Consider the following 113,072-nt stretch of genomic DNA (forward strand, 5'->3'; position numbering starts at 1 on the left):
GGATTTATTATCCCTTTTTGTTTTATTTTGTTGAGGTTATCGAGGGCGACCTCATCCCCCGTGTGGTTTTTGTGTTATTGCCCCGAATTGCCTTCGCAATTCGGTTGGCAATCCGGGTGAGGGGGGCTTCATTCAGGCTCGCCGTAGAGCGATCATCAAAAATGCACCCAGTTCCGCAGGCTCGTCCAGGTCTTCCTATCGAGCCGATAACGCTCGACCGGCACCTGGCCGGCGACGATCGAGTTCAGCATGCCCTGGCCGGCATATTGGAACCCGCATTTGTGGATGACGCGGCGCGAGGCCGGATTGATGACCCGGGTCGAGGCATGCAGAACCTGGATCGACGTCCTCTGGAAGGCGAGATCGACCAGCGCATGCGCTGCTTCCGTCGCATAGCCCTTCTTCCAGTGCGGCTCGCCGATCCAGTAGCCGAGCTCCAGCCCGCGATCGGTGGTGTTGAGGCCGGCGCAACCGACGAAAGTGTCGGTGCCGGCCAGCGTCAGGGCATAAGCGATACCGGCCCGGCGCGACTTGGTCATGGCCAGGAAAGAGCGCGCCTCGGCCTCGCCATAGGGGTGCGGCATGCGGGCCAGCATTTCGGCGACATGGCGGTTGTCGGCAAGCTCGACCAGTTGCGCGATATCGCCTTCGTGAGGCGCCCGCGTCACCAGTCGCTCGGTGACCAGCACCGGACAATCTATCGCGTAACTTTCGTCTTCTGAGTCTTCCGCTTCGGCAACCATTTGAAAGTCCTCCAGGCACAAGAAAAAGGGGAGATGGAAACCCATCTCCCCTGATCCTTTTCCTGGCTTTGCCAGACACCGGTCCCGAGATGGGCGCCGGTGTTCTAGTGCGGAACCGGCTACTCCGCGGCTTTGGCAATCGGGTTGACCGATACGTAGGTTCGGCCGTTGGCTTTTTTGTTGAACGTCACGGCGCCGGTCTCGAGCGCAAAAAGCGTATGGTCCGTGCCCATGCCGACATTGACGCCGGGATGCCACGTGGTGCCGCGTTGACGAATGATGATGTTGCCCGGGATGACGGCTTCGCCGCCGAACTTCTTCACGCCCAGACGCTTGGAATGCGAGTCGCGACCGTTGCGCGACGAGCCGCCAGCTTTCTTGTGTGCCATCTAACTAACTCCGTTGCGCCGCAAGGCGCCTAAAAGGCCTTATGAACGCGTTCGCGTTCCGTTTCAAGTCCGATCCGGCGACCAGGTCGCCAGAAAATTACTTCGCAGCCAATTCCTTGGCCTGCTCGCGCCAGTCCTTGATCTGGTCGGCGCTGAAGGACATGTGCTCGTCGATCTTGGCAACATCCTTGTCGGTCAGCTTGGCGAGCTGCGCGAAGGTGATGATGCCCTGCTCGTTGAGATCCTTGGCTGCGACCGGGCCGATGCCCTTGATCACGGTCAGATCGTCCGGCTCACCCTTCGGCGCCTTGAACAGCGGCCCTGCCGCGGTCTCGGCTGCCTTTGTCTCGACTGCCTTGGCCTTGGGCTCCTTCTTCGGCGCAGCTTCCGCCTGCACCTCGGTGGCGGCCTCGGCCTTCACCTTCTTCGGCGCCTTGACCGATGCCGTCTTCGTCGGCTTGGCGCCACCCAGCAGGATCTCGGAGATCCGCACGGTGGTCAAAAGCTGGCGATGGCCGATCTTGCGGCGCGAATTCTGCCGGCGGCGCTTCTTGAAGGCGATGACGGTGCGGTTCTTGCCCTGTTCGACGACTTCGGCGGTGACCACCGCGCCGTCGACGAACGGCGCGCCGAACGTGACATTCTCGCCCTCGCCATGCGCCAGCACATGGCCGATCTCGACCATATCGCCGACATTGGCTTCGACTTTTTCGATCTTCAGGAGATCGTTGGCGGCAACGCGATACTGCTTGCCACCCGTTTTAATGACTGCGAACATTTTTTGCCTTTCGCTGTTCGGTCGGCCTTGATGAACCGCATCTGGCGGTTCGGCCGTCTTTTTGTCAGTCTGCGGGTTCAAAAAACAAGCGGCGCGGAAGAACCCTCCACGCCGATTGCGCGCTGTCCCTAACCGAAGGTTGGGGGCGAGTCAAGGCAAACCAGCCGCGCCGTTTCCGAGACCGTCATTGGCGGGCACGGACCGGCTGTGCCGACATGCCCACGGCGTTGCCCCCCTGGGCTGAGGATGGGTGACCGGTCGGCAATCTGCCTCGGGTCTCGCTGTACCCCACCAGCCCGTGAATCCGCCGCTTGCCAAGCAAGCCAAATAACTGACGGATTGGCCTTGTAACCTGCCCGTTCAGCCGTTATCTAGTGCGCCGCGCCGGCAACGGCCGACCATGACCGCGGAGAGGTGGCAGAGTGGTCGAATGCACCGCACTCGAAATGCGGCATGGGTGCAAGCCCATCGGGGGTTCGAATCCCTCCCTCTCCGCCATCAATTTCCCGTAACAGACTGATTCGAAACGAATTTTCTGGATAGCGGCTCTCTTTTGGTACATTCTTGGTACAAAGAGGTTTCCGCACAAGCCCCCATGGATCGACGGCATAAGAACCTCGGTTTTATCGTCTCAGCCGCCGCCACGAGGGAGGAGGAGATAGAGAACATGTTCGGCTGCCTCCACCGCTTCGAGGAGAAACCAAGGAGCAGGTGAACGAAGTCTGCCGTGGTGATGCCAGGATGAAGATCAAGATTGATGCTGCGGGAAAGATTTAAGAGCCCCGCTTTGACAATCGTGACCGGCTTCCTTCGTCCTTCAATTCACTCCGCGTCAGGATTGTCGACAAGGCAGCCTGCACCATGGCATCCTTGGTAGTTGCCATGCACATCAAAGTTTGGCTCTCCCTGCCTGTCAAATTGCGGTCGGGTATCGATTGCCTGGTCCGGATTGTCGACTTTGCATCCGATGCCATGACAACCATTGTAGCTGCTATCGGAGCGGTAGTTACTCGTCGTGTGCCGTCGATTGTGATGATCGTCCGCCATCCCCTCGATCAGAGCGCCGAGAATAGCTCCGCCAACCACCGCGCCGACGTCATGACCGCGATGGTCATACATGCGGGCATTGGGATCAAAGCTGTCGCCACGTCCATGGTGGTAGCCGCCGACATCGGCGAAAATTCCGGAGCAGCCTTGCGCGACCCAAATATATTTGCTGCGTGGATTGTAGCCCCAGGTCCGGTTCAAAATACAAGGACTTCCGGAAGTCTGATGAATGAGTTGCGGCTTGCTCAGCGGGCCCGCCCAGCATTCGCCATACTGATAGTGCCTCGATTGGCATTCGACGGTCGATTGCGCGCGGGCATCAGAGATCATCCACGATGAGCCGAGCGCGAGCAAAGCAATGAACATGTAACGTAGCATGTGAACCCCTCCGGAGTGGTCAACGATCGGTTGCGTCGGTATCATCGAAAATGGAATTTCTTCCGCCAGGTGTCAGTCGTTGATCGCGGTGATCTTGATGGTGTTGCCGTCTCTGACGCCGGAGAACCAGACCTCGCCATCACCGATTGAGACGCCTTGCCAATTGGCGAACAGCGTCGGATAGGTCTGCTTGAGGACGGTCTGTTTGACCTTGGCGGTAACGATCTTGTCGTAATCCGTCACGAAATGCGCGGCGTCGTTTATCTTGATCGCCTTGCCGCCGATCCGGGCGCGGAAGGGATAATCGATCATCGACGCGACGGTCTGCTTGTCACCGGCACTGACAGCCTTCTGCAGCTTGTCGAAGAACTGCTGATAGGTTGTGTGACTGCCGAACAGCGCGTCAAGGGTCTGGTTTGTTTCAGCGGCGGTCTGCGCTGCCGCTGGACCCGCAACGGCGGTACTCAATAGCGCGGCGGAAACCAGCATGAATAGAGAGTGCCTCATCATAGGTCCTTTCACTCGGTGCGTTCAATTGCCAACCCATCAGCCTGGATTTGTCCTTCGGACGTTCGCGCCCTGACTGATGCCGACGGCGAACGGGAAGACGAACGGCATGCCGTCACTGACGTGAACTGATATATAGACGCGTCCATTGAATTTTTTTATTTGATTACACGCAAAAGGTGTAAAAAAGAATACCTAAACGTCGATTATGACGGACAGAGATGACGGTTAAGGTATCCAAAACCTTATTCGCGAGTGCTATCGATACGAGCAGCGACGCCTATGTCTTAAATTCTCCCTCTATGACGCAATATGGATAGAAGTAGAAATCTGCCGTCACCTGTGCCACCGGCGTGGGTATGGTCCAACGGCATCCGACAGCAAGCGTTGGCCTGTGCCTGTTCGCTTCACTTCACGATGACCTTTGCTCCCTTCGGCACCAGACTGTAGAGTTCGATCACATCCTCGTTGAGCATGCGAATGCACCCTGAGGACGCTTCAGTTCCTATGGTCCAGGGCTCTGAGGTGCCGTGGATACGATAAAGCGTATCCACGCCGTTCTTGTACAGATAGAGAGCTCGCGCGCCGAGCGGATTGTGCGTGCCGGGCCTGATCATGCGCGGCAGGTCGGGCGACTGGTTACGCATGTCGTCAGTCGGATGCCATGCGGGCCACTCCGCTTTGCGCCCTACGCTGGCAATGCCCGACCAACTGTAACCGCTAGCCCCGACGGCGATACCATAGCGCCGCGCCGTCCCATTGAGGCGGTATAGATAGAGGAACCTCTGCCGTGTATCGATCAACACCGTACCGGCAGGCAAGCGTTCCGGGGGCGTCACATCGACAGGCAGAAAGCGTTGGTCAAACTTGCTGCGATCGACGATGAAGACCTCATGCGGCTCCCTCGCGTAAGCGGCTTTCACGCGAACTAACTCTGTAGCCGTATTCGGGCTACCTTTTCCATCCGCCAGGCAACCGACAAGGAGCGCCGCCAGCGCCAATACAAAGCCCGACCGCACGAACTGGCGGATGCATTCCGGTCTTTCGTCTCTGCTCGAAACCGACCCGTTAATCGAACGGCCAAATGCTAGCGATCCAACTGGAGGAATGCGCACAGGCCGCTTACTCTTGGCTAGCTTCATCTACTGGCGAATCTTTTTCCTGGGCCCGCAACTGGTCGATGTGGATCGGCCGCTTCAGAGTTCGCTTTACTCGGTGAGTGTCATCCGCGACCGATTTCCCCGTCGGCGAAACACCCTGCAGATAGTGCTTCTGCCACTTCATCTCCTTGGTAAGCTCGTCGTTCATCTGCAGCCCGGCCGAAAACCGTCGACGTTCGCTATTCCAAACCTTATGTTCTTTATGGAACTCAGGATCGTCCTCCATCGGACGAATGACCGGCTGCACCTGCTCGATAGCGACACTTGGCATCATGGTGATGAAACAGAAAGGCTCGCCCTTGGCAAAAGTGACAGACCCAGGGCGGGTGAAGCGCCAATTCATGGTGAAACTGAACGGCAGCCAGTTGGTTTCCACCAAGCCGTCCAGGGGCGCGATTCCGTCCTTCATCCGGTTGGGGGAGCCGCGAGCCCACACCATCCAGCCCGGCTCGGTGCGAAACACGTAACCCGGATGAAAGGTTACTATGCCGTGCCCGAAGGTCGAGCTGATGAATCGGTGCGTGACGTTCGGTTCGTTTACATGGAAGGCGATGTCTTTTGTGGTGTTGTATCCGTTCCAAGTAACAGTCACATTTATGGGGTTCAACAATTCCCATCCGCTGGCATTGGCGATTGAAAGCGGCGTGCAGCGGTAGGCGAAATGCTGGTCGGTCGCATCCATCCAATCTCGCGTCCCCTCCGCGGCGACAAGCTCAGGCGGGTTCGGAGCCTGGATCATACAGTCAAGACGCGGGCCGGTCATACTCTCCGCTATCCTCAAACGATTCGATTCTAAGTTGCTGATCATGCCGCCAAACCGTAGCGGCATGACTAGGACAGAAGGGGGTACTATGGGCCTGCCGGTCCGGTAGGTCCCTCCGGTCCCACAGGCCCCTCCGGTCCGGCAGGTCCAGCAGGTCCGGCAGGCCCAGTGGGTCCCTCCGCGCCGGGCGCGCCGGGAGGTCCAGACGCGCCGGCATCGCCGGGCGCTCCAGGTAGCCCATCCTTTCCGGGCAGTCCGACAGGCCCAGCAGGTCCGCCAGGTCCCTCCGCGCCGGGCGCGCCGGGAGGTCCAGACGCGCCGGTATCGCCGGGCGCTCCAGGTGTCCCGTCCGATCCGGGCAGTCCGACAGGCCCAGCGGGTCCAGCAGGCCCCCCCGCGCCGGGCACTCCAGGCGTACCTGCCTCGCCGGGTGCGCCAGGCGCCCCCGGCTGTCCCCAAACATTGGTGGAAGGCGTCGGCAAGTTGCCAACGTCTTTTACGATGTGCGATGGAAGGAAGTCGCCACGATCACGCTGAATCAAGGAACGACCTGGCTTGTCGGCATAATAATCGTTCTGACCATCCGTGACCGCGCACTCGAAATTCTGGTCCGGATCCTTGCAGAAAACTGTCTTCGGGGCGCTTCGATCGCCATTGGTGCCGAAGTGGAATCTCAAACCGGCCATCGCAGAAAAATCGCCGCTTGAGGAGACGTCGCTGTTCGTCAGATCGAAGCTGAAATCACTGTAGATAGAAGTCGCTATCCCGCTTCCGAACTCGGTCAGGTACTCGGCGCCGCCGACAAGTTGCGTTCTACCACCAAAGGCGTCGCGATGACGCAGGCCGCCATTAACCTTGAAGTTATCCGTAGGATAGTACCCGACCCTGCCTTCGGCGAACGGGCTGACGTCCTCTTCAAGTGAGTTCCATTCTATACCGGCAAGTCCCTCAAGCGTGGCCCGGCCCAGATAGTACTGGCCTTCAACGCCGAGCTTGCCTTCGACATAGCCGTTTTCAAGAACTCCACCATCATCGTAACCACCTCCGCCATGAAGGTAGCTTCCATACAGACCCAGCGCCCCAACTTTCGGATCACGGCGGAATAGATGCGCGGCGGCACCTGTGAAGTTACTGTTTGGCGTCACGCCACCAATCGCATCGACCTGGAAGCCGTATTTTTCACCGAGCGGGAGCGCCACGGAACCGTCGGTAAAGGCATACGGGTCGTGACCATTGGTTCCCGCGCCGAATCCGACACGCACGTTGGGCGCAGCAACGGCACGAGTGTCGGATTGCGGACTTGACAGGTACATGCGCCTCTCAACCGAGGATAGCGCAGCCATCTCGCGACTCTGGGCCACCGAACCCCTCAGGGTGGCCAGTTCTCCTTTAACCTGGGCAGTCTCGGCGTAGGCGGCCTCAAGTTTGCGCGCCATCTGCTTCTGATTTCGCTGCAGGTCCAAAATCATCTGATAGAGTTGTTCGTTGCTTGGCGCCCCCGCTAGCGCGGGGGTAATCCCGACATAGATGGATGCGAACGTTAGAATAGAACAACTGGCAAATAAAACTCTCTTATGCTGCCGCATCCCGCACCCCTTCTGCGCACCGCCGCCCTCGTTATCTACCTCGCCACGCGCACGACACATTCCTGTTCGATTGCGCATAGAATGCGAACTATCTAACGAATGCGGATTTATCCAATCCTTTCCTTGAAGTAATTAATCTCGTGATTCCTCACAATCGCAGTAACTGTCATATCATTACACTTACTGTCAGTCGTTTGAGGATGCTCCTCGAATTCCTCCCTGTCCTCTCCCAAATTGATGAGATCGGCAATCTTCTCTCTGGACAGGGTCCGCACGATCATTCTAATCGGTGAAGGCGAAGCCTGACCCTCGAATTGCGTGCAAGGGGAGAAGCATGTCGGATTTCTTGGCTCTTCGACGCAGCCGGCTCACGATGGTGTCCAGGTGGGCATAGTTGAAGTCATAGATGTCTGCGCCCATGGCTTCGACGAGCGCGCGGCGATCGACGGTCTTGCCGCGCTCACTGAACAAGCGTTCCAAAAAGTGCCGTTCCGAGGTGGTCAAGCGAAGGCGATGGCCCATGCCGTCGGTAAGCACCCAGCAGCCTTCCTCCAGGGTCCATCGTGGGGCCGGAGACGAAGGGGCGCGGCGCCTGTTGAGACGTTCATTGAGCGTCATCACCGTGGCAGCAAGCTCCCGAACATCAATGGGTTTGACGAGGTAAGCGTCAGCGCCCGCTTCAAGACCATTGAGCCGGTCGTCGATGGAACTCCGGGCCGTCGCCATGACGATCCCGACCGATTGCAAGGCCCGCAAATGGGAAGCTATGGAAAGGCCGTCTTCGCCCTCCAGGCCAATGTCGAGAATGACGATTTCAGCCGGCTTGGCGGCGCAGGCTCGGTAGAGGGCGGCAGCGTTGTGGAATCCATGTACGTTCAGGCCCAATCTGGATAGTCCGAAGACCATCTCCTCGCGGAAATCCCTGTCGTCATCAACAAGATAAACAAGGGGGGCGATCACGAGATCGCCCGCTTGTAGCCTTCTCCGACCATCTACGGACCCCATGCAGCAATCTGATAGCATTCGATTTCATTTATTCGCCGCATTGTCTATATTGTTTGTGTGTCTTGTGCCGCAAACGTTATGGGCGCTTCCGCTGAAACCGACGGACGGCCTCAAGGCTCCGGTTTCACTCAGCGGTCACCTCGCAATCTTTCATGATCCCACCGGCGCGCTCACGATCAACGATATCGTTTCCAAGCGCTCCAACATCCAGTTCGAACCCATCCCTTCGATGCTCACGCGGGGCTACCAAAAGGGCGCAATCTGGGCCCGGTTCTCCCTGTCTGCCTCAACGGCTCCAAGGCAATGGCTGCTGCAGGTAGAACGGCCCTTGATCGAACACATCACGCTGTATGTCTCTGACGGGGCGGGAGGTTATTCGGTCTTGCCCCCTGGCCAACTCAACCTAGGGGATGGAGCAGACGCCGACGCATATCCGGCCGTCTTCCCGATCTCCGTGCCGTCCACTCGAACCGATTATTACATCCGACTCCAATCGTCGACCTCGATCACCACTTCGCTGAATCTTTGGCAGATTCAAGGCTATGAAGAGTATCGCCGATTCGACGATTGGATCATGGGCATGGTGGTTGGCGCTATTTTCGTCATGGTCTTCACCAATTTTCTGTATGCCGTATGGCTCAGGGATTCTTTATATCTTCTATACATCGCAGTTATCATAGAGTCTGGGCTGATAAGTCTCTTCCACATGGGATATGCATCCGAAGTTCTGAGATCCCTAGAGCCGAAAATCATACACCTAATTTGGGGTATTATCGTTTGCTTATACAGTATAGTCATGATGTTGTTTTTGTCTAGACTATTTGAGTTGCACCGTCATTTGATCTGGGCGTGGCGCGTCTCCCAGGGTGTTGTACTGCTCAATGGCATCGCCTTGGCTTTTGCGATTGCGGGACGCTACGGCGACGTCGGGTTTTTCGTATCGCGACTGCAGCAGCTGTCTCTCATCTTCATTTCGCTGCTGGTGCTCTATCTGCTCATTGTGCGGCGACGGTATCAATACCTACTGTCGGCGATTGCATTTTTGGGCGTAATCTCTGTCCTGCTGGTGATGCAGGTGATGTATACTGGGGCCAACCCGTTCCAGCTGGACGGCTCTTTGTCCAGATTCTTGGCCGGCGGGACCGTGATTCACCTGGCGTTGCTCAGCGCAGCCGTCGCGAAGAGAACGCGGCTTGCCGAGCGCAGCTTGAGCGAGGAGAAGGATCGCGTCATCGCAGTGTCGCGGTTGGCCGAGCAGGAGCTGACTGTCAAGGTGCGCGAAAGGACCGCAGAGCTTGGGGAAAGAAACGCCTCGCTCAAGGTGGAAGTGGATCGACGTCACCAGCTTGAACTCAAGCTCAGGCAGGCTCTGGACACCGCCAACGATGCTCTGGCTCAGCAGCGGGACTTTGTGGCCTTGGTATCTCATGAGTTTCGCGGCCCCTTGGCCGTCATCTCTGCCGCCGCCGACAATCTGTCATCTTCTGCAGGTGAAAGCGCCGACAATATCAAGTTGCGCACCACAAGGATCCGCCAGACCGTCAAAAGGATGTCATCGCTGATTGAAAACGTCCTAGCCTTCGACCGGCTCAATGGTGGGCAGAAAACTCTTCCCACGATCAAGATGTTCGACCTGAATGAGGTTTTGCACGCCGCCGAAGCGGGGTTGGATGATGCTGCGGCCGGACGTGTTAGCTTCACTCACGGCGACGAAGTGATTGTGAAAGGTGACCGCAACCTGCTGGAGATTGTAATACAAAATCTGATCCAGAACGCCCTGAAATACTCATCGGTGACCAGCTCTGTGACGATCCGGCTGTCGACTGAGCAGGGCGTGGCATTTGTACACGTGGTGGATCAGGGCTCTGGCGTAGCGCCCGACGACCACGAGTTCATATTCATGAGGTACTATCGCGCCGCGGGCCAATTGGTAAACGGCTCCGGTTTAGGGCTCTACATTTCACGCGAGATCGCCCGGCAGCACGGCGGCGGTCTCATACTGGCCGCCAGCGACATCAACGGGTCGACATTCCGCCTCTCACTGCCCGTCGAGGGGAACTGGCCTGCCCCTGAAAAGTGACCCTCCCTGACGTATGGCTTTTGGGCCGAACCAGGACTGAAGAAATGGCCGGAAAGAGACACAGTTGCGGCCGCTCATTGTTTACCGTTAACCTCCGGTAAACCTTGCGGGTCTGGTAGAGAGGCGGCGGAAGAGCCGCCCGAGCCGGGACAGTCTGGCCTTCGCGGAGGCCGTAAAGCTTGGGCGAGGGGCGAGTCCATTCGGCATCTCCGCACATGGCTGTCCGCAAGCGCAGCCAGCCGCTGTGAATTTGCCAGCCGGTTTAGCCCAAATGGGGGAAGAGGCCCGGCCCAAGATCTCGTAATGGTTGGTTCGCCCAGCCAGTTAGGAGACCACTATGCGCAAAGCCTCTCTCGCCATCACAGTCGCCGGCACGGCCTTCTTCAGTCTTTCCACTGTCGCATCGGCATGCGTGTCGATGGACGGCAACTTCGTCGTAAACAACTGCAATTATCGCGTCATGGGAAATTACAAGGGCTCGGATGGCAGTTGGGGTGGCTTCGGACCCATCCGCGCGGGCGGTCGTGAGGTAACTTCCAAAAGACGCGATGCCGGCTGGGACATCAGCTATTGCAACTACGATTCATGGGCGGCAGGCACCTGTCGGCCGAAGGATCCCAGGCAGATGTAGCCGCTTTCAAGCGCGTCGCTTTGCGCGCTCGGCTCGATGCTGACGATGTGGCCGGCGTCGAACACCGGCCACTCTGACGGCGCACGGTAAATCCGTTATTGCTCCTTCTTGAACAGATCCTGGAAGATCAGCTGGCCCCAAGTGCGGCCGCGTGCGTGCACCAGTGCGCCGCCCTCGTTGAGCTTCCCCAGCTTGACCGGTGCGAACCCGAGTTGTTTGGCCAAGGCCGCCACGGGAGCGATCGCGTCCTCGTCGTCGCTCGAAAGAAAGACGACCCGGTGGCCGCCCTCGACGATCGGATCGGCAGCCAGGGTGGCCGCAATCAGGTGATTGAAGCCTTTGACGAGCTTGGCGCCGGTGAACGCCTTTGCGACGAAGGCGGAGGACGGCAGACCGTCCAGTTCTTCGGGGACTGGAAACACGTTCGTCGCGTCGATGATCGTCTTGCCTTCCCAGCTTGACAGCGCCTTCGCGACATCTGGGTTCGATTCAAAGCGGACAGCCAAAAAGATGATGTCCGCCTTGACCGCGTCCGCCAGCGTTTTCGGGATGATCGTGGGTCCGATCGCGGCCGCGGCTGATGCAAAGCTTTCCGGGTCGCGCGTGGTTGCCACGGACACTTCGATGCCGTTGCGGGCAAACGCCTTGGCAAGAGCCTGGCCGATCTTGCCGAAGCCGATAATTGCATAGCTCATGTATATTCTCCTTCAGTTTACCAGGCCCTGCGGGCTCGGGATATCGAATGGAATGAACGGCGGGGCGTAGCGGGTCAGATTTGCGCCAAGCCCCCGTCGACGGCGACCTCGCTGGCGGTCATGAAGCTGCTGTCGGGCGACGCGAGAAACGCAGCCGCCGCCCCGATCTCCGCTGGATCGGCCATCCGCTGAAGCGGATTCATCGAGGCGAAGACCTTCAAGCCCTCCTCGCCTATCGCTGCCTTCGCGAGTTCGGTCGCCGTCGGCCCGGGCGACAGCACGTTTACCCGGATGCCGGTGCCTTTCAAGTCTTCCGCCCAGGTCCGCGCGAGGTTGCGCACGGCCGCCTTGCTCGCGCTATAGACGCTGAATGCGGGCGCGCCCGTGGTGCCGGCGCTCGATCCGGTCAGGATAATCGAACCGCCCTCGCCCATCAGCGGCAGCGCCTTCTGGACCGTGAAGATCGTACCCTTCACATTGGTGTTGAAGGTTTCGTCAATGTGCTCGGCGGTGAGCTTGCCGAGCGGAAGCAGGCTTCCCACCCCGGCGTTGGCGAAGATGATGTCGAGGGTTCCGCGCTCGGCCTTCACCGCCGCATAGAGCCGATCGAGGTCGGCCTCATCCGAGACCGAGCCCTTCACCGCGCGGGCATTGGGCCCGAGTTCGGCCACAGCGGCGTCTAGCGCGTCCTGCCGGCGGCCGAAGATGAAGACGAAGGCGCCCTCCTCGATGAAGCGCTTCGCTGCGGCGCGGCCGATGCCGGTGGCGCCACCCGTAATAACCGCAACCTTACCGTCCAGTTTTCCCATGACTCAATCCTTCCAGCTTCTGTCTTTGCTCGTTCGGGGTACGCCCCGAGGACCTCTAGATGGGCCCGTCGGGGTCAGGTGGTGAGTGCGGAAGCGCGCACATCGGTGGTGCAAAATCGATCCGCTTTCAGGGCTGACGCCCGCCGCGACGATCCGTGTCCGCCATTCGGAATTGCGCCGCCCCTGTCGACATAAGCTATGATGTCCGCCCCTACCGCTGTAGGATGTGCTAGATACGGGCTTTGGAACGCGCACCGCGCGGTGCCGGATTGCACCATGATCGACTGGGATGACATTCGCTACTTTCTAGCCGTCGCACGCGGAGGCTCGGTGCGGGCTGCCGGCGCGCAGCTCGGGGTGAATCACTCGACCGTGCTGCGACGCATCGCACAGCTTGAGGAACGCCTCGGGGCGCAAATGTTCGAAAAGCTGCCTTCGGGCTACCGCCTGACGGCTGCGGGCGAGGAGGTCCTCGAGCTCGCGAACCAGATGGAAGCGTCGTCTCACCAGCTGGAGACGCGCGTCTTCGGGCGCGACCAGAGCGTGCGCGGGCTTCTGCGGGTGACGCTGGCACCGCCCCTCGTGACACACCTGCTCATGCCGGACTTCGCCGACTTCGCGCGTCTGCACCCGGACATCGAGATGGAAATCTTGTCGTCCGGCGAACTGGCAAATCTGACCAACCGAGAGGCCGACGTGGCGATCCGCGTCGTCTACGACCGCAAAACCCTGCCGCTCAATCTTCACGGCCTGAAGGGAGCGGAGGTGTTCGGCGGCGTCTACATGTCCCGCGATCGCCTGGCCGCGTGGCGTGCGGGCGCGCCTGATCCCATCCGGTGGATCGTCATAAGCGCTCATGGGATTCCGGAATGGGCCAGCGCGGGTGAGGTTCGCACCACGGGGGTTCCATTCAGGACCACGGACGCCGAGGCGCAGATCGTTGCCGTACGGCAAGGTCTCGGGATCACGACACTGCCGTGCTTCGTCGGAGATGCCGACCCCCTGCTGGTGAGGGTGCCAGGCACCGACCTGCACATGTACGGAACGCTCTGGCTTCTCACACAGGGGGAGACACGCAAGACGAAGCGCGTGCGGCTCTTCACGGAGTTCATATCCCGCAGGCTCGGCGCCTACGCTCCGCTTCTCACGGGACTATCTATATCGCGCGACTGACGCCCGGCGGGTCGCCTGCGACGCTTGCGGTGGACAGGCGCCGGCAAGCGGACAGCGGCACCTATTGCGGTTGCAGATGCTCAGCCATGAAGTCGATGAACGCCTCGGTCTAAACCTGATCTGTCGACTGGCCGGCCAGAGAACATTGAACTGATCGGTCTCGGCGGGGGCATAGGCGATGTAGGAATGGGCGGCGACGGAACAGAAGCTCTCGGAACGGATGCCTTCTCCGAAGATCCCTATGCTTCAGAGCGCGTGACCAGTCGCTGATCTGACCTCAGGCCGAGCCATCGGATTGATGCTCGGCAATCGCACTCAGAAAAACCTGGCCGAACTCCTTCAGCTTTGCCGCCCCAACCCCATTCACTTCAGCGAAGGCGTCGAGGTCGTGCGGGCGGCGCTCGGCCATGTCGATCAGGGTGCGATCGGAAAACACCACATAGGCCGGCACCTGACGCTCCTTGGCGAGCCGCAGTCGCAAGGTCTTCAGCGCGGCCAGCAGCCCGGTGTCCACATCCGATTGCCCGAAATCCTGCCCGGAGCGCGTCTTGCCGCGCAAGGCGCGGCTGCGCACCTCGACGCGATAATGGAACGGCATCTCGCCACGGCCAAGCGCATGGCCTTTTTCGGCGATGGCGAGGCCGCCATGACCGGCCGGATCCGGCATCAGGAACCCGCCGGCGACGAGCTGCCGGATCAGCGACAGCCAGAAATCCTTCTTGTGCGCCAGACCGCTGCCGAAACTCGTGAGCCTCTGCTGGTTCCTGGCAAGCACCTTCTCGGTTTCATGGCCGAGCAGGATGTCGATGACATGGCCGGCACCGAAGCGTTCGCCGCTCTGCGCGATGGCTGCCAGGATGATCCGCGCCTCCGCTCCGCCATCGGCGCGCGGCGCCTGATCGAGGCAGGTGTCGCAATTGCCGCAAGGCTGCGCGTCCTCGCCGAAATAGCCGAGCAGCACCTGGCGGCGGCACTGCGCCGTCTCGCAATAGCCGATCAGCATGTCGAGCCGGCCATGTGAGCGCCTCTTGTGCTCGGCCGGCGCATCTTCATCGTCGATGAACATCCGGCGCATGCGGATATCGCCAAGGCCGAACAGCATATGTGCCTCGGCGTCCCGCCCATCGCGGCCGGCGCGGCCGATCTCCTGGTAGTAGGCCTCCAGGCTGCCCGGCATGTCGGTGTGGAAGACATAGGCGACGTCAGGCTTGTCGATGCCCATGCCGAAAGCGATGGTCGCCACCATGACGACGCCGGACAGGGTCATGAAGCTGTTCTGGTTAGCGTCACGCGCCTCCTTGCTCATGCCGGCATGATAAGCGAGCGCGGTGACGCCGTTCTTCTCGAGGAAGGCCGCCATCTCCTCCGTCTTCTTGCGCGACAGGCAGTAGACGATGCCGCTGCGGCCGGGATGGCGCTCGACGAAGCGCAGCAATTGCCGCTTGCTGTCCTGCTTGGCCTCGATGGCAAGCTTGATGTTCGGCCGGTCGAAGCCCAGCACCAGGGTCTCGACGCGCTCGGCAAACAGCCGGGCTTCGATATCGGTGCGCGTGCCTTCGTCCGCCGTTGCCGTCAGCGCGATGATCGGCACGTTGGGGAAGATGCCGCGCAGCCGCGACAAATCCTCGTATTCGCGCCGGAACGCCGGCCCCCATTGCGAGATGCAATGCGCCTCGTCAACGGCGATCAGGCTGACATCGAGCTTGGCCAGCGCCTCGAGCATCCGCTCGGTCATCAGCCGCTCCGGCGCGAGATAGAGCAGGCGCGTCTGGCCCGAGGCGACGCGACGCCATGCGGCGATATTGGCATCGCGGTCGATCGAGGAATTGATCGTATCGGCAGCCACGCCGGCAAGCCGCAAGGCGGCGACCTGATCCTGCATCAGCGCCACCAACGGCGAAACGACAATGGTGAGCCCGCCCAGGACAAGTGCCGGGACCTGGTAGCAGAGCGATTTGCCCGCACCCGTCGGCATGACGGCCAGGACATGCCGCCCGGCCAGCAGCGCGTCCATGACATCGGCCTGGCCGGGGCGAAAATCATCGAAGCCGAACACGTCCTTCAGCACGCGCCGCTTGGGATCTCGCTCTTCTGTCGCGACGGCCGCCGGTGCCCGCATTACCGCGCGTCCACGGTCGGCGTGCTTATTGGCATGTCATAGCCGAACTCGGCGCAGAAACGCCGGACGCCGACGAGAAATGCCGGGGGCAGACCGCCGAGATAGGTCCTGAATTCTTCATTCCGTTCCCATTTTCTCAACGAAGCCACCCGGATCGGATTGTCCGGATCCTCGCTGAAACGAATGCGCGGTGTCAGTCCGAACGATTGCGCGATTCTGTCCTGCTGCGCATCGGGCGCGCCGATCATGTCTTCGTAGCGGACAAAGAGTATCTGCCGGTGCGGTTGTGCCTTCTTCAGCCGGGTCAGCGCGTCGTATTCGGCCAGCCAGCGATGCGGCGTGACGTGGAACCGACGCTCGTTGCGTGTTTGCGGATGCGAACTTGTCAGCGTGTCGAACGGATGGCGCACGCAATAGATCAAGCCGATGGAGGGAGGGAGCTTCGCCAGATGCGCAAAACCGCGCGCATCGCGCTTGACGACGAGGTTCGATTCCGGCCGGTCCAACATGTCCAGCATTGTGTATCGCGCTTCGGGCGGATGGACGAAAATGTCCTCGAAACACCTCATCAGCCGCTGTGTCAGCGTCGTGCCGCTGCGCGCGCAACCCGAAATGAAAATTCTGTTGGCGGGCGCCGCGCGTGCGTATGTGCGTTTTTGCATGCGCTGTTTCAGAGACAGCGGCACGAACCGCAGAAACTCCCGCACAACCCTTCGCGCAGCCGCTCCAAACGCAGCCTCAAGCCTGTGAGCGCCCTTCATCCGCAATTCCGCAGGGCCGCCCGGCACGAAACGCGCCGCTTGGGGTCCATGGCCAAGATACTCGTCGCCGATATCAGCATCAGGCAGACACCGGACTGGAATTCCTGGATGGGAGAGGATGGGAAATCGGTCAAAACGACTCTCTGCATGGGCACCATGCCTTAGCGCAGCTGTCATCGTGCCACAACAGGAACAGGTCGCCTGCAGCCTGCGCCTTCCCTTGCAACACCTTTACCTCGCTGGATTCCTTCACCCAGCAATGTAAGCTCGGCTCCGCTAGCTAGGGAGGATGCGATGCTGCAGACCAGACAGGATGTTCTCGGCGAGCGGTTCCACCTGCAGCGCGCCGCCTTCGAGGCGCAGCCTTTCCCCAACTTTGGCATCCGCAAGGATCGCCTGAAACGCCTGTTGGCGCTGACCGAGCGGCATGAAGCCGACATCTGCACCGCCATCGACACCGACTTCGGTGGCCGTTCGGCACACGAGACGCGTCTTGCGGAACTGTTCGTGGTGCGTGCCGGCATCCGCCACGCGCTTTCGCATCTCAGGGGCTGGATGCGCGAACGCCGCGTTGTCACCACCATGCCGTTCCTGCCCGGGCGAAATCGCCTCGTCCCGCAGCCGCTCGGCGTCGTCGGCATCGTGTCGCCCTGGAATTATCCTTTCCAGCTCGCTGTCGCGCCGGTCACGGCGGCACTCGCGGCCGGCAATCGCGTGCTTATAAAACCTTCCGAATTGACGCCGGCATTCTCAGTGCTGTTGGCCAAACTCGTTGCCGAGCATTTCGCACCCGATGAGCTCAGCGTCATCACCGGCGATGCCGAGATGGGAAAGGCCTTCGTGTCGATGCCTTTCGATCATTTGCTGTTCACCGGCTCGACCGCGGTCGGACGCCAGGTCGCGATCGCCGCGGCCGCCAACCTGACCCCGGTCACGCTCGAACTCGGCGGCAAGTCGCCGGCAATCTTCGATCCGTCCTGCGATCTTGACGCGGCGGTATCCAGCATTGCCTATGGCAAGCTCTTGAATGCCGGGCAGACCTGCATCGCGCCGGATTATCTGCTGGTGCCGAAGGGGCAGGCAGGCACGGTCGCTGTCAAGCTCGCAACGGCGATCGCGAAGCTCTACCCGACCTTGCGCGACAACCCCGACTATACCGTCATCATCAGCGACCGGCACCACCAGCGCCTGCGCGACATGATCACTGAAGCGCGTGACGCAGGCGCCGATGTCACCGAAATCAACCCGGCCGGCGAAGAGCTGGGTGCCAAAAGCCGGAAGCTGCTGCCGACTCTGGTCCGCAACGCCGGCGCAAACCTGCGGCTGATGCGCGAGGAGATTTTTGGGCCGGTGCTGCCCATCGTAGAATACACCGGGATCGACGAAGCGATCGCGCATGTGAACGGGGCAGCCCGACCGCTGGCGCTCTACTGGTTCGGCCGCGACAGCGGCACCCGTCAACGCATCCTGCACGAGACTATTGCCGGCGGTGTCACTATCAACGACTGCATGCTGCATCTGGTACAGGAAAACCAGCCCTTTGGCGGGGTCGGCGCCAGCGGCATGGGCGCCTATCACGGCGAGTGGGGATTTCGGACGTTCAGCAAGGAGAAGCCGGTTTTCACACAGTCGCGGCTGAGCGCCGGAGCCTTGTTGCGCCCGCCCTACGGCAAGACGTTCGAGCGGCTTTTCAGCCTCCTGCGTCACATCACCTGATCGAGCGAGCGCAGCCTCCGGTTCGTCGTGCCATGCAGCGCCGGCGCATTAAGACTATCTTCACCACGGTGCGGCAGGGTCCTCATCCTGCGGTGATGTCTTGAGTACCGCGGCGCCACAAGCGCCCAGGCAACAGACCCGCGCCTCTTTCTGGGGTGCGGGTCATTCCCGCTCGATCTCTTACCCTTGGCTAGCCGAGGAAATCGGCCCGGTGCGGCGTGAAGCTGTCGACCAGCCGCCCTGGTTCCAGCGCCTTGACGCCGTGCACCAGACCGGACGGCACGATGAAGCTGCCGCCGGTCTCGATGGTTTCGGTCCGACCGTCGATGGTCACCTCGAAGCGGCCTTCGGCGACGTAGCTTGCCTGGACATGCGGGTGCGAATGCAGGGCGCCGACGCCACCCTTGTCGAAGCCGAATTCGACCAGCATCAACTCATCGGTGTGCAGGAGGACGCGCCGCCTGTTGCCGTCCGGCGTCGCCGTCCACGTGCCCTCGCCGGCATGCGCGAAAATCTTTGCGGTCATCGTCATCTCCTAAGAGCAATTCCAGGAAAAGTGTGAAACGGTTTTCCGTCCGGAATTGCGTTAAAACAATGAGATAGCGCGGTTCAGCGTTTCCGCGAAACGATGAACCTCGCTAGCGCGCCAGCCAGCCGCCATCCACCGGCACCACCGCTCCATGCATATAGTCCGATGCCGGCGCCAGCAGGAAGACGGCGGCGTCGCCAATGTCGCCCGCCTCGCCCCAGCGGCCGGCCGGGATACGCGCCAGGATGGCGGCGCTGCGGTCGGGATCGGCGCGCAGCGCCTGCGTGTTGTTGGTCTCGATATAGCCCGGCGCGATGGCGTTGACGTTGATGCCTTTTTGCGCCCATTCGCAGGCGAGCAGACGCGTGATGCCGAGCACACCGTGCTTCGAGGCAGTGTAGGACGCAACGCGGATGCCACCCTGGAAACTCAGCACGGAGGCAATGTTGACGATCTTGCCTTTCCGCTCAGCGGCCAAGGCACGCCTTGCAAAGCTTTGGCAGAGCAAAAAAACCGTTTTCAGATTGACGTCCATGACGTCGTCCCAATCGGCCTCGCTGAGATCGACGGCATCGGCGCGGCGGATGATGCCGGCATTGTTGACCAGCCCGTCGAGCGGACCGCTTTCGTCCCAGATCCGGTCGTGCAACGGGCCGGCGGCCGAAATGTCGGCAAGGTCGGCGCTGACCGCCTCGAATTGCCCTCCCAGCGCGGCGACCTTGTCTGCCGTATCGTCCATCGACGAGCGGCCGACGCCGACCACCGCGCCCCCGGCGCGTGCGATCGATACGGCGATGCCCTGGCCGATGCCGGTGTTGGCGCCGGTGACCAGGAAACGTTTTCCGGCAAGGCTGAAGGGGTCGCTCACCGCAGATCGCTCAACGCCACCGGGTCGACATCGGTATAGTCGACATTGTCGCCGGCCATCGCCCAGATGAAAGCATAATTGGAAGTGCCGGCGCCCGAATGGATCGACCAGCCCGGCGACAGCACCGCTTCCTCGTTGCCCATGACGATATGGCGCGTCTCGTCCGGCTCGCCCATGAAGTGGAAGACGCGTGCCGTCTCCGCCAGGTCGAAATAGAGATAGGCCTCCATGCGCCGGTCATGCACATGGCACGGCATGGTGTTCCACACCGAGCCCGGCGCCAGCTGAGTCATGCCGACCACCAGCTGGCAGGTCTTCACGCCGTCGGCATGGATGAACTGGAAGATCGAACGCTCGTTGCAGGTGTCCTTGCTGCCGAGATCGAGGCGCTTGGCGTCGCCGATGCGGATCAGCCGGCTGGGCCAGGCCTGATGCGCCGGCGCGCTGAGCAGATAGAATTTGGCCGGCGCATCTGCATCGGCCGACGCGAACGACACATCAGCGATGCCCATGCCGAGATAGAGCATGTCGCGCGCCTGCAATTCGAAGGACTGGCCGCCGGCCTTGATGACGCCTGCACCGCCGATGTTGACGGCGATCAGCTCGCGACGGTCGAGAAAGTTCTTGGTGCCGGTCGGCTTGATCGTTTCCAGTTGAAGCGCGGCGTCCGTCGGCACGGCGCCGCCGACGATCATGCGGTCGTAATGTGTGTAGGTCAGGCTGATGCGGCCGGGCTGGAACAGGCCGTCAATGTGAAAGTTGTGGCGCAGCTCATCGGTTCCCATCGCCGCGGCGGCGACCGGGTCGATGGCAAAGCGGGATGTATAGTCGGTGTGGCTCTGGTTCATTTCAATCCTGACTTGAGATGGGTCATTCGCCGGCGGCGGCCTTGACCGAACTGGAATAAAAAGCCTGACGCGCATGCAGGCGTTCGCGGTAACGCTGCTGGCTGGCGGTGAGGTGCGCGCGCATCGCCTCTCGCGCGGCCTCGGCATCGCCAGAGGTAATGGCGTTGAGGATCACCAGGTGCTCGCGCTGCAGTCCGCGCTGGTAGCTATCGGATTGCGCCAATTCGGTCGACCAGGGCGAAGTCACGTCGCACGGGATGGCGCGCCGGCCGAGCACGTCGAGCATCTCGACATAGAATGGGTTGCTGGTGGCGCTGGCGATCGCACGATGGAAGGCGAGGTCGGCCGGACCGGTCGGCTCGCTGGCAAGCAGCAGCCGCTCGAATTCGAAGAAGGCTTCCTGGATCGCCGCCTCCTGCGCGGCATTGCGGCGGACGGCGGCGATCCCGGCCGATTCAATCTCGATCGCCAGCCGCACTTCGAGCACGTTGAGCGCGATCGAATCCTTGCTGCCCATGTCGGCGGCCAGCGCGCCGAACATTGTCGAGATGTGCTCTGTGACGAAGACGCCGGCGCCCTGGCGCGGTTCGACCAGCCCGTCGGCGGCAAGCTTGGCCAGCGCCTCGCGGATGACGGTGCGGCTGACGCCGAAGGTTTCGGTCAGTTGGCCTTCGGTCGGCAATTTATGGCCGGGCAGGATCTCACCCGCCTGCAACTGCTTGCGGATCGTCGTGACCACTGTCTCCGACAATTTGGGTTTTCTCTCGACCCTGAGGTCGGTTGCGGTGTCCGATGCCATGTCGCCCCTATTTGAAGACGCTCGGTAGCCAGAGCGAAATGGCCGGAATGTAAGTGACGAGCCCCAGTACCACGAGCCCGGCGCCATAGAACGGCCAGATCGAGCGCATCGCTTCCCAGACGGATATCTTGCCCACTGCGCACGCCACGAACTGCACAGCGCCCACCGGCGGCGTATTCAGCCCGATGCCGAAGTTGAGGATCATGATGACGCCAAAATGTACCGGGTCGACGCCGTAGGCTTGCGCCACGGGCAGGAAGATCGGCGTGCAGATGATGATCGTCGGCCCCATGTCCATGAAGGTGCCGAGGAACAGCATCAAGACGTTGAGCAGGAGAAGCACGACCAGCGGATCGTCCGAGATTGCGTTCATGGAGGCTATGAGCGCTGCCGGCACTTTCAGGAAGGCCATCAACCACGAGAACGCCGCCGCCATGCCGATGATGAGCAGCACCATGGCCGTGGTGCGCACGGCACCATGGGTGGCATGAACGAAACCTTCCCAAGTCATCTGCCGGTAAACGAAGACAGTGACGAGCAACGCATAGATGACCGCGACACAGGAACTCTCGGTCGCCGTGAAAACGCCCGATCGTACGCCACCGAAGATGATCGCGATCAGCAGCAGGCCGGGCACCGCGACAGCGAAGAGATGCGCGACGGCGGTGAAGCCCGGAAACGGCTCGGTCGGATAACCGCGGGAGCGCGCCACGAAATAGGCGGTGATCATCAGCGACAGGGCCAACAGCAGGCCCGGAATGATGCCGGCCGTGAACAGGTCGGCGATGGAGATCTTTCCACCTGCCGAGATCGAGTAGATGATCATGTTGTGCGACGGCGGCAGGAGCAGCGCGATCAGCGCTGCCATCGACGTGACGTTGACGGCGTAATCCGCTCCATATCCACGCGCTTTCATCTGCGGGATCATCAAGCCGCCGACCGCCGCCGCCTCGGCCACCGCGGAGCCCGAAATGCCGCCGAACAGTGTAGCGGTCGCAATGTTGACCTGCCCGAGGCCACCGCGCAAATGGCCAACGAGCGAGCCGGCGAAGGCAACGATCTTGCTGGCGATGCCGCCGCGCACCATCAAGTCGCCGGCATAGATGAAGAAGGGAATGGCCAGCAGCGAAAAGACGCTCATGCCGGAATTCAGGCGCTGGAACACGATGAGCGGCGGCAGGCCCATATAGAGGACGGTGGCAAAGCTTGCGACGCCGAGGCAGAAAGCAATCGGCGTGCCGATAAGCATCAGAAGGGTGAAGACGCCGAAGAGGATCCAGAGTTCCATGCCGTCAGACCTTCACGTTCGCCGTGTCGAGTTCGGCTGCGACTTCCGCCGGCGGCAGTTCATCGAGCACATCGTCGATCGGCGCACCGGAGAGGCGAAGCACGATGCGCTCCAGCGTGAAGAGCACGACGAGCACGCCTCCCGCGACCAGCGGGACGTAGTCCCAGCCCCCCGATATGCCGAGCGACGGCAAGGTAGCGCCCCAGGTCAATGCGACCAGTTGGCTACCATACCAGATCATACCGATGCCGAAGGCGAGCGCGACGAGGTCCGAGATCATCCGCAGCCAACGCTTGCCGCCTTTGGGCAGCACGTAGAGCAGGACGTCGAAGCCGAGGTGATAGTTCTCGCGCACGCCGACGGCAGCGCCGAGGAAGATGAACCAGCTCATCAGCATCACCGAGCCCTGCTCGGTCCAGCTTGGCGAGCGGTTCAGGACATAACGACCGAACACCTGCCAGGCGACGAAGGCGGTCATCAGCACCAGCCCGATGCCTGCGACCCATAGCGCCGCTGTGCTGACGCGCGACATCATGCGCGCGACGCCGGACAGGGGCGGCCTGTGTTCTGGGCTGGAGGTCACCGGTTCTCTCCGCAAGAGGATGGCGGCGCGGAATGCCCGCGCCGTCGCTTGATCACTGCACGGCCTTGATGGCTTCGACCATGGCCTTCAGCTTGTCGTCCTTGACGTGCTTCTCGTAGACCGGACCCATGGCGTCGATGAAGGGCTGCTTGTCCGGCGTCGTGATCTGCGAACCGGCCGCCTCGACCTTGGCGCGCGATTCCTTGACCTTGGCGGTCCACAGCTCGCGCTGCCTGGCGACGCTCTCCTTGGCGGCCGCCTTGAAGATCGCCTGATCCTCCGGCGTCAGCTTGTCCCAGCTCGACTTCGCCATGACGAAGGCTTCCGGCACCATAGTGTGCTCGTCGAGCGAATAGAACTTGGCGACTTCCGCATGCTTGGCGGTGTCGTAGCTCGGAAAATTGTTTTCCGCGCCGTCAATGACCCCGGTCTCGATCGCCGAATACACCTCGCCATACGGCATCGGCGTCGCGTTGGCGCCGAGTGCCGCCACCATGTCGACGAAGATGTCGGACTGGATGACGCGGAACTTCATGCCGGACAGATCGGCTAATGAGTTGATCGGTTTCTTCGAATTGTAGAAGGAGCGCGCGCCGCTGTCGTAAAAGGCGAGCAGCACCAGCCCGACCTGTTCGAACGCCGCCGCGATCTGGTCGCCGACCGCCCCGTCCATGACCTTGTGCATATGGTCTTCCGAGCGGAAGATGTAGGGCAGCGAGGGCACCGTGGTTTCGGGAATGAGCCCGTTGAACGGCGCCATCGAGATGCGGTTGAGGTCGATCACGCCGGTGCGCACCTGCTCGATCGTGTCCTTTTCTTCGCCGAGCTGCGCGGAATGATAGAGCTCGACCGCATAGCGGCCGGCCGTACGCTCCTTTACAAGCTCGCCGAAATATTTGACTGCCTCGACCGTCGGATAGCCGTCCGGGTGGGTGTCGGACGAGCGCAGAACCGTCTGGGCGCTTGCCGTTCCGGCCATCAGTGCGGCGGCGAGCAGCGCAGCTCCCGTCAGTCTTGAAAAATGCAACATGGTTTCCTCCCTTTGCATTGCGGGCGAGTTGCCCCTTCAGAGCCGATACGCCTTTTTCGCCAGCGTATAGGTCAGTTCCCGTGCCAGCTCATGCGCCTCGTCCTCGCGCAGCCGATGCTCGGCGACGAGACGCGCCAGGAACGCGGAGTCGACTCGCCGCGCCACATCGTGACGCGCCGGGATCGACGGAAAGGCACGGGTGTCGTCGTTGAAACCGACGGTGTTGTAGAAGCCGGCCGTCTCGGTGGTCATCTCGCGGAAGCGCCGCATGCCTTCCGGGCTGTCGTGGAACCACCATGCCGGCCCGAGCTTCAGCGCCGGGTAGACACCGGCCAGCGGCGCCAGCTCGCGCGCATAACTGGTCTCGTCGAGCGTAAACAGGATGACGGTGAGGTCGCGCTCCAGCCCGACGCAGTCGAGCAGCGGCTTCAGCGCCGTCACATAGTCGGTCCGGGTCGGGATATCGAAACCCTTGTCGCGGCCGAAATTCTGGAAGATCGAGGGTGAATGGTTGCGCCAGGAGCCGGGATGGATCTGCAGGACCAGTCCATCGTCGAGGCTCATCTTGGCCATCTCGGTCAGCATCTGGGCGCGGAACAGTTTTCGCTCGCGCTCATCGTCGGAACCACGGCGAATCCGATTGAACAGCTCTTGCGCCGCCGCATCCGAAAGATTGGCGGTCTCGGCCGTCGGATGGCCATGATCCGACGAAGTCGCGCCGAAGCTTTTGAAGAAGGCGCGCCGCTGGCGATGCGCATCGAGATAGCCGGCCCAACTGCCGGTGTCGCAGCCGGTGATCTCGCCGAGCCGGTCGAGATTGGTTGAAAACCCTTCGAAATCGGGATCGACGACTGCATCCGGCCGATAAGCGGTGACCACACGGCCCTGCCAGCCGCTGTCGCGGATCATCTGGTGCCATTTGAGATCGTCGAGCGCGCCTTCCGTGGTCGCGATGACCTCGATGTTGAAACGCTCGAACAGCGCGCGCGGGCGAAAATTCTCCCACTGCAGCAGCGTCGCGATGGTGTCATAGTGGCGGTCGGCGGTCGCCGCGGTCAGCGGTTCGTCGATGCCGAACAGATCGGCAAGCACATGATCGAACCATAGCCGGGTCGGCGTGCCCCGAAACAGATGATAATGCTCGGCAAAAAGCCGCCAGATCGCCCTGCCGTCGGTCTCGACCGGCGCGCCATTGAGCGTCGCCACGCCGAGATCCTCGAGGCGGACGCCTTGGCTGAACAGCATGCGGAAGATGTAGTGATCCGGGACGATGAGCAGTTGCGCCGGATCCGGGAATGGCTCGTTCAGCGCATACCAGCGCGGATCGGTGTGGCCATGCGGGCTGACAAGGGGCAGGTCCTTGATCCCGGCATAGAGATCACGGGCAACCGAGCGCGAATGCGCCTCGGCGGGAAACAGCAGATCCGCATGGGTCAGTGCCACGGTCATCCTCCCAAGGCCACTATCGGTAGGGGCGGCAAGAAATAATGTCAACATACAAAAATACGATTGTTGTATGATGACTTTTCGACCCATTGTGTGGCAGGAAATCGAATGTTACGCCGCTTTGCCGATCCCTGCCGAGGCCACTCATGTCATCCGACCAGACCAGTCGCACCACGACGACCGAACGCCTTTCCACGAAGACGGTGCGCGCACTGCCGGCTTCGATCGCGACACCTGCGTATGATCGCAGCCGCATCGTCCCGGGCATCGTGCACCTTGGTGTCGGCGCCTTCCACCGCGCCCATCAGGCAGCCTATGTCGACGATTGCCTGGCGGCAGGCGAGGCGGATTGGGGCATAACAGGCGTTTCGCTGCGCAGCACCGACACGCGCGACGCTCTCACGCCGCAGGACGGGCTCTACACGCTGGCGATCAGAAGCAGTGGAACCGAAAAGCTTCAGGTCATCGGCTCGATCGGTGCGATGCTGGTGGCGCCGGAGAATCCGGGCGCGGTGCTGGCCACGCTGACCGATCCGCGCACCCGCATCGTCACGCTGACGATCACCGAAAAAGCCTATCTGAGGGCGGCAGGCGGGGGATTGGATGCCGCCCATCCCGATATCGTCCATGATCTGGCCAATCCACGGATGCCGAAGACAGCGCATGGTTTCCTGACCGAGGCGCTTGCCCTGCGACGCGCCGCCGGCACGCCGCCCTTCACTGTCCTGTGTTGCGACAATTTGCCGGCCAACGGCGCCACGCTGCACCGGCTGTTGGTCGAATTCGCCCAGTTGCGAGATGCCGGGCTCGCCCAATCGAGTGATGTCGGAATTGCCGACCACATCGCACACCAGGTCGCATTTCCCTCCAGCATGGTCGATCGCATCGTGCCTGCAACCACCGATGCCGATCGGGCGCGGATCGCTGAAGAACTCGGCGTCGAGGATGCCTGGCCCGTGATGACCGAGCCGTTTTGCCAATGGGTGGTCGAAGATAAATTCCCGACTGGCCGGCCCGCGTGGGAACAATTCGGCGTCACCATGGTTCGCGACGTCGGCCCGTTCGAGGACATGAAGCTCAGGCTGCTCAACGGCTCGCATTCGGCCATCGCCTATCTTGGCCTGCTCAGCGGTCATGCCACCGTCGACCGCGCCTTCGCCGACCCGGCGATCCGGCAATTCGTCGATGCCTTGTGGGCCGAAGCCATCCCGACCCTGCCCGAGGATGCCGGATTGGACACGAGCGCCTATATTGCGGAGCTCGCGGAGCGTTTTTCCAACACTGCACTTGCCCATCGCACGGCGCAGATCGCCAATGACGGCAGCCAGAAACTGCCGCAGCGCATCGTCGCCTCCGCCATCGAATGCCTCGAAGCCGGTACTGAACTGGTCCATCTGACCCTGGTGGTGGCTGCCTGGATCGCCGCCTGCGCCGCGCGAGGAAAAACCTTGCCGGAGGGCCATTTCACCGACCCGCTCGACGCGGCGTTGAAGGAACTTTTGAGTGAGCAACTGCCGGCCAACGAAACCGTGACCGCGGTGTTCGACCTGGCCGGCTTCGCCAGGGACCATGCCGAGCGGCAGACATTGATCGAACTCGTGGCTGTCCATCTCGTCCACCTGCGACGGGACGGTCCGACCCTGGCCTTCGCTGCGCTTGGCATACAGAGCGAGCAGACCTGAGCTATGGCCTCGCGGTTATGATGTCGGCGGGACAGCGCCCCTGGGCGCGAAGGATCACGACAGAACGCCCGTCCTGCGCGCTACCAATGTGAGGGCATGAATTCCAGAGCGCTCCGGCCTTACGCCGGAAGAATAGCGCCTTCCAGCGTGGTGAGCTGGCTAAGGAACTGCTCCGCCTTGCTGCGAGCCTCGTCGTCCTTGGCGTCGGCAGCGTCTTCTTTGGCTTCCTGGATGCGGCGCGCGAGATCGGCGCGGTCGACATCCTTCACGGCGACAGCCGATTCCGCCAGCAGCGTGCAGCCGGCCGGAACGATGTCGGCGAAGCCGCCGAACACCACATAGCGTTCTTCGCCGCCCGCCGCGGTCTTCACGGTGACGACGCCCGGCTTGATCGTGGTCATGACCGGCGCATGATGCGCCATCACGGTCATCTCGCCTTCGGCGCCCGGAATGACGACGGATTCGACCTGCTCGGAAACAAGCAGGCGTTCCGGCGAGACCAGTTCGAATTTGAAAGCTTCAGCCATGATCAATTTAGCGAATAGCGAATAGCGAGTAGCGAATTAGTCAGAAGAAGAATTCGCCGGCCCATATTCCCAATTCGCTACTCCCTATTCGCTATTCGCTTGATTACGCCGCTTCGGCCGCCAGGCGCTGTGCCTTCTCGACCGCTTCCTCGATGCCGCCGACCATGTAGAAGGCGGCTTCCGGAAGGTGATCGTAGTCGCCGTTGCAGAGGCCCTTGAAGCCCTTGATGGTGTCGGCGAGGTCGACCAGCTTGCCCGGCGCGCCGGTGAACACTTCGGCGACGAAGAAGGGCTGCGACAGGAAGCGCTCGATCTTGCGGGCGCGGGCCACGGTCTGCTTGTCCTCTTCCGACAGCTCGTCCATGCCAAGGATGGCGATGATGTCCTGCAGCGACTTGTAGCGCTGGAGGATCGACTGCACCTGGCGCGCGACGCCATAATGCTCGTCGCCGACGACCAGCGGGTCGAGCATGCGCGAGGTCGAATCCAGCGGATCGACCGCCGGATAGATGCCCTTTTCGGCGATGGCGCGGTTGAGCGTCGTCGTCGCGTCAAGGTGGGCGAACGAGGTCGCCGGCGCCGGATCGGTCAGATCGTCGGCGGGCACGTAGATGGCCTGCACGGACGTGATCGAGCCCTTGGTGGTGGTGGTGATACGTTCCTGCAGCGCGCCCATGTCGGTGGCGAGCGTCGGCTGATAGCCCACGGCCGAAGGAATACGGCCGAGCAGAGCCGACACTTCCGAACCAGCCTGCGTGAAGCGGAAGATGTTGTCGACGAAGAACAGCACGTCCTGGCCCTGGTCGCGGAAGTATTCCGCAACCGTCAGGCCGGTCAGGCCGACGCGGGCGCGCGCGCCCGGCGGCTCGTTCATCTGGCCATAGACGAGTGCGGCCTTGGAGCCTTCGCCGCCGCCCTTCTTGTTGACGCCGGATTCGATGAACTCGTGATACAGATCGTTGCCTTCGCGGGTGCGCTCGCCGACGCCGGCGAACACCGAATAACCGCCATGCGCCTTGGCGATGTTGTTGATCAGTTCCTGGATCAGCACGGTCTTGCCGACGCCGGCGCCGCCGAACAGGCCGATCTTGCCGCCCTTGGCGTAGGGAGCCAGCAGGTCGAGCACCTTGATGCCGGTGATCAGGATCTGCGCTTCCGTCGACTGCTCGACATAGGTCGGAGCCGGCTGGTGGATGGAGCGCATTTCGGTCGCGTCGACCGGGCCTTCTTCGTCGACCGGCTCGCCGATGACGTTGATGATGCGACCGAGCATGCCCGGGCCGACCGGCACGGTGATCGGCGCGCCGGTGTCACGCACTTCCTGGCCGCGAACCAGACCTTCGGTCGAGTCCATGGCGATGCAGCGCACGGTGTTTTCACCCAGATGCTGGGCGACTTCGAGCACCAGGCGGTTGCCGACATTGGCGGTCTCGAGCGCGTTCAGGATCGCCGGCAGGTGATCGCCGAACTGCACGTCGACAACGGCGCCGATGACCTGGCGGACCTTGCCGGCAACGCCCGTTGCCTTGGTGGCCACTGCCGATGTCTTGGCAGCAGCGGCCTTCACCGGTGCTGCCGACTTGGCCGGGGCCGCCTTCGCGGCTGCTGCTGGAGCCTTTGCCGCCTTCGCGGGGGCTGCGGTCTTCGCGGCTGCGGCCTTGGGGGCTGCCGTCTTGGGGGTCGCTGCTTTCGCCATCGTCTTTACCCTTTTTCGTCCTTTGTTTCTCACGCGGTCCAGTCGCGGGTCGATGACCCGCGAACCGCGCCTAGAGCGCCTCGGCGCCCGAAATGATTTCGATCAGTTCCTTGGTGATCTGCGCCTGCCGCTGGCGGTTGTAGGTGATCGACAGCTTGTTGATCATGTCGCCGGCGTTGCGCGTCGCATTGTCCATGGCGCTCATCTTGGCGCCCATTTCGCCGGCCACGTTTTCGAGCAGCGCCCGGAAAACCTGCACGGAGATGTTGCGCGGAATGAGGTCGGAGAGGATTTCGCCCGGCTCCGGCTCGTATTCGTAGACGGCACTACCGCCATCGATCGCCTCGGCCGGAGCCGAAGCAACGCCGGCCGGGATGATCTGCTGCGCGGTCGGGATCTGGCTGATCACCGACTTGAACTGCGAATAAAACAGCGTGCAGATGTCGAAGCCGCCCTCGTTGAAGAGGTGGATGACCTTCTTGGCGATGGCATCGGCATTGACGAAGCCGAGTGTCTTGACCTCGCGCAGATCGACGCGGTCGATGATCATCGATGCATAGTCGCGGCGCAGGATGTCGAAACCCTTCTTGCCGACGCAGATGATCTTGACCTGCTTGCCCTCCGCCAAAAGCTTCCGGATATGGTCGCGGGCAAGGCGGGCGATCTGCGAATTGAAGCCGCCGCACAGGCCGCGCTCGGCGGTGCAGACGACGAGCAGATGCACGTCATCCTTGCCGGTGCCGGTCATCAGCGCCGGGGCATCGCCGCCGCCGCCGATGGCCTGGGTGATGTTGGCCAGCACGGAACCCATGCGCTCCGAATAGGGGCGCGCCGCTTCCGCGGCCTCTTGAGCACGGCGCAGCTTCGCCGCGGCGACCATCTGCATCGCCTTGGTGATCTTCTGCGTCGCCTTGACCGAGGCGATACGGTTACGAAGGTCTTTTAATGAAGGCATGCTTCAAACCTGATCCCGTCTTGTCTCATCCTGACTGGCAATTCGCTCAGGCGAAGGTCTTGGCGAAAGCGTCGATCTCGGCCTTCAGCTTGGCGCGCAGATCGTCCGACAGCGCCTTTTCCTTGCGGATGGCATCGAGGACGTCCTTGCCGGCCGAACGCATGTGGCTGAGCAGGCCATGCTCGAACTTGCCGACCTGGTTGACCGGCAGCTTGTCGAGATATCCGTTGACGCCGGCGAAGATCACCGCGACCTGCTCTTCCGTCTTCAGCGGCGAGAACTGTGGCTGCTTCAGGAGTTCGGTGAGGCGCGATCCGCGGTTGAGCAGGCGCTGCGTGGCGGCGTCGAGATCCGAGCCGAACTGCGCGAAGGCCGCCATTTCGCGGTACTGCGCGAGCTCGCCCTTGATCGAGCCGGCAACCTGCTTCATCGCCTTGATCTGCGCTGCCGAGCCGACGCGGCTGACCGACAGACCGACGTTCACCGCAGGACGAATGCCCTGGAAGAACAGGTTGGTTTCAAGGAAGATCTGGCCATCGGTGATCGAGATCACGTTGGTCGGGATGTAGGCCGACACGTCGTTGGCCTGCGTCTCGATGATCGGCAGGGCGGTCAGCGACCCACCGCCCAGATCGTCGTTGAGCTTGGCGGCGCGCTCGAGCAGGCGCGAGTGCAGATAGAAGACGTCGCCCGGATAGGCTTCGCGGCCCGGAGGGCGGCGCAGCAGCAGCGACATCTGGCGGTAGGCGACGGCCTGCTTCGACAGATCGTCATAGCTGATCAGCGCGTGCATGCCATTGTCGCGGAAATATTCGCCCATGGTGGCGCCGGCGAACGGCGCCAGGAACTGCATCGGTGCCGGATCGGAAGCGGTGGCGGCGACGATGATCGAATATTCGAGCGCGCCGCGCTCTTCCAGCACCTTGACGAACTGCGCGACGGTCGAGCGCTTCTGGCCGACGGCGACGTAGACGCAGTAGAGCTTTTCCTTCTCGGGGCCGTTGTCGTGCACCGACTTCTGGTTGAGCATCGTGTCGAGGATGATGGCGGTCTTGCCGGTCTGGCGATCGCCGATGACCAGCTCGCGCTGGCCGCGGCCGACCGGGATCAGCGCATCGATGGCCTTGAGGCCGGTCGACATCGGCTCGTTCACCGACTTGCGCGGAATGATGCCGGGCGCCTTGACGTCGACGCGCTTGCGCTCGACCGCCTTGATCGGACCCTTGCCGTCGATCGGATTACCGAGCGCGTCGACGACGCGGCCGAGCAGGCCTGGGCCGACGGGGACGTCGACGATGGCGCCAGTGCGCTTGACGATGTCGCCTTCCTTGATGTCGCGGTCGGCGCCGAAGATGACGACGCCGACATTGTCGGCTTCGAGGTTGAGCGCCATGCCGCGGATGCCGCCGGGGAATTCGACCATTTCGCCGGCCTGGACATTGTCGAGGCCGTAGACGCGGGCGATACCGTCACCGACGGACAACACCTGTCCGACTTCGGAGACCTCGGCCTCCTTGCCGAAATTCTTGATCTGGTCTTTCAGAATTGCGGAAATTTCCGCGGCGCGGATGTCCATCAGCCGACCTCTTTCAGTGCAAGCTTGAGCGAATTGAGTTTGGTTTTGAGCGACGTATCGATCTGGCGCGAGCCCATCTTGACCACCAGCCCGCCGAGCAGCGACGGATCGACGGTGACGGAGATAGCCACGTCCTTGCCGGCAACGCTCTTCAGCGCCGCCTTGAGTTCGGTCTGCTGGGCAGCCGTCAGTTCGTGAGCCGACGTCACTTCAGCAGCGGTCTCGCCACGATGTTCGGCTGATATCTGGCGGAACGCCCTGATCATGCCGGGAATGGCGAACAGCCGGCGGTTACGGGCGACGACGCGCAGGAAATTACCAGTGAGGCCGGCAATCCCGGCCTTGTCGGCGATCGCCGCGATGGCCTTCGCCTGGTCCTCGCTGGAGAACACCGGGCTGTTGATCAGCCGGGTGAGATCAGCGCTGCCCGCGAGCATGGCTTCGAAGCTGTTGAGGTCGGCTTCGACCTTGGCCGCGGAATTTGCCTGCAGGGCGAGTTCGAACAGCGAACCCGCATAGCGTTCTGCGACACCTGAGATTGGCGATGACGATTGAGCCACGGACCGTCTTTTCTCTTGTCTGACAGGCCGTAGATTGTTGGCGCGAGCAAAAACTCTGGCTAAATCTTTGACCTTACTGCATTTTTTCAAGCACGGAGACGCGGCTTCCGCTATCCCCGGCCGAAAGTCGATTGCCGTCTAGCACAGGCATTTTAAGACCGCAATGCGTCGTTCCGCATGGTTTTCAGGCACTATTGTCGCATCCGGCGAAAGTCACCCGTCTTCCATCGCGGAATACCCCACGATTCAAGGCAGAAAGCCGAAGGCAAAGGCGAGCGGCAACGCCGCCAGCACCAATTCCACCACAATGGAAACCCAATTGAAAGGCGTGTTGGCGCCATCAGACATCATCGACAGCAGCCGGCCGAAGGCTGTGAACAGCCAGGAGAAGCCGAGCGCCATGTAGATCAGCGGCTGCGCCAGCAGGATACAGCACAGGCCGACACCGAGATAAAAGCCGGACATCCTGCCGCGCCCCTCGGCGATCGCCGCCGCCTTCTCTGGCTTGACCTGCAGGCGCAGGGCACGGAAGGCGAGGCCAGGGGCCAGAAAAAACAAAAGACCGAGCAGCACGGTGACGACGGCGCTCGACCAGGCCAGCCATTCGCCCTGGCTCGTCGGCCATGGAAGCGCAGAATCCATCTTGTCCCCTCGAAATGCCTGTTTTGAAATTCCGGGCATTCTAGCGGAGGAAAAGAGGCGCGCCAGATGGATCCACGCACTTTAGGCGGCGCGCATCAACCGAGCGCGAATGCCACAGCCGCTTCGGCATGGATGCGCGTCGTGTCGAAGACCGGGATGTCGAAATCCAGCTGGCCTATGAGCATGGTGATCTCGGTGCAGCCCATGATGACGCTGTCGGCCGCCTCGTCGCGGCGCAGGCGCTCGGTCTCGGCGATATAGGCCGCCTTTGAAGTCTCCTTGACGATGCCCTGGCACAACTCGTCGTAGATGACGCGATGGACCATGTCGCGCCCGGCGCCATCGGGCACGACCGGGTTCAAGCCAAATCTGTCGGCGAGCCGGCCCTTGTAGAAATCCTGCTCCATGGTGAAGCGCGTCGCCAGCAGCGCCGGGCGCTGCATGCCGGCGCGCTTGACCGCCACCGCGGTGGCATCGGCGATGTGGATCAGCGGGATCGACACCGACGCCTGCACCTGATCGGCCAGTTTGTGCATGGTGTTGGTGCACAAAAGCAGACCTTCCGCGCCGCCCGCCTCTAGCTTGCGCGCTGCTTCGACCAGAAGCGCGCCGGCGCCGTCCCAGTCGCCATGATGCTGTCGCTCGGCGATCTCTGCAAAATCGAAGGACCACAGAAGCAGTTTCGCCGAATGCAAGCCGCCCAGCCGATCGCGCACGATCTCGTTGAGCAGGCGATAGTAGATGGCGGTGGATTCCCAGCTCATGCCGCCGATTAGGCCAAGGGTTTTCATTCGGCGACACTCCAGAAGGACCTGATGATCTCTTTCAGCGGATCGAAGTCCACCTGAACCTGAACCTGTCCCCACGCCATGGCCTCAGATGGTTCCAGCCAATCTTCGCCACGATGATAAGCGCAAAAAACAGAAGGCAATACAGAATTGGGTGGTGGCTAAAAATCAGGCCTGTAACGAAGAAAATACCCAAAATGATCCAACCGGCTCGTAACGCCAAAAAAACGGCACTTGTCAGAAAACTCATGTTCACCCGCTCGCGGTCATTTGTGGGTTACCCACTAAAGATAGCGGTCGGACGCCACGCTACAAGAAGCTCTGCGGATCGATATCGACCTGCACCCTGACCGAACCGCGCTGCTTCGGCCCGTTGGCCAGCATGGCCCTGATAAAACCTTGCATGTCGGCGCGCCGTTCGCCCTGGATCAGCAGGCGGAAACGGTGACGGCCGCCGAGCAGTGACAGCGGCGCCTCCGCCGGCCCCAGCACGAACAGATCGGTCGCCTCGGGCGCGGCGCGGCGCAGGCCGCGTGCATGGCCCTCGGCTTCCGCCCGTGTCACTGCACTGACGATAACGCCCGCGAGCCGGCCGAAGGGCGGCAGGGCAGCCCGTTCGCGCTCGGCGATCTCGCGTTCGTAAAACGCCTCGGCGTCGCCCGAGACGATCGCCCGCATCACCGGGTGGTCGGGCTGAAAAGTCTGCAAAAGGCCAAGGCTCTTCTTGCCGGTGCGGCCGGCGCGGCCGGTGACTTGGCTGAGCAGCTGGAAGGTGCGCTCGGCGGCGCGCGGATCGCCATTGGCAAGTCCGAGATCGGCATCGACGACGCCGACCAAAGTCATGTTGGGAAAGTTGTGGCCCTTGGCGACGAGTTGCGTGCCGATGACGATGTCGGCCTCGCCATCGGCGATCGCTTCCAGCTCCAGCCGCAGCCGGCGCACGCCGCCCATCAGGTCCGACGACAAAACGATGGTGCGTGCGTCGGGAAAATGCGTGACGACCTCCTCGGCGATGCGCTCGACGCCCGGTCCGCAAGCCACCAGATGATCGAGCGTGCCGCATTCCGGGCAGGCTTCGGGGCGGCGCTCATTGTGTCCGCAATGATGACAAACCAGCTGACCGCGAAAACGATGCTCGACCAGCCAGGCCGAGCAGACCGGGCAGCCGAAGCGGTGGCCGCAGACCCGGCACAGCGTCAGCGGCGCATAGCCGCGCCGGTTGAGGAACAGCAGCGACTGCTCCTGCCTCTCCAGCGTCTGGCGCATCTGGTCGAGCAGCACCGGCGACAGGAAACCGCCGCGCGCCGGCGGCGCCCGCCGCATGTCGACCGCCTTCAGATGAGGAAGCGCCGCCTCGGCGAAGCGAGCTGAAAGCACCGCTCTGTTATATTTACCTTGGCTGGCATTGACCCGGCTTTCGACCGACGGCGTTGCCGACGCCAGCACGACGGGGAAGCTGCCGATATGGCCGCGCACCACGGCCATATCACGCGCATTGTAGAAGACGCGGTCCTCCTGCTTGTAGGCAGGGTCGTGCTCCTCGTCGACGACGATCAGTCCGAGCTCCTTGAACGGCAGGAACAGCGCCGAGCGAGCGCCGGCGACGACCCGCACGCCGCCTTCCGCCACTTGCCGCCAAACCCGCTCGCGCATCCGCGGCGGCAGGTCGGAATGCCATTCGCCCGGCTTGGCGCCGAAGCGCTGCTGGAAGCGCTCGAGAAAGGCATGCGTCAGCGCGATTTCCGGCAGCAGGATCAGCACCTGCCTGCCTCGGTCGAGCGCCGCCGCCACCGCCTCGAAATAGACCTCCGTCTTGCCCGAACCGGTGACGCCGTCGAGCAGCGCAACGTTGAACACGCCGGCTGCGACATTGGCGCGCAGCATCAGCGCCGCGTCGCTCTGGTCCGGCATCAGTTCCGGTATGGCGTAGCCGGGATCAGGCGCGGCCACCACCGGGCGCGGCGGGATCATCACGGTCTCGAACACGCCTTGCGCCCTCAGGCCGTCGATCACCGTCGACGACACGCCGGCGGCGTGAGCGAGGCCGGAGCGCGTCCAGGCGAGCCCGCCTTCGGCCGTCTCCAGAACGCGCTGCCTGGCGCCCGTCATGCGGTCGGGTGCGAGAAGCGTGCGCTGCAACCCCTCGATCCACGGTTCGGGGTCGAAAGCCTCCGGCGCCCTGAGCAGCATGCGCGCTACCATACCCGGCGGCGATAGCGTGTACTGCGCCACCCAGTCGACGAAACGGCGCATCGCGCGGTCGATCGGCGGGCAGTCGAAGACCTGTTCGATAGGGCGCAGCTTTTTCGCGTCGACCTTCTCGACCGCGCCATCCCAGACGATGCCGGCGACCTGGCGCGGCCCGAGCGGCACGCGCACGATCGAGCCCGGCACCACGCGCATGCCGGCCGGCACGGCATAGGTGTAGGGGCGTTCGGCGGGCATCGGCACCAGCACCGGTGCGGCTGCGACAAAGGGCGAATCTTCGATCATGAGGCGTGACCTTGCCCTGACTTTGGTCTAGATCAAAGGCCGACCCCGAATGTGCATGGCATGCACATAAGAATCTTCAGGAGACCCGCCATGAAATTTTTTGTCGACACCGCCGACGTCAAGGATATCCGTGAGCTGAACGATCTGGGGCTGCTCGACGGCGTCACCACCAATCCGTCGCTGATCCTCAAATCCGGCGGCAAGATCGCCGATGTCACCAAAGAGATTTGCGACATCGTCAAGGGTCCGGTCTCGGCTGAAGTCACCGCCACCGAATATTCCGAGATGATGCAGCAGGCCAAGGTTCTGGCCAAGATCGCCGACAATGTCTGCATCAAGGTGCCGCTGACGCTGGACGGTCTCAAGGCCTGCAAGACGATCCGCACCGAGATGAACCGCCTGGTCAACGTCACGCTGTGCTTTTCGGCCAACCAGGCGCTGCTGGCGGCCAAGGCCGGTGCCTCGTTCATCTCGCCCTTCGTCGGCCGCGTCGACGACATCGGCATCGACGGCATGGAGCTGATCCAGGAGATCAGGCAGATCTACGACAATTACGATTTCCAGACCGAGATCCTCGTCGCTTCGGTGCGCACGGTGAACCACGTCAAGCAGGCGGCCCTCATCGGCGCCGATGTCGTGACCGCCCCCCCGGCGACCCTGAAGGCGCTGGTCAAGCACCCGCTGACCGACAAGGGCCTGGAACAGTTCCTCGCCGACTGGGCAAAGACCGGCCAATCGATCGGCTGAGAATGGCGATCGGCTGAGACCAATCGCTTGTAATCAAAAAGGCCGGGCAACCGGCCTTTTTGATGTGCGCTTCAAGCGGGCTGCCGATCAGTCCGTGCCATCGTCCTCGGGCGCGCTTGCCGGCTGGCGCCGGCCCATGATGATTTCGCGTTTGCCGACATGGTTGGGTGCGCCGACCAGGCCTTCCTTTTCCATACGCTCGACCAGGGACGCGGCGCGGTTGTAGCCGATGCCGAGGCGGCGCTGGATGTAGGACGTCGAGCACTTCTTGTCGCGCACCACCACCTTCACCGCCTCGTCGTAGATCGCGTCGCTGTCTTCGGCTGCGACGGATCCCTTGTCGAAGACCGCGCCCTGGTCTTCTTCGATTTCTTCCTCGTCCTCGTCGGCCGTCACGGTTTCCAGATATTCAGGGCGCCCTTGCGCCTTGAGATGCGCGACCACATGCTCGACCTCGGCGTCGGAAACAAACGGCCCATGCACGCGCGAAATGCGCCCGCCGCCCATCATGTGCAGCATGTCGCCCTGGCCAAGCAATTGTTCGGCGCCCTGCTCGCCCAGGATGGTGCGGCTGTCGATCTTCGATGTCACCTGGAAGGAAATCCGGGTCGGGAAGTTGGCCTTGATCGTGCCGGTGATGACGTCGACCGAGGGGCGCTGCGTTGCCATGATCAGGTGAATGCCGGCAGCGCGCGCCATCTGCGCCAGTCGCTGGATCGCGCCTTCGATCTCCTTGCCGGCGACCATCATCAGGTCGGCCATCTCGTCGACGATGACGACGATGTAGGGCATCGGCGCGAGGTCGATTTCCTGCTGTTCGAAAAGCGGTTCGCCGGTGCCCTTTTCGAAGCCGGTCTGCACGGTCATGACGACGGTTTCGCCCTTGTCGCGGGCTTGAGCGGCACGCTCGTTGTAGCCGTCGATGTTGCGCACACCGAGCCGCGCCATCTTGCGATACCGGTCTTCCATTTCGCGCACGGCCCATTTGAGCGCCGTGACGGCTTTCTTGGGATCCGTGACGACGGGCGTCAGAAGATGCGGGATGCCGTCATAGACAGAGAGTTCGAGCATCTTGGGATCGACCATGATCAGCCGGCATTCTTCCGGCTTCAGCCGGTAGAGCAACGACAGGATCATGGTGTTGATGGCGACCGACTTGCCGGAGCCGGTGGTTCCGGCCACGAGCAAATGCGGCATCTTCGCCAGCTCGGCGATAACAGGCTCGCCGCCGATCGTCTTGCCCAAGCAAAGCGCCAGCTTGCAGCTGGTCTTGCGGAAGCCTTCCGATTCGATCAGCTCCCGGAAATAGACGGTTTCGCGCGTCTCGTTCGGGAGCTCGATGCCGATGACGTTGCGGCCAGGCACGACTGCGACGCGCGCCGAAATCGCCGACATGGAGCGGGCGATATCGTCGGCAAGCCCGATGACGCGAGAAGATTTGACGCCCGGCGCCGGCTCGAACTCATAAAGCGTGACCACCGGGCCTGGGCGAACATGAATGATCTCGCCACGCACGCCGAAGTCCTCGAGCACGCTTTCCAGCAGATCGGCGTTCTGCTCGAGCCGCTCCTGCGACATGTAGAAGCCTTGTCCCTCCGGTGGCTGCTGCAACAGCTCTTCCGAGGGAAGCTCATAGGGATCGCCCGCGGTTGACAGCACGACCTTTCCAGCCCCAGGCAAGCGCGCGGAGCGGGCGGCAACGGCCCTGGCAGGGACGTTCACACTTGGCGCGGCCGACGCGGAAACGGCGTCGCTTTTGGCGGCTGGGATTGCGACAGGCTGGACCGGCGACGGCGCATCGCTCGCCGGCACGCCGGGTTGGACGACGGCCTGGTTCGAATTGGCCGGCCAAGCATCCGGCAACGGCTTCAAGGCCTGGCCCGGAAGGCAGTCGATGACACGAAACAATGCGGTGGCATCGGTCCCTGGGCGAATATCGATCGGCGTAGCGGTGACTGGCGCCACGGCGAGCGATGCAGGCGACGCTGGACCGGTCTGCCGGGCCGGCGACGAAACGTCGACCAGATAGGGGGCCATGGCCTCGAAGAAGGCATGATCCGAAAGATACGGCCAGCGCAGCCTTTCGGAAGTGGTCGTTTTGATCGGGCCGCCCGGAGCAACGGACGCACGCGCGGATGCCTGCCCCGTCGCGGCCGTCCTCGGCGGCATCGGCGCAACGGCTGGCACCTTCTCCCTGGCGCGCCCCGCGGCAACAAAAGCAGCAGCCGGCGGCAGTGGCCCTTGCGTGGGGTGGCCGGCCAGCGGCTGGGAAGCAGGGCTTTTCACCGAAGCCGGCAATGCCAGGAGCGAAGGCGCGGAGGACGCCCCTTTGATCATGGATTGCGCAACGGCTTGCTCTGCTGGGCGCGTCGCGGCGTGTTCGACAACACGCTCGTGCTGCGGACGATGCTTCCTGGCCTCATAGTCCGGCGTGCGTGTAAAACGCACGTTGGGTGCAAGGAAGAAATATTCCTGCCAGGCAGGGCTCTCGATATCGCCGATTTTCGAAAGCGTGTCGTCCGAGCCACCCCGCGGCTCCATATAGGGCCGCTTGTTGCCACCGAGATCGACCACCGGCGCTGAATAGCCGGCCTGGCGTGTGGCGGGCTGCCGGCCGCCCGGCTCCTTGCGAGCCGGACGATCAAGGTCGCCTGCCGCAGAAGAACCTCGCTGACCACCCCTGTCGCCGATGCTCTCGGAGCGCTTCCCCTCGGGATCATCAGGCGATGCGGCCGTCGATAAATTGACCCGGGAAAAACGCTTGGCTTCCATTCTCAAGACTCACTCTGAAATGTCTGCCGAGCAATAGGGAGCGAGTGGTTAACAGTTGCTTCCCGGATGGATCGCCGACCATCCTGGGCACCAAAATCTTCGTGGTAATCGGCGAGCGACGCGGCACGATCGTCGCCTCGCCGCACCCACCGCGGTGGCGCGATTTACTCGCTGCCGCAGCAGCTCGATGGGTATCTTCGGACAATCCCTGTTCGGAATCTGGCTCTGTTCGAGAATCTGGTCATGATCCCGCGATCACCCCATCATGCCTGGGGCGCCGGACCGTTTCCGTGAAGCGATGAGGTGCGCTAGCCGGTCTTGCCGTGCCGGACAAGGTCCTGGGCAATGGACAGCTGCAGCGCTTCCGCCAACTCTCGCGCAGCGCGATTCTCGGCGTCGATCTGCGCCCGGTATGCGGCGAATTCCTGACGCGGCCTGTCGAAGGACGAGGTGATCGAACGCTTGCCGGATGCGATCACCACGCCGGTCTTCGCATCGGCCAGCGTATAGCTGCCGGTCAGCGTCACGGAACCGGCGGTCGGTTCGTCTTCATCCGTTCCGACCTGCACGAGTGCCGCGGACTCGACCGCTTCGGTCACGCCGAGATTGAGCGAATAGACCGGCGAGGCCGGCTCGCCGGCGCCTCGTCCAAACCCGAAAATCAGATTGTTGCGCACCTGTTGGCCGTAACGCGTATTGACCGGCTTGATGCCGATCAACGCCAGTTCGGCACTGGCACTGGCCTGCGAACCCGACAGTGGCGCGCTCGAATAGAGCGGCCGCACCGTGCAGGCCGAGACAAGCGCGAGCGAACCTATCAGGCCGGCAAGCGCAATGCGGCGCAGCAAATGGTTCAACTCTGTCTTTTCCCGATCAGGCAACGACATTGACGATCCTCTGCGGCACGATGATCACCTTGCGCGGAGCCTTACCTTCAAGTGCTTTCTGCACGAAGTCGAGAGCCAATACCGCTTTTTCGACCGCACCTTGGTCCGCGTCGCGGGCAATTGTCAAATCCCCCCGCTTCTTGCCGTTGACCTGTACCGGATAGGTGACTTCGTTGTCGACGACCAGCGCCGGATCGAAGACCGGCCAGGGCCGTTCGGCAACGAGATCGGTGCCGCCAAGCGTCGCCCAGCACTCCTCGGCCAGATGCGGCATGATCGGCGCGATCAGATGCACGAGAATCTCCACCGCCTGCCGACAGGCGCCTTTCAGCGCTGCATCGGCCTTGCCTTCGGCCACCTCGTTGAGCGGCGTGGTCAGCGCGTTGGCCAGTTCGTAGATGCGGGCGATGGCGCGGTTGAAAGCGAGCTTCTCGATATCCTCTCCGACCGCCTTCAGGATCTTGTGCGCGGCCTTGGAAACCAATGCGGCCTCGCCGCTGCTGGCCGCTAAGGGCTTGATGCCGGCCAGTGTTTCGGCGGCCGTCGACACCAGGCGCCAGATGCGCTGGATGAAACGATGCGCACCGGCGGCGCCATCGTCGGTCCACTCGACATCGCGCTCGGGAGGAGAATCGGACAGCATGAACCAGCGCGCCGTATCGGCGCCGTAGCCATCGGTGATGTCTTCCGGGCTCACCGTGTTCTTTTTCGATTTCGACATCTTTTCCAGCGGGCCGATGGTGACGGCCTCGCCGGTGGCGATGTCGATGGCGCTGCGCTTGCCGTCGACGTCCTCCAGCCGAACTTCGGTGGGCGCCAGCCAGCGGCCATTCGATGCCGAGCCGACGCGATAGGTTTCGTGCACCACCATGCCTTGCGTGAACAGGCCCTTGAACGGCTCGGCCAGATCGACATGGCCGGCCTCGCGCATGGCGCGGGTGAAGAAGCGCGAATAGAGCAGATGCAGGATCGCGTGCTCGATCCCGCCAATATACTGGTCGACCGGCAGCCATTCGTTGGCCGCCTTGGGATCGGTCGGTTCATGCGCCCACGGCGCGGTGAAGCGGGCAAAATACCACGACGAATCGACGAACGTGTCCATCGTGTCGGTTTCGCGCCGCGCATCCCTGCCGCATTGCGGACATTTCACATGGCGCCATGTCGGATGCCGGTCGAGCGGATTGCCCGGGCGATCGAAATCGACATCGTCGGGCAGCTTCACCGGCAGGTCCACCTTCGGCACCGGCACCACGCCGCAAGCCTCGCAATGGATCATCGGGATCGGGCAGCCCCAGTAGCGCTGGCGCGAAATGCCCCAGTCGCGCAGGCGGAAATTCACCTTGCGCTCGGCCATCGGCCGGTTGCCGATGGTCTTCTGCTCCAGCAGTTTGGCGACTTCGTCGAAAGCCTGATCCGGCTTCATGCCGTCGAGAAAGCGCGAATTGATCATCACGCCGTCATCGACGTAGGCTTCGTCGATGATCTGGAACGTCGCCGGATTCTCGCCTTCCGGCATCACCACCGGAATCACCGGCAGGCCGTATTTGTTGGCGAAGTCGAGGTCGCGCTGGTCGCCGGACGGACAGCCGAAAATGGCGCCGGTGCCGTATTCCATCAAAACGAAATTGGCGACATAGACCGGCAGCGTCCAGTTGTCGTCAAACGGATGGACGACGCGGAGGCCGGTGTCGAAACCCTTCTTCTCAGCTGTCTCCAGCGCCGCCACCGAGGTGCCCATATGGCCGATATCCTCGATGAACTTCGCCAGCGCCGGATTGTGCGCAGCGGCCTTCTTGGCCAACGGATGATCGGCGGCGACAGCCATGAAGGAAGCGCCGAAGATGGTGTCGGGCCTTGTCGTATAGACTTCCAGCTCATGCTCGCCACCAGAGGCGTCGGCCAGAGGCCAACGGATCAGCAGGCCTTCCGAGCGGCCGATCCAGTTCTGCTGCATCAGCTTCACTTTTTCCGGCCATTCGTCGAGGCCGTCGAGCGAATCCAGCAGATCCTGCGCGAAATCGGTGATCTTGAAGAACCACTGCGTCAGCTCGCGCTGTTCGACCAGCGCGCCCGAGCGCCAGCCGCGCCCGTCGATGACCTGCTCGTTGGCGAGCACCGTCATGTCCTCCGGATCCCAGTTGACCTTGGAGGATTTGCGCGTCACCAGCCCCTTCTCGACGAAGTCGAGGAACAGCATCTGCTGGCGGTGGTAATAGTCGACGTCACAGGTGGCGAATTCGCGCGCCCAGTCCAGCGACAGCCCCATGACCTTGAGCTGCTCGCGCATGGTGGCGATGTTCTGGTAGGTCCACTCCTTGGGATGGACCTTGTTCTGCATCGCCGCGTTTTCGGCCGGCATGCCAAAGGCGTCCCAGCCCATAGGGTGCAGCACGTTGAAACCCTTGGCCCGCTTGTAGCGCGCCACCACGTCGCCCATCGTGTAATTGCGGGTATGACCGATATGGATGCGCCCCGACGGATAGGGGAACATCTCCAGCACGTAGTATTTCGGGCGCGGATCGTCATTGTGCGCTTCGAACAGCTTCTTGGCGTCCCAGGCCTTCTGCCATTTGGGCTCTGACGCGCGCGGATTGTATCGTTCGGTTGCCATGGGACGTTTTTCACTTAAAAGCATGCGCGAACTGCGGGCGACGGCTCGGCAGTTCAGGGAATGTGGTCCGGGTGTTCACCATGGTTTGGCAAACCCGTCAACCATATGGGTATCGCGTCTGACAAAAACGCCGGTCAAAACAGCAGGATTTGCATATGGGCGATGCCGTTCAGCAGTTTTTCGCGGTCAAGGCGAAGATCGCCGCCGCCGAGCGCGAGGCCGGTCGCGAAACTGGCGCCGTGACATTAGTCGCGGTCTCCAAGACCTTTGACGCTGCCGATATAGTTCCGGTCATCGAGGTCGGCCAGCGCGTCTTCGGCGAAAACCGCGTGCAGGAGGCGCAAGCCAAATGGCCTGATCTGAAGGACGCATTTGCGGATATCGAACTGCATCTGATCGGCCCCTTGCAGTCGAACAAAGCGAAAGAGGCTGTGGCGCTGTTCGACGTCATCGAGACGATCGATCGCGAGAAGATCGCCGCCGAACTGGCCAAGGAGATCGCCAAACAGGGCCGCGCGCCAAAACTCTATGTCCAGGTCAACACCGGCTCCGAGCCGCAGAAGGCCGGCATCGAGCCGCGCGAGGCCGTGGCTTTCGTCACCCGCTGCCGCGACGTCCATGGCCTCGCCATCGAGGGCCTGATGTGCATCCCGCCGGCCGACGAGAATCCCGGTCCGCATTTTGCGCTGTTGGAAAAGCTCGCCAAGGAAGCCAACGTCGCCAAACTTTCGATGGGCATGTCCGGCGATTATGAGACCGCGATCGCCTTCGGCGCCACCAGCGTCCGTGTCGGTTCGGCGATCTTCGGCAGCCGATAGTTCCGATGCACAGACCGGTCTCTAGTCGCTAAATTCCAACATATTCGATTGGCTGCAGGCCACCACACCTTCGTCATCCTAGGGCGGAGCGACGCGAAGCGGAGCGCAGACCCTAGGATCCATGCCGTGACGACAAGGAAAATGCAGCGGTGCAGAATTCTGTTCCGCTGCATTCTTCGGCAGATGTCGCGGCATGGATCCTCGGGTCTGCGCTGCGTCGCTGCGCTCCTTGCTCCGCCCGTGGATGACGACGAGAGAGATGTTTAGGCCAATCCCCGATGCTTTGCGATCTGCCGCCGAAAGAGGCTATAGATTCTCGCTGCCAATAGCTTCCAACCCATGTCGAGGAACTGGCGAACACATCTGTTCGAGCGGAAACCCTGCCATGCTTCAACGGCATCTGGTATATGACTAGCGAAGCCATCTAGCGAGTAGTGCCCTTGAACTGGCATCTTAAGGACGCGAAGAACAATCTGTCGAAACTCGTACGGCAGGCGCGGGAACAAGGGCCACAAACCATCACGGTGCGCGGAAAGCCAACTGCTGTCGTACTCTCCCCCGAGGACTACGACCGACTGGTCGGCGCAACACCTTCGCTTGCGGAATATCTTCTCTCAGGTCCCGTGTGGGATGACGACTTCGTCGAGGAGGTCAATCGCCGCCCGAAGACGAAGATCCGAGTTATAGACTTATAATCCGCATACTCATGCGAACCTCGTTCGGTGAATGCAGCGGGCGCTTTTCTGATGGCGGCATTAGATGCGGTGAGGGGTTATAGGCCAACTCGGCGGGCTCGTTGCTCCAGGACTGGAAACGAAACGTACCGTTCCTATTTGCTTTGCGTCATCACAAACTCTCTGGAGCCGCCACCATGCGCTACAACCAGCTTGGAAATACGGGGATGTTCGTCTCCGAACTGTGCCTCGGCACCATGACCTTCGGCGCCGCCGGTCAGAATGCCCAATGGGGCCTGATCGCCAGCCTCGACCAGAAGGGGGTCAACGAGATCGTTGCCCATTCGCTCGCCGCCGGCGTCAATTTCTTCGATACGGCCGACGTCTACTCCTTTGGCGAATCCGAACGGCTGCTCGGCCAGTCGCTCAGGGATCTCGGCGTGAACAGGCAGAACGTGGTCATCGCCACCAAGGCGCATGGCGCCATGGGCGAAGGCCCCAACCAGCGCGGCTCGTCACGCGGCCACATCATGGACTCGGTCGATGCCAGCTTGGAGCGGCTGCAGCTCGACCATATCGATCTATATCAGCTGCACGGCACCGACACCGTGACGCCGATCGACGAAACGCTGCGGGCGCTCGACGATCTCGTTGCCAGCGGCAAGGTTCGCTATGTCGGCGTCTCCAACTGGGCGGCATGGCGCATCGCCAAGGCGCTCGGTATCGCCGAGCGCAAGGGCTTTGCCCGTTTCGAGACCGTCCAGTCCTACTATTCGATCGCCGGCCGCGATCTCGAGCGCGAGATCGTGCCGCTGCTCAACGAGGAGAAGCTCGGCCTGATGGTGTGGTCGCCGATGGCCGGTGGCCTGCTCTCCGGCAAGTACGGCCCCGGCGCGCCCGGCAATGGCGAAGGCCGCCGCGCGTCCTTCAACTTCCCGCCGGTCAATGAGGACCGTGCCTGGGCGGCCGTTGCCGTCATGCGCGAAATCGCCAAAAAGCATGATGTCAGCGTCGCCACGGTGGCGCTCGGCTATGTCCTGGCCAAGCCCTTCGTGATGAGCGTCATCATCGGCGCCAGCCGCATGGAGCAGCTGGAGCAGAACCTTGCCGCCACTGATGTGAAGCTCGACACAGACGATCTGCTTCGTCTCGACGAGGTCAGCGCCCTGCCGTCCGAATATCCCGGCTGGATGCTGGAGCGCCAGGCAGTGGGCCGCCGCCCGGCGCCGTTCACGCCGAAAGCATAAATACGGCCCACGCTGACATCCCGGGAGCCGTGGCTCCGGAGATGTCAGCTCAGCCGGACGCTCTCTCCCAGAAAATCGAGAAAGGCACGCACCCGCGCCGGCAGATGCCGGCCCTGGCCGACATAGACGGCGTGGGTCGGCTCCTCGTCGCCCGGATTGAATGCCTCCAGCAGCGACACCAGCCGGCCGGCCGCGATGTCTTCCGCCACATGCCAGCGCGCCAGCCGGGCGATGCCTGCGCCCGCCAGCGCCATCAGCCGCATCGCCTCGCCATCGCTGACCAGCGTGTTGCCGGTGATGGGAACCATGATGGCGCGGCCGTCCGCGTCGAGGAACGGCCAGCCATCGAGATGCCTGACGAACCCGAAGCCCATGCGGTTATGCCTGTCGAGATCGGCTGGCGTCAGCGGCGTGCCCTGCGTTTCGAGGTAGGAAGGTGCTGCAACGACCACCACAGGGCTTTGCCCCAGCTTGCGCGCCACCAGCCGTGACTCACTCAGCGGCCCGGCACGGATAGCGACATCGGCGCGTTCCGCCATCAGGTCGATGACGCTGTCGGTCAGCACCAGATCGACTGAAATCTCGGGGTAGCGTTCGAGGAAGCGGGGCAGAAGCGGGATCAGCCGGTGTACCCCGAAGGGCACGTAGCTGTTGACGCGCAGCCGTCCGCGCGGTGAAGCACCCGCCGCCGCCTCCTGCTCGGCCGCCGCCATGTCGGCGAGGATGCGCAGGCCGCTCTCGTAGAACGCGGTGCCTTCCGGCGTCAGTTGCAGCTTTCGCGTCGAGCGGCTGACCAGCCGCGCGCCAAGCCGGGCCTCCAGCCGCGCGATCAGCTTGCTCACCGCCGAAGGCGTCATGCGCAACGCGCGTGCGGCGGAGGAGAAACTGCCGTCCTCGACGACGCGCACGAACACTTCGATCTCGCCGGAGCGATTGATATCGGGCCTGGCCATTTGTGAATCTATTTCACAGAAAATGTGCCCAAGGCAAGTCTGGTTCACAATGCAGGGAAGCACGATCTCAGGGGTCGGGGCGCGGGACGGCGCTCTTCGCCATCGAAGTGGAAACCGCCATGCCTCTTGCTCTTTACGCGCTTGCCGCCGGTGCCTTCGGCATCGGCGTCACCGAATTCGTCATCATGGGTCTGCTACTCGATGTCAGCAAGGATCTCGGCGTTTCGATCACGGCCGCCGGCCAGCTCATTTCGGGCTATGCGCTCGGCGTCGTCATCGGCGCGCCCCTGCTGACCATCGCCACCGGCAACTGGGCACGCAAGACCGTGCTTCTGGCACTGATGGCGATCTTCACGCTTGGCAATCTCGCCTGTGCGCTGGCCCCCGATTACTGGACGCTGATGGGCGCCCGCATCATCACCGCCTTCGCCCACGGCACATTCTTTGGCGTCGGCTCTGTCGTCGCCACCGGGCTGGTCGCACCCAACAGACAAGCCTCGGCGATCGCGCTGATGTTCACCGGTCTGACCATCGCCAACATCCTCGGCGTGCCCTTCGGCACCTGGCTCGGCCAGGCCTTTGGCTGGCGAGCGACCTTCTGGGCGGTGACATTGGTCGGCGTGGCGGCCTTCGCCGTCATCCTGGCTCTGGTGCCACGCAGCCGGACCGCGCCCGAAAAGAGCGATCTGCGCGCCGATCTCGCCGTTTTGCGCCGCACGCCCGTCCTGCTCGGTCTTGCCACCACCGTGCTCGGCTATGCCGGTGTCTTCGCCGTCTTCACCTATATCGCGCCGCTGCTGACCGAGATAAGCGGCTTCCAGGAAGCGGCCGTGTCGCCGATCCTGCTCGTCTTCGGCGGCGGCCTCATTGCCGGCAATTTACTTGGCGGCAAGGTCGCCGATCGCTGGCTGGTGCCGGCCGTTCTCGGCAGTCTCGTGGTGCTGGCCCTGGTGCTCGCCACCATGAGCTTCGCCATCCACAGCCAGGTGATGGCCGTCATCTATGTCGGCCTGCTCGGCGCTGCCGCCTTCGCCACCGTGGCGCCGCTGCAAATGTGGGTGCTGGACAAGGCGCAAGGTGCCGGCCAGAGCCTCGCCTCGTCCTTCAACATCGCCGCCTTCAATCTCGGCAATGCGGCAGGTGCCTGGCTTGGCGGTGCGGTGATTGCCCATGGCCTTGGCCTGGGCTCACTCACCTGGGTCGCCGCCCTGCTGCCGCTCGCGGCACTCGGCGTGGCGGGGCTGGCGCTGCGTCTCGATCGCACCGCCACGCTCGGCGAGCCTGCCTCCATCCGGTCGTGATCGTCCTCTGCAAACCCGCTTTCCACACCCTTCATTCCACAGGAGTAAAAAGATGGACTACCGACGTCTCGGTGCATCGGGCCTGAAAGTGCCCGCACTCTCATTCGGCGCGGGAACCTTTGGCGGTTCCGGCCCGCTGTTCGGCGCCTGGGGCAACAGCGACGCCAGGGAAGCGCGGCGGCTGATCGACATTTGCCTGGAGGCCGGCGTCAATCTGTTCGACACCGCCGACGTCTATTCGAACGGCGCCTCGGAAGAGGTGCTTGGCGAAGCGATAAAAGGCCGCCGCGATGCCGTTCTGATATCGACCAAGACCGCGCTGCCGATGGGCGACGGACCCGCTGACTATGGCTCTTCCCGGTCGCGGTTGATCAAGTCGGTGGACGCCGCGCTGAAGCGCCTCGGCACTGACTATATCGACCTGTTGCAGCTGCACGCTTTCGATGCCGGGACGCCGATCGAGGAGGTCTTGTCGACGCTGGACGAACTCGTGCGCGCCGGCAAGCTGCGCTATGTCGGCGTCTCCAATTTCTCCGGCTGGCAAGTGATGAAGTCGCTGGCGCAAGCCGACAAGCACGGTTATCCGCGCTATGTCGCGCACCAGGTCTACTACTCGCTGGTCGGCCGCGACTACGAATGGGAGCTGATGCCGCTCGGCCTCGACCAGGGCGTCGGCGCGCTCGTGTGGAGCCCGCTCGGCTGGGGCCGCCTGACCGGCAAGATCCGCCGTGGCCAGCCCTTGCCGGAACAGAGCCGGCTGCACGACACAGCTGATTTCGGCCCGCCGGTCGAGGACGAGCATCTCTACCGGGTGATGGATGCGCTCGATGCGGTGGCGCAGGAGACCGGCAAAACCGTGCCGCAGATCGCCATCAACTGGCTGCTGCAGCGCCCGACCGTGTCGTCGGTCATCATTGGCGCCCGCAACGAGGAACAGCTTCGCCAGAACCTCGGCGCCGTCGGCTGGACCTTGACGCCGGAGCAGATCGGGAAACTCGACGCCGCAAGCGAAGTCACCGCGCCCTACCCGTACTTCCCGTATCGGCGGCAGGAAGGCTTTGCTCGACTGAGCCCGCCGGCGGTGTGAGCGCATCGGGTCGTCATGGCGCAAGGTTCGCGGGCCAGCGCCCCCCTCTGGCCTGCCGGCCATCTCCCCCTCAAGGGGGGAGATCGGATGTCGCGGCGACTTTCGCCAATCTCAGGCGTAACAAGGGGCGGCGTTGTCGGCGGAGCTGCCAATCTCCCCACTTGAGGGGGAGATGTCCGGCAGGACAGAGGGGGGCGTCGTAGAACGCCGACCTCAAGAAGCCGTTGCTGCGAAACTCGCCCCTAATGCAGCACGAACTCCCCATCCACCTTGCGCCACTCATTCGGCGCGATCAGCTTCTGGTGGGTGTAGCTGATCGAATGCAGCGGCCCGTCCAGCTTGGCCTTCCAGAATTCGATGAACTTGATCAGCACCGGAAACTTCGGCGCCAGATCGTAGTCCTGCCAGATGAAGCTCTGCAGCAGATGCGGGTGATCGGGAAAGTGATAAAGAATCTTGGCCGTGGTCAAGCCATAGCCTTTGAGCATCAGGTCCATTTCGGCATGGTCGCGCATTACGGTCCCCAGGTTGATTCGCCTGTCCTCCCATGGCTGATTGTGCGCGCCGCTGATTAATCGTCTATTGATTTTTTCTTCATCTGAACCGGCTTTAGCATGCGAAAACATGCAGTTAGCAGCGCACTTGGCCGAGTGCTGACAGCCTCGGGGAAGCCCCCTGCGGCATCCCGCCGCGCGAATCCAACGTCTAATGTTGCCGTAACGGCGGAACTGGTAATAATGCCGCCGAATTCGCGGCCCTGTCGCCGCGATCCCGCCGGCATTTCAAGCCGGCGATTGGTTCGGGAGGAAAGTCAGGAATGTCCGAGGTTCATGTCCATCGCGTCCAGCCGGCGTGGAAGAAAAACGCGCTGATCGACAATGACACCTACCTGAAATGGTATGCCGACAGCGTCAAGAACCCGGACAGATTCTGGGGCAAGCACGGCAAGCGCATCGACTGGTTCAAGCCCTACAGCAAGGTCAAGAACACCTCTTTCGACGGCAAGGTCTCGATCAAATGGTTCGAGGACGGACTGACCAACGTTTCCTACAACTGCATCGACCGGCACCTGAAGAAGCGCGGCAACCAGACCGCCATCATCTGGGAAGGCGACAATCCCTACGATGACAAGAAGGTCACCTATAACGAGCTCTACGAGCATGTCTGCCGGCTCGCCAATGTGATGAAGAAACACGGCGTCAAGAAAGGCGACCGCGTCACCATCTACATGCCGATGATCCCGGAAGCCGCCTATGCGATGCTGGCCTGCACGCGTATCGGCGCCGTCCATTCGATCGTCTTCGGCGGTTTCTCGCCGGATGCGCTGGCCGGCCGCATCGACGACTGCAAGTCGACCTTCGTCATCACGGCTGATGAAGGCCTGCGCGGCGGCAAGCCCATCCCTTTGAAGGAAAACACCGACAAGGCGATCGAGATCGCCGCGAAAGCCGGGACGAAAGTCGAAAAGGTGGTGGTCGTGCGCCGCACCGGCGGCAAGACCGGCTGGGTTTCAGGCCGCGACGTCTGGTACCACGACGAGGTCGCGACGGTGAAAGCCGAATGCAAGCCCGAGAAGATGAAGGCCGAGGACCCGCTGTTCATCCTCTACACATCGGGTTCGACCGGCAAGCCGAAGGGCGTGCTGCACACCACCGCCGGCTATCTCGTCTACGTCTCGATGACCCACCAATATGTCTTCGATTACCATGACGGCGACATCTACTGGTGCACCGCCGATGTCGGCTGGGTCACCGGCCACAGCTACATCGTCTACGGCCCGCTCGCCAACGGCGCCACCACGCTGATGTTCGAAGGCGTGCCGAATTATCCGTCGCAGTCGCGCTTCTGGGAAGTCATCGACAAGCACAAGGTCAACATCTTCTACACCGCGCCGACGGCGCTGCGCGCGCTGATGGGCGCCGGCGACGCGCATGTCGCCAAGACATCGCGCAAGTCGCTGCGCGTACTGGGTTCGGTCGGCGAGCCGATCAATCCGGAAGCCTGGGAGTGGTATTTCAACATCGTCGGCAACGGCAAGGTGCCGATCGTCGACACCTGGTGGCAGACCGAGACCGGCGGCATCCTGATCACACCGCTGCCCGGCGCCACCGACCTCAAGGCAGGATCGGCAACGCGACCCTTCTTCGGCGTCAAGCCGCAGCTGGTCGATGGCGAGGGCAAGGTGCTGGAAGGGGCGGCCGACGGCAATCTGTGCATCACCGATTCCTGGCCGGGCCAGATGCGCACCGTCTATGGCGACCACGACCGCTTCGTGCAGACCTATTTTTCGACCTATAAGGGCAAGTATTTCACCGGTGACGGCTGCCGCCGTGACGCCGACGGCTATTACTGGATCACCGGCCGCGTCGACGACGTCATCAACGTCTCCGGCCATCGCATGGGCACGGCCGAGGTCGAATCCGCACTGGTCAGCCACGACAAGGTTTCGGAAGCCGCCGTCGTCGGCTATCCGCACGACATCAAGGGACAGGGCATCTACTGCTACGTCACGCTGATGGCCGGCGAGCAGCCGAGCGAGGAGCTGCGCAAGGAGCTGGTCGCCCATGTCCGCAAGGAGATCGGCGCCATCGCTTCGCCCGACAAGCTCCAGTTCGCGCCCGGCCTGCCGAAGACGCGTTCCGGCAAGATCATGCGCCGCATCCTGCGTAAGATTGCCGAGGACGATTTTTCAGCGCTCGGCGATACCTCGACGCTCGCCGATCCGGCCGTCGTCGATGATTTGGTCGCCAACCGGCAAAACAAGAAGAGCTGATGCAGGCAGCGCTTGGCACTGTCAGTGAGCTTTGGCGCTATCCGGCGAGTTCGCTTGCCGGCGAGCGCCGGGAGACAATCTCGGTCGACATCGAGAGCATTAAGGGCGACCGCATGTTCGGCCTTGTCGACGCGTCCGACAATGAGATCGCGCGACCGGACCGCGACCCGAAATGGCACAAGGTGCCGCGCATCCGCACCCGGCTGTCGCCTGCCCTGGAACTCGAGATTGCCGTTCCCGATAGCGACTGGCTGGCTGCGCCAAGTATCGAGAGCGACCGCGCGGTATCGGCCTATCTCGGCTTCGAGGCCTCGATCCGGCCGTTTCGTCGCGAGAATGCCGCGCCTGGTTATTCCGGCCCGCTGACGGCGGAGCGTTATCGCAAGGCGCCGATCCATCTGTTGACCACCGCCTCGCTGGCACGCCTGAAGGCGTTGCATCCAGAGGGCGCCACCGACCCACGCCGCTTCCGCCCCAACATCGTCGTCGACATGGCGGCCATCGAAGGCTCGTTTCCCGAAACGGAATGGATCGGCCGCAAGCTTGCCATCGGCGACCTCCTGCTGACCATCTCGGAACCCTGCCGCCGCTGCGGTTTCACCATCATCGCCCAGGATGGCTTCGACCACGATCCGGCGATCCTGCGCAACCTGGTCCGCCATAACGCCCACAATCTCGGGGTCTATTGCACGGTCGACCGGCCGGCGCGCATCGAAACCGGCGACGCGATGCGCTTCCTGTAAGCTATCGATACAGATCCGCCCGCGTCGGCGGCAGGCCGCTTGGACCACGCGCGCGCTTGGTCACGACGGTCTGGAAAATCTGCGCCGAGGCGCGTTCGAAGGTGATCGAACAGCCCGTCAGGTAAAGCAGCCATAGCCGTGCCTTGGCTTCGCCCACCTCGGCGATTGCCTCGTCGAACCTTTCGTGCAGCCGCTCCGCCCACAGTCTGCAGGTGCGGGCATAGTGCTCGCGCAGGTTCTCGACATCGTAGACGAGAAAACCATGCGCCTCGAGATTGCCTGTTGTCATGCCGATCGTGTCGAGTTCGCCGCCGGGGAAAATGTATTTGAGCAGCGCCTTGTACTCCGGCCCCTTGCGCAGGGTCTTCTTCATGTCGCCCTTGCTGCGCCGGGTGATGGCGTGGTGCAGATAGATGCCGCCCGGCTTCAGCAGGCGATGAATGGTCTTGAAATAGGTGGCGTGGTTGGCGAGCCCGAGATGTTCGAACATGCCGATCGACGAGATCTTGTCGAACGAGCCGGTGAGTTCGGCATAGGATTTGATCTCGATGGTGATGCGGTCCTCCAGCCCTTCGGCGCGGATGCGTTCGCGGGCAAGATCGGTCTGCGCCTGCGACAGCGAGACACCGTGGCCGATAACACCATAGTTCTTCGCGGCATGGATGAGCATCGCTCCCCAGCCACAGCCGATGTCGAGGAGTCGTTCGCCAGGCTTCAGCCGGAGCTTGCGACAGATATGGTCGAGCTTGTCGATCTGCGCCTGGTCGATGCCATTGGCGAAATCCTTGAAGTATCCGCAGCTGTAGACCATGCGCTCGTCGAGGAAGAGCCGGTAGAAGGCGTTCGAAATGTCGTAGTGATGCAGGATCGCCTCCTGGCTCGAACCGCTGACATAGGGATTGCGCCCCGACAGATCGGTCCGCGCCGTCATCTGCTTGCGCGCCAAAAGCACGGAAGGCAGGTCGCGCAGGATCGCCATTTTCGGCAGCGATTTGAGCTTGGTTCTGAGCTTGCCTTGCGATGGCAGGGCGTAGAAGTCGAAAATCGTCCCGTCTTCGATATTGATCGTCTTGGAAATCCACATCTCGATCAGCGTCGACAAGGACGGTCGCTTCACCACCTGCCAGACGATGTCCTGGTCGTTGATGGTGAGCACCGGACCCGTGGCGGGGCCGATCCGCTCTCCGGTCCATAGCCTGACGGCAAACCCCGGTTTCAATGTTTCGATCACCGTTCGAACGATGCGAGCGGCCTTTTCGGCTGCCTCCATGCGATTCCTCCGAATGCTGGCCCAGGCAGAAGTTTGCCCGGCCGGCCTGGCAATCGCAAGCGGCTCGCACCAAGCCCCCCGTTGGCTAATTTCAGACCTGCACCTTGTCTTTTGCTGCAATGCACCCCATCATCAGTATGTGTTCAACAAATCGAAAGGAGGTGATCCGATGTCGAGTGATTTCGTTTTCCAGAACGTGGCCTCAGCGGATTGCACTTTCGGGAAGCAGTCTTCCCGTTAAGGCGCGAAATGCGCGGCGGGTGACCCGATAGGTCGCCGCCAAGGCCGCGCCACGGACGGAAACACGGAAGGCCGCCGGCTTCGAAAGAAGCGGCGGCCTTTTCCGTTTGCGGACTACTGGGTCAATGCGACCTTTTCGGTGTTGCGAATGATTTCCTGAAAGGCGTCGTCCAATTCGGCTCCGGTGGACACGTCGAAGAAATGCCTCTTGGCGGCGGAGGTATCCTTCGACGAACAGTCCTTCAGCACCGCCTTTGCCTGGTCCCGCTCGGTTGCCGACATGTCCTTGTCGTCCAGATCGAAGCCAATGGTGAAAATCTCGATGCCATCATTTTTCATGTTTTCGCACAGCGTTTCGGCGTTGCCGCGCGCAAGGTTGCCCTGGCTGTTGTACCTGTCCCCAGCCCCGGCGAAGGCGGTATTGAACTGGCCATCGGTCATCAGGATCGCGACCTTGGCGATCTTCTTCGGATCGGCATCCGAGGCGCCTTTGCCGAGACCGGCGTTCCTGATTGCAGTGCGCCATTGCGGCGACAGCATATAATAGGTCCACTGAATGGCGATCGCGCCGGCCGTGTAGCCATCGGACTGGAAGTCCTCGATCGATTCAAGCAATGCATCGGAGTCGGCGGTCAGCGGGATCACCTCCGCACCAGGGCACCTGTTCATACCTCCGCCGAGATGATCGTCCCGGTTGACCAGGGCATAGTATTTCTTGCCGTTCCTGTCGGTGCGAACAGTGTCTGGGCCGTCGGCGCTCATATCCGCGTTGCCGTTCTTGTCCTTGCGCTCGGTGGCGCAATTGTCCGGGCGTGGCATCGCCGCGCCGACAATGGAGATGTAGTCGCTGAAGGACGGCAGCAGATTTTTGCCCGTCTTGGCGACGAGAAGCGGACTGCCGGCGACGGGTGGGAGCTCAGAGCTGCCTTGCTTCTCGGCATAGATGTTTTCCGCCAGCTTGCCGGCGTTGACGCCAGATGCATAAGGCACAATCGCGACGCGGATGCGGGGGTTCTGCGGATCCTGCTTCTGCAGCATCGTCAGAACAGCATTTTTTGCAGCAGCTTTCAGATCGCCGATCTTGTCGACCTTGCCGCGCTTCACCATCGATTTCGTTACGTCGAGCATCATCGCCACTTCGACGGTCTTGTCCGAATAGAGCGCCGTTGTGGAAGCGGTGACGCGTTTCATGTCGCCCGTGCCGAAAATCGGAAAGTACAGCGCGACATCGACATGGGCGTCGGCCTGAACCGTCTTGGCAGTCCTGTCGACGATCAACCTGTCGAGCACGATCTGGTCGGCCTGCAGAATGCCTGCTTGGCTGTTGGCGTCGAGAAAGGCCTGCACCGATGTGTCGGCATCGGCTTCGTTGGTGGCGCCGGTCGTCAGGTCGCGTGCCGTCGACGTGACCGCGGCATCGACCACGCTCTGGAGGCTCGATCTGGCATTGTAGAGCTGCGATACGTTGACCGAGAAGCCCGCTGCCAGCGCCAAGACCGAGGCGCTAAGGCCGAACAGGACCGCGAAATTTCCACCGCGATCCCTGGCGAAGCCGCCGACCGCGTGAACAAGACCCCCGTAATTCCGCATCCTACAGCCTCCACTCGCCTCGGCCTCGTCGCCGCGCAAAGGGCAATGCAGGATTCCCGCCGGATGACGCCTTGGCCTGGCGGAGAGCTCGCCTTCCAACAGCAAGCCGTTGTTTTTGTTGAGTTTTGGAACCCACAAAGGTGAACGGTTGGTAAACGGGAACGCGCCGTGGCGCTCGCGTTTACCGGCCGCTTACCATGATCTGGCCCAAGGCATCGCGACGCCATCGACGGCGTCCTGTTGCGGCACAAGCTCACTGTGCCGAAGCGGACCATGTGTCCCGAAAGTTGCGCCTGGAAAGAACCTCGCTGCCACCCTGTCGCATCGGCAGGCGTCGCGATTACGCCAGCATCTGTGCGCTGACGGTCCTGTCGATGCCGTGGTAGGGCGGGTTGAACAGATTGCCTTCCTGTTCATAGGTCCACACCTTGAACAGGCTGAGCCGGTGGGGGCCGAAACTGTGCAGCAGCGGCACGTCGGTGGCGTCGCGGCCGCGGGCGATGACGATACGGCCGATTCTGGGCGTGTTGTGGCGAGGATCGAACGTGTACCATTTGCCGTCGAGGAACACTTCCAGCCACGCCGAGAAGTCCATCGGCGCCGGATCGGCTGGCACGCCGATATCGCCGAGATAGCCGTTCACGTAGCGTGCCGGAATATTCATGCAGCGGCAAAGCGTGATCGCCAGATGGGCGAAGTCGCGGCAGACCCCGACGCGCTCCTCATGCGCCTGAGCCGCGGTGCGGGTCGAGCGCGCATAGCCATAGCCGAACGACAGCCGGTTGTGGACATAGTCGACGATCGCCTGCACGCGCGCCCAGCCGGACGGGATGTCACCGAAGAGCTGCCAGGCTAGGCTGCTCAGATGATCCGTCTCGCAATAGCGGCTGCCCAGGAGATAACCGAGAACTTCGTCGGGCAGATCCGCCACCGGCACTTCCCTGGCCAGGGTGTTTACCTCGTCCGTCTCGCCGCTGTCCTCTACGACCGCGTCGTACAGGATGCGAAAACCACCGGCGGGCGCTGTGAAGCGCCGGCAGGCATTGCCATGCAGATCGTGGTACAGTCTTGTCGGCACCGCGGGCGAGGTCAGCACCCGCGTCTGCCGCTTGATGTCGCCCTGCCTGTCCCGATGGATCTCGAGCACTGAAATCACCGGCGTGGCGGCTACGCATTCGATGGCGATTTCGTAGCCGAGCCGGATCAGCACCGTTGGTCCCCCTTCGATCGTTGTTGTGAGAAGCAGTCCTTCCCAAACGCCCGGAGGATATCGTGGTTCCCTGGGCCGATCGAAAAGCACGCCCCCGTGTCTTCCCCTGCCGCAGTCGAGACGTTAGGTTCGGCCACCCGACCAAGCGCCTCCCCGGACTCAAGGAAAATCATGTATTCAGGCAGAAAATTCGCGGCCTTCCTCTTCGACATGGACGGCACGCTCATCAATTCCATCGCCTCGGCGGAACGGGTGTGGAGCAATTGGGCTCTCCGCCAGGGGCTCGACGTCGCCGCCTTCCTGCCGACGATCCATGGCGTGCGCGCGATCGAGACCATCACCGGCCTGGCACTGCCGGGCGTCGACCCGGCATACGAGGCTGATCTGCTGCTGAAGGCCGAGGCGGCCGATCTCGATGGCATTATCCAGATCTCAGGCGCCGTGGCATTTCTCGATTCGCTGCCGCCCGAACGCTGGGCAATCGTCACCTCCGCCCCACGTGAGCTGGCGCTGTTGCGCATGAAGGCCGCCGGCATCCCCGTCCCGGCCATCATCGTCGCGGCGGAAGATGTCTCCCGCGGCAAGCCGGCGCCCGATTGCTTCCGGCTTGGCGCGGAACGGCTCGGCTTCGACGCGCGCGATTGCCTCGTCTTCGAGGATGCTCCAGCTGGCATCGCGGCAGCCGAAGCGGCGGGCGCCGCGGTCATGGTCATCAGCGCCACGCACAAGCACCCCTTGCCAACGCAACATGCCGCGATCGCAGGCTACGACATGGTCGGCATCACCGTCGACGAGCGTGGCTGGATCGCGCTCGAGCCGCAGCGCAACGCCGCCTAGGCGGCATCTAGAAATCGCTGGTGAGGCCCTTTACCTCCCAGTCGCCGTAGCGCCCTGGCTCCTTGCCGCCGCGGCCGCCGATCTCCTTCGGCAGCGCGGCCTCCTTTTCGCAGTAGTCTTCCCGCCGCGCTGCGGCCTCGGCCAACGCACGGCGTGCGGCCGGCGTTAGCTCTCTCTGCGATGCCGCTTCGGCAGAAGCGGCGCCTGTTTTACTGATTTCGTCGGTCATGCGATAATCTCGGCAGATTGAGCCCAGTCAATTGAAACAGGAACTGGCGTTTCCCATCATATAGCCATGAACCCACGACGATCGACCCCTTTTCGGTGCCATTTCGACAGGAGCAGACGATGAACACCATCCGCACCGCCATGCTTCTTGCCGCGATGACGGCGCTGTTCATGGGCGTCGGCTTTTTGATCGGCGGCACCGGCGGCATGATGATCGCCTTCCTGTTCGCGGCCGGCACCAATCTGTTCAGCTACTGGAATGCCGACAAGATGGTGCTGTCGATGAACCGTGCCGTCGAGGTCGACGAAAGGAACGCGCCCGAATATTACGCCATCGTCCAGGCAATGGCCAAACAGGCCGGCCTGCCGATGCCGAAGACCTATCTGATCGACAACCCGCAGCCGAACGCCTTTGCCACCGGCCGCAACCCGCAGAACGCGGCGGTTGCTGCCTCCACCGGCCTGTTACAAGCGCTGACGCCTGAAGAGGTCGCAGCCGTCATGGCGCACGAGCTCGCCCATGTGCAGCACCGCGACACGCTCACCATGACGATCGTCGCCACCTTTGCCGGTGCCATCTCGATGCTCGGCAATTTCGCCTTCTTTTTCAGTGGCAATCGCGACAACAATCCGTTCGGCTTTGTCGGCGTGCTGGCGGCGATGATCGTAGCGCCCTTTGCCGCGATGGTCGTGCAGATGGCGGTCAGCCGCACCCGCGAATACGAGGCCGACCGGCGTGGCGCTGAAATCTGTGGACACCCGCTCTGGCTGGCATCGGCGCTTGACAAGATCGCCCGCGGCGCCGAACGCATCCGCAACCCCGATGCCGAGCGCAATCCCGCGACCGCGCATCTCTTCATCATCAATCCCCTTCACGGCGAGCGCATGGACAGCCTGTTCTCCACCCACCCCGCCACTGAGAACCGCATCGCAGCCTTGCAGGCGATGGCGCAGCAGATGCAAGGCGAAGCCCAGGCCGCCCCGCGCCAGGCATCGACGCCACGGCAGGCAGATCAACCGCGGCCATCCGGCCCGTGGGGCGAGGCAGCGCAGCCCGAGCAGCCGGCGGAGCCCGCCAAGCCCAAATCCAACCCATGGGGTCGCAATCCGACCGGGCCCAAGGGCCGGTGGTCGTGAGCGTGGCGGACAGAGGACCACGACGCACGGTTTCAGGTGATCAGGAACACAGGGACGGCGGGGACTTCGTTGCCGGCCTCGCCGCACGCAAGGCAGCGGCGCGCCTGCTTGCCGCCGTCATCGACGCCAGGACCCCGCTTGATGGGCTGACCGATCACGAAAACGGCCACCCGCAATACAAGGCGCTCGACTTGCGCGATCGCGGCCTGGTCCGCGCCATCCTGGTCACCGCGCTGCGCTACCGCATGACCATATCGGGGCTGCTGGCGCGGCGCCTGGAAAAACCGCTGCCGCCCAACGCCACCGCTTTGTCGCACATATTGCATGTGGCCGCAGCCCAGATCCTGTTCCTCGATATTCCCGACAGCGCCGCCGTCGACATTGCGGTGACCCATGCCAAATCCGATCCGCGCACGGTGCGCTTCTCCGGCCTCGTCAATGGTGTGCTGCGCACACTGGCACGTGCCAAGGAAACAGAATTGCCTGCCGCCCTTGCCGCCACCGACGAAGCGCCAAAGTGGTTTTCCGATCGGCTGAAGACCACCTACGGCAACGAGAAGGCCGGACAGATCCTCGAAGCGCATCGCGTTGAGGCGCCGGTCGACTTCTCGGTCAAGGCCGATCCCGGTCTTTGGGCCGAAAAACTTGGCGGTATCGTCCTGCCGACAGGCACGGTGCGAGTCGAGAATCTTGTCGGTCCCGTCACTGAATTGCCTGGCTTTGCCGAGGGCGCCTGGTGGGTCCAGGACGCCGCGGCCAGCCTGCCCGCCCGGCTGTTCGGCGATGTCGCGGGATTGCGGGTTGCCGATCTCTGCGCCGCGCCCGGCGGCAAGACCGCGCAGCTGATCGTTGCCGGCGCGAAGGTCACCGCCGTCGACACCTCGAAAAACCGGCTCGTGCGGCTGACGCAGAATCTCGACCGTCTTGGCCTGTCCGCCGAAATCGTTCAGGCCGACCTGCTCAAATACGAGCCGAAGGACTTGTTCGACGCCGTGCTCCTCGACGCGCCCTGCTCATCGACCGGCACGGTGCGGCGGCATCCAGACGTGCCATGGACCAAGATTTCGGCCGATGTCGAAAAACTGGCCGACCTGCAACGCAGGCTGCTCGCCCGCGCCGTCACGCTGGTGAAGCCCGGCGGCAGGATCGTCTTTTCCAACTGTTCGCTCGATCCGCTCGAAGGCGAGGATCTCTATCGCGCCTTTCTGGCCGGCACGCCTGAAGTCACCAACGATCCGTTGCGGCAAGGCGAGATCGCCGGCATCGATCCGTTCCTGACGCCGCAAGGCACGCTGCGCACCACGCCCGCTGACCTGGAGCTCGGCGCGCCGGAACGCTCGGGCCTCGATGGTTTCTTCGCCGCTCGCATGCGGCGAGCCGGCTAGCGATTGAATTGCCCGGATTTACTGACTGTTAGGGGTAGGATCGGGGGCAAAGCCAGGTGAACCGGCGTGGGGTCGTGGAATTCGCCTTCGCACGAATCGTGCAATCATGTAGACTCGGCGCCGGGGTAGAGGACGATCAGGAGGGGTTTTGGCACTTGCTGCCAGCAGCACGACGCGTCTGTGGACGCTTGTCGCGAAGGAGTTCTGGCGCAAAACGCGCCGGCGCCTGCGCGCCGGGCCTATCTATCGCTGGCGCTATTCCGGCCGCACGCCGGAACGTGTGCTGATCGCGCCGCCGGACCTGCGCCTCGCCGACCCGCAGATCGCACTCGAGATCTATTACGGCCGCTATCCCCTGTCGGGGCATCTCGTCGAGACCGGCGGCAAGTCGCCTTTCCAGATCAGCGTGCCCAATCACGGCTGGCAGAAGACGCTGCACGGCTTTCGCTGGCTGCGCCATATGCGCGCCGCCGGCACCGAGCTTGCCGCCGCCAATGCCCGCGCCCTGGTCTCCGACTGGATCACCATGCATGGCAGCCATATTTCCGGCATCGCCTGGGAGCCCGGCACGACGGCCAAGCGCATCATCGCCTGGCTGCAGCACTCCTCGGTCGTATTGCAGGGCGCCGAGTTCCCTTTCTACCGCGCCTTCCTGAAGTCGGTTGCCATCCAGATCCGCTATCTCAGGTCGATGGCGCGCGAAATGCCCGACGGCAAGGACAGGCTGCGGGCCCGCATCGCGCTCGCCTTCGCTGCCTTGTCCCTGCCGGCGCCGGCATCGGCCCTGCGTGGCGCGACCCGCAATCTTGCCGAGGAACTCGATCGCCAGATCCTCGCCGATGGCGGGCACATTTCGCGCAATCCGATGGTCGTCCTGGAAATCCTCGCCGACCTTCTGCCGCTGCGCCAGACCTATGCCAACCAGGCGGAAACGCCGCCGCAGGCGCTGATCGGCGCCATCGACCGCATGCTGCCGGCGCTGCGCTTCTTTCGCCATCAGGATGGCAGCCTCGCCCGCTTCAACGGCATGGGCGCCACCATCCACGACCGCATCGCCACCATTCTGCGCCACGACGACACCGCTGGCGCGCCGCTGCTGCATGCGCCGCATTCCGGCTATGAGCGCCTGTCGATGGGCGGCACCACAGTCATCGCCGACACCGGCCCGCCGCCGCCGGTCGATGTGTCCAACGCCGCACACGCCAGCTGCCTTGCCTTCGAACTGTCGTCCGGCCGCCAGCACTACATCGTCAATGCCGGCATCGACACCTATGGCGCGGCTGAATTCCGGCCGCTGGCGCGCGCCACCGCCGCGCACTCGACCGCCACCATCAACGACACCTCGTCGGCGCGCTTCAGCCATTCACTGCGCGTCAACGACCTGCTCGGTTCCCCGCTGATCGGCGGCCCGCAGCATGTGCAGTGCAAGCGCACCGACCAGAAGGGCATTCAGGGTTTCATCGCCCGCCATGACGGCTATGTCCCGCGCTTCGGCTTCCTGCATGAGCGCGAGCTGAAACTGTCGTCGAACGGCAACGTGCTGGCCGGCCGCGACCGCTTCCAGCGGCCCGGCAATGCCGCGATCCGCAACAATGGCCGCGACTTCGTCACTGTCCGTTTCCACGTTCACCCCGACGTCAACCTTTTGCAGGACGAGCATGACCGCCTAGTGCTGGCCGCCGATCAGGCCGACACCTGGGTGTTCACAGCAGCCGAAGTGGTGCCGGAAGTCGAGGAATCGATCTATTTCGCCGGCCTTGGCGGCCCGCGCCGCAGCCGCCAGATCGTGCTTGCCTTCAAGGCCTCGGAAATCGCCGAAGTCCACTGGCAGCTGACGCGCACCAGCATCGCCGGTCATCCGGAAAACAACTGATCCTCCTGGCAGGGCTTCCAACGCAGGTTAACAGAAGGCCTGAGGACAACCAGTTCGGCGGCATCGGCAGCTTTCGTCGGCAGCGATAGGAATTTTTTCTTGACTCGGTGACCTCAGCTATGGTACAAATTCGCCCATGGTGCTGATTTGCGCCAGTGACCCGCCACACAGGCGGGTTTTTCGTTTTAATACGGATTCGTTGCCTTGCCCCACCTGACCGCCGGTTTGATTTCCGGACGGCATGTGCTACGGGCGCGGGCATCCATCACACCAGTCGTGAAAGGCTGCCAGCCCATGGCCGTCGCCGCCAAGAACATTCCCGCACCAGACCTTGTTCCCGTGCGTCGCGCCCTGCTCTCCGTTTTCGACAAGACCGGCCTCATCGATTTCGCCAAAGCGCTGGCAGCCGCAGGCGTAGAGCTGGTCTCGACCGGCGGCACGGCAAAGGCGATCGCTGACGCGGGCCTTCCGGTGCGCGACGTCTCCGAGCTCACCGGTTTCCCCGAGATCATGGACGGCCGCGTCAAGACCTTGCATCCTGGGGTGCATGGCGCGCTGCTTGGCGTGCGCGACGATCCGGAGCATTCCGCGGCAATGCGCAAATACGGCATCGAGCCGATTGATCTCGTCGTCTCCAATCTCTATCCGTTCGAGGAGGTCCGCCGCTCCGGCGCCGACTACGCGTCGATCGTCGAAAACATCGACATTGGCGGGCCGGCGATGATCCGCGCCTCGGCCAAGAACCACGCCTATGTCGCCATCGTCACCGACCCCGGCGATTACGCCTCGGTGCTGAATGCGCTGGAGATGAACATCGGCTCGCTTTCGCTGGATTTCCGCAAGAAGCTGGCGGCCAAGGCCTTTGCCCGCACCGCCAGCTATGACGCGGCGATCTCCGGCTGGTTCGCCGAGGCGCTCGAGATCGAACATCCGACATGGCGCGCCTTTGGCGGCAGGTTGGTCGAGGTGATGCGCTATGGCGAGAACCCGCATCAGAGCGCCGGCTTCTACGTCAACGGCGACAAGCGCCCGGGCGTCGCCACGGCGCGCCAGCTGCAGGGCAAGCAGCTATCCTACAACAACATCAACGACACCGACGCCGCCTTCGAACTGGTCGGCGAGTTCGACCCCGACCTTTCCGCCGCCGTCGCCATCATCAAGCACGCCAATCCGTGCGGCGTTGCCGAAGGCGACTCGCTGAAAGCCGCCTACGCCAAGGCGCTGGCCTGCGACCCGGTCTCGGCCTTCGGCGGCATCATCGCCGTCAACCGCACCCTCGACGCCGAGGCGGCGGAAGAGATCGTAAAAACCTTCACCGAGGTGATCATCGCGCCCGGCGCCACCGACGAGGCAGCGGCCATCGTGGCGGCGAAAAAGAATTTGCGCCTGCTGGTCACCGGTGGGCTGCCGGACCCGCGCACGCCGGGTACGACGGTCAAATCCGTCGCCGGCGGCCTGCTCATCCAGGGCCGGGACAACGCCGTCGTCGACGACCTCGAACTGAAAGTGGTGACCAAGCGGGCGCCGACGCCGGCCGAAATGGCCGACCTGAAATTCGCCTTCCGCATCGCCAAGCACGTCAAGTCCAACGCCATCGTCTATGTCAGGGACGGCGCCACCGTCGGCATCGGCGCCGGCCAGATGAGCCGGGTCGATTCCTCACGCATCGCCGCCCGCAAGGCACTCGACGCCGCCGAGGCCGCCGGCCTCGCCGAACCGCTGACCAAGGGCTCGGTCGTCGCCTCCGACGCCTTCTTCCCCTTCGCCGATGGCTTGCTGTCGGCAATCGCCGCCGGCGCCACCGCCGTCATCCAGCCGGGCGGTTCGATGAACGACAAGGACGTCATCGCCGCTGCCGACGAGCACGGCATCGCCATGGTGTTTACGGGGATCAGGCATTTCCGGCATTGACGCACTTCTTCCTTCTCCCCTTGCGGGAGAAGGTGGATCGGCGCGTAGCGCCGAGACGGTTGAGGGGTGTCCAGCGAAGTGAGACGTTGGTGTTCCCTGGAACACCCCTCATCCGACCTCGCTTCGCGAGGCCACCTTCTCCCACAGGGAGAGAAGGAAAGAGGCGCTCCTATCCCACCGGCCGGTCCGCCGGATAGGGCGTCTTGACCAGGATCGCCATGCCGATGCCCAGGAACAGCACGATCACCGCCATGCCGAGCCGCGCCGAGCCGCTGGCCAGGGTGACCGACGCGACCATGAACGGCGCCAGGAAACTGGTCGCCCGCCCGGCCAGCGCATAAATGCCGAAATAGCGGCCGGATTCTGCCGCCGTGACGCTGCGCGCCATGTAGGATCGCGACGACGCCTGCACCGGCCCGAAAGCCACGCCGATCAACAGGCCAAAGAAGATGTAGGCTTTTTCCGCTGCCGTGCCGAACAGGCCGCCGCTGTCCGGCCCAGGCATCATCCAGAGGCCAAACAACGTGTAGCCCGGCCCGGTCGAGACGATGCCGATCGTGGCGATGCTGAGCAGGACCAGCGAGATCATGACGATGGTTTTTGAGCCAAGCGCCGTATCGAGACGGGCTGCAACCAGGCAGCCGAAGATGGCGACGACGTTGAGAATGATGCCGAAAATACCGATCTCGGTGATCGACCAGTGGAACATCGCAGCGGCGAAAGTGCCACCCAACGCCAGCAGCGCGTTGACGCCGTCCTGATAGATCATGCGGGCGACCAGGAAGCGGAAGATACCGCTGCGCTTACGCACCTCACCCAGTGTCACTTTCAGCTCCGCCAACCCCTCTCGGACAGCCGGACCGATCGGCAGGCCCTTGATGGCGTCGGGGGTGAAAAAGAACATCGGCAGGATGAACAGGAAGTACCAGCCGGCTGACAAAGGCCCGGTTGCGCGTGCGTCCTCGCCGAGCTTCGGGTCGAGCCCGAAGAGCGGGTCGATGCCGATGATCGTCTTGCCGGTCTCAGGCGAACCGGCCAGGCAGGCGACGACGAAGACCAGCACGATCATGCCGCCGAGATAACCAAGGCCCCAGGCCATGTTGGAAACCCGGCCGATCTCGCTCTTCGGCACCAGGCGCGGCATCATCGAATCGTTGAACACGGTCGAAAACTCCGCCGCCACCGACGCCAGCGAAAAGAACAGCACGACCAGGAAAAGGTTCGAACCGGGGGCCGCGAACCAAAGCATGCAAAGGCAGGTGATCTTGACCGCGGCAAAGAATGCGATCCACGGCTTGCGCGGTCCGGTCTGGTCGGCGATCGAGCCGAGGATCGGCGACAGCACTGCAATGACAAGGCCGGCCGCGGCAATGCCGTAGCCCCAGGCCGCCTGCCCGGTTTCCGGATCGCTCGCCATCCGCGACACGAAGTAAGGCCCGAAGATGAAGGTGGTGACGACGGTGAAGAACGGCTGCGCCGCCCAGTCGAACAACATCCATCCCCAGATGCCGCGCCCGGACGCACGCTGCACTGTCTCTACCGTCATGATGATCCCCCGGCACCGGTTCCGTGTCGGGCGCCATGTCTGCATGTTTCATGCGCTCATGCAATGAACGAAGCTTGGTGCCGTCCCTTGCCCCTGCCGGGGCGTTCGTTGTTCGAAAACCCAGCAATTGGCTTTCGTCCGCGACGCGCGACCAAGCCCTATTTTTCCTCGTGGGGGAAGTCGGACCGAAGGTCAGGCGCCGTCCTCCACCCCCTGCTTCGCAGCGATTGCCGCCGGCGCGAATTTCTTGATTATTTAAGTTGACTCTTTTTATCCAGTTTGACTAATTGCGCTCGCGCAGGGCCGGAAAGTCGCCGGTCGAACGGCTCGATATTGGTCTGACAGGGAATAAGAGATGACGATTGGTCGACAGGCATTGTCGCGCACTCAGGCAAGGCGATTGATTGCGAGCAGTGCCTTGATAGCGGCATCTTTTGGAGTGGTGGGGGCCGGCCGGGCCCAGGTGGTTTCGCCGGACGATGCAACTCAACTGGAAACCATCGTCGTCACCGGCAAGTCGGACCGCCTTGTCGGGCCCGATCAAACGATCGTCGCCGAGGATACGGCGACCGGCACCAAGACCGACACGCCCATCGTCGACCTTCCCGCCTCGGTTTCAGTTGTTACCCAGAAGGAACTGGAGGCACGCCATGTCGAAAGCCTCCAGCAGGCCGTGGCCTACACATCCAGCGTCCTCACCGACGAGTTCGGCAACGATGACCGATACGACTATATTCGTATCCGCGGTTTCGACCAGACATCGCTCGGCACTTATCGCGATGGTCTCACGGCGCGCATCCCCGCCTGGTTCACGGCCAGCCGTCTCGAGCCTTACGGACTTCAGCGCGTGGAGGTCCTGAAGGGATCGACATCGACGCTTTTTGGTCTCAACGGTCCTGGCGGACTGGTCAATGCCATCACCAAGCGGCCGCTGGACCAGAAGCAGGGGGAGATTTACACGTCCTATGGCGACGGTACCAAGGAGGTTGGCGTTGATTTTGGCGGGCCAATCGACCCCGATGGCGTGTGGACCTATCGGCTCACCGGGCTGGCCAAGGATGGCGATCAAGGATGGGATTATTCCAACGACGATCGGCTTTACATCGCGCCCGCGTTGACCATCAAGCCCGAGGAAGGAACGTCGCTCACCATCCTGACTGACTATTACAAGCGAGATGGCACAGGCGCACGCGGCACCCCGGCTGGCGGCAATATCGACATCGGCACATTCCTGGGCGAGCCGGATTTCAACCGCTTCAACACCGAGCAGGTCGATCTCGGCTACCAGTTCGAGCACGAGTTCAACGAGAACCTCACCTTCCGCTCCAATGCCCGCTACACGCATTTGAGCCTCGACTACGCCGAGGTCTACGGCGCGTCGCTTGACCCCACGGCGGACCGCACGGCATTTTCCGTCGATGGCCTGTCCAACCGCTATGCCTTCGACAATCAGTTGCAATACGATACGGGCTGGGACGGGATCGGCAGCAAGACGCTTGTCGGCGTCGACTACGCCAACGACAACACCCGTGAAAACATCCTCTTCGGCACCGCCGGTCCCATCGACATCGACAATCCGGCCTATTGCGGTCTGTCCTGCATCAATCTCGGCCCCTACGTGAACTGGCGGGTCAAGCAACAGGCGGTCGGTGTCTATGCCCAGGAGCAATTGACGTTTGACGACCGCTGGATCGTCACCCTGGGCGGGCGCTGGGACCGCGTGCATACGACGGCGGACTATCCCGACTCGGGAACGCAGGACGACGACACGGCGTCCGCCTTCACCAAGCGCGCCGGCCTGACCTACAAATTCACTCCGAACCTCGCGGTCTACGCCAACTATTCGGAAAGCTTCCAGCCGCTCGTGGCGCCAAGCGCCAACGGATATGCGGTCTTGGGTTCGCTGAAGCCTCAAGAGGGCAGGCAGTATGAGGCAGGTATCAAGTACAAGCCCGACGGCTTCGACGGCCTGTTCACGGCCGCGGTCTTCGACCTTACCCAAACCAATGTTCCGACCTATGTCACGCCTGTTGTCCAGCAGCAGATCGGCAAGGTTGGCGTCCGCGGCATCGAACTCGAGGGCAAGGCCGCCATTGCGGAAAACCTGAACCTGACGCTTGCCTATTCCTACTGGGATGCCGAGATCCTGGAAGACGGTATTGGAGGAAATGCCGGCAATCGGCCGCAGCGTGTCCCTCGTCACCTGGCTTCGGCCTGGGTTGATTATACGCTACCCGAGGAGGGACGGCGTGGCGACCTGACCATCGGCGGAGGCGTGCGCTATATCGGACAAACCTACGGGGATGACGCGAACACGACTTCGATTGGCGGCTACGCACTGGTGGATGCGGCGATCAGCTACAAGATGACCAAGGACGTGACGTTGGCCCTGAACGCAACGAACCTGTTCGACCGGAAGTATTTGACAACCAGCTATTACGGAACCGAATTTTACGGCGACCGGCTGAAGATCGTCGGCACGCTCAAACATTCCTGGTGAGCTTGTTGAACGCCGGTTTCGAAGCGGATGGCATTCGAAAAGAGCCACACGCATCCGGTGATGCGTGTGGTGATCATCGGCGGTTCACATCCCCGTCAGATCGCTCATCAGCCCCGACGCCACCGACAGCCGCGACACGGTGATGTCGCCGCCCTCGGTCAGCGCCTGCAGCCGCTCGCGGATGCGCGCCACCCGCTCGCCACCGGCGTCCAGCCAGGCCGCCACCGGATCGGCCGTCTTGGCGTGGCCGGTGAGTGCCGCCACCGCGATGCCGCGCCGTGCCGCGCCGATCGTGTCGGTGGCGCGCGACAGTGCAAGCTGATCATAGTAGTCCGAAGGCGTGATCGAGCGTGCGGCGTCCTCGACACGCGGGATGCGGAAGGCATCGCTGACGGCGAAGAACGCCTTGGCCGCGGCGACGATATCGGCGCCGGCGGTGCGCGCCGTCAGCGCGATGTCGGGGATAAGTTCCGCAACCTCGCTGAGCGCCAGTTGCCCGGCCAGCCCTTCCGGCGCGCCGCTCTTGAACAGCCCGTGCCGCTTCTCCTCGATGCGCTCGCGCGAGAAAGCCGGCAGCAGCGAAACGAGCTTGGGTTCCAGCGCCTTGCGTGCTTCCTGCAGTTCGGCGATGCGCTGGCCGAGGGGTGCCGTGCCGGCATCGTTCTTCAGATACCAGCCGCTGGTCACATAAATCAGCCGGCTGACCATCTGATAGAGATCGAGTTGCACCTGGCCGTCGATCTGGTTGTCGAGCGCATCGATCTCGCGATAGAGCGCCGGCAGCGCAAAACCGTCGCGCACCAAGGCGAAGGTCCGCACCACGTCGGCGGCGGTGCGCCCCGTGGCTTCCTGCAGCCGGTTGACGAAGGATGGGCCGCCGCGATTGACCAGATCGTTGGCGACGACCCGCGTGATGATCTCGCGGCGCAGCCGGTGGCCATGGACCTCAGTGGCGTATTTCTTCGCCATCCGGTCGGGAAAATAGCCCATCAGATCGCGATCGAAATGCGCGTCATCAGGCACGTCGCTGGCGACGATGTCGGAAAACAGCACGATCTTGGCATAGGCGAGCAGCACGCCAAGTTCGGCCCTGGTCAGCGGTTCGCCACGCGCCTCGCGCTCGGCAAGCCATGCTGGGGACGGCAGCGTCTCCACAGTGCGGTCAAGCAGGCCGCGCGCCTCCAGCGCCGTCATGAAACGGCTCTGATGCGCGATGTCGGCGAGGCCGCGCTTGCGGGCGATCGAAAGCGCCAGCGTCTGCTGGTAGTTGTTGGACAGCACCAGCGAGCCGACCTCGTCGGTCATCTCGGCGAGCAGCTTGTTGCGTGCCGGGCGCGTCAACGACCCCTTGCGCATGGCGGACGCCAGCGCGATCTTGATGTTGACCTCGACGTCGGAACAGTTGACGCCGCCCGAATTGTCGATGGCATCGGAATTGCAGCGGCCGCCATTCAGGCCGAACTCGATGCGCGCCCGCTGCGTGAGGCCGAGATTGGCGCCCTCGCCGATCACTTTCGCCCGGACATCGAGCGCGGTGATGCGAATGGCATCGTTGGCGCGGTCGCCGACCTCGGCATTGGTCTCTGTCGATGATCGCAAATAGGTGCCGATGCCGCCGAACCACAGGAGATCGACCGGTGCCTTGAGGATGGCGGTCATGATCTCGACCGGCGTGGCGGTGGTCTTTGCCAGGCCGATCGCCGCCGCGGCCGCTGCCGGCAAGGTGATCGATTTCTGGTTGCGCGAGACGATGATGCCGCCTTCCGACAGTTTCGTCTTGTCGTAGTCCTGCCAGCTCGAACGCGGCAGCGCGAACATGCGCTCGCGCTCGGCCATCGAGGCTGCCATGTCGGGATCGGGGTCGATAAAGATGTCGCGATGGTCGAAGGCGGCGATCAGCCGGGTTTTCGGCGACAAAAGCATGCCGTTGCCGAACACGTCGCCCGACATGTCGCCAACCCCGACGACGCTGAAGGACGAGGTCTGGATATCGCGGTTGATCTCGCGGAAATGCCGCTTGACCGCTTCCCAGGCGCCCTTGGCGGTGATGCCCATCTTCTTGTGGTCATAGCCGGCCGAGCCGCCGCTGGCGAAGGCGTCGTCGAGCCAGAAGCCGTGCTTCTCCGAGATCGCGTTGGCGGTGTCGGAGAAGGTCGCCGTGCCCTTGTCGGCGGCAACGACGAAATACGGATCGTCCGGGTCGCGTCTGATGACGCCGGCCGGCGGGATGACACCGTCGAGACCGATATTGTCGGTGATCGACAGCAGGCTGGAGACGAAATTCTTGTAGGCCGAGGTGCCGGCCTCGAAGATCGCGTCGCGACCGGCGCTCATCGGCAGCTTCTTCGGATAGAAGCCGCCCTTGGCGCCAACCGGCACGATGACGGCATTCTTGACCTGCTGTGCCTTGACCAGGCCGAGCACCTCGGTGCGGTAGTCCTGGGCGCGGTCGGACCAGCGCAGGCCGCCGCGCGCCACCGGACCGAAGCGCAGATGCAGGCCTTCGACCTCGGAACCGTAGACGAAGATCTCTCGCCACGGCCGCGGCGCCGGCAAACCCTCGACCGCGTGCGAATCGAGTTTGATCGCCAGCGACTGGCCTTTCTCTTTCGTATCGGAAACGAAATGATTGGTGCGCAGCGAGGCTTCGATCAGATTGAGATAGCGCCGGATGATGGTGTCGTCATCGATGTTCGGCACATCCTCCAGCGCGTCCTTGATCTTGGCCTTGAGGTGCTTTGCGGCCACCACGCCTTCGGTCTCGGCTGTCGGGCCAAGCCGGGCGATGAACAGCGCATGCAGGCCCCGCGCTATGTCGGGATAGCGATTGAGCGCGGCGGCGATGAAATCCTGGCTTTGCGGGATGCCGACCTGCTGCAGATAGCGGCCATAGGCGCGCAGGATCGTGATCTCGCCTGACCACAAGCCGGCGGTCTGGGCAAGGCCGTTATAGCCGTCATTGTCGACATCGCCTCGCCAGACAGAGAGGAAAGCGTCCTCGAACAGCGCGCCGCCATCAGTCAGGTCGATCGGCTTGCCGTAGCTGTTCTCCAACTCCATGTCATGGATGAAGACCAGGCCGGATTGTTCGTCGCCGACCTCGAAGGTGCGCTCGCTGATGACGCGGAAGCCGATGTTTTCCAGCACCGGCACCCGCCGCGACAGCGCCACCGGGCTGCCATGGTGATAGATTTTCAGCGCCGCCTGATGCGGTTTCTGCTCGGCATGACGATAATAATCGATGGCGATCGGATTGCCGGCGCTGATCTTGGCAATGCGCCTGGCATCGGCCAGCGCCACCGCCGCGCTGAACGAATCGCGGTAGCTTTCCGGCAGCCGCGCGGCAATCGCCTTCAAAGCCTGGTCGCCGCCACTGGCCTCGGCCGCATCGGAAAGGGCGTCCTCCCAGGTACGCACGATGTCGCGGATCGCCGCCTCTATCGTCGCTTGCTCGACCTTCGGCGTCTTGCCGCCGGAACGGCCGATGATGAAGTGCACGCGCGCCAGCCCGCCCTCGGGGAAGGCCGGGTAATAGGCCGACAGCCGGCCTTCGAATACGGTCTTCAGATACGAGCCGATCTTCTCGCGCACCACGCTGTCGTAACGGTCGCGCGGCACGAAGACGAGGATCGAGACGAAACGGTCGAACTGGTCGGCGCGCACCAGCGCCCGCACGCGTGGCCGCTCGACTAGGCCCAGAATGGCAGCGGCGTGCTTCCTCAGGACCGGCACCGGCACCTGGAACAATTCGTCGCGCGGATAGCTTTCCAGCACGTTGATCAGCGCCTTGCCGGAGTGATCGTGCCGGTCGAAGCCGGACTTGGCGATGATGGTTTCGGCCTTGGACCTGAGATACGGGATCTTCATCACCGAGCGCGTGTAGGCGGTCGAGGTGAACAGACCGACGATGCGCAATTCGCCCGCGAGCGTGCCCTTGGCGGTGTAGGTCTTGACGCCGATATAGTCGAGATAGATGCGGCGGTGCACGGAAGACTTGGCATTGGCCTTGGTGACGATCAGCGGCTCCGGCCCATGCAGGAAGGCGCGGATCTCCGGCGTCGTCGTCACCGCTTCGGTGCCGCGCCTGAGCACCAGCACGTCGGGGTCGGACAGGATGCCGAGGCCGGGCTTTTCAGCGCGCTCCAGCGTACCGCTTTCTTCGCCGCCGGTGTATTTGAACTCGCGCATGCCAAGGAAGGTGAAATTGTCGTCGCGCAGCCACTCCAGGAAGGCGAGGGCCTCGGCAACGCTCTTCTTGTCGAGCGGCACGGCCGTATAGCGGAATTCCGAGATCGCCTGATCGAGGCGGGCCAGCATCGGCCTCCAGTCGTGAACGGCGGCATGAACCTGGCCAAGGATCTTGCGCAGCCGCTCGCTCAATCCGCTCGCCTGCTCGGATGTCAGCCGCGGGATGTGGACATGGATGACGCTAAGCCGGTCGTGGCTGCCATCGTCCTTGGCGAAATTGCCGTCGCCGAGGATTTCTTCCACGCCGCCCTTGCCGTGGCGCACCACGATAACCGGATGGGTGACCAGGGTCGGTTCGCCCGATGTCTCGGTGATCTCGCCGAGGATGGAATCGAACAGGAACGGCATGTTGTCGTTGACGACTGTGACAACCGTCATCGGGCGGCCGTCTCGCACAACGCCCGAATCGGCATCGACGGCGACGACGCACTCGCCTTTCCTGTGAGTGGCGACTGCCTGGCCGGCGAGATCGGCAGCCCGCTCCAGGTCGGCCACATCGTAGGGAGCTATGTCTTCAGCTGGCGCGCGGGCGAGCAGATAGTCTGCAAGCCTGGCCGGCCTTTCCTCCGCTTTAATCGCTGCCGTGGCTTTTTTCTTCGGCTTGCTCGCGGATTTCACGCTGGCCATGACGCACGTCCCTCCCGTCGAATGCTTTTACGATTATGGTAGCAGATGACCGCTGTTTGGCGACAAAGGTTTGACGGCTTGCCAAGAATTATCGGAATTTGGCGACAAGATGCCGCGCAACGAGGAGAAATGACCCATGACCGGCAAAATCAGCGCGCTTGATCTTGGCCAGGGAGAGCTGAGCGAGGCGACAAAAACCTATTTCGCCAAATGCGAGGAGAAGCTCGGCCTCGTCCCCAACGTGCTCAGGGCCTATGCCTTCGACGACAGAAAGCTGCGCGCCTTCACCGACATGTACAACGATTTGATGCTGGGTGAGTCCGGGCTGACCAAGCTGGAACGCGAGATGATCGCGGTCGCCGTCTCCTCGATCAATCATTGCTACTATTGCCTGACCGCGCATGGCGCGGCGGTGCGCCAGCTCTCCGGCGACCCGCCGCTCGGCGAAATGATGGTGATGAATTTCCGCGCCGCCGATCTTTCGCCCAGGCAGGTGGCAATGCTCGAATTCACCGTCAAGCTGACGCAAGAGCCGGCCAAGATCGTCGAGGGAGACCGGGCCGCGCTGCGTCAGGCCGGCTTCACCGATCGCGACATCTGGGACATCGCCTCGACCGCTGCCTTCTTCAACATGTCGAACCGCGTGGCCGCGGCAATCGACATGCGCCCGAACGACGAATACCACGCCATGGCACGGTGAATTTGCTTTCTTCTCCCCTTTTTACGGGGAGAAGATGCCGGCAGGCAGGCGAGGGGCACCAACGTCTGTGAATCGAGGGCCAACTTTGCGCTGCCCCTCACCCGACCCTTCGGGACACCCTCTCCCCGTAAGCGGGGCGAGGGAACGTCACCGAGCAGCGATCGCCGCCGCGGCGCCGGCCATCGTCGTCGCGCTGACGCGGTTGGCGATCTTCATGGCGCGTTTGCTCTTCAAAAGCTTGCGCGCCTGTGATGCGGCGAGCACCCAGGCGAGATCGATGGCGACCAGCACCACGGCCATGGTCGCCGTCAGCTCGACCCAGCCGACGATGCTGACCGAAGCGAGGTCGATGATGGTCGGCAGCAGCGCCAGGTAGAACATCATGATCTTGGGATTGCCAAGCGTCACCGCCATGCCGGCGAAGAACAGCTTTGCCGGAGAATCCTCGCGCGGCATCTCGCCCCCTTCTGCATCGACAGGCGCGGTCCACATTTTCCAGGCGAGGTAAGCGAGATAGGCGACGCCGACCCATTTCACCACGACGAAGGCGAAATGGAAGGTCTGCGCCACGACAGCCAGGCCGAACACCGCCAGCGACAGCCAGATGCCCTCGCCGATCCACATGGCGAGCAGGAACGGAAACACGTCGCGAAACCCTTTCGAGATGACGCGCGCGACAAGCGCCGCGATCGAGGGACCGGGCGAACCGGCGGCAACGAACAGAGCGGCGGCGAAAATCAGGAGCGAGGTGGCGTGCATAACCGGGGTCTCTGGTTGAAAACCTTTGATTTCGGATATTAGCGCAAGTGGCTCGGCTGCGGTAGCACCGACAAAAGACCCTTGTCGGTCCAGCATCTCGCGGCTAGAAAGGCCGCCGCGAAACAATTTTGAGCGTCACTTTGCCTACGTAACCGCCGGTCTCGTCAACTCCCCCGACACACTGCATGACACCGCATTCGCGGTGTCTGTTTTCATTTTCATGTGTTCTTCTGGGCGGCGGTTCGAGACCGGTTTGGCACTGCTGAACCGTTGTTGCGCGCTGCCGCCCGTGACATCCGATTTCCGATCATAGCAAGCGACCGCCACGCCGCGCCCGCATGGGCATCTCGACATCGCCGGCCTGATGAACTTCCCGACGGGAAGGGCTTATCGGCATGTCTGGACTTCAGCGTATCCATTGGACGATCGCACCCCAAACCCCACCTCGGCCGCTCATCAGCTGCAATCGTGGCGGCACTGTGAAGGCCTATTGCAGCAGCGGGAAATTCCGCGTCAACGCCAACGGCAAACGCATCGACGTGTGGCTGATCTATCGCTGCATCGACTGCGACAACTCCTGGAATTTCGGCATTTTCGAGCGCTGCAACCGCCGCGACATCGACCCGGCGCTGCTGGCGGCGCTCGAACGCAACGATTCTGCACTCGCTCACCGTCATGCCTTCGATGTAATCGCGTTGCGCAACCGGATCGGGCGCGTCGAGGAGTTCTCCGATGTCAGCATTCACAAGCGCAGGCTCGGCGACACCGGGGAAGCCGCGCCCGTGTTGGAGATCCAGCTTGGGCTGGAAATGCCGACATCGCTGCGACTCGACCGGCTGCTCGCCGGCGAACTCGGCATCTCGCGATCACGGCTTCAGGCGCTGGAGGAGACGCGGCTGCTCATCGTTGACCCGGATGGCGCAAAGGCCCTGCGCAAGCCGGCCCGCGCGGGAATCGCGGTCCGCATCGATCTGGCCGGCGAGGCCGATCGGCAGGCCATCATCTCGGCTGCCGGTGGATGAACGAAAAAGGGGCGGAACACTGGTTGCTCCGCCCCTCTCGATTGTTGGGAAATAGAGAGCTTACGCCGCGCCGACCACCTTGGACGACTTCTCGAACCGCTTGCGCTCGTTCGGATCGAGATAGAGCTTGCGCAGTCGAATGGTCTTCGGCGTCACTTCGACCAGTTCATCGTCCTGAATCCAGGCCAGGGCGCGTTCCAGCGTCATGCGGATCGGCGGCGTCAGCTTGACCGCCTCGTCCTTGCCGGCGGCACGGATGTTGGTCAGCTTCTTGCCCTTGAGCACGTTCACTTCAAGATCATTGTCGCGGCTATGGATGCCGATGATCATGCCCTGATATACCTTGACGCCCGGATCGATGACCATCGGGCCGCGATCTTCCAGGTTCCACATCGCGTAGGCGACCGATTCGCCCTGTTCGTTGGAAATCAGCACGCCATTGGTGCGGCCCGGCAGCTCGCCCTTGTAGGGCTCATAGGCATGGAAGAGCCGGTTCATCACGGCGGTGCCGCGCGTGTCGGTCAAAAGCTCCGACTGGTAGCCGATCAGGCCACGGGTCGGCGCGTGGAAGACGATGCGTTGGCGGTTGCCGCCGGACGGGCGCAGTTCGACCATCTCGGCCTTGCGCTCGGACATCTTCTGCACGACGACGCCGGCATGCTCCTCGTCGACGTCGATGACGACTTCTTCGACCGGCTCCAGCAATTCGCCGTTCTCGCCCTTCTGCATGACGACGCGCGGACGCGACACGGCGATTTCAAAGCCTTCGCGGCGCATCGTCTCGATCAGCACGGCCAGCTGCAATTCGCCGCGGCCGGAGACGAAGAACGAATCCTTGTCGGGCGATTCCTCGATCTTCAGCGCGACATTGCCTTCGGCTTCGCGCAGCAGGCGGTCGCGGATGACGCGGCTGGTCACCTTGTCGCCTTCGGTGCCGGCCAGCGGACTGTCATTGACCAGGAACGACATCGTCACGGTGGGCGGATCGATCGGCTGCGCATGCAGCGGTTCGCTCACGCTCGGGTCGCAGAACGTGTCGGCGACGGTGCCCTTCGACAGGCCGGCAATGGCGACGATGTCGCCCGCCTGCGCTTCTTCGATCGGCTGGCGCTCGAGGCCGCGGAAGGCCAGGATCTTCGAAATACGGCCGGTTTCGATCTGGGTACCGTCATGATGCAGCACCTTGACCGGCTGGTTGGCCTTCAGCGTGCCGCTCTCGATACGGCCGGTGATGATGCGGCCGAGGAACGGATTGGCTTCCAGGATGGTGCCGATCATGCGGAACGGGCCGGGATGAACGGTCGGCTCCGGCACATGCTTGATGACGAGGTCGAACAGCGGTCCCAGCTGCTGGTCCTTGGGTCCTTCCGGATTTTCCGAAACCCAGCCATCGCGGCCTGAACCGTACAGAATCGGGAAGTCGAGCTGCTCGTCGGTGGCGTCGAGCGCCGCGAAAAGGTCGAACACCTCGTTGACCACCTCGACGTGACGGGCGTCCGGACGGTCGATCTTGTTGATGACGACGATCGGCTTCAGGCCGACCTTGAGCGCCTTGCCGACGACGAACTTGGTTTGCGGCATCGGCCCTTCGGCTGCGTCGACCAGCACGATGGCTGAGTCCACCATCGACAGGATGCGTTCGACCTCGCCACCGAAATCGGCGTGGCCGGGGGTGTCGACGATGTTGATGCGGGTATCCTTCCAGTCGACCGAAGTCGCCTTGGCCAGGATGGTGATGCCGCGTTCCTTTTCGAGGTCGTTGGAATCCATGGCGCGCTCGGCGACGCGCTGATTGTCTCGGAAGGAGCCGGACTGCTTCAAAAGCTGGTCGACCAGGGTGGTCTTTCCATGGTCGACGTGCGCGATGATCGCGATATTACGGATTTTCATGTTCTGGTCTCGGAAGCGTTGCAGGCAGCAGGCCAAAAGGCGCTGCCTCTTTCGGTTGCGCGGCTCATACAGGGTTTTTCGCAGTTGCGAAAGAGGAGGAGCGTCACCAAATACTCATCAAATCTTAAGCATCTGCGTGTGAGATGATTTTGTTAACCAAGGCGGGAACCCTTTGGGGCCCGGGCAGTTCAAACGTCATGACCGATAAACTCAACCGATTCTGGCCGCTCATCGCGTCTGTTGCCTTCGCCGTCCTGCTGGCGGCCAACGCCGCACAGTCAGCCGCGACGATGAAGGAATCACGGCCTGCCTTGCCGTCAGAGGCACAGTCGGCCGAGCAGATTTTCGCCGACGCACCAGACGGCGTCGACCCGATGGTGACCGGCCCGGTCAGCGCCGCCTTCAAGCAGCGCCAGGACGCCGCCAACTGCGACAGCGCCGTCTGGCCGAATATCCCCATGGTCTGCTACCCGGACTAGTCAGCGCTTCACCCCCCGCCCCGTCTCGCCAGCTTCGCTTTGCGAAGCCGCCGCCGACCTTCCCCACAAGGGGGAGGGTTGAGAAGCGCGCTTACGCCGACCGCACCGGGTCGAGCGTCACCTTGTAGAGTTCGTTGTCGTCGCGATCCATCAGCCGCACCGTCATCTGCTCGCTGGCGCCTGAAATATCGACGAGCCCGAAGAATTGCAGCCCGGCCGAGGGCGGCAGGTTCTGTCCCTGTTCGGCGGTCGGCGCCTTGATGAACTTCAGCTCCGGACCGAACGTCATGTCGAAATCGTTGGGACCGAACGTGCCGGCATGGATCGGACCCGAGACGAATTCCCAGAACGGATTGAACTCCTGGAACTGTGCCTTGTCCGGGTTGTAATAATGCGCAGCCGTGTAATGCACATCTGCGGTGAGCCAGACGGTGTTGCTGATGCCGGCATTCTTTATGAAGCGCAGCAGGTCGGCGATCTCGAGCTCGCGCCCTTTTGGCAAGCCATTGTCGCCATTGCTGACCGCTTCGGCGCCAACCTTCTTGGTACCGTCGTCCCAGACGACGAGGCCGAGCGGCATGTCGGCTGCAATGATTTTCCAGGTCGCCTTCGAATTTGCCAGCTCCCGCTTCAGCCATTTCGTCTGCTGTTCGCCGAGCATGCGCGATTGCGGCGTCATCTCATCCTGCATGTCGGGACCATTGGGGCCGCGATAGGAGCGCATGTCGAGGAAGAACACGTCGAGCAGCGGCCCATAAGCGATCTTGCGATAGACGCGGCCGGGCTCGGAAGGTTCGTAGCGGATCGTCGTCATCTCGTGGAAAGCCCGCGCCGCGCGGGCCGCCAGCACGTGGATGGATTTTTCCGTGTAGCGGTTGTCGGCGCTGAGATCCTTGGAATCCGACCAGTTGTTCAGCACTTCATGGTCGTCCCATTGGTAGAAGGTTGGGCAGATGGCGCTGAGGCCGAGCACGTTCCTGTCCATCATGTTGTATTTCCACTGGTCCCGGTATTCGTCCAGCGTCTCGGCGACCTTACGCTTGCCGTCGATCAGCACGACGTTCTTCCACTTGCCGCCGCCGGGCAGGTCGACCTCGTCCTTCATGGCGCCGTCGGCATAAATGGTGTCGCCTGAATGCAGAAAGAAGTCGGGCGTGTGCTTGCCGATCGTGGCGTAGGTCTTCATGCCGGTCTCGTCGATGCCCCAGCCTTGGCCGGCGGTGTCGCCCGACCAGGCAAAGCGGATGTCGCGCTTCGAGGCCGGCGCCGTCCTGAAGCGCCCGGTGATCGGCTCCGAAACGGCGTTGATGTCGGCGAGATCGGCTGCCGTCATCCGATAGAAGATATCCTGATCGGAAGCGAGGTCGGTGAGCAGCCGCTTGACCGTGTAATCGCTGGCCGGCGACGTATCGAGCGGCGCCAGGCGTGTCGCATTGGCGAAATTCTCCGTCGACGACACTTCGAACATGACGCGCGACGGTCGGTCGGTGCGCGTCCACACCATGCCGCTGGTGGCGTCGACATCTCCCGACTGGACGCCATGGGTGAAGGAAGGCCGCTGATTGGCGCGCGAATAATAGGGTAGCGCCAGGCCGGAAACGCCGGCCAGGCCAACGGCACCGGCGGAAGTGACGAAAGCACGGCGGGTCATCGAAAGCTTGTTCACGGCTGTCTCCTGGATGGCTTGAACGGTGCCACCAAAATCCAGCGTCAATGTTTCAGGCGCATCTCGGGATGATGAAGGTTTGATAACAATGAACAGGGTAATCTCCCCCCTCGAGGGGGAGATGTCGCCAAAGGGGACAGAGGGGGTCGCCGCGCGTGGAGCGCTAACCTCCTTCTATCGCAAGAGGCCGAGCCCAGTCGGACCAACCCCCCTCTGGCCGCTTCGCGGCCATCTCCCCCTCTCGGGGGGAGATTAGCGTCGCGCCTAAGCCGCTTGCGGCTCCGGATCGAACGCCGGCTTGCTGGTGTTGATCAGCAGCGAGATACAGGCGGCGGCGATTGCCGTCATGCCGGCGATCAGGAACGCCAGTTCGTAATTGCCCTGCAATTCGCGCATGGTGCCGCCAAAGGCGGCGGCAGCGGCCGCACCGATCTGGTGCCCGGCGACGATCCAGCCGAACACGATCGGCCCGCTGCGGTCGCCGAACGCCTCGTTGGCGAGCCGCAGCGTCGGCGGCACGGTGGCGATCCAGTCGAGGCCGTAGAGCACAGCGAAGATGATCAGGCTGGTCGCCGAGAAGCCGGAATACGGCAGATAGATCAGCGACAGGCCACGAATGCCGTAATAGACGCCGAGCAGCTTGCGCGGATCGTAGCGGTCGGTGAGCCAGCCCGACAACGTCGTGCCGATCAGGTCGAAGATGCCCATCATCGACAGCAGGCCGGCGGCCTGCACTTCGCCGATGCCCATGTCGCCGCAGAACGCGATCAGATGCGTGCCGACCAGCCCGTTGGTGGTGAAGCCGCAGACGAAGAAGGTGGCGAACAGATACCAGAACACCCGCGTGCCGGCGGCACGGCGCAGCGTCGAGAACGTATGCGCCAGAAAATTGCCCTGTGACGCAGGCGGAGTGGGCGGCACGTCGTCAGCCTCGGCGCCGTAGCGCACCATGCCGATCGATGCCGGCCGCTCCGGCACCAGCAGCCAGACCAGCGGTATCAGGGCAGCGGTCGCGATCGCGACCGCAATGACAACCGGCTGCCAGCCGCCCGACTGCGCCAGCGCGGCGATCAGCGGCAGGAACACCAGCATGCCCGAGGCGCTGGAGGCCGACATCAATCCCATGACAAGCCCGCGATTGGTCTTGAACCACCGGTTGACGATGGTCGCGCCGAGCACGCTGGCGACAGCACCGGAACCAATGCCCGAGAACACGCCCCAGGTGATGAACAGATGCCACGGCTTGGTCATCAGCAGGCTGAGCGCGGTCGAGCCCGACATCACCACCAGCGAGGCCAGCAGCGTGCGGCGAAGCCCGATGCGCTCCATCAGGGCTGCGGCAAATGGCCCTGTCAGGCCGTAAAGCAGGATGCCGACACCGGCGGCCAGCGAGATGATGTCGCGCCGCCAGCCGAAACTGTTCTCCAGCGGCAGCATCATGACGGCGGGCGCGGACCGCAGGCCGGCCGCGACCAGCAGGCTAAGGAAGATGACGCCGACCACGACGAAAGCGTAGCGCTGGCCAAATGGGCGGGATTGAGCTATCATGTTACTGACCGGTACGTTGCAGGTTGGGAGCATGTATACGTACCGATCGGTAACATTGTCAATCGAGCCACACGATGCCAACGGACAAAAATATTGATCTGACCATCAGCGACGATCATGCATCGGCGCCGCCGAAAGCCGCCAAAAAGATCCTCGATGTGGCCTATGACCTGTTCTACCGGCGCGGCATCAGAGCGATCGGCGTCGACGAGATCGTCAAACGCGCCGGTGTCACCAAGCCCAGCCTCTATCGCAGCTTTCCGTCCAAGGATGAACTGGCCGCCTCCTATCTCAGGCAGTACGATCTTGAATATTGGGAGCGTTTCGACGAGGCGGTTGCCGCTCATCCCGGCGACCCGCGCGCACAGATCAAGGCTTTCCTGACCCGCATCGGCAAGCGCACGCAAGTGGCGGACTATCGCGGCTGCGGCATGACCAACGCGGCGGTCGAATATCCCGACCACAGCCATCCGGCCCGTGTGGTCAGCGAGGCCAACAAGCAGGAATTGCGCCGCCGCCTGCGCGCCATGGCGGTTGCGATGGGCGCGCAAGACCCTGACACGCTCGGCGACGGCCTGCTGCTGCTGATCGAAGGCGCCTATATCAGTGGCCAGCTGTTCGGGCTCGGCGGCCCGGCGCAAGCGGTCGCCCGCAACGCCGACCTGCTGATTGAAGCGAGCTTGAAGAAATAACGTTTGGCGCTACGCTGCGGCAGCTTGCAACGGAGATTGACCGCCATGCGTGCCATTCTGATCCCGCTTGTTCTGGTCGGTCTGGGTCAGGCTGCGCAAGCCGACGGCATTTCCAGCGCTTACACCGATCTGGATTCGAAAAAGGATTGCGTGACCTACGCGCAGGCCGAGGAAGGCGACGGCGACTGGGCCGAACTCGCCTGTTCGGGCTATCGCGGCTATCCCGTACTGATAGCCTATGACGATGCCCGTGAATCGCTGTTCTACGGCTTTCCCCCCGGCGGCGACATGACAACGGTCTGGGAGAGCTTTTCGGGTTTCAATTCGTCCGGAGCCAAGATCGAATGGCGCATCGAAACCACCGGCGACAAGGCTGTGCCCTATGCAGCCATCCATCGCCGCTCGATCAGCAATCCCGAGGACGAGAAAAAGCCGACCGAGGTGCTGCTCGTCGCCAAGGTCGGCCAGATGGGCGCCCGCGACGGCTGCACCGTCGGCCTGGTGCTGGCCACCGGCAATCCCACCGCCAACGATCAGGCGCGCAAGCTTGCCGACGACAAGGCACGCACCTTCGCCTGCGGCAAGGACAGGCGCACTGTCATCGGCAATGTGCCGGCTTTCGGCCGGGTGGATAACTGAGCACGGCGGAGATTGGGCATCGCACCCGTAGCTTCGTCATCCACGGGCGGAGCAAGGAGCGTAGCGACGCAGCGCAGACCCGAGGGTCCATGCCGCGACATCAACACCGCCGCGGCGGTGCAGAATTCCGTTCCGCCGCACACGTCGCCTGGCGTCACGGCATGGATACCAGGGTCTCCGCGACGCCGCTTTGCGGCTGCTCCGCCCTGGTATGACGAAGTTGGGCTACTTGCTCGCCTTGGCCCGCTCGATCGCGTCGACGATCATCTTCTTGGCATATTTGGAATCGTGCCAGCCTTCGATCTTGACCCATTTGCCGGGCTCGAGATCCTTGTAGTGCTCGAAGAAGTGCTGCACCTGCTGGCGCGTGATGTCGGGCAGCTGGGTGTATTCGGTAACGTTCTCGTAGCGCAGCGTCAGTTTCGGCGACGGCACGGCAATGATCTTCTCATCCTGGCCGGCATTGTCTTCCATGATCAGCACGCCGATCGGCCTGACGTTGATGACGCAGCCCGGCACCAGGGCACGCGTGTTGCAGACCAGCACGTCGATCGGATCGCCGTCGCCCGACAGCGTGTGCGGCACGAAGCCGTAATTGCCGGGGTAGCGCATCGAGGTGTGCAGGAAGCGGTCGACGAACAGCGTGCCGGCTTCCTTGTCCATCTCATACTTGATCGGCTCGCCGCCGATCGGCACCTCGATGATGACGTTGACGTCCTCAGGCGGGTTCTTTCCGCTGGCTATGGCTTCAATGCGCATGGCTTAAATCCCTCTCTCGATGGACGATCGATAGCGGGCGGCGCGTCATGGTGCAATGCGGCGAATGGTGCTGGCTGAAATCGGGAGACGCAATGGCCGAAAGGCCGGGCTGTCATTCCCAGACGAAAGCGACCTTCTTGAGCGCCTTCTGCTCGAAGATCTCGACGCCTTCCGCAACATCGCGGCCGCCGGCGCCGGCATAGAAGGCAAGCGCGTTCTGGTTGTCTTCCAGCGCCCACACGACCATGCCTTTCAGCCCGTGATCGGCCAACCGCGCCTTGGCTGCCGAAAACAGGCGGCTGCCGAGCCCGATGCCCTGATATTCCGGGCGCAGGTACAATTCGTAGATTTCGCCTTGCTGCCTGAGTTCACGAGCGCGGTTCTTGCCGATCGTCGCATAGCCGGCAATCTTGCCGCCGATCTCGACCACCAGAACAGTGGCGGCGCGGCGAATCGCATTCGCCCACCAGTCGGCGCCTCGACGGTTGATCATCGATGTCAGGGTGCGGTGCGGAATGATGCCGGAATAGGCGCCGCGCCAGGCCTCCAGATGCACCTCGGCGATGGCACTGGCATCGCGCGGGTCGGCTTTCCGGATGTCGATCGTCAGCGTATTCATGATTTGTTAACCATAAACCCGCATCGCCCGATTGCAAGAGTCCCGGCGGCCCGCCGGCTGCTTTCTCACAGGCGATCATGACACTGATGACATCAGGCAAAGCCTGCTTGAAAACGCGCTCAGCCGAGGCGGATGGCGTGGGCTTTCGAGAACCGGAGCGGAGCGTAGCTTTACACGTGAACGCCGGCCGAAGCCGGCCTGCCAAGGCCGCTCATGTGTGAGTGCTTCGGCCGGCGAAGGCCGGAAGCGCAGAAAACCACGTCAGGCGTCCGGCTGAGTAGCGTTTGCAGGCGGGCTTTCAGATTTCGACCAGATGGTCGTCAAGTTCGTTGCTGTCGCCCACCGTGACCGGGAAATGCTCGGCCAGCACCGCACCCACCTGCTCGATCGCCTTGACGAAGCCGTCGGCAAGCCGGTCGTCGCCGGCATGCGCGGTAAGGTCGCGCACGACACCGTCCCAGACATGCTGGCCGACCTTGGCGTCGATGCCCGAATCGGCAACCACTTCGGCGTAGCGTTCAGCGATCGAGACGAAGACCAGCACGCCGGTGCGCGCCGTGGTGCGGTGGACGTTGCGGGCAAGGAACTGCTTGCTCGCGTTGGCGTGCGCCGCCTGGTAGCGCAGCCGCCTCGGCACCAGATGGATGCGCAGGCCGGGCAGCGCCCACAACAAGGCCAGCACGCAGGCAAGCGCCAGGAGCTGGGCGAGGACGAAATGCGGCAGCCGGATCGACAGCCACCAGGCCTCCAGACCGTAGCCGACCGCCAGGCTGACGATCAGCATGCACACGGTCGCCATGAAGGCGGCCGGGAAGAAATAGCCGTCGCTGGCATGCGCCACGACGCAGTAGATCTCGCCGTCGGTTTTCTCCTCGGCGGCGCGGATCGTGGTTGCGATGCGCTCATGGTCCTGCGGGCTGATTGGTCGTGTTGCCATGATATGTCTCACCAGCTTCCTGAAGAACCGCCACCACCCGATGAGCCGCCGCCACCGGAAAACCCGCCACCGCCGCTTGATCCCGAAGACCAGCCACCACCGGAGCTCCCCGACGACCAGCCGCCCGAAGACGAACCCGTTGTCCAGCCACTGCTGCCCGAGTACCCGCTCGGCCCACGGCCGTAACGAAACGTCATGCCCAGCCATCTGTACACGCCCGGGGACAGCTTCGTGCCGAACATCGGCGGCAGGAACGCCATCGCCAACCCGCCGAAAAACATCGTCGCCCACAGGATCAGGAACACGGCAACGATCGGATCGATGGACGTGCCGTCATCGGCGGGATTGCGCTTGCCTCGCGCTTCCAGCTCCTCCGGATTGCCTTCCAGCACCATGACCATGTCATCGACGGCTTTACCGATGCCGCCGGAGAAGTCGCCGGCGCGGAAGGCCGGCACCATGTCATTTTCGATGATGAGCTTGGTATGCAGGTCGGTCAGCGTACCTTCCAGCCCATAACCGACCTCGATGCGCATCTTGCGGTCGTTCGGGGCAACCAGCAGGAGCACGCCATTGTTCTCGCCCGCCTGGCCAAGTTTCCAGAAGCGGAACAGGCGGTTGGCGTAGGGCTCGATCTCCTCGCCATCGAGGCTGGGGATCGTCGCGACGACGATCTGGTCGGAACCTTTTGTCTCGAAGTCGGCAAGCTTCCGCGTCAGCGCCGCCTTGGTCGCGGCATCGATGATGCCGGCATTGTCGACGACACGGCCGGTCAGCGCCGGCAGGTCGGCCGCGTAGGACATGACGCAGGAGAACAGCACGACCGCGGCAATCAGGACAGCCGAGGCGAGGCGGTCGCGTTTCGACAGGCTGATGCTGGGTATCGTCATGCCATCACCAGCTTCCCGACGAGCCGCCGCCGCCGGACGAACCGCCGCCGCCGGAAAAGCCTCCACCGCTGCTTGACCCCGAAGACCAGCCGCCGCTGGAACTTCCCGACGACCAGCCACTACGGGAGGATCGCCGGCTTGGCTCGAAGGTCATGCCGAGCCAGCGGTAACGGCCGGGACCAAGCTTCTGGCCGAAGATCGGCGGCAAGATGGAGACAGCAAGACTGCCGACCATAATGGTTATCCATATGCCGATGAACACGGTGAAGAACAGGTCGTCGGACTCGAAGGGCGCCTGCTGGTTGCGCTCGCCGCGCGCCTCCAGCTCCTCCGGATTGCCTTCCAGCACCATGACCATGTCGTCGACGGCTTTGCTGATGCCGCCGGAGAAATCGCCGGCGCGGAACGCCGGCACCATGTCGTTTTCAATGATCAGCTTGGTGTGCAGGTCGGTCAGCGTACCTTCCAGCCCATAACCGACCTCGATGCGCATCTTGCGGTCGTTCGGCGCAACCAGCAGCAGCACGCCATTGTTTTCCTTCGCCTGCCCAAGTTTCCAGAAGCGGAACAGGCGGTTGGCGTAAGGCTCGATCTCCTCGCCCTCGAGGCTCGGGATCGTCGCCACGACGATCTGGTCGGAGCCTTTTGTCTCGAAATCGGCAAGCTTCCGTGTCAGCGCCGCCTTGGTCGCGGCATCGATGATGCCGGCATTGTCGACGACACGGCCGGTGAGCGCGGGGAGATCGGCGGCGAGGGCGGTGAAGGGGAGGAAGAGGAGGCTTAGAAGAGCGAAAGGGAACCCTAGGCTTGCATTCCGGGGCGCCCCCCTCTGCCCTGCCGGGCATCTCCCCCTCAAGTGGGGAGATTGGCCGCCATCTCCGCTTTCTCCAATTTTCAACGTCGCAAGATCGGCGTCAGCGCCGAAGCTGCCAATCTCCCCCCTTGAGGGGGGTGAGGACTGATCCGCGTAGCGGACGGGAAGCCAATTGCTTGGCTTTCCGAACAACGAACGCCCGAAGCGGCAGCGAAGGGCCGGTTCCGGTAGGACAGAGGGGGGTGTTTGCACGCCAGCAGCCCGTCATTTCGCGGGATTTATTCCGATGACAGTCGACGTTCACCCGCCCTGCTTCGTGCCGAAATCGACCTTCGGCGGCTGCATCTTGTCTTCGGCGACAGTGAAATTGGCAAAGGGCTCATTGCCGCGGAACCAGAAGGTCGCCCACAGCACCGAGGGGAAGGTCCTCAGCGTCAGATTGTAGTCCCTGACCGCCTGGATGTAGTCGCGCCGCGACACCGCGATGCGGTTCTCGGTGCCTTCGAGCTGGGCTTGCAGCGCCAGGAAATTCTGATTGGCCTTGAGGTCGGGATAGGCCTCCGAGACCGCGATCAGCCGCGACAGCGCGCTGGTCAGCCCCGCCTGGGCATCCTGAAACTTCTTGAGGGCTTCGGGATCCTTCAGCGTTTCCGGTGTTACCGTGATCTGCGTTGCCTTGGCGCGTGCCTCGACTACCGCGTCGAGCGTATCCTTTTCGTGCGAGGCATAACCCTTCACCGTCTCGACCAGATTGGGGATGAGGTCGGCGCGGCGCTGATACTGGTTCAGCACCTCGCTCCATGCCGCCCTGGCGTTTTCTTCCGCTGTGGGGATGGTGTTGTAGCCGCAGCCGGCAAGCAGCGGCAGCACGATCGCCATCATCAGGAAGGCGGGCAGCGTGCGGAAAATGGACGGCGAGGCAAGGCGCTGGGCAAACATGATGGGGTCCCTCGGTAGAAGTTGCACGCGAAGCATTACCACAATCAGCGCGCAAGAAAACCGCCCGGGCCGGCAGCCCCTCGCCTGCCATGCCCAATGCCGCTGCAAGGGTCTGTGATTGGCCGTACGAACGCGATAAGGTCCGCAAAACGGGACATCATCATGGCGGAGCGCCAGGACAGCGAGAAGGAATCGCGCCGTATCCTCGATCGCATCGCGCACGAGACGAATCCGGCGGGCGACTCGTTTGCGGGGCGGGCCGCGAAAGGCATGCGCGATCACGTCACCGCGGCCGATGCCGATCGCGCCGATCCGATCGAAGTCTGGGGCACCCGCTTTGGCCGCACGCTGGGCCTGCTGCTGGCGCTGGGCCTGATGGTCTGGCTCGTGCTTTACGTCATCCGGGGCAGTTAGGAATCAAACGACAATGAGCGCCGAACAAACCGACGCGCCGCGTGCGGTCATCGTCATTTCCAGCCATGTCGCGCGCGGCTCGGTCGGCAACCGTGCAGCCGTGTTTGCGCTGGAGACCCTGGGGTTCCCGGTCTGGGCGGTGCCGACCGTCATCCTGCCCTGGCATCCCGGGCATGGACGGGCAACACGGATCGTACCGCCGCTCGACCAGTTCAAGGCGCTGATGGCCGATCTCGAGCGGGCGCCATGGCTGGGTGAAGTCGGCGCTGTGTTGTCCGGCTATCTCGGCGAGGCCGGCCAGGCCGAGGCCGTCGCCTCGCTGGTCGCCGCGGTGAAGGCAAGGACGCCCGGCGCCGTCTATATCTGCGATCCGGTGATGGGTGATTCGGGCGGCCTCTACGTGCCCGAGCCGACAGCCATCGCCATGCGCGACCGGCTGATGCCGATCGCCGACATAGCCACCCCCAACCGCTACGAACTGGAATGGATGGCCGGCGCCGCGTTGCCCGACCTGAAATCGGCGATCGCGGCAGCGCTCCACGCCGGACCATCGACCATGCTGGTCACCTCTGCGCCGTCGATGATGACGGGCGGCACCGGCAATCTGCTGCTCGATAGCAGCCAGGCGCTGCTCGCCGAACATCGCCTGATCGACAAGCCGCCGAATGGCCTGGGCGATCTGACGGCGGCCGTCTATCTGGCACGTATCCTATCCGGCCAGCCGCCGGTCAAGGCGCTGCAATCGACGACGGCGGCGGTCTACGAGATCCTGGCGCGCACCGCCAAGCGCGGCGGCGACGAACTGCAGCTCGAAACCGATGCGCAGAGCCTGTCGCATCCGATGGCGATGGTCCAGCTTCGCCACCTCACGCATCCGGGGCGGGGCCGCCGGGCGTGACGTCGACTGAGGCCGTGCTTGTCGGCGTCGACGGCTGCAAGGCCGGCTGGATCGCCGTCCGGTGCGCTTTTGGCATGGCACCGTCGGTCGGTGTCTTTGCAACCTTCACTGCCCTGCTCGCATCCCTTCCCGAAGACGCTGTCATCGCTGTCGACATGCCGATCGGCCTACCCGACTTTTCGGGCAAGGGCGGTCGCGGCCCCGAAGCGCTGGTGCGGCCGCTGCTCGGGGCGCGCCAATCCAGCGTCTTCTCGATCCCCTCCCGTGCCACGCTCTATGCGGAGACCAATGATTTCACCACCATCGAAGCCTGGTATGCCGCGCACATCAGGGCAAGTGCGGTGGCCCTGACCACATCCGACCCGCCGCGCGGAGTCTCGATCCAGGCGTTCGGCATTTTTGCCAAGATCCGCGAGATCGACGCCCTGCTGATCGCGCGACCCGATCTGCGCGGCCGCGTGTTCGAATCGCATCCGGAAGTCGCTTTCTGCCGCCTGAACGGCGATCAGGCCATGCAACTGCCGAAGAAGATCAAGGGCGGCATCAATCCGGCCGGCATGGCGGAACGCAAGGCTCTGCTTTGCCGGCATGGCTATGACACGGCCTTTCTCGACCAGCCGCCACCGCGCGGCGCAGCCGCCGATGATTTCCTCGACGCGGCCGCGATGACGCTGATCGCCGGTCGCATCGCCAGCGGTGAGGCACGGCCGCTGCCCGACCCGCCGGGCCGCGACAGCTTTGGCATTCCTGTCGCCATCTGGGCGTAACGCTGTTGGCCAAGGTTGCGCTCGATGCATGGCATTTCTAGCCAGCCCTCATAATTCTGCATTGCTCGCGACCGGCTTTTGCCGCTAGAGCCTCTCTAGACCGCAACGAGCTGCCGCATCCAACCCGGAAAGGCTCCAGACGCCGCCCATGTCCCATCTCCCTGAACATCTTCTCGCCGGCTACCGCAATTTCATGAATGGCCGCTATCTCACAGAGAGCGGGCGCTATCGCGATCTCGCTCGCGAAGGCCAGGCGCCGGAGACGATGATCGTCGCGTGCTGCGATTCGCGTTCGGCGCCCGAGGCGATCTTCGACGCCGGGCCCGGCGAACTCTTCGTGCTGCGCAATGTCGGCAATCTGGTGCCGCCCTATGCTCCCGATGGCGAGTTCCATTCGACCTCGGCGGCGCTTGAATTCGCCGTGCAGAGCCTCAAGGTCAAGAACATCGTCGTCATGGGCCATGGCCGCTGTGGCGGCATCCGTGCAGCGCTCGACACCAATTCCGCGCCGCTTTCGCCGGGCGACTTCATCGGCAAGTGGATGAGCCTGATCGCGCCGGCGGCCGAAACCGTCTCCTCCAGCACCTTCATGACCGCGTCGGAGCGCCAGACCGCGCTGGAGCGCATCTCCATCCGCTATTCCATCGCCAACCTCAGAACCTTTCCCTGCGTCTCGATTCTCGAGGGCAAGGGGCGACTGTCGCTGCATGGGGCCTGGTTCGATATCTCGACCGGCGAACTCTGGACGATGAACAAGGAAACCGGCGATTTCGAACGGCCGGAGCTGGGATGAACACAGCGGCGCGCAAGGTGGTAAACATCAGGTCGGCCGCTTTGACGGCGGCCGCGCTGCTGATAGCGATTATTGCCGCCCGCGCCGATGATCGTGCCCTCATCAGCCGCTGGTATTCGGCGCTGCTGGTCGCCGACCGCACCGAACTGTCCGACCTGCTCGCCGATGATGTCCGCATCAAGCTGGACGACCTCGGCATCGTGCAAAGCAAGCAGGAATTCATCGCCTCGATGGACGAATGGAAAGGTGCGGTTGCGGGCGCAGCGATCCGGCATCGGATCGAAAAGAGCGAAGGCGGGGTCACCACCGTGGTCGCCTGCTACGACTTTCCCAACAATGACAAGCTCATGCATGAGACTTTCGCGGTGACCGACGACCGCATCACCGCCAGTTCGCAAGCGGCAATCGCCGAGACGTGCGACGGCTTCTGACGCCATCCTGAGGGCCGAGCCGTTGCGCCTTGCGAGGCCTCGCCCTACATCGGGGACGACCAAACCTCTCCCCGTCAACGATCGAAAGACTGTCCATGCCTTCCACGAAATCCGTCGACCTCGCCGCCCATCCGCTGACCGCGTGGCAGGGGCCGCTCGGCCTGCCCGATTTCACGCGCATTGGCGATGGCGACTTTTCCCCGGTCTTCGACGCGGCGCTGAAGGCGCACGAGGCCGAGATCGAGGCGATCGCCGGCAACAAGGATGCGCCGACCATCGAGAACACGCTTGCCGCGCTGGAACTCGGCGGCGAAGCGCTCGATCGCGTCTCGTCGATCTTCTGGTGCCGCGCCGGCGCCTACACCAACGAGACGATCCAGGCGCTGGAGCGCGACATCTCGCCGAAAATGTCCAGGCATTTCTCGGCGATTTCGATGAATGAGCGGCTGTTTGCCCGCATCGACGATCTCTACCAGCGCCGCGAGAGCCTGAAGCTCGACGCAGAAACCCTGCGGGTGCTGGAAAAGACCTGGAAGGGTTTTGTCCGCTCCGGCGCCAAACTCGATGCCGACGGCAAGAAGCGGCTGGCCAAGATCAGCGAGGAATTGTCCTCGCTCGGTACCAGCTTCGGCCAGAATGTGCTGGCCGACGAGAGCGACTGGGCACTGTTCCTCGATGAGGCCGACCTTGCCGGCCTGCCGGACTTCGTGAAAAGCTCGATGGCCGAAGCCGCCGAGATACGCGGCCAGAAGGGCCGCTACGCCGTCACCCTGTCGCGCTCGATCTACGAGCCGTTCTCGACCTTCTCCGAGCGCCGCGATCTGCGCGAGATCGCCTTCCGCGCTTTCACCATGCGCGGCCAGAATGGCGGCGCCACCGACAACACGAACGTGGTGCGCGACATGCTGCGCCTGCGCGCCGAGAAGGCAAAGCTGCTCGGCTACGCCTCCTTCGCCGCACTGAAGCTCGATGACACCATGGCCAAGACGCCGAAGGCCGTGCACGCGCTGCTCGATCCGGTGTGGGAAAAGGCGCTGGAGAAGGCAGCAAGCGACCAGATCGAATTGCAACGGCTGGCGACGGAGGCCGGCAGCAACGAAAAATTTGCTGCCTGGGACTGGCGTTTCTACCAGGAGAAACTGCGCGCGGAAAAATTCGCCTTCGACGAGGCGGAACTGAAGCCCTATTTGCAGCTCGACCGCATCATCGACGCTTGCTTCGATGTGGCGACACGGCTGTTCGGCATCACCTTCGAGGAGAAGAAGGGCATCGCTGCCTGGCACCCTGACGCCCGCGTCTTCGTGGTGAAAAATGCCGACGGCAGTGAGCGCGGCCTGTTCCTCGCCGACTATTTCGCGCGACCGTCAAAGCGCTCGGGCGCCTGGATGAGCGCGCTGCAGTCCGGCTACAGGCTCGGCCACGGTGCGAGCCCGGTCATCTACAACATCATGAACTTCGCCAAGCCGCCGGCCGGCGAGCCCGCGCTGCTGTCGGTCGACGAGGCGAAAACGCTGTTCCACGAATTCGGTCATGCTTTGCACGGCATGCTGACCGATGTCACTTGGCCCTCGGTAGCCGGCACCTCGGTCAGCCGCGATTTCGTCGAATTGCCCTCGCAGCTCTACGAGCACTGGCTGACCGTGCCGGCGGTGCTGGAAAAACACGCGCTGCACGTCAAGACCGGCAAGCCGATGCCCAAGGCGCTGCTCGACAAGATGCTGGCCGCGCGGACTTTTGGCGCTGGCTTTGCAACAGTAGAGTTCACCGCATCCGCGCTGATGGACATGGCTTATCACGCACGGCCGGATGCGCCTGAAGTACCACTTCGTTTCGAAACCGAAACGCTTGCAGAGCTGCACATGCCGGACACCATAGCCATGCGTCACCGCACCCCGCATTTCGGCCACGTCTTCTCCGGCGACGGCTATTCGGCCGGCTATTATTCCTACATGTGGTCGGAAGTGCTCGACGCCGATGCCTTCGCTGCCTTTGAGGAAACCGGAGACCCCTTCAACCCGTCGCTCGCCGAACGGCTGCGCAAGAACATCTACGCCGCCGGCGGTTCGAAGGATCCGGAAGAACTCTACACCGCCTTCCGCGGCAAGATGCCGTCGCCCGAAGCGATGATGGTGAAGCGGGGATTGGTGTAGCACCGGATAATCTCCCCCCTCGAGGGGAAATGGCCGCGAAGCGGCCAGAGGGGGTCGGTTCGACCGGGCTCGGCCTGTTGCGGCAGAAGAAGGTTGGCGCATTATGTCAGGCGACCCGCTCTGTCGCCTTCAGCGACATCTCCCCCTCAAGGGGGGAGATTGCCAGCATCCTTCCAAGGATCCGTCACCCTTGGCCACACCGGCCGCGTCAGCTTGGTATAATTCGTCACCGCCGGATTGCTGGGATACGAGCTCGGCGCCGAGACATAGATGATCTCGGCGGCGATCGGCTCGAAGCCGGCGTAGAAATGGTTGGTCGACTTGATCAGCAGCATGTCCTTGGTCATCGGATCGACGCCGATGTTGGAAAAGATATCCGGCTCGAAGGTCTGTGTGCGGTTGGTGTTGAGAATGATGTCGACCTCGGTGCCTTCGAGGCGGACCAGCGCCGTCGGCCCGAGCGTCACGCGGCTTGGCCCGAAACTCTGCCAGCCCTCCGCAACCGCCTTCAGCACGCGCACGCGCGCATCGATCGGCTCGCCGGCCTGCGGCCCGGCCTTGCCGCCGAAGCGCAGGTTGATAACGGCGCCCTCGCCCGCCGCCAGGCAGAAGGTGACCGCGATCGGGTCCCAGATCGTCGCCACGGCGAACCTGTCCAGGCCACGCGCCAGCATCTGGCGCAGCACGAAGGTGCCGTCGCCGGGCACGCCGCCGCCGGGATTGTCCCAGATATCGGCGATGACCACCGGCTTGCCCGGATTCTTGCCGCGCACGGCCAAGGCCCGGTCGATGCCGTCGGTGGCGCTCAGCATCGTCATCGCCGTCTTTTCGCGCAGCGCGTAGAGTTCCCGCCCGAGCCTTTCCGCCAGCGCGTCACCCTTGGCCTTGTCATCGTCGGTGACGACCAGGATGCGTGTGCCCATTTCGGCCACGTCGGCCGCCATGAAGCCATGGATGACGGAGACCGACAGCACGCCGTCCTTGCCGTGCAGCGCCTTGATGCGGTCGACGAAGGAGCGCATCGGCTCGCGGCTGGTCGGCAGCACCTGGATCATGCGGCAATCGAAGGTCGAGATGACCGGCTTGATCTCGCCCCTCGCCGCCGCAAGCCCAAGCTCGACGACGTGTTCGCCGCGCTCGTAGAAATCGGTGTGCGGAAATTCGAGGAAGTAGGCGAGGATGTCGGAGGCGGCCACTCGCTTCGGCGTCAGATGGCTGTGCGGATCGAGTTCCACGGCGATCACCACCTCCGGCCCGACAATTGCGCGAACCCGTTCGAGCAGGTCGCCCTCGCAGTCGTCATAGCCTTGCGCCACCATGGCGCCATGCAGGCCGAGGATGACGGCATCGACCGGCAGCGCTGCCTCGAGCTGGCCAAGGATCTCGTCGCGCAGCGCCTCATAGGTCTGCCGTTGCACCAGGCCGCCCGGCTCCGCCCAGGTGGCGGTGCCCTCGATGACATCGAGGCCTTCGGCCGCTGCCCGCCGGCGCAGCGCCACCATCGGCGAGGAGCACAGCGTCGGCGTGTCCGGATGTTTGCCGGGCCCGGCATAGAAGGCCATCTCGAACGAGGCCCTATCGGTCGGCACCGGCGAGAAGGTGTTGGTTTCCGTCGCCAGCGAGGCGGTGAAAATGCGCATGAAAGCTCCGTCCGTGAATAGGCGTTATTTGACCGCCCCGAGCGCCAGCCCGCGAACGAGGTAGCGCTGCAGCCATATGAACAGGATGGCCACCGGCAAGGTCGCCAGCAGCGTCGCGGCCATGACGTGGTGCCATTCGATGGTGTAGCGGCCGGCGACCAGCGAAAACACCTGGATCGGCAGCGTATAGCTTTCCTGGCTGCGCAGCATGGTGAGCGCCACGACGAATTCGTTCCAGGCATTGATGAAGGTGAAGATCGCGGTCACCGCGATCGCCGGCAGGCACAGCGGCAGGAACACCTTGCGCAAGGTCAGCCAGCGGCCGGCGCCCTCCATCCAGGCGGCTTCCTCGAGATCGCGCGGAATGGTGTCGAAATAGCTCTGCAGCATCCACACCGTGAAGGCGACGTTGAAGGCCATGTAGATGAAGCCGAGCGCCGTCGTGCTCTCGACCAGGCCCCAGGCCGCCATCAGCCGGAACAGGCCAAGCACCAGCACGATCGGCGAGATCATCTGCGAAATCAGCAGGAACTGGCGCAAGGCGCCGTAGCCGGCAAAGCGGAAGCGCGACATCGCATAGGCCGCCGGAACCGAGATCAGGATGGCGCCAACCGTGGCGATCACAGACACGTAGAGCGAATTGAGCAGCGCCTGGCCGAAGCCGGTCGCCACCCACATATCGGAAAAATTCGACCAGCGGAATTCGCTCGGCCACCAGGTCGGCGACAGCACTTCCTGCCTCGGCTTGACCGCGGTCAGGAACATCACCGCGAAGGGAAAGAGCGTCACCACGATCAGCGGCGCCAGCAGCAGCCAGGCGATGATGGAGCGCTTCAGCTTGCTCGTCATGTGCGTTGCTCCCGCATCGCCAGCCGCACATAGATCATGGTGAAGACCAGCAATATGGCAAACATCACCAGCGACACCGCCGATGCTTCGCCCAGCTTGCCGATGCGGAAGGCCAGCTTGTAGAGATGGGTGACCAGGATATCGGTCGAGTTGGCCGGGCCGCCCTGCGTCATCACCCAGATGATCGGGAAGGAATTGAAGACGTAGATGGTGTTGAGCACGATGGCGATGTTGATGAACGGTTTCAGGAGCGGAAAGGTGATTTCGCGGAACTGCTGCAGCGGCGTCGCCCCTTCGAGCGCCGCCGCCTCGTAGAGATCGTCCGGAATCGACGACAGCCCGCCGAGAAAGATCGTCGTCGTGAACGGCACCGTCACCAGGATACCGATCAGCACCTGCATCGGGAAAGCGGTCTCGGCGCTCGCCAGCCATTGGATGTTGTGATCGATGAGCCCGAGGCCGATCAGCGCCGAATTGAGCATGCCGCTTTCGCCGCTCAGCGCCCAGCGCCAGACCACCGCGGTCATGGTCAGCGATACCGCCCAGGGCAGCATGATGATGACGCGGGCGATGCCGCGGCCATAGAAATCGGTGTTGAGGATCATCGCCACCGGGATCGACAAGAGAAGCGCACCGCCGACCACCATCACCGTCCATTGGCCGGTGCGCCAGAGCGCGGCCGTGAAATCGGGATCGGCAGCGAGTGCCGCGAAATTGGCGAAGTCGTTGAAGTCGCGAAGCTGGCCGAAGCGGCTGACCTCATGCGTCGAGATCTGGATCAGGTCCCAGACCGGCCAGAAGATGACCACCGCCGCCAGAAACAGGCTGGGCAAGGTCAGGAGATAGGGCAAGAAACGATTTTGCATCTGCTGGCCTGCAACCTCGGCGCGCTGGATCAGAAGGTTCTGCTTATGCGAATTTCGGATCCGCCTCACCGGGCCGGGAACCTAGGTGTGGCGCGCCCCGCCTGAGTCTGGGGCGCGCCACGGGCGCAGGGAGATACGCCCTATTTCTTCAGCACGGTGTTGGCCTTGGCGGCCGCGTCCTTCAAGCCCGCCTCGGGGTCGCCGCCGAGATAGATCTTCTGCATGGCGTCCGAGGTGATCTGGGCGACCTCTTCCCAGCCCGGAATGACCGGCGCGAAGCGGGCGTCGGGCAGGAGCGCGGTGAACGCTGCCAGATCGGCATTGTTGACGTAGTAGTCCATCTTGGCCTCTTCCTTGTTCACCGGCAGGAAGCCTTCGCCTTGCGTGAACTTGGCGCGCTGCTCCGTGGTGAACAGGAAATCGAGCAGCTTCCAGGCTTCGTCCTTGTTCTTGGAGTTCTTGAACATGATGATGGAATCGGTCACGCCATAGGTGCCGCGCGCGCCGGTCGGGCCGGCGGGGATGGCTGCCACGCCGTATTTCAGGTTCGGCGCCTCGTCCTTGATCTGGTTGGACAGGAAGGGTGCGGTGATCATCATGCCGACCTTGCCCTGCTTGAACAGGTTCTGCACGTCTTCGCGGTTGTTGGAGGTGACGCCGGGTTCGGTCAGGCCTTCGTCGATCATCGACTTGTAGAGCTTCGCGGCCTCAAGCGCACCTGGCGTGCTCAGGCCCGAAGTGCCGTCCTTGTTGAGGATCTCGGTGCCCTGCGACCACATCGCATAATAGTAATAGACGTCGGTCTCGATCTCCTTGCCCTGCAGGCCGAAGCCGAACGTGCCCGACCCCAGCGCCTTGATCTTGCGCGCATCTTCCTGCAGCTCGGTCCAGGTTGCCGGTGGCTTGGCGATGCCGGCTTTCTCGAACAGCTCCTTGTTGTAGTACATGGCGCGCGCCGAGGCCGCGATCGGCAGGCCGTAGGTCTTGCCGTCCATGATCGAGGGCGACAGGAAGGTGTCGATGAAGCGGTCCTTGAAGTCGGGCTTGATGTAGCCGTCGAGCGGCTCGGCGACATCCTGCTGGACGAAGTCGATCAGCCAGCGCGTGCCGATGATCGACAGATCGGCATTGGTGCCGGCGGTGATGTCGGTGGTCAGCTTCTGCAGCAGCACATCCCACGGCACCACTTCGAACTTGACGGTGATGCCGGGGTTCGCCGCCTCGAATTCCTTCTTGACGTCGGCGAAATAGGGAGCAGTCTTGGCGCTGTACTCGGCCACGGTGACGCGCACCTCGCCCGCATCCGCCTGCGCCGCAATTGCCAGCATGCTCATTCCGGCCATCAGGCCGACAGTCCATTTTGCAAGGCTCATTTGATCTCTCCCATTGGTGTTGCGCCTGCGCGCCTCTCCGTGCCGGAGCAGAAGATTTATGTGACTTTCCTACATTATCGATGATTTGAAGGCTTGCAAGCGGATTATTGTGTTGCTTAATTACATTTACAGGCCTAGGCCTTATGCGATCTGTCAGAACTCCCGGAGGATGACGCACGGTGGTTTCGCAATCCGAGTTCGAGGGCAGGGCCGAGTTCGAAGGCAGGGCCGAGTTCGAAAGCAGGGCCGAGTTCGAGGGCAAGACCGTCGTGGTGACGGGGGCCGGCGGCGGTCTCGGCACGGCCATCGTGGCGCTGATGGCGCAAAGAGGCGCCAGGGTCGTCGGTTGCGATCAGTCGAGCGAGGCGCTGAACAGTCCGCACCTTGCCTCCCGCCATGTCTTCGATCTTCTCGACAAGCCATCGATAGCCACGGCGGTCGCCACGATCCTAGACCGGGATGGCGTGCCCGACATTCTCGTCAACAATGCCGGCTGGACGCGCGCCGAGACGATTTCGGCACTCGATCCCGACAGAATAGAGCAGGAACTCGATCTCAACCTGACTGGCGTGATGAATTTCGCCGACCCGCTGGTCAAGGCGATGGCTGGCCGCGGCTCGGGCAGCGTCGTCTTCATCTCCTCGGTCAACGCCATCGCGCATTTCGGCAATCCGGCCTATGCCGCCGCCAAGGCCGGCATCAACGCCTATGCCAAGGCGATCGCCGTCGAGCTCGGCCGCAGCGGCCTGCGCGCCAATGTCGTTTGCCCCGGATCGATCCGCACCGCCGCCTGGGACCACCGCCTTGCCAAGGATCCCGAAATCCTCGGCAAATTGCAGCGGCTCTATCCGCTCGGCCGCATCGTCAACGCCGCGGAAGTGGCGGAAGCCGTCGCCTTCCTTGCGTCCGATCGCGCATCGGGAATAACAGGCGTGGTGATGCCCGTGGACGCGGGACTGACCGCCGGCTGCCTGCCCTTCATCGACGACATCCTGGGAGCGTGACAATGACCGATGTCGAGTTTCGCGATCTGTCGAAATCCTTCGGCCAGCACAAGATCCTCGAGAACATCAGCCTCGATATCAAGAGCGGCGAGTTCGTCGTCCTCGTCGGCCCGTCCGGCTGCGGCAAGTCGACCTTGCTGCGCATGCTGGCCGGCCTGGAGACGATCACCTCCGGCGACCTGTTGATCGGCGGCGTGCGCGCCAACGCGCTGCCGCCACAGCAGCGCAACATCGCCATGGTGTTCCAGTCCTATGCGCTGTTTCCGCATCTGAAGGCAGCTGACAATATCGGCTTTGGCCCGAAGATCCGCGGCGAGACGCGCACGGTGATCGATGAGAAGGTCAAGAAAGCGTCCGGCGTCCTCAATCTCTTCTCCTATCTCGACCGCTATCCCCGCCAGCTGTCGGGCGGCCAGCGCCAGCGCGTCGCCATGGGCCGCGCCATCGTGCGCGAGCCGTCGGTGTTCCTGTTCGACGAGCCGCTGTCCAACCTCGACGCGCAATTGCGCGTGCAGATGCGCGTCGAGATCAAGGCGCTGCACCAGCGGCTGAAATCGACGATCGTCTACGTCACCCACGACCAGATCGAGGCCATGACGATGGCCGACCGCATCGTCGTGATGGACCGCGGCAGAATCCAGCAGGTCGGGGCGCCGCTGGAACTCTATGACAGGCCTGCCAACAAGTTCGTCGCCTCCTTCCTCGGCTCGCCGTCGATGAGCTTTGTGTCCGGTTCGCTCAAGACGGCGCTTGAGAAAACCTGGTTCGAATCGGCCGGTGGCGGGCGGCTTGCGCTTGCCGGCAAACAGGTGCCGGCGGACAGCGCGGTGGAGGCTGGCATCCGGCCCGAGCATTTTGTCATCGGCGAGGCTGTCGACGCGATGGCGATCAGAGTGGATGTCGTCGAGCCCACCGGCTCCGAAACACATGTCTATGGCGCTATCGGTGCTGATACGGTACGCGCCGTGTTCCGCGACAGGGTGCCGGTCAGGCCGGGAGACCTGCTGCCGGTCTCGGTCGACCCCGGCAACATCCATCTGTTCGACAAGGCAACGGGCCTGCCTCTATGAGAATATCAGCATGAAGACGCCGGCCGACATCATCACGCGCCTGCAGCTGATGTCGCAGGACGGGACGAAGTCGGATCGCAAGCTGGCCGGCTTCGTCCTGGCAGACCTCGATTTCGTCTCCAAGGCGGCGATTTCGGAAATTGCCGCGCGCGTCGGTGTCAGCGAGCCGACGGTGACGCGGTTCTGCCGCAACCTCGGCTGCGAGGGCCTGCGCGACTTCAAATTCTATCTGGCGCAAGCCATCGCCATCGGCGGCCAGTATCTGTCGCCGGAGCCGTTGAGCCGCGATGCCCGCGAACAGCGCATCGCTTCCGCCATCACCGAAGCGGCGATATCGGCCATCCAGCGCGCCAGCGAAAACCTCGACATGACGACGCTGGTCGCCGTCGCCGCACGCATCGCTGTTTCCGGTAATGTGCTGTGCATCGGCTCCGGTGGCATTTCGTCCATGATGGCGACCGAAATGCAGAACCGGCTGTTCAGGCTTGGCGTGTCGGTGCTGGCGCAGATCGACGGACAGTTGCAACGCATGTACGCCGCCGTTGCCACCCCCGACACAACGCTGATCGCCTTCTCCGTCTCCGGCTATGCCAGATCGGTCATCGATGCGGTGCAGGTCGCCCAGCAATATGGCGCCACCACGATCGCCATCACCCCGCCGGACTCCGCACTCGCCAAGGTCGCCGACACGGTCATCCATTTCCAGTCGCTCGAGGACGGCAATATCTACAAGCCGACATCGTCGCGCTATGCGCTGCTGTCGATCGTCGACATGATCGTCACCTCGGTCGCCGAGACGCGCGGACCGAGGGTTTTGGAGAATCTGCGCCGCATCAAGCAGAGCGTTAACACGTTGAAAGTCGACGATCCGCGTTTGCCATTGGGCGATTGAACCCCTGCGGCCAAGGACATCAGGATTGATGGCCGAGCGCCTCGATGCTTTTCGCCAATTTCGCCGGATCGCCTTCAATGCGCACGGTCTTCAGCCGCGCGGTGCCGCCGGCGACAACCGAGACAGCGGACCCGGGCACGCCCAGAGCCTTGGCCAGAAGCTTTTCGAGCGCATGATTGGCGGCGCCGTTTTCCGGCACGGCGCGGACACGCGCTTTCAGATGGCTTCGCCCGTCCGCCGTGGCCTCGAAGCCTTCGAGCCTGTCCAGCGCAGCCTTTGGCGTCAGCCGGACAAACAGCTCGGCGCCGTTTTCGCGCAGGCGAAACGGCGTGCTCATAAGGTCATCCTGCTCACAGGATCAGAGGCGCCACCGTGGTGAGCAGAAACTGCCGCAGGAAGAACAGGATCAGAAGCAGGATGATCGGCGAGATGTCGATGCCGCCAAGGTCCGGCATGAAGCGGCGGATAGGCCGCAACGCCGGCTCGGTCAGCCGGTAGAGCATGTTGCCGATGGAACCGACGAACTGGTTCTTCGAATTGACGACGTTGAAGGCGTAGAGCCAGGAAAAGATCGCCGAGGCGATGATGATCCACCAGTAGAGGTCAAGCGCCATGACGATTGTTTGAATGAGGGCGAGCATGCCGGTCTCCAATTGTTGCCGACATGTAGCCATTGCACGCGAAACCGGCAAGGGCCGCCTTTCTGTGGAGCGCCAATACCGGCCCGGTCGGACTGTAGGGCATGTCGCCGACACCCCAACGAAGGCGCGAATACACAAAACCGGCAAGGGCCGCTTTCCGCCGGCGCCAGCTCGACGCTTGACGGCACTGGATTTCGGCAAACCTCCGCCTTGACAGGAAACCGCGGCGCCCGATAAATGCGCCCATCCGCTGGACGGGGCTGTAGCTCAGCTGGGAGAGCGCGTCGTTCGCAATGACGAGGTCAGGAGTTCGATCCTCCTCAGCTCCACCAGCGGAATAATTCTCCACGCTGCGCGCCAGATGCCCATCTCTGCGCCACATGCAGTCCGCGACGCTCGTCCCGGCTTGCCCCCGCGGTTGGCATTTGCTGTGCCAGCGCACCTTAAAAGGCCGCGCTACATCGCCTATTTCGCGATATCCGGCAAAACTTTTGTCAATTGGACTTATGGCGGAAGAGCTCGCTGATTGTTTCCGTTTTTTTTGGAAACCACCCCACTAAATTGACGTTACCAAATCAGTTTTTTCTGTGCGTTGTGACCAGGGCGTTTCGGCGGGGGCGACCGGAGACGCTATATCGATTTCGAGTCGAAATGAAAAATCCGCCTGCGGAAGCAAAGACGTGTCAATTCGCGACAATCTCGCTGCAAACCTTAGACGGCTGTGCAAGGACCATGCCTCCGTAAGTGCGGTATGCCGTGAGCTGCGCATCAATCGCACGCAGTTCGAACGCTATCTGCAAGGGCAGACCGTTCCCAACAAAGCTACCGCCAAGCTGATATGCGATTACTTTCGGATCGACGAAGCCGAACTGTACCAGGATCCCGGCGCACCCGAGCCGGCGATGCGTGGCCTGCCGCCGGTTTCCGAGAGCCTGTTCAACCAGATGATCCGCCCCCCCAGTCCTTCGATCGCGGGCGGCACCTATTTCACCTATTTCTCGATCCCGGGCCGCCTCGACCTCCTGATGCGCTCGGTGACCTTCGTGAGGCGCGAAGCCGAACTGGTCACCTTCCGAAGGGTCACCGGATGGTCGGAGCGCCGGGGATCGACCTGGGCACGAGCGCGCGGCAATCACTATGGCGTGGCGATCTCGCGGCTGAACTGGATCTATTTCAGCGGCATCAATCGCCGCCAGACCGGGGAGCCCTCGCTGATCTCCGTGCAATGGGCTCCCATCTCCGAACCGGTGCTGATGGGCAAGGCCATGCTTCTGACGGAGGCCGGCCCGGCATTCGTGTCCGTCATCATGCGGCGCGACATTGCCAACATCCACCCAAGGGATGCCATCAGCATGGCGCATGTCATCAATCTCGACGATCCGGGCGTCGATCAACTGGTTGTCAGCCTCACCCGGGACGGGTTGGGCTAACCCCTCGGATCGCCGTGTCTTACGCCAAATAAGAATAAGCGTACGCCGATTAAGCGTATGCCAACGATTGTCTACTCTGTATCTGAATAAAATCGATATTTTACACTTTAATGCCAGGAAAGATAATCCACGGGTCCGTCTTAGGCTCGTTGTTTTACTATAATTTTAACAAACCATTAACTCTTCCGACCTTACCTTTCTTCACGCGGATCCCGTTCCGGGGGTCTTTCAACGGATCCCAAATTGGGGTCAGGAAAGGGATGAAAATGGCCAAGAAAGTGACCAATGCTCCGAAGCTGACGATTGCCGCCGGCACGCAGACCGTCTTCTTTTCGCAGGGCATGCACTACAACAAGCGCTGAAGCCGTTCTGCGCCGACGAGCGTCTTGCTTGTCGGCGCCTCGGCTCCGCAGATGGCAACCAGCTTCATGAAAATGCGCTCTTCGAAAACGCTTGTTTTCTACCCCGGACCGAACAAGGTCACGGCATGCAACTTCCTGACCAGAAGCGTGTTTGAATGCAGTCCTGAGATGGTCGGCCTTCTCGCATCGTGGGACAAATGGGCATCGACGGCGGACATTGCCCGCGCCCATGGATGGTCGAAGTCCGAGTTGAAGGCTGTCGTTCCCCAGTTGCTCGATTTCTCCGCGCTGGTCACAGCCGGATCGCCTCTCGCCGAGCAGGAGGAACAGTTTTCAGGACAATGGAGTTGGGGGCTTCCGACGGCGCTGATGCATTTCTGCGTCCAGGACAGCGAATACATGACCATCGAGCAAGCGGAAGAGCGGCAGATAGAACGCGCCGGCCATACGCCGCAGCCGAACCTCATGCTCAAGAATTCCGCAGGCGCCATCCAGCTGCCTAATGCACTGGAAGACAATGAACTTCTCAGCTTGATGGCGCGGCGCCGCACCAACCGCACGGCGGCTCAGCCCACCATCACGGCCAAACAGCTTTCCGATTGCCTGTTCGCAGGGCTCGGCATCATCGGCGAGACCGCCAATTGCGTTGGCACCCTGCCGCTCGGCATGACCCCTTCAGGCGGCGCGCGAAATCCCTATGAGGCCTATGTGGTCGCGCTCGGCGTCGATGGCCTCGAACCCGGTGTCTATCACTATTCCGCCGCGGATCACGACCTTGGCAGGATTTCCGCAAACCATCTGCCGAAGATCTCCGAACTGGTCGGCGGACAGGAGTGGGCCGACGCCATGCCGTGCCTGGTCCTGCTTTGCGCCAAGCTCGATCGCACGATGTGGAAATATGAGGACGCCAATGCTTATCGTGTCGTGCTGATCGAGGCCGGCCATATCGGCCAGAACATCATGCTGGCAGCGACCAATCATGGCCTGTCGGCGTGTCCGACAGCCGCGCTCAGCCATTCCGCCATCAAGCGGCTGCTTGGTCTCGACAGTTTCACCGACGCACCGATCTATGCCTTGACCCTCTCGACGCCGGAAAGAGATCCGTCCACGGCGGGCCAGTCCATCAATTAGCCGACCAACTATGTGCATCACAGCCAATAACGCGTTCCCCAGGGTATAACCAGAGACAGGAGCAGCACGTGCCAAATCAATCCTTACGCCAGTCGGAAATCGATAGCCTTCAATATATTTCGTCGATGACCAATGAGCTCGTGCAGATGGCCGAAGCAAGCCGTTTTCCGATGATCTCCTATCTGCTGGGCATGGCCTATGCAGAGGCCTTCGACGTTCTTCGCGGCGCACGGCCGGCCAGGCATGCGCAGCTCAGCGGCAACCCGCTGCACCCCAAGGCGCAGGCAAAGGACACTCGGGCCGCCCAGCCACGGAGAGCGTAGCGACATGCAATCGTCAGCCGCATGCGCGGTGGCCGGCTCGACCTCCCGGCCAAACCGCTGGGAGACGCTGTGCGCGTTGCAAAGCCTGCTGCCGTTGCTGAAGAAGGCCGCGACGGACCTGCGCCGCGCCGACATGGTCTACTGGTTAGAGCAGGCCGATGCCGAGGTCGCCAACATCATCAGGGGCCACCCCTCCGATGCAACCGCAATCCCGGCCCTGATTGCATCCTGCCCGCAGGACCGGCATCCGGTCGCTCAAGCTTGGTGCATGTCGCCCGCCAAAACGCGACGCGTTCATTGGCGCCGCTGAAAATGCTCTGATCACCAGTTTTTCAATTTCAGACCGGAACCTATTGCGCGTCTGGAATGCCCAGGGGACCTGCACATGAACATGATAGCCAACATCAGAAGCGTCGATGCCAGGGAAAGCGTTTTCAGCCGGCTCGACGTCTTGATCGCCAGGCGGCCGCCATCGCCTGACGCCGCGCGGGTCGAGGCCCGCCAACTCGTCTCGATGGCGATTGCCGACAGCTGCCAGGCCGACAGTCTCTGGGGTACAGTGGACGCTTTCCACGCCCATTTCGACTTCATGATGCAGACCATCGAGATCAACGGCGCCGATGACCCGGGCCTCGGGCCCTTGCGCACGAAATGCCGTTTCTATCTCGAACAGGTCGAGGCCCTGAGCCTGTCACTGGCCTATTGACAGGCCGGCCCGAACAAATTCGGTCCTAGAGCAATTCCAGGAAAAGTGTGAAACGGTTTTCCCGGGAAAACGCAGAGCGTTTTCCCTTGGGAATTGCGTCAAACCAAAGAATTAGAGCAGTTAGCCGTTTCCGTGAAACGGTGAACTGCTCTAGTTGCGCAGGCTGAACACGAACGGCGCTGTACGGCTCAGACGCGAGCCGAGTTCCGGTGGCGGTTTCGGCACCGTGGCGCCTTGCAGCACGGCGAGCGCCGCACGGTCCAGATCCGCATCCCCCGAGGAACGAGAGAGCCTGGCAGACAGGACCCGGCCGGACGAGTCGACCGTGAATGCGACATACGGCCTGCCTTCCACGCGTCGGGCCTTGGCAGAGCTGGGATAGCGCGTGTGCCGCTTGATCCAGGCGCCCAGACGGGAGTCCCATTTGCTGGAGTCGCCGGAGCGAGACGTCGATTCCGCCGCCTTCGGCGCGGCGGTCCTGGCCGCGGGCCGTGCGTCGGCGCTGGCCACGGTTGCCGTCTTCGGCGGAGCCGCCTTCTCCTTCTTAGGCCGCGGCGTGGCCTTCTCGACAGGCTTTTTCGCCTTGGCCGCGACCGGTTTCTTGTCTTTGATAATTTCGACCGGTTTCGGCTGCGGCAAGGGAATGACGACGTCGGGCGTGACAGCCTCGACCACATCCGGAATGACCTCATCCGGCGGCGGCTGATCGACCTGTTCAGCCATTTCGGCCTGGGTAGGTTCGGTCCGGGTGGCTTCGGTCTCGTCTGGCGCGACCGCTTCCGGCGGCTCGACAACCGGCTCCGCCTTTTCGACCGGTTCTTCAGGTGTCGGCTCGGTCGTCGGTGTCGGTTCGGTCTGATCTGGCGTCACCGCGTCCAGCGCGGCGACCTGCTCTTCCACGGCCGGCATCACCACCATCGGTGCCATCTCGATCATCTGCGCGGGGGGTGGACCGCCATCCACTTCGGTGACCATTGTGAGGTTCTGCACTGCGTAGGCGACCGCGACATGGGCTCCAAGGACCAGCGCGGCAGCACCGGCCCACAAGCCAAGGTCGCGCCAACCGAAGCGCGACAGCTGGACCGAGGGCACGGCGACCGCTTGCGTCATGGCGCCGCCGCACCAGTGGCTGCGGGCGCCGGGGCATTGGACGCGGGAGCCGTCTCCAGGCCGACCAGCGCGATCTTCAGATAGCCGGCACCGCGCAATAGATTCATCGCCTCCATCAGGTCGCCATAGGCGACCGCCTTGTCGGCGCGCAGGAAGATGCGCGTCTGCTTGTCGCCCTTGGTCTTGGCGTCCAGCGTCGTGGCGAAAGCCGGGCGCGGCACGCCGTCATTGCCGATCGCCAGCGTCAGATCGTCCTTCAGCGTCAGGAACAGCGGTGTCTCGGGCCTCGGCGCGGGCGTTGCCGTCGAACCAGGCAGGTCGACATTGACATCCACCGTGGCCAGCGGCGCCGCGACCATGAAGATGATCAAGAGCACCAGGATGACATCGATGAACGGGGTGACGTTGATCTCGTGGCTTTCCTCGAGATCGTCATCCATGGTCTGTCGGATTCTGCTTCCCATGGCGCTACTCCGCCGCCAGTGGCGTTGCCGGCGCCACGGTGCGGAAGTCCAGGTCGCGGCTGACCAGTCGTTCGACCCCGGCCGAGGCATCGGCGAGGATCTGCCGATAGCCGGCTATCGAGCGTGCAAAGACGTTGTAGATGACGACGGCCGGTATGGCCGCGACCAGGCCCATCGCGGTGGCCAGCAGCGCTTCGGCGATGCCCGGCGCGACCACAGCGAGATTGGTGGTCTGCGCCTGCGAGATGCCGATGAAGGCGTTCATGATGCCCCAGACAGTGCCGAACAGGCCGACGAAGGGCGCGGTCGAGCCGATCGTCGCCAGCACGCCGGTGCCGCGCGACATGCGCCGCGCCGCCGCCGCCTCGATGCGCGACAGGCGCGACGTGACACGCTCCTTGAGGCCATCGCCCGAGACATGATCGAGCGCGCCGGCCGAGAGTGCGGTCTCCTCCTCAGCCGCCCGCACCAGCAGCGCGCCGGGACCGCCGCTGCGGTCGAGGGTACGGCTGGCCTGCTTCAGCGTGGCGGCCTCGCCGATCGCCCGCACGGCGCGACGGATGCGCAGCTTGCCGCCGAAAAGCTCCAGCGACTTGGCCAACCATATCGTCCAGGTGACGAGGGAGGCAAAGGCCAGCCCGATCATCACCGCCTTGACGACGATATCGGCCGCCATGAACATGCCCCATGGCGACAGGTCATGCGGCAAGGTCAACTCCATCGCCGTCGAAGGTCCAGCCTCGGACGGCGCGGCCGTGTTCGGCTGGGTGCCTGGCTGCGAAGGCGCCATCGTGGCCGGCGGAGCGACTGCCGGTGCGTCGGGTGCGGGTGCAATCGGCGCTGGGGCCGCGGGAGCAGCCGGGGTGGGGGATTCGACCGCCGGCGCGGCACCGGCGGGTTGCTCCTGGGCCATCGCACTGCCGGCCGACAGGATGACGGATGCGACCAACGCCGCCAACAAACCAGTTCTCGACAACAGCTTCTTCCTTGTTCTCACAGCGGCCTGCCGCCTTCTATTTCCCGCCGCCGCATTGTCACTGCACATAGCCGACAGGCTGGCCGGTGACGGGGTGCGCGAACACGCCCATCTCCACACCGAAAATGCCTTTCAGCACATCGCTGCGCATGATTTCGCCTGGCGTGCCGCGCGTCAGCAGCTTGCCGTCCTTGAGCGCGATCAGTTCGTCGCAGTAGCGCGCCGCCATGTTGGGATCGTGCAGCACGACGACGACGCATAGGTCGCGTTTGCGACTGAGCTCCTTGACCAGCCCGAGCACCTCGACCTGATGGGCGATGTCGAGTGCCGAAATCGGCTCGTCGAGCAGCATGACGCCGGCGTTCTGCGCCACCAGCATGGCGAGCCAGGCGCGTTGGCGCTCGCCGCCCGACAATTCGTCCACCAGCCGGTCGGCAAAACCCTCCATATCGGTCAGGGCCAGCGCCTCCTCGACATGCTGCCTGTCCTCGGCGCGGAAACGGCCAAGCGCGCCATGCCAGGGATAGCGCCCGAGCGTCGCCAGTTCGCGCACGGTCAGGCCGGTCGCCGCAGGCGTCGTCTGCGGCAGATAGGCAAGCGCGCGGGCAAATTCGCGGGCGCCCCATTGCGGCAACGGACGTCTGGCGAAAGTGATGGCGCCTGAACTCGCCGGCTGCTGGCGCGCCATGAGCTTGATAAGCGTCGACTTGCCCGAACCATTGTGGCCGATCAGCCCATAGACGCGCGAGCGCTCCAGTTCGAGCGAAACCGGACCGAGCAGCGTCCGCTCGCCGACGGCAAAGCGCACCGCGTCGATATGGAAGGCAGTCTGGGCATCAATTCCAGCCATGCTCATGGCTTTTCTCCAGTGCGGCCGCCCGCATTTCCAGATTCCGGCATTTCGACGGGTCGTGCCCGGTTGACTATGAAACATGACCTTACTAGTCAACATTGAAGATGACTACAATGATCAACAAATCGTCGCGACCGGCAATATCGGCACGAAAATTTGGAAACAGGGGGCGCACCAGATGATTTCAGGACATGGACCGATTTGGCAGAACCGGATAGCGCGCAAGCGCCTGCTGATCGCAACGGTGTCGCTGCCGGCCCTGCTTGGCTGCGGCCATGCACTGGCCCAGGAGACGGTCACCACCACCCTAGACCCGATCAAAGTCCAGGAACGTGTCGAAAGCGCTTTCGGGCCGGTCAAGGGCTACGTTGCCACAAAGGGCTCCACCGGCACCAAGACCGACACGCCGCTGATCGAGACGCCGCAATCGATATCGGTCATCACCAGGGACCAGATGGAAGCGCAGGCCGTCGACAGCCTGAACAGCGCGTTGCGCTACACACCCGGCGCCACCGGCAATCTCTACGGCACCGACAATCGCGGCCTCGGCCTGCAGTTGCGCGGCATTTCGAACGCCAGCGGCGTCTTCTACAGGGACGGGCTGCAGCTCAAGGAGAGCAATTTCACACTGTTCACCGCACTCGATTCCTATGGCGCGGAACGCTACGAGGTGCTGCGCGGACCGGCGTCGGTGCTTTATGGCCAGGCAAGCCCCGGCGGCATCATCAACTATGTCAGCAAGCGGCCAACCGAGGAAAACCTGCGCGAGGTCGAATTCGGTGGTGGCAGCTTCAACCGGTATGAAGGCAAGTTCGATTTCAGCGGCGCGGTGAACGCCGACAAGTCGCTGCTGTTTCGTCTCACCGGTGCCGCTCACATGGGCGACACGCAGACCGATTTCGTCAAGGACGACCGCATCTTCATCGCGCCGGCGATCACCTGGCAGCCCGATGCCGACACCAGCCTGACCATCCTCGCCAACTATCAGCGCGATCGCTCGGGCTGGGCGATGCAGTATCTGCCTGCCTACGGCACGGTCATACCGGGCAAGGACGGCAAGTACCTGCCGAACAGCATGTTCGTCGGCGAACCCGGCTTCGACTCCTACAACAACGACCAGGCTTCGATCGGCTACGAATTCGATCACCGTTTCAACGAAACCTGGCAGGTTCGACAGCATGCCCGCTACGTCCACCTTACCCACACCGAGGAAGGCGTCTTTGGTGGCGGACTGACGGACTCGAACGGCCTGGAACCTTCAAGCGGCGACTACTACCGTTATGCAGATGCCGGCGGCACCAAACTCAGCGGCGTCACCATCGACAACCAGGCACAAGCCGATTTCGACACCGGGCCGCTCGCCCACACGCTGCTCGTCGGCCTCGACTACAAACGCTATACTTACCGCGACTATGCCTCGGAAGGGACCGTCGAGGACGGTTTCAACGTCTTCGATCCGGTTTACGGGTACCCGATCACCGATCTGACGCCCTACACCGATACCGACACCACCCAGCAGCAAGTCGGTCTCTATGCGCAGGACCAGGTAAAGCTCGGCAACTGGCGGCTGACCCTTGGCGGCCGCCAGGATTGGTCGGACGCCAAGGTCTACGACAATCTGGCCGGCGGCTACATTCCCGAGCAGAAGGACAACGCCTTCACCAGCCGGGCGGGGCTCGTCTATCTCGCCGACAACGGGCTTGCGCCCTATGTCAGCTACTCCGAATCGTTCCAGCCCGTGGCCGGCGCCGACAGCGACGGCAATCTGTTCGTGCCCGAGACCGGCAGGCAGTACGAGATCGGGCTGAAATACCAGCCGACCGGCTGGAACTCGTTCATCACGGTCTCGGCCTTCGACCTGACCCGGCAGAATGTCGTGCGTTCCGGTAATGAGGGCTCACCCAACGATCTGTTCCAGACCGGTGAGATCCGTTCGCGCGGCGTGGAACTGGAAGCCGTGGCGAGCCTGGATGCGGGCCTCGATCTGAGAGCGGCCTACACCTACCTCGACACCAAGATCACCAAGGCGACCGCTGTCGAAGACGTCAACGGCGTCTGGGTCAGCAACGAGGGCAACATGCCCTTCGGCGTGCCGGCCCATTCCGCATCGCTTTGGGCCAATTACACCTTCATGAGCGGCAAGCTCGAAGGTCTCGGCCTCGGTGCCGGCGTCCGCTATGTCGGCTCGACCTATGGCGACGACGCCAACAGCTTCAAGGTTCCGTCGGTCGTGCTCGCCGATGCGGCGGTGCATTACGCCTGGCAGAACGCCACGCTCAGCCTCAATGCCAGCAATCTGTTCGACAAACGCTACGTCGCCTCCTGCTTCTCCTCGGGCTTCGGCTGCTTCTACGGCGAAGGCCGCAGGATCAACGGTTCGGTGAAATATACATGGTAGAAGCAATGTGGCGGGCCGGCCCAAAATGGCGGCGCTGACACGGCGCCAGTATCTTGCCGGCCTCGCCGCGACCGGCCTCGCTTTGCCGGGCGGCATGGCACGCGCGGCACCTGCCCGCGTCGTCTGCCTGGAATGGACATCGGCCGAACTGGTGGTCTCGCTCGGCCTGTCGCCGCTCGCCGTCGGCGACACCAGGGGTTACGGCGACTGGGTGCAGGGCCCGGCGCTGCCGCAGGCCACCATCGACCTGGGATCGCGCAGCGAGCCCAATCTCGAACTGCTTCGGGAACTGCGGCCCGACCTGATCGTCGGCGCCTATGGCTATGGCTTGGACGAGAACAGCTTCACCAGATTGGCGCCGACCTTCAACGTGCCGTTCTACAGCGGCAAGGCTCCACCTTACGCGCAGGCGCAACAGGTGACGCTGCAGCTTGGCGACATGCTTGGCCGCAGGACGGAAGCAGAAAACCTTGTCGGGCGCACCGAAGCCTCGATCGCCCAAGCGCGTGCCAGGCTGGAGCGGGCGGTGCAAAAACCGGTCTGCGTCGTCAGCATGTTCGACGATCGCCATGTCCGCGTCTACGGCGCCGGCAGCCTGCTGCAGGATGTCCTCGACCGGCTCGGCCTCGTCAACGCCTGGACCGGCGCCACCAATGAATGGGGTTTTTCGACGGTCGGCATCGAGGAACTGGTCGCCGTAGGCGAGGCGCAACTGATCTCGCTCGATCCGATCCCGCCGCACGTCAGGATCAGGATTGCCCGCAGCTCGCTCTGGGCCAATCTGCCCTGCGTCCGGAACGGCCAGGTGCGGACCATTCCGCCGGTCTGGCCGTTCGGCGGTCTCACTGCTGCCGCGCGTTTCGCCGAATTCGTGGCAGCGGCATGATCGCTCAGGCAATGTCCCTGCCGCGACAGCGCGACGGCATCGGCGCGCTCATCCTGCTGGTGGCCGTGCCCGCGGGCCTGGCACTGATGCTGACCATCTTCGATCTCATCAACCTTTTCCCGACGCACCTGTGGTGGCAGGCGCTCACCGCCCCCGACACATCCGATCCAGCGCAGTTGCTGTATCGCTATGCCTTCCTGCCGCGTGTCGCCGTCAGCATGCTGGCCGGCGCGGCACTTGGTCTCGCCGGTGTCATCATGCAGCATGTGCTGCGCAACCCGCTGGCCGAGCCGACCACGATCGGCACCAATGCCGGAGCGAGCCTCGCTTTGGCGGCCGCCACCCTCTACGCACCATGGCTGCTGGAAGGCGGCCGCGAAGGCGTGGCGCTGGCTGGCGGCGCGCTCGCCACATCAGCCGTTTTCGC

Annotated in this window: 101 protein-coding genes and 2 tRNA genes (1 of these 103 running past the window's edge); 43 read left to right on the forward strand and 60 right to left on the reverse strand. The window is 62.9% G+C overall.

Annotated features, from left to right (window positions below; translation table 11 throughout):
- Positions 1–155: 155 nt before the first annotated feature.
- The 3 genes from AC0L3E_RS09350 to AC0L3E_RS09360 form a co-directional block, all read right to left on the reverse strand.
- Positions 156–743, reverse strand: coding sequence for a GNAT family N-acetyltransferase (locus AC0L3E_RS09350; protein WP_473604656.1), 588 nt, complete (start codon positions 741–743; stop codon positions 156–158).
- Positions 744–862: 119 nt separating this feature from the next.
- Positions 863–1,132 (reverse strand): 50S ribosomal protein L27, encoded by a 270-nt coding sequence (rpmA, locus tag AC0L3E_RS09355; protein ID WP_013529063.1) that lies wholly within the window; start codon positions 1,130–1,132, stop codon positions 863–865.
- 97 nt (positions 1,133–1,229) lie between these two features.
- Entirely contained in the window at positions 1,230–1,910 is a 681-nt protein-coding gene (locus tag AC0L3E_RS09360; RefSeq protein WP_473604657.1) for a 50S ribosomal protein L21, read from the reverse strand.
- Positions 1,911–2,318: 408 nt separating this feature from the next.
- On the opposite strand from AC0L3E_RS09360, the gene AC0L3E_RS09365 reads away from it, so the two are divergent.
- Positions 2,319–2,408 (forward strand) — tRNA-Ser (locus tag AC0L3E_RS09365).
- Between the two features lie 324 nt (positions 2,409–2,732).
- Here the strand turns inward: AC0L3E_RS09365 and AC0L3E_RS09370 are convergent.
- From AC0L3E_RS09370 to AC0L3E_RS09395, 6 genes are all read right to left on the reverse strand, one after another.
- Complete coding sequence (locus tag AC0L3E_RS09370) at positions 2,733–3,335, reverse strand: DUF3011 domain-containing protein (protein ID WP_473604658.1); 603 nt, start codon at positions 3,333–3,335, stop codon at positions 2,733–2,735.
- Positions 3,336–3,407: 72 nt separating this feature from the next.
- Positions 3,408–3,842 (reverse strand): hypothetical protein, encoded by a 435-nt coding sequence (locus AC0L3E_RS09375; RefSeq protein WP_473604659.1) that lies wholly within the window; start codon positions 3,840–3,842, stop codon positions 3,408–3,410.
- Between the two features lie 407 nt (positions 3,843–4,249).
- The gene (locus AC0L3E_RS09380; protein WP_127328597.1) at positions 4,250–4,984 is read right to left on the reverse strand and encodes a L,D-transpeptidase; all 735 of its coding nucleotides are present in this window, start codon (positions 4,982–4,984) and stop codon (positions 4,250–4,252) included.
- On the reverse strand, positions 4,965–5,810 hold the full coding sequence (locus AC0L3E_RS09385) for a DUF6065 family protein (RefSeq protein WP_306462323.1): 846 nt from the start codon (positions 5,808–5,810) through the stop codon (positions 4,965–4,967). The genes AC0L3E_RS09380 and AC0L3E_RS09385 overlap by 20 nt, the downstream gene beginning before the upstream one ends.
- Positions 5,811–5,851: 41 nt before the next feature.
- The gene (locus tag AC0L3E_RS09390) at positions 5,852–7,351 is read right to left on the reverse strand and encodes a hypothetical protein (RefSeq protein ID WP_473604660.1); all 1,500 of its coding nucleotides are present in this window, start codon (positions 7,349–7,351) and stop codon (positions 5,852–5,854) included.
- A 282-nt stretch (positions 7,352–7,633) separates the two neighbouring features.
- Positions 7,634–8,311: a response regulator transcription factor gene (locus AC0L3E_RS09395; RefSeq protein WP_236382927.1), complete on the reverse strand. Its 678-nt coding sequence runs from the start codon at positions 8,309–8,311 to the stop codon at positions 7,634–7,636.
- Between the two features lie 43 nt (positions 8,312–8,354).
- On the opposite strand from AC0L3E_RS09395, the gene AC0L3E_RS09400 reads away from it, so the two are divergent.
- Together AC0L3E_RS09400 and AC0L3E_RS09405 are read left to right on the forward strand one after the other, a co-directional pair.
- Positions 8,355–10,436: a sensor histidine kinase gene (locus AC0L3E_RS09400; protein WP_473604661.1), complete on the forward strand. Its 2,082-nt coding sequence runs from the start codon at positions 8,355–8,357 to the stop codon at positions 10,434–10,436.
- Positions 10,437–10,773: 337 nt separating this feature from the next.
- Positions 10,774–11,067 carry a hypothetical protein gene (locus tag AC0L3E_RS09405; protein ID WP_164898460.1) on the forward strand — a complete coding sequence of 98 codons (294 nt, stop codon included), beginning with the start codon at positions 10,774–10,776 and terminating at the stop codon, positions 11,065–11,067.
- A 95-nt stretch (positions 11,068–11,162) separates the two neighbouring features.
- On the opposite strand, the gene AC0L3E_RS09410 is transcribed toward AC0L3E_RS09405, so the two are convergent.
- Together AC0L3E_RS09410 and AC0L3E_RS09415 are read right to left on the reverse strand one after the other, a co-directional pair.
- The gene (locus AC0L3E_RS09410; protein WP_128307180.1) at positions 11,163–11,762 is read right to left on the reverse strand and encodes an NADPH-dependent F420 reductase; all 600 of its coding nucleotides are present in this window, start codon (positions 11,760–11,762) and stop codon (positions 11,163–11,165) included.
- Between the two features lie 74 nt (positions 11,763–11,836).
- Complete coding sequence (locus AC0L3E_RS09415; RefSeq protein WP_127320812.1) at positions 11,837–12,571, reverse strand: SDR family NAD(P)-dependent oxidoreductase; 735 nt, start codon at positions 12,569–12,571, stop codon at positions 11,837–11,839.
- Positions 12,572–12,847: 276 nt separating this feature from the next.
- Between AC0L3E_RS09415 and AC0L3E_RS09420 the strand changes: the two genes are divergently transcribed.
- Positions 12,848–13,744: a LysR family transcriptional regulator gene (locus AC0L3E_RS09420; protein WP_128307181.1), complete on the forward strand. Its 897-nt coding sequence runs from the start codon at positions 12,848–12,850 to the stop codon at positions 13,742–13,744.
- Between the two features lie 277 nt (positions 13,745–14,021).
- Here the strand turns inward: AC0L3E_RS09420 and recQ are convergent, their stop codons facing one another.
- Both recQ and AC0L3E_RS09430 read right to left on the reverse strand, forming a co-directional pair.
- Complete coding sequence (gene recQ / locus AC0L3E_RS09425) at positions 14,022–15,863, reverse strand: DNA helicase RecQ (RefSeq protein ID WP_128307182.1); 1,842 nt, start codon at positions 15,861–15,863, stop codon at positions 14,022–14,024.
- The gene (locus tag AC0L3E_RS09430) at positions 15,863–16,801 is read right to left on the reverse strand and encodes a sulfotransferase family protein (RefSeq protein WP_473604662.1); all 939 of its coding nucleotides are present in this window, start codon (positions 16,799–16,801) and stop codon (positions 15,863–15,865) included. The genes recQ and AC0L3E_RS09430 overlap by 1 nt, the downstream gene beginning before the upstream one ends.
- A 117-nt stretch (positions 16,802–16,918) precedes the next feature.
- Between AC0L3E_RS09430 and AC0L3E_RS09435 the strand changes: the two genes are divergently transcribed.
- Positions 16,919–18,340, forward strand: coding sequence for a coniferyl aldehyde dehydrogenase (locus AC0L3E_RS09435; RefSeq protein ID WP_128307183.1), 1,422 nt, complete (start codon positions 16,919–16,921; stop codon positions 18,338–18,340).
- 190 nt (positions 18,341–18,530) lie between these two features.
- Here AC0L3E_RS09435 and AC0L3E_RS09440 read toward each other — a convergent pair whose 3' ends face one another.
- From AC0L3E_RS09440 to uxaC, 8 genes are all read right to left on the reverse strand, one after another.
- Positions 18,531–18,866, reverse strand: coding sequence for a cupin domain-containing protein (locus AC0L3E_RS09440; protein WP_128307184.1), 336 nt, complete (start codon positions 18,864–18,866; stop codon positions 18,531–18,533).
- A 112-nt stretch (positions 18,867–18,978) separates the two neighbouring features.
- Complete coding sequence (gene kduD, locus AC0L3E_RS09445; protein ID WP_128307185.1) at positions 18,979–19,737, reverse strand: 2-dehydro-3-deoxy-D-gluconate 5-dehydrogenase KduD; 759 nt, start codon at positions 19,735–19,737, stop codon at positions 18,979–18,981.
- Entirely contained in the window at positions 19,734–20,585 is an 852-nt protein-coding gene (gene kduI / locus AC0L3E_RS09450) for a 5-dehydro-4-deoxy-D-glucuronate isomerase (RefSeq protein ID WP_127270496.1), read from the reverse strand. The genes kduD and kduI overlap by 4 nt, the downstream gene beginning before the upstream one ends.
- 22 nt (positions 20,586–20,607) lie before the next feature.
- Positions 20,608–21,384 carry a FadR/GntR family transcriptional regulator gene (locus AC0L3E_RS09455; RefSeq protein WP_127269375.1) on the reverse strand — a complete coding sequence of 259 codons (777 nt, stop codon included), beginning with the start codon at positions 21,382–21,384 and terminating at the stop codon, positions 20,608–20,610.
- Between the two features lie 7 nt (positions 21,385–21,391).
- Positions 21,392–22,672, reverse strand: coding sequence for a TRAP transporter large permease (locus tag AC0L3E_RS09460; RefSeq protein WP_127269374.1), 1,281 nt, complete (start codon positions 22,670–22,672; stop codon positions 21,392–21,394).
- Positions 22,673–22,676: 4 nt separating this feature from the next.
- A complete protein-coding gene (locus AC0L3E_RS09465; protein ID WP_127328653.1) occupies positions 22,677–23,207 on the reverse strand; it encodes a TRAP transporter small permease in 531 nt (176 codons plus the stop codon).
- A gap of 100 nt (positions 23,208–23,307) precedes the next feature.
- Positions 23,308–24,285, reverse strand: a complete 978-nt coding sequence (locus AC0L3E_RS09470; protein WP_127328609.1) for a TRAP transporter substrate-binding protein — start codon at positions 24,283–24,285, stop codon at positions 23,308–23,310.
- Positions 24,286–24,321: 36 nt separating this feature from the next.
- Positions 24,322–25,734 carry a glucuronate isomerase gene (uxaC, locus tag AC0L3E_RS09475; protein ID WP_473604663.1) on the reverse strand — a complete coding sequence of 471 codons (1,413 nt, stop codon included), beginning with the start codon at positions 25,732–25,734 and terminating at the stop codon, positions 24,322–24,324.
- A gap of 143 nt (positions 25,735–25,877) precedes the next feature.
- Between uxaC and AC0L3E_RS09480 the strand changes: the two genes are divergently transcribed.
- Positions 25,878–27,413 carry a mannitol dehydrogenase family protein gene (locus AC0L3E_RS09480; RefSeq protein WP_473604664.1) on the forward strand — a complete coding sequence of 512 codons (1,536 nt, stop codon included), beginning with the start codon at positions 25,878–25,880 and terminating at the stop codon, positions 27,411–27,413.
- Positions 27,414–27,532: 119 nt separating this feature from the next.
- On the opposite strand, the gene AC0L3E_RS09485 is transcribed toward AC0L3E_RS09480, so the two are convergent.
- The 8 genes from AC0L3E_RS09485 to AC0L3E_RS09520 all read right to left on the reverse strand — a co-directional run bounded on the left by AC0L3E_RS09485 (position 27,533) and on the right by AC0L3E_RS09520 (position 36,650).
- A complete protein-coding gene (locus tag AC0L3E_RS09485; RefSeq protein WP_127267285.1) occupies positions 27,533–27,940 on the reverse strand; it encodes a F0F1 ATP synthase subunit epsilon in 408 nt (135 codons plus the stop codon).
- 103 nt (positions 27,941–28,043) lie between these two features.
- Positions 28,044–29,636: a F0F1 ATP synthase subunit beta gene (gene atpD / locus AC0L3E_RS09490; RefSeq protein WP_473604665.1), complete on the reverse strand. Its 1,593-nt coding sequence runs from the start codon at positions 29,634–29,636 to the stop codon at positions 28,044–28,046.
- A 70-nt stretch (positions 29,637–29,706) separates the two neighbouring features.
- A complete protein-coding gene (locus tag AC0L3E_RS09495) occupies positions 29,707–30,591 on the reverse strand; it encodes a F0F1 ATP synthase subunit gamma (protein WP_128287931.1) in 885 nt (294 codons plus the stop codon).
- Between the two features lie 46 nt (positions 30,592–30,637).
- Positions 30,638–32,167 carry a F0F1 ATP synthase subunit alpha gene (atpA, locus tag AC0L3E_RS09500; protein WP_023811756.1) on the reverse strand — a complete coding sequence of 510 codons (1,530 nt, stop codon included), beginning with the start codon at positions 32,165–32,167 and terminating at the stop codon, positions 30,638–30,640.
- A complete protein-coding gene (locus tag AC0L3E_RS09505) occupies positions 32,167–32,727 on the reverse strand; it encodes a F0F1 ATP synthase subunit delta (RefSeq protein WP_128307190.1) in 561 nt (186 codons plus the stop codon). Before AC0L3E_RS09505 ends, atpA begins: the two co-directional genes overlap by 1 nt.
- A 246-nt stretch (positions 32,728–32,973) precedes the next feature.
- Positions 32,974–33,369: an AGROH133_08824 family phage infection protein gene (locus tag AC0L3E_RS09510; RefSeq protein WP_473604667.1), complete on the reverse strand. Its 396-nt coding sequence runs from the start codon at positions 33,367–33,369 to the stop codon at positions 32,974–32,976.
- Positions 33,370–33,464: 95 nt separating this feature from the next.
- Positions 33,465–34,160 carry an aspartate/glutamate racemase family protein gene (locus AC0L3E_RS09515; RefSeq protein ID WP_127328615.1) on the reverse strand — a complete coding sequence of 232 codons (696 nt, stop codon included), beginning with the start codon at positions 34,158–34,160 and terminating at the stop codon, positions 33,465–33,467.
- A 306-nt stretch (positions 34,161–34,466) separates the two neighbouring features.
- Positions 34,467–36,650, reverse strand: a complete 2,184-nt coding sequence (locus tag AC0L3E_RS09520) for a primosomal protein N' (RefSeq protein WP_473604668.1) — start codon at positions 36,648–36,650, stop codon at positions 34,467–34,469.
- Positions 36,651–36,740: 90 nt separating this feature from the next.
- On the opposite strand from AC0L3E_RS09520, the gene fsa reads away from it, so the two are divergent.
- Positions 36,741–37,397, forward strand: coding sequence for a fructose-6-phosphate aldolase (gene fsa, locus AC0L3E_RS09525; protein ID WP_127320636.1), 657 nt, complete (start codon positions 36,741–36,743; stop codon positions 37,395–37,397).
- Positions 37,398–37,484: 87 nt separating this feature from the next.
- On the opposite strand, the gene AC0L3E_RS09530 is transcribed toward fsa, so the two are convergent.
- The 3 genes from AC0L3E_RS09530 to leuS all read right to left on the reverse strand — a co-directional run bounded on the left by AC0L3E_RS09530 (position 37,485) and on the right by leuS (position 43,667).
- On the reverse strand, positions 37,485–40,169 hold the full coding sequence (locus tag AC0L3E_RS09530; RefSeq protein WP_128307194.1) for a DNA translocase FtsK: 2,685 nt from the start codon (positions 40,167–40,169) through the stop codon (positions 37,485–37,487).
- A 308-nt stretch (positions 40,170–40,477) separates the two neighbouring features.
- A complete protein-coding gene (lptE, locus tag AC0L3E_RS09535) occupies positions 40,478–41,056 on the reverse strand; it encodes an LPS assembly lipoprotein LptE (protein ID WP_127269446.1) in 579 nt (192 codons plus the stop codon).
- The gene (gene leuS, locus AC0L3E_RS09540; RefSeq protein WP_473604670.1) at positions 41,043–43,667 is read right to left on the reverse strand and encodes a leucine--tRNA ligase; all 2,625 of its coding nucleotides are present in this window, start codon (positions 43,665–43,667) and stop codon (positions 41,043–41,045) included. The genes lptE and leuS overlap by 14 nt, the downstream gene beginning before the upstream one ends.
- Positions 43,668–43,822: 155 nt before the next feature.
- On the opposite strand from leuS, the gene AC0L3E_RS09545 reads away from it, so the two are divergent.
- The 3 genes from AC0L3E_RS09545 to AC0L3E_RS09555 all read left to right on the forward strand — a co-directional run bounded on the left by AC0L3E_RS09545 (position 43,823) and on the right by AC0L3E_RS09555 (position 46,406).
- Positions 43,823–44,485 carry a YggS family pyridoxal phosphate-dependent enzyme gene (locus tag AC0L3E_RS09545; protein ID WP_128307910.1) on the forward strand — a complete coding sequence of 221 codons (663 nt, stop codon included), beginning with the start codon at positions 43,823–43,825 and terminating at the stop codon, positions 44,483–44,485.
- 440 nt (positions 44,486–44,925) lie between these two features.
- Entirely contained in the window at positions 44,926–45,180 is a 255-nt protein-coding gene (locus AC0L3E_RS09550; protein ID WP_127380713.1) for a type II toxin-antitoxin system Phd/YefM family antitoxin, read from the forward strand.
- 176 nt (positions 45,181–45,356) lie between these two features.
- Positions 45,357–46,406 carry an aldo/keto reductase gene (locus tag AC0L3E_RS09555; protein WP_127320631.1) on the forward strand — a complete coding sequence of 350 codons (1,050 nt, stop codon included), beginning with the start codon at positions 45,357–45,359 and terminating at the stop codon, positions 46,404–46,406.
- Between the two features lie 44 nt (positions 46,407–46,450).
- Here AC0L3E_RS09555 and AC0L3E_RS09560 read toward each other — a convergent pair whose 3' ends face one another.
- Positions 46,451–47,359 carry a LysR family transcriptional regulator gene (locus tag AC0L3E_RS09560; protein WP_128307911.1) on the reverse strand — a complete coding sequence of 303 codons (909 nt, stop codon included), beginning with the start codon at positions 47,357–47,359 and terminating at the stop codon, positions 46,451–46,453.
- Positions 47,360–47,478: 119 nt separating this feature from the next.
- On the opposite strand from AC0L3E_RS09560, the gene AC0L3E_RS09565 reads away from it, so the two are divergent.
- Together AC0L3E_RS09565 and AC0L3E_RS09570 are read left to right on the forward strand one after the other, a co-directional pair.
- Positions 47,479–48,660 carry an MFS transporter gene (locus AC0L3E_RS09565; protein ID WP_128307912.1) on the forward strand — a complete coding sequence of 394 codons (1,182 nt, stop codon included), beginning with the start codon at positions 47,479–47,481 and terminating at the stop codon, positions 48,658–48,660.
- 52 nt (positions 48,661–48,712) lie between these two features.
- Positions 48,713–49,747, forward strand: coding sequence for an aldo/keto reductase (locus AC0L3E_RS09570; RefSeq protein WP_128307913.1), 1,035 nt, complete (start codon positions 48,713–48,715; stop codon positions 49,745–49,747).
- A gap of 242 nt (positions 49,748–49,989) precedes the next feature.
- On the opposite strand, the gene AC0L3E_RS09575 is transcribed toward AC0L3E_RS09570, so the two are convergent.
- Complete coding sequence (locus tag AC0L3E_RS09575) at positions 49,990–50,262, reverse strand: usg protein (RefSeq protein WP_013529022.1); 273 nt, start codon at positions 50,260–50,262, stop codon at positions 49,990–49,992.
- A 302-nt stretch (positions 50,263–50,564) separates the two neighbouring features.
- On the opposite strand from AC0L3E_RS09575, the gene acs reads away from it, so the two are divergent.
- Together acs and AC0L3E_RS09585 are read left to right on the forward strand one after the other, a co-directional pair.
- Positions 50,565–52,520 carry an acetate--CoA ligase gene (acs, locus tag AC0L3E_RS09580; protein WP_128307914.1) on the forward strand — a complete coding sequence of 652 codons (1,956 nt, stop codon included), beginning with the start codon at positions 50,565–50,567 and terminating at the stop codon, positions 52,518–52,520.
- A complete protein-coding gene (locus tag AC0L3E_RS09585) occupies positions 52,520–53,263 on the forward strand; it encodes an MOSC domain-containing protein (protein WP_128307915.1) in 744 nt (247 codons plus the stop codon). Before acs ends, AC0L3E_RS09585 begins: the two co-directional genes overlap by 1 nt.
- 1 nt (position 53,264) lies before the next feature.
- Here the strand turns inward: AC0L3E_RS09585 and AC0L3E_RS09590 are convergent, their stop codons facing one another.
- The 3 genes from AC0L3E_RS09590 to AC0L3E_RS09600 all read right to left on the reverse strand — a co-directional run bounded on the left by AC0L3E_RS09590 (position 53,265) and on the right by AC0L3E_RS09600 (position 57,573).
- A complete protein-coding gene (locus AC0L3E_RS09590; protein ID WP_128307916.1) occupies positions 53,265–54,533 on the reverse strand; it encodes an SAM-dependent methyltransferase in 1,269 nt (422 codons plus the stop codon).
- A gap of 354 nt (positions 54,534–54,887) precedes the next feature.
- Positions 54,888–56,363: a TadE/TadG family type IV pilus assembly protein gene (locus AC0L3E_RS09595; RefSeq protein WP_128307917.1), complete on the reverse strand. Its 1,476-nt coding sequence runs from the start codon at positions 56,361–56,363 to the stop codon at positions 54,888–54,890.
- A gap of 340 nt (positions 56,364–56,703) precedes the next feature.
- The gene (locus AC0L3E_RS09600) at positions 56,704–57,573 is read right to left on the reverse strand and encodes a transglutaminase-like domain-containing protein (RefSeq protein WP_127269220.1); all 870 of its coding nucleotides are present in this window, start codon (positions 57,571–57,573) and stop codon (positions 56,704–56,706) included.
- A gap of 171 nt (positions 57,574–57,744) precedes the next feature.
- On the opposite strand from AC0L3E_RS09600, the gene AC0L3E_RS09605 reads away from it, so the two are divergent.
- A complete protein-coding gene (locus AC0L3E_RS09605) occupies positions 57,745–58,410 on the forward strand; it encodes an HAD-IA family hydrolase (RefSeq protein WP_127301864.1) in 666 nt (221 codons plus the stop codon).
- Positions 58,411–58,417: 7 nt separating this feature from the next.
- Here AC0L3E_RS09605 and AC0L3E_RS09610 read toward each other — a convergent pair whose 3' ends face one another.
- Positions 58,418–58,639, reverse strand: a complete 222-nt coding sequence (locus AC0L3E_RS09610) for a DUF1674 domain-containing protein (RefSeq protein ID WP_473604672.1) — start codon at positions 58,637–58,639, stop codon at positions 58,418–58,420.
- A gap of 119 nt (positions 58,640–58,758) precedes the next feature.
- On the opposite strand from AC0L3E_RS09610, the gene htpX reads away from it, so the two are divergent.
- The 4 genes from htpX (at position 58,759) to purH (ending at position 64,944) form a co-directional block, all read left to right on the forward strand.
- On the forward strand, positions 58,759–59,775 hold the full coding sequence (gene htpX, locus AC0L3E_RS09615) for a zinc metalloprotease HtpX (RefSeq protein ID WP_256748050.1): 1,017 nt from the start codon (positions 58,759–58,761) through the stop codon (positions 59,773–59,775).
- Positions 59,733–61,160, forward strand: coding sequence for an RsmB/NOP family class I SAM-dependent RNA methyltransferase (locus AC0L3E_RS09620; protein WP_473604673.1), 1,428 nt, complete (start codon positions 59,733–59,735; stop codon positions 61,158–61,160). Before htpX ends, AC0L3E_RS09620 begins: the two co-directional genes overlap by 43 nt.
- Positions 61,161–61,308: 148 nt before the next feature.
- Positions 61,309–63,033 (forward strand): heparinase II/III family protein, encoded by a 1,725-nt coding sequence (locus AC0L3E_RS09625; protein WP_127328630.1) that lies wholly within the window; start codon positions 61,309–61,311, stop codon positions 63,031–63,033.
- Positions 63,034–63,327: 294 nt separating this feature from the next.
- Entirely contained in the window at positions 63,328–64,944 is a 1,617-nt protein-coding gene (gene purH / locus AC0L3E_RS09630; RefSeq protein ID WP_127273763.1) for a bifunctional phosphoribosylaminoimidazolecarboxamide formyltransferase/IMP cyclohydrolase, read from the forward strand.
- Positions 64,945–65,113: 169 nt separating this feature from the next.
- On the opposite strand, the gene AC0L3E_RS09635 is transcribed toward purH, so the two are convergent.
- Positions 65,114–66,490 carry an MFS transporter gene (locus tag AC0L3E_RS09635; protein WP_473604674.1) on the reverse strand — a complete coding sequence of 459 codons (1,377 nt, stop codon included), beginning with the start codon at positions 66,488–66,490 and terminating at the stop codon, positions 65,114–65,116.
- A gap of 355 nt (positions 66,491–66,845) precedes the next feature.
- On the opposite strand from AC0L3E_RS09635, the gene AC0L3E_RS09640 reads away from it, so the two are divergent.
- Positions 66,846–68,990, forward strand: a complete 2,145-nt coding sequence (locus AC0L3E_RS09640) for a TonB-dependent siderophore receptor (protein ID WP_473604675.1) — start codon at positions 66,846–66,848, stop codon at positions 68,988–68,990.
- A gap of 84 nt (positions 68,991–69,074) precedes the next feature.
- Here the strand turns inward: AC0L3E_RS09640 and AC0L3E_RS09645 are convergent, their stop codons facing one another.
- The gene (locus AC0L3E_RS09645) at positions 69,075–73,865 is read right to left on the reverse strand and encodes an NAD-glutamate dehydrogenase (RefSeq protein WP_473604676.1); all 4,791 of its coding nucleotides are present in this window, start codon (positions 73,863–73,865) and stop codon (positions 69,075–69,077) included.
- A gap of 136 nt (positions 73,866–74,001) precedes the next feature.
- On the opposite strand from AC0L3E_RS09645, the gene AC0L3E_RS09650 reads away from it, so the two are divergent.
- Positions 74,002–74,565 carry a peroxidase-related enzyme gene (locus AC0L3E_RS09650; protein ID WP_473604677.1) on the forward strand — a complete coding sequence of 188 codons (564 nt, stop codon included), beginning with the start codon at positions 74,002–74,004 and terminating at the stop codon, positions 74,563–74,565.
- A 147-nt stretch (positions 74,566–74,712) separates the two neighbouring features.
- Here AC0L3E_RS09650 and AC0L3E_RS09655 read toward each other — a convergent pair whose 3' ends face one another.
- On the reverse strand, positions 74,713–75,324 hold the full coding sequence (locus AC0L3E_RS09655) for a LysE family translocator (protein WP_473604678.1): 612 nt from the start codon (positions 75,322–75,324) through the stop codon (positions 74,713–74,715).
- Between the two features lie 395 nt (positions 75,325–75,719).
- Here AC0L3E_RS09655 and AC0L3E_RS09660 point away from each other — a divergent pair, with 395 nt between their 5' ends.
- Positions 75,720–76,346 carry a DUF1062 domain-containing protein gene (locus tag AC0L3E_RS09660; RefSeq protein ID WP_473604679.1) on the forward strand — a complete coding sequence of 209 codons (627 nt, stop codon included), beginning with the start codon at positions 75,720–75,722 and terminating at the stop codon, positions 76,344–76,346.
- A gap of 60 nt (positions 76,347–76,406) precedes the next feature.
- Here the strand turns inward: AC0L3E_RS09660 and typA are convergent, their stop codons facing one another.
- Positions 76,407–78,236 (reverse strand): translational GTPase TypA, encoded by a 1,830-nt coding sequence (gene typA / locus AC0L3E_RS09665; protein WP_023811726.1) that lies wholly within the window; start codon positions 78,234–78,236, stop codon positions 76,407–76,409.
- 197 nt (positions 78,237–78,433) lie between these two features.
- Here typA and AC0L3E_RS09670 point away from each other — a divergent pair, with 197 nt between their 5' ends.
- Positions 78,434–78,715: a hypothetical protein gene (locus tag AC0L3E_RS09670; RefSeq protein WP_245466367.1), complete on the forward strand. Its 282-nt coding sequence runs from the start codon at positions 78,434–78,436 to the stop codon at positions 78,713–78,715.
- A gap of 91 nt (positions 78,716–78,806) precedes the next feature.
- Here the strand turns inward: AC0L3E_RS09670 and AC0L3E_RS09675 are convergent, their stop codons facing one another.
- Positions 78,807–80,366: an alkaline phosphatase D family protein gene (locus AC0L3E_RS09675; RefSeq protein ID WP_473604757.1), complete on the reverse strand. Its 1,560-nt coding sequence runs from the start codon at positions 80,364–80,366 to the stop codon at positions 78,807–78,809.
- Between the two features lie 279 nt (positions 80,367–80,645).
- Positions 80,646–81,929 (reverse strand): MFS transporter, encoded by a 1,284-nt coding sequence (locus AC0L3E_RS09680; RefSeq protein WP_292695897.1) that lies wholly within the window; start codon positions 81,927–81,929, stop codon positions 80,646–80,648.
- A gap of 74 nt (positions 81,930–82,003) precedes the next feature.
- On the opposite strand from AC0L3E_RS09680, the gene AC0L3E_RS09685 reads away from it, so the two are divergent.
- A complete protein-coding gene (locus AC0L3E_RS09685) occupies positions 82,004–82,621 on the forward strand; it encodes a TetR/AcrR family transcriptional regulator (RefSeq protein ID WP_127267937.1) in 618 nt (205 codons plus the stop codon).
- Positions 82,622–82,666: 45 nt separating this feature from the next.
- On the forward strand, positions 82,667–83,260 hold the full coding sequence (locus tag AC0L3E_RS09690) for a hypothetical protein (protein ID WP_127808781.1): 594 nt from the start codon (positions 82,667–82,669) through the stop codon (positions 83,258–83,260).
- A gap of 225 nt (positions 83,261–83,485) precedes the next feature.
- Here the strand turns inward: AC0L3E_RS09690 and ppa are convergent, their stop codons facing one another.
- The 6 genes from ppa to AC0L3E_RS09720 all read right to left on the reverse strand — a co-directional run bounded on the left by ppa (position 83,486) and on the right by AC0L3E_RS09720 (position 88,218).
- Positions 83,486–84,019 (reverse strand): inorganic diphosphatase, encoded by a 534-nt coding sequence (gene ppa / locus AC0L3E_RS09695; protein ID WP_013528997.1) that lies wholly within the window; start codon positions 84,017–84,019, stop codon positions 83,486–83,488.
- Positions 84,020–84,131: 112 nt separating this feature from the next.
- Complete coding sequence (locus AC0L3E_RS09700) at positions 84,132–84,638, reverse strand: GNAT family N-acetyltransferase (RefSeq protein ID WP_013528996.1); 507 nt, start codon at positions 84,636–84,638, stop codon at positions 84,132–84,134.
- Between the two features lie 298 nt (positions 84,639–84,936).
- Complete coding sequence (locus AC0L3E_RS09705; protein WP_127271483.1) at positions 84,937–85,575, reverse strand: TPM domain-containing protein; 639 nt, start codon at positions 85,573–85,575, stop codon at positions 84,937–84,939.
- 8 nt (positions 85,576–85,583) lie between these two features.
- A complete protein-coding gene (locus tag AC0L3E_RS09710) occupies positions 85,584–86,465 on the reverse strand; it encodes a TPM domain-containing protein (RefSeq protein WP_473604680.1) in 882 nt (293 codons plus the stop codon).
- 4 nt (positions 86,466–86,469) lie between these two features.
- Positions 86,470–87,321, reverse strand: a complete 852-nt coding sequence (locus tag AC0L3E_RS09715; protein WP_473604681.1) for a TPM domain-containing protein — start codon at positions 87,319–87,321, stop codon at positions 86,470–86,472.
- Positions 87,322–87,579: 258 nt separating this feature from the next.
- Entirely contained in the window at positions 87,580–88,218 is a 639-nt protein-coding gene (locus tag AC0L3E_RS09720; RefSeq protein WP_127269647.1) for a LemA family protein, read from the reverse strand.
- Positions 88,219–88,380: 162 nt separating this feature from the next.
- Here AC0L3E_RS09720 and AC0L3E_RS09725 point away from each other — a divergent pair, with 162 nt between their 5' ends.
- The 6 genes from AC0L3E_RS09725 to AC0L3E_RS09750 all read left to right on the forward strand — a co-directional run bounded on the left by AC0L3E_RS09725 (position 88,381) and on the right by AC0L3E_RS09750 (position 93,671).
- A complete protein-coding gene (locus AC0L3E_RS09725) occupies positions 88,381–88,632 on the forward strand; it encodes a hypothetical protein (RefSeq protein ID WP_127808777.1) in 252 nt (83 codons plus the stop codon).
- Between the two features lie 13 nt (positions 88,633–88,645).
- Positions 88,646–89,530, forward strand: coding sequence for a pyridoxal kinase PdxY (pdxY, locus tag AC0L3E_RS09730; RefSeq protein WP_127269643.1), 885 nt, complete (start codon positions 88,646–88,648; stop codon positions 89,528–89,530).
- Positions 89,527–90,297 (forward strand): DUF429 domain-containing protein, encoded by a 771-nt coding sequence (locus AC0L3E_RS09735; RefSeq protein WP_128309090.1) that lies wholly within the window; start codon positions 89,527–89,529, stop codon positions 90,295–90,297. The genes pdxY and AC0L3E_RS09735 overlap by 4 nt, the downstream gene beginning before the upstream one ends.
- Positions 90,298–90,445: 148 nt before the next feature.
- Complete coding sequence (locus tag AC0L3E_RS09740) at positions 90,446–91,090, forward strand: carbonic anhydrase (RefSeq protein ID WP_023811712.1); 645 nt, start codon at positions 90,446–90,448, stop codon at positions 91,088–91,090.
- The gene (locus tag AC0L3E_RS09745; protein ID WP_127269640.1) at positions 91,087–91,521 is read left to right on the forward strand and encodes a nuclear transport factor 2 family protein; all 435 of its coding nucleotides are present in this window, start codon (positions 91,087–91,089) and stop codon (positions 91,519–91,521) included. Before AC0L3E_RS09740 ends, AC0L3E_RS09745 begins: the two co-directional genes overlap by 4 nt.
- Positions 91,522–91,616: 95 nt before the next feature.
- Positions 91,617–93,671: a M3 family metallopeptidase gene (locus AC0L3E_RS09750; RefSeq protein WP_473604682.1), complete on the forward strand. Its 2,055-nt coding sequence runs from the start codon at positions 91,617–91,619 to the stop codon at positions 93,669–93,671.
- A 146-nt stretch (positions 93,672–93,817) separates the two neighbouring features.
- Here AC0L3E_RS09750 and AC0L3E_RS09755 read toward each other — a convergent pair whose 3' ends face one another.
- The 4 genes from AC0L3E_RS09755 to AC0L3E_RS09770 all read right to left on the reverse strand — a co-directional run bounded on the left by AC0L3E_RS09755 (position 93,818) and on the right by AC0L3E_RS09770 (position 98,399).
- The gene (locus AC0L3E_RS09755; RefSeq protein ID WP_473604683.1) at positions 93,818–95,311 is read right to left on the reverse strand and encodes a M81 family metallopeptidase; all 1,494 of its coding nucleotides are present in this window, start codon (positions 95,309–95,311) and stop codon (positions 93,818–93,820) included.
- A 24-nt stretch (positions 95,312–95,335) separates the two neighbouring features.
- Positions 95,336–96,160 carry a carbohydrate ABC transporter permease gene (locus AC0L3E_RS09760; RefSeq protein WP_013528984.1) on the reverse strand — a complete coding sequence of 275 codons (825 nt, stop codon included), beginning with the start codon at positions 96,158–96,160 and terminating at the stop codon, positions 95,336–95,338.
- Positions 96,157–97,026 carry a carbohydrate ABC transporter permease gene (locus AC0L3E_RS09765; protein ID WP_023811708.1) on the reverse strand — a complete coding sequence of 290 codons (870 nt, stop codon included), beginning with the start codon at positions 97,024–97,026 and terminating at the stop codon, positions 96,157–96,159. Before AC0L3E_RS09765 ends, AC0L3E_RS09760 begins: the two co-directional genes overlap by 4 nt.
- Before the next feature lie 140 nt (positions 97,027–97,166).
- Positions 97,167–98,399: an ABC transporter substrate-binding protein gene (locus tag AC0L3E_RS09770; protein WP_127397148.1), complete on the reverse strand. Its 1,233-nt coding sequence runs from the start codon at positions 98,397–98,399 to the stop codon at positions 97,167–97,169.
- Between the two features lie 269 nt (positions 98,400–98,668).
- Here AC0L3E_RS09770 and AC0L3E_RS09775 point away from each other — a divergent pair, with 269 nt between their 5' ends.
- From AC0L3E_RS09775 to AC0L3E_RS09785, 3 genes are read left to right on the forward strand one after another with little or no spacing between them, the layout of a single operon-like run.
- Positions 98,669–99,403 carry an SDR family oxidoreductase gene (locus AC0L3E_RS09775; RefSeq protein ID WP_473604758.1) on the forward strand — a complete coding sequence of 245 codons (735 nt, stop codon included), beginning with the start codon at positions 98,669–98,671 and terminating at the stop codon, positions 99,401–99,403.
- A 2-nt stretch (positions 99,404–99,405) separates the two neighbouring features.
- On the forward strand, positions 99,406–100,473 hold the full coding sequence (locus tag AC0L3E_RS09780; RefSeq protein WP_127382538.1) for an ABC transporter ATP-binding protein: 1,068 nt from the start codon (positions 99,406–99,408) through the stop codon (positions 100,471–100,473).
- 10 nt (positions 100,474–100,483) lie between these two features.
- Positions 100,484–101,365: a MurR/RpiR family transcriptional regulator gene (locus tag AC0L3E_RS09785; protein WP_013528979.1), complete on the forward strand. Its 882-nt coding sequence runs from the start codon at positions 100,484–100,486 to the stop codon at positions 101,363–101,365.
- 19 nt (positions 101,366–101,384) lie between these two features.
- Here AC0L3E_RS09785 and AC0L3E_RS09790 read toward each other — a convergent pair whose 3' ends face one another.
- Positions 101,385–101,702, reverse strand: a complete 318-nt coding sequence (locus AC0L3E_RS09790; protein ID WP_127268066.1) for a DUF167 family protein — start codon at positions 101,700–101,702, stop codon at positions 101,385–101,387.
- Positions 101,703–101,715: 13 nt separating this feature from the next.
- Entirely contained in the window at positions 101,716–102,006 is a 291-nt protein-coding gene (locus tag AC0L3E_RS09795) for a YggT family protein (RefSeq protein ID WP_023811703.1), read from the reverse strand.
- A 256-nt stretch (positions 102,007–102,262) separates the two neighbouring features.
- Between AC0L3E_RS09795 and AC0L3E_RS09800 the strand changes: the two genes are divergently transcribed.
- The 6 genes from AC0L3E_RS09800 (at position 102,263) to AC0L3E_RS09825 (ending at position 105,958) form a co-directional block, all read left to right on the forward strand.
- Positions 102,263–102,338: transfer RNA gene (locus AC0L3E_RS09800), tRNA-Ala, on the forward strand.
- Between the two features lie 348 nt (positions 102,339–102,686).
- Positions 102,687–103,436 carry a helix-turn-helix domain-containing protein gene (locus tag AC0L3E_RS09805; protein ID WP_127268065.1) on the forward strand — a complete coding sequence of 250 codons (750 nt, stop codon included), beginning with the start codon at positions 102,687–102,689 and terminating at the stop codon, positions 103,434–103,436.
- A 530-nt stretch (positions 103,437–103,966) separates the two neighbouring features.
- The gene (locus AC0L3E_RS09810) at positions 103,967–104,929 is read left to right on the forward strand and encodes a SagB/ThcOx family dehydrogenase (RefSeq protein WP_236382936.1); all 963 of its coding nucleotides are present in this window, start codon (positions 103,967–103,969) and stop codon (positions 104,927–104,929) included.
- A gap of 68 nt (positions 104,930–104,997) precedes the next feature.
- Positions 104,998–105,252 carry a hypothetical protein gene (locus AC0L3E_RS09815; RefSeq protein WP_127268063.1) on the forward strand — a complete coding sequence of 85 codons (255 nt, stop codon included), beginning with the start codon at positions 104,998–105,000 and terminating at the stop codon, positions 105,250–105,252.
- A 4-nt stretch (positions 105,253–105,256) separates the two neighbouring features.
- Positions 105,257–105,562 carry a hypothetical protein gene (locus AC0L3E_RS09820; RefSeq protein ID WP_473604684.1) on the forward strand — a complete coding sequence of 102 codons (306 nt, stop codon included), beginning with the start codon at positions 105,257–105,259 and terminating at the stop codon, positions 105,560–105,562.
- 75 nt (positions 105,563–105,637) lie between these two features.
- Complete coding sequence (locus tag AC0L3E_RS09825) at positions 105,638–105,958, forward strand: hypothetical protein (protein WP_127322597.1); 321 nt, start codon at positions 105,638–105,640, stop codon at positions 105,956–105,958.
- 150 nt (positions 105,959–106,108) lie between these two features.
- Here AC0L3E_RS09825 and AC0L3E_RS09830 read toward each other — a convergent pair whose 3' ends face one another.
- From AC0L3E_RS09830 to AC0L3E_RS09845, 4 genes are read right to left on the reverse strand one after another with little or no spacing between them, the layout of a single operon-like run.
- Positions 106,109–107,068, reverse strand: coding sequence for a TonB family protein (locus tag AC0L3E_RS09830; protein ID WP_473604685.1), 960 nt, complete (start codon positions 107,066–107,068; stop codon positions 106,109–106,111).
- A complete protein-coding gene (exbD, locus tag AC0L3E_RS09835; RefSeq protein ID WP_256748073.1) occupies positions 107,065–107,532 on the reverse strand; it encodes a TonB system transport protein ExbD in 468 nt (155 codons plus the stop codon). The genes AC0L3E_RS09830 and exbD overlap by 4 nt, the downstream gene beginning before the upstream one ends.
- A 4-nt stretch (positions 107,533–107,536) precedes the next feature.
- Complete coding sequence (gene exbB, locus AC0L3E_RS09840; protein ID WP_292337221.1) at positions 107,537–108,508, reverse strand: tonB-system energizer ExbB; 972 nt, start codon at positions 108,506–108,508, stop codon at positions 107,537–107,539.
- Positions 108,509–108,566: 58 nt separating this feature from the next.
- On the reverse strand, positions 108,567–109,358 hold the full coding sequence (locus AC0L3E_RS09845) for an ATP-binding cassette domain-containing protein (RefSeq protein ID WP_164762277.1): 792 nt from the start codon (positions 109,356–109,358) through the stop codon (positions 108,567–108,569).
- A gap of 181 nt (positions 109,359–109,539) precedes the next feature.
- Here AC0L3E_RS09845 and AC0L3E_RS09850 point away from each other — a divergent pair, with 181 nt between their 5' ends.
- The 3 genes in view from AC0L3E_RS09850 to fhuB are tightly spaced (at most 25 nt apart) and all read left to right on the forward strand, a layout consistent with a single transcriptional unit that may run on beyond the window.
- Positions 109,540–111,759: a TonB-dependent siderophore receptor gene (locus AC0L3E_RS09850; RefSeq protein ID WP_128308085.1), complete on the forward strand. Its 2,220-nt coding sequence runs from the start codon at positions 109,540–109,542 to the stop codon at positions 111,757–111,759.
- Positions 111,760–111,784: 25 nt separating this feature from the next.
- The gene (locus AC0L3E_RS09855) at positions 111,785–112,645 is read left to right on the forward strand and encodes an ABC transporter substrate-binding protein (protein ID WP_128308086.1); all 861 of its coding nucleotides are present in this window, start codon (positions 111,785–111,787) and stop codon (positions 112,643–112,645) included.
- Positions 112,642–113,072, forward strand: the start of a protein-coding gene (gene fhuB, locus AC0L3E_RS09860) for a Fe(3+)-hydroxamate ABC transporter permease FhuB (RefSeq protein ID WP_473604687.1). It continues 1,573 nt past the right edge of the window; 431 of the gene's 2,004 nt are visible here — the first part of the coding sequence; the start codon lies at positions 112,642–112,644; its stop codon lies beyond the right edge, outside the window. The genes AC0L3E_RS09855 and fhuB overlap by 4 nt, the downstream gene beginning before the upstream one ends.

This window comes from Mesorhizobium sp. WSM4822 (genome assembly GCF_055811155.1).

What these genes read in the sequence shown, in the direction of transcription:
- AC0L3E_RS09350 (WP_473604656.1), bottom strand. Translation starts at nt 743, where the DNA reads ATGGTTGCCGAAGCGGAAGACTCAGAAGACGAAAGTTACGCGATAGAT.
- rpmA (WP_013529063.1), bottom strand. Translation starts at nt 1,132, where the DNA reads ATGGCACACAAGAAAGCTGGCGGCTCGTCGCGCAACGGTCGCGACTCG.
- AC0L3E_RS09360 (WP_473604657.1), bottom strand. Translation starts at nt 1,910, where the DNA reads ATGTTCGCAGTCATTAAAACGGGTGGCAAGCAGTATCGCGTTGCCGCC.
- AC0L3E_RS09370 (WP_473604658.1), bottom strand. Translation starts at nt 3,335, where the DNA reads ATGCTACGTTACATGTTCATTGCTTTGCTCGCGCTCGGCTCATCGTGG.
- AC0L3E_RS09375 (WP_473604659.1), bottom strand. Translation starts at nt 3,842, where the DNA reads ATGAGGCACTCTCTATTCATGCTGGTTTCCGCCGCGCTATTGAGTACC.
- AC0L3E_RS09380 (WP_127328597.1), bottom strand. Translation starts at nt 4,984, where the DNA reads ATGAAGCTAGCCAAGAGTAAGCGGCCTGTGCGCATTCCTCCAGTTGGA.
- AC0L3E_RS09385 (WP_306462323.1), bottom strand. Translation starts at nt 5,810, where the DNA reads ATGATCAGCAACTTAGAATCGAATCGTTTGAGGATAGCGGAGAGTATG.
- AC0L3E_RS09390 (WP_473604660.1), bottom strand. Translation starts at nt 7,351, where the DNA reads ATGCGGCAGCATAAGAGAGTTTTATTTGCCAGTTGTTCTATTCTAACG.
- AC0L3E_RS09400 (WP_473604661.1), top strand. Translation starts at nt 8,355, where the DNA reads ATGCAGCAATCTGATAGCATTCGATTTCATTTATTCGCCGCATTGTCT.
- AC0L3E_RS09405 (WP_164898460.1), top strand. Translation starts at nt 10,774, where the DNA reads ATGCGCAAAGCCTCTCTCGCCATCACAGTCGCCGGCACGGCCTTCTTC.
- AC0L3E_RS09410 (WP_128307180.1), bottom strand. Translation starts at nt 11,762, where the DNA reads ATGAGCTATGCAATTATCGGCTTCGGCAAGATCGGCCAGGCTCTTGCC.
- AC0L3E_RS09415 (WP_127320812.1), bottom strand. Translation starts at nt 12,571, where the DNA reads ATGGGAAAACTGGACGGTAAGGTTGCGGTTATTACGGGTGGCGCCACC.
- AC0L3E_RS09420 (WP_128307181.1), top strand. Translation starts at nt 12,848, where the DNA reads ATGATCGACTGGGATGACATTCGCTACTTTCTAGCCGTCGCACGCGGA.
- recQ (WP_128307182.1), bottom strand. Translation starts at nt 15,863, where the DNA reads ATGCGGGCACCGGCGGCCGTCGCGACAGAAGAGCGAGATCCCAAGCGG.
- AC0L3E_RS09430 (WP_473604662.1), bottom strand. Translation starts at nt 16,801, where the DNA reads ATGACAGCTGCGCTAAGGCATGGTGCCCATGCAGAGAGTCGTTTTGAC.
- AC0L3E_RS09435 (WP_128307183.1), top strand. Translation starts at nt 16,919, where the DNA reads ATGCTGCAGACCAGACAGGATGTTCTCGGCGAGCGGTTCCACCTGCAG.
- AC0L3E_RS09440 (WP_128307184.1), bottom strand. Translation starts at nt 18,866, where the DNA reads ATGACCGCAAAGATTTTCGCGCATGCCGGCGAGGGCACGTGGACGGCG.
- kduI (WP_127270496.1), bottom strand. Translation starts at nt 20,585, where the DNA reads ATGAACCAGAGCCACACCGACTATACATCCCGCTTTGCCATCGACCCG.
- AC0L3E_RS09455 (WP_127269375.1), bottom strand. Translation starts at nt 21,384, where the DNA reads ATGGCATCGGACACCGCAACCGACCTCAGGGTCGAGAGAAAACCCAAA.
- AC0L3E_RS09460 (WP_127269374.1), bottom strand. Translation starts at nt 22,672, where the DNA reads ATGGAACTCTGGATCCTCTTCGGCGTCTTCACCCTTCTGATGCTTATC.
- AC0L3E_RS09465 (WP_127328653.1), bottom strand. Translation starts at nt 23,207, where the DNA reads ATGATGTCGCGCGTCAGCACAGCGGCGCTATGGGTCGCAGGCATCGGG.
- AC0L3E_RS09470 (WP_127328609.1), bottom strand. Translation starts at nt 24,285, where the DNA reads ATGTTGCATTTTTCAAGACTGACGGGAGCTGCGCTGCTCGCCGCCGCA.
- uxaC (WP_473604663.1), bottom strand. Translation starts at nt 25,734, where the DNA reads ATGACCGTGGCACTGACCCATGCGGATCTGCTGTTTCCCGCCGAGGCG.
- AC0L3E_RS09480 (WP_473604664.1), top strand. Translation starts at nt 25,878, where the DNA reads ATGTCATCCGACCAGACCAGTCGCACCACGACGACCGAACGCCTTTCC.
- AC0L3E_RS09485 (WP_127267285.1), bottom strand. Translation starts at nt 27,940, where the DNA reads ATGGCTGAAGCTTTCAAATTCGAACTGGTCTCGCCGGAACGCCTGCTT.
- atpD (WP_473604665.1), bottom strand. Translation starts at nt 29,636, where the DNA reads ATGGCGAAAGCAGCGACCCCCAAGACGGCAGCCCCCAAGGCCGCAGCC.
- AC0L3E_RS09495 (WP_128287931.1), bottom strand. Translation starts at nt 30,591, where the DNA reads ATGCCTTCATTAAAAGACCTTCGTAACCGTATCGCCTCGGTCAAGGCG.
- atpA (WP_023811756.1), bottom strand. Translation starts at nt 32,167, where the DNA reads ATGGACATCCGCGCCGCGGAAATTTCCGCAATTCTGAAAGACCAGATC.
- AC0L3E_RS09510 (WP_473604667.1), bottom strand. Translation starts at nt 33,369, where the DNA reads ATGGATTCTGCGCTTCCATGGCCGACGAGCCAGGGCGAATGGCTGGCC.
- AC0L3E_RS09515 (WP_127328615.1), bottom strand. Translation starts at nt 34,160, where the DNA reads ATGAAAACCCTTGGCCTAATCGGCGGCATGAGCTGGGAATCCACCGCC.
- AC0L3E_RS09520 (WP_473604668.1), bottom strand. Translation starts at nt 36,650, where the DNA reads ATGATCGAAGATTCGCCCTTTGTCGCAGCCGCACCGGTGCTGGTGCCG.
- fsa (WP_127320636.1), top strand. Translation starts at nt 36,741, where the DNA reads ATGAAATTTTTTGTCGACACCGCCGACGTCAAGGATATCCGTGAGCTG.
- AC0L3E_RS09530 (WP_128307194.1), bottom strand. Translation starts at nt 40,169, where the DNA reads ATGGAAGCCAAGCGTTTTTCCCGGGTCAATTTATCGACGGCCGCATCG.
- lptE (WP_127269446.1), bottom strand. Translation starts at nt 41,056, where the DNA reads ATGTCGTTGCCTGATCGGGAAAAGACAGAGTTGAACCATTTGCTGCGC.
- leuS (WP_473604670.1), bottom strand. Translation starts at nt 43,667, where the DNA reads ATGGCAACCGAACGATACAATCCGCGCGCGTCAGAGCCCAAATGGCAG.
- AC0L3E_RS09545 (WP_128307910.1), top strand. Translation starts at nt 43,823, where the DNA reads ATGGGCGATGCCGTTCAGCAGTTTTTCGCGGTCAAGGCGAAGATCGCC.
- AC0L3E_RS09555 (WP_127320631.1), top strand. Translation starts at nt 45,357, where the DNA reads ATGCGCTACAACCAGCTTGGAAATACGGGGATGTTCGTCTCCGAACTG.
- AC0L3E_RS09560 (WP_128307911.1), bottom strand. Translation starts at nt 47,359, where the DNA reads ATGGCCAGGCCCGATATCAATCGCTCCGGCGAGATCGAAGTGTTCGTG.
- AC0L3E_RS09565 (WP_128307912.1), top strand. Translation starts at nt 47,479, where the DNA reads ATGCCTCTTGCTCTTTACGCGCTTGCCGCCGGTGCCTTCGGCATCGGC.
- AC0L3E_RS09570 (WP_128307913.1), top strand. Translation starts at nt 48,713, where the DNA reads ATGGACTACCGACGTCTCGGTGCATCGGGCCTGAAAGTGCCCGCACTC.
- AC0L3E_RS09575 (WP_013529022.1), bottom strand. Translation starts at nt 50,262, where the DNA reads ATGCGCGACCATGCCGAAATGGACCTGATGCTCAAAGGCTATGGCTTG.
- acs (WP_128307914.1), top strand. Translation starts at nt 50,565, where the DNA reads ATGTCCGAGGTTCATGTCCATCGCGTCCAGCCGGCGTGGAAGAAAAAC.
- AC0L3E_RS09585 (WP_128307915.1), top strand. Translation starts at nt 52,520, where the DNA reads ATGCAGGCAGCGCTTGGCACTGTCAGTGAGCTTTGGCGCTATCCGGCG.
- AC0L3E_RS09590 (WP_128307916.1), bottom strand. Translation starts at nt 54,533, where the DNA reads ATGGAGGCAGCCGAAAAGGCCGCTCGCATCGTTCGAACGGTGATCGAA.
- AC0L3E_RS09595 (WP_128307917.1), bottom strand. Translation starts at nt 56,363, where the DNA reads ATGCGGAATTACGGGGGTCTTGTTCACGCGGTCGGCGGCTTCGCCAGG.
- AC0L3E_RS09605 (WP_127301864.1), top strand. Translation starts at nt 57,745, where the DNA reads ATGTATTCAGGCAGAAAATTCGCGGCCTTCCTCTTCGACATGGACGGC.
- AC0L3E_RS09610 (WP_473604672.1), bottom strand. Translation starts at nt 58,639, where the DNA reads ATGACCGACGAAATCAGTAAAACAGGCGCCGCTTCTGCCGAAGCGGCA.
- htpX (WP_256748050.1), top strand. Translation starts at nt 58,759, where the DNA reads ATGAACACCATCCGCACCGCCATGCTTCTTGCCGCGATGACGGCGCTG.
- AC0L3E_RS09620 (WP_473604673.1), top strand. Translation starts at nt 59,733, where the DNA reads ATGGGGTCGCAATCCGACCGGGCCCAAGGGCCGGTGGTCGTGAGCGTG.
- purH (WP_127273763.1), top strand. Translation starts at nt 63,328, where the DNA reads ATGGCCGTCGCCGCCAAGAACATTCCCGCACCAGACCTTGTTCCCGTG.
- AC0L3E_RS09635 (WP_473604674.1), bottom strand. Translation starts at nt 66,490, where the DNA reads ATGACGGTAGAGACAGTGCAGCGTGCGTCCGGGCGCGGCATCTGGGGA.
- AC0L3E_RS09640 (WP_473604675.1), top strand. Translation starts at nt 66,846, where the DNA reads ATGACGATTGGTCGACAGGCATTGTCGCGCACTCAGGCAAGGCGATTG.
- AC0L3E_RS09645 (WP_473604676.1), bottom strand. Translation starts at nt 73,865, where the DNA reads ATGGCCAGCGTGAAATCCGCGAGCAAGCCGAAGAAAAAAGCCACGGCA.
- AC0L3E_RS09650 (WP_473604677.1), top strand. Translation starts at nt 74,002, where the DNA reads ATGACCGGCAAAATCAGCGCGCTTGATCTTGGCCAGGGAGAGCTGAGC.
- AC0L3E_RS09655 (WP_473604678.1), bottom strand. Translation starts at nt 75,324, where the DNA reads ATGCACGCCACCTCGCTCCTGATTTTCGCCGCCGCTCTGTTCGTTGCC.
- AC0L3E_RS09660 (WP_473604679.1), top strand. Translation starts at nt 75,720, where the DNA reads ATGTCTGGACTTCAGCGTATCCATTGGACGATCGCACCCCAAACCCCA.
- typA (WP_023811726.1), bottom strand. Translation starts at nt 78,236, where the DNA reads ATGAAAATCCGTAATATCGCGATCATCGCGCACGTCGACCATGGAAAG.
- AC0L3E_RS09670 (WP_245466367.1), top strand. Translation starts at nt 78,434, where the DNA reads ATGACCGATAAACTCAACCGATTCTGGCCGCTCATCGCGTCTGTTGCC.
- AC0L3E_RS09675 (WP_473604757.1), bottom strand. Translation starts at nt 80,366, where the DNA reads ATGACCCGCCGTGCTTTCGTCACTTCCGCCGGTGCCGTTGGCCTGGCC.
- AC0L3E_RS09680 (WP_292695897.1), bottom strand. Translation starts at nt 81,929, where the DNA reads ATGATAGCTCAATCCCGCCCATTTGGCCAGCGCTACGCTTTCGTCGTG.
- AC0L3E_RS09685 (WP_127267937.1), top strand. Translation starts at nt 82,004, where the DNA reads ATGCCAACGGACAAAAATATTGATCTGACCATCAGCGACGATCATGCA.
- AC0L3E_RS09690 (WP_127808781.1), top strand. Translation starts at nt 82,667, where the DNA reads ATGCGTGCCATTCTGATCCCGCTTGTTCTGGTCGGTCTGGGTCAGGCT.
- ppa (WP_013528997.1), bottom strand. Translation starts at nt 84,019, where the DNA reads ATGCGCATTGAAGCCATAGCCAGCGGAAAGAACCCGCCTGAGGACGTC.
- AC0L3E_RS09700 (WP_013528996.1), bottom strand. Translation starts at nt 84,638, where the DNA reads ATGAATACGCTGACGATCGACATCCGGAAAGCCGACCCGCGCGATGCC.
- AC0L3E_RS09705 (WP_127271483.1), bottom strand. Translation starts at nt 85,575, where the DNA reads ATGGCAACACGACCAATCAGCCCGCAGGACCATGAGCGCATCGCAACC.
- AC0L3E_RS09710 (WP_473604680.1), bottom strand. Translation starts at nt 86,465, where the DNA reads ATGACGATACCCAGCATCAGCCTGTCGAAACGCGACCGCCTCGCCTCG.
- AC0L3E_RS09720 (WP_127269647.1), bottom strand. Translation starts at nt 88,218, where the DNA reads ATGTTTGCCCAGCGCCTTGCCTCGCCGTCCATTTTCCGCACGCTGCCC.
- AC0L3E_RS09725 (WP_127808777.1), top strand. Translation starts at nt 88,381, where the DNA reads ATGGCGGAGCGCCAGGACAGCGAGAAGGAATCGCGCCGTATCCTCGAT.
- pdxY (WP_127269643.1), top strand. Translation starts at nt 88,646, where the DNA reads ATGAGCGCCGAACAAACCGACGCGCCGCGTGCGGTCATCGTCATTTCC.
- AC0L3E_RS09740 (WP_023811712.1), top strand. Translation starts at nt 90,446, where the DNA reads ATGTCCCATCTCCCTGAACATCTTCTCGCCGGCTACCGCAATTTCATG.
- AC0L3E_RS09745 (WP_127269640.1), top strand. Translation starts at nt 91,087, where the DNA reads ATGAACACAGCGGCGCGCAAGGTGGTAAACATCAGGTCGGCCGCTTTG.
- AC0L3E_RS09750 (WP_473604682.1), top strand. Translation starts at nt 91,617, where the DNA reads ATGCCTTCCACGAAATCCGTCGACCTCGCCGCCCATCCGCTGACCGCG.
- AC0L3E_RS09755 (WP_473604683.1), bottom strand. Translation starts at nt 95,311, where the DNA reads ATGCGCATTTTCACCGCCTCGCTGGCGACGGAAACCAACACCTTCTCG.
- AC0L3E_RS09760 (WP_013528984.1), bottom strand. Translation starts at nt 96,160, where the DNA reads ATGACGAGCAAGCTGAAGCGCTCCATCATCGCCTGGCTGCTGCTGGCG.
- AC0L3E_RS09765 (WP_023811708.1), bottom strand. Translation starts at nt 97,026, where the DNA reads ATGCAAAATCGTTTCTTGCCCTATCTCCTGACCTTGCCCAGCCTGTTT.
- AC0L3E_RS09770 (WP_127397148.1), bottom strand. Translation starts at nt 98,399, where the DNA reads ATGAGCCTTGCAAAATGGACTGTCGGCCTGATGGCCGGAATGAGCATG.
- AC0L3E_RS09780 (WP_127382538.1), top strand. Translation starts at nt 99,406, where the DNA reads ATGACCGATGTCGAGTTTCGCGATCTGTCGAAATCCTTCGGCCAGCAC.
- AC0L3E_RS09785 (WP_013528979.1), top strand. Translation starts at nt 100,484, where the DNA reads ATGAAGACGCCGGCCGACATCATCACGCGCCTGCAGCTGATGTCGCAG.
- AC0L3E_RS09790 (WP_127268066.1), bottom strand. Translation starts at nt 101,702, where the DNA reads ATGAGCACGCCGTTTCGCCTGCGCGAAAACGGCGCCGAGCTGTTTGTC.
- AC0L3E_RS09795 (WP_023811703.1), bottom strand. Translation starts at nt 102,006, where the DNA reads ATGCTCGCCCTCATTCAAACAATCGTCATGGCGCTTGACCTCTACTGG.
- AC0L3E_RS09810 (WP_236382936.1), top strand. Translation starts at nt 103,967, where the DNA reads ATGGTCGGCCTTCTCGCATCGTGGGACAAATGGGCATCGACGGCGGAC.
- AC0L3E_RS09820 (WP_473604684.1), top strand. Translation starts at nt 105,257, where the DNA reads ATGCAATCGTCAGCCGCATGCGCGGTGGCCGGCTCGACCTCCCGGCCA.
- AC0L3E_RS09825 (WP_127322597.1), top strand. Translation starts at nt 105,638, where the DNA reads ATGAACATGATAGCCAACATCAGAAGCGTCGATGCCAGGGAAAGCGTT.
- AC0L3E_RS09830 (WP_473604685.1), bottom strand. Translation starts at nt 107,068, where the DNA reads ATGACGCAAGCGGTCGCCGTGCCCTCGGTCCAGCTGTCGCGCTTCGGT.
- exbD (WP_256748073.1), bottom strand. Translation starts at nt 107,532, where the DNA reads ATGGGAAGCAGAATCCGACAGACCATGGATGACGATCTCGAGGAAAGC.
- AC0L3E_RS09845 (WP_164762277.1), bottom strand. Translation starts at nt 109,358, where the DNA reads ATGGCTGGAATTGATGCCCAGACTGCCTTCCATATCGACGCGGTGCGC.
- AC0L3E_RS09850 (WP_128308085.1), top strand. Translation starts at nt 109,540, where the DNA reads ATGATTTCAGGACATGGACCGATTTGGCAGAACCGGATAGCGCGCAAG.
- AC0L3E_RS09855 (WP_128308086.1), top strand. Translation starts at nt 111,785, where the DNA reads ATGGCGGCGCTGACACGGCGCCAGTATCTTGCCGGCCTCGCCGCGACC.